This window comes from Actinomadura madurae (assembly GCF_047130825.1).
Classification (GTDB): domain Bacteria; phylum Actinomycetota; class Actinomycetes; order Streptosporangiales; family Streptosporangiaceae; genus Spirillospora; species Spirillospora madurae.
In genome coordinates this window covers 9824935-9938676 of sequence record NZ_CP083237.1, presented here as the reverse complement: position 1 = coordinate 9938676, position 113742 = coordinate 9824935, and the positions used below count along the sequence as shown (strand labels likewise).

105 protein-coding genes and 1 tRNA gene (2 of these 106 cut by a window edge) are annotated in these 113742 nt (G+C 73.4%); 28 read left to right on the top strand and 78 right to left on the bottom strand.

Annotated elements, in window-relative coordinates:
• Both K8Z49_RS46580 and polA read right to left on the bottom strand, forming a co-directional pair.
• Positions 1-883 carry the 5' portion of a polysaccharide deacetylase family protein gene (locus tag K8Z49_RS46580; RefSeq protein WP_412517087.1) on the bottom strand. 212 nt of this gene lie to the left of the window's left edge, so the window shows 883 of its 1095 coding nt (coding positions 1-883); its start codon is at positions 881-883; its stop codon lies beyond the left edge, outside the window.
• 379 nt (positions 884-1262) lie between these two features.
• Positions 1263-3953, bottom strand: a complete 2691-nt coding sequence (polA, locus tag K8Z49_RS46575; RefSeq protein WP_412517086.1) for a DNA polymerase I — start codon at positions 3951-3953, stop codon at positions 1263-1265.
• A 138-nt stretch (positions 3954-4091) separates the two neighbouring features.
• Here polA and K8Z49_RS46570 point away from each other — a divergent pair, with 138 nt between their 5' ends.
• Together K8Z49_RS46570 and K8Z49_RS46565 are read left to right on the top strand one after the other, a co-directional pair.
• Positions 4092-4448 carry a PaaI family thioesterase gene (locus tag K8Z49_RS46570; RefSeq protein WP_235206576.1) on the top strand — a complete coding sequence of 119 codons (357 nt, stop codon included), beginning with the start codon at positions 4092-4094 and terminating at the stop codon, positions 4446-4448.
• Positions 4449-4711: 263 nt separating this feature from the next.
• The gene (locus K8Z49_RS46565; RefSeq protein ID WP_075019926.1) at positions 4712-5287 is read left to right on the top strand and encodes a DUF4352 domain-containing protein; all 576 of its coding nucleotides are present in this window, start codon (positions 4712-4714) and stop codon (positions 5285-5287) included.
• Between the two features lie 75 nt (positions 5288-5362).
• On the opposite strand, the gene K8Z49_RS46560 is transcribed toward K8Z49_RS46565, so the two are convergent.
• The 6 genes from K8Z49_RS46560 to K8Z49_RS46535 all read right to left on the bottom strand — a co-directional run bounded on the left by K8Z49_RS46560 (position 5363) and on the right by K8Z49_RS46535 (position 11230).
• Entirely contained in the window at positions 5363-6193 is an 831-nt protein-coding gene (locus K8Z49_RS46560) for an ABC transporter ATP-binding protein (protein ID WP_412517085.1), read from the bottom strand.
• The gene (locus K8Z49_RS46555; RefSeq protein WP_052357949.1) at positions 6183-6923 is read right to left on the bottom strand and encodes an ABC transporter ATP-binding protein; all 741 of its coding nucleotides are present in this window, start codon (positions 6921-6923) and stop codon (positions 6183-6185) included. Before K8Z49_RS46555 ends, K8Z49_RS46560 begins: the two co-directional genes overlap by 11 nt.
• Before the next feature lie 47 nt (positions 6924-6970).
• Positions 6971-8128: a branched-chain amino acid ABC transporter permease gene (locus K8Z49_RS46550; RefSeq protein ID WP_021597335.1), complete on the bottom strand. Its 1158-nt coding sequence runs from the start codon at positions 8126-8128 to the stop codon at positions 6971-6973.
• Positions 8125-9090: a branched-chain amino acid ABC transporter permease gene (locus K8Z49_RS46545; protein ID WP_021597334.1), complete on the bottom strand. Its 966-nt coding sequence runs from the start codon at positions 9088-9090 to the stop codon at positions 8125-8127. The genes K8Z49_RS46550 and K8Z49_RS46545 overlap by 4 nt, the downstream gene beginning before the upstream one ends.
• 92 nt (positions 9091-9182) lie before the next feature.
• Entirely contained in the window at positions 9183-10346 is a 1164-nt protein-coding gene (locus K8Z49_RS46540; RefSeq protein ID WP_021597333.1) for a branched-chain amino acid ABC transporter substrate-binding protein, read from the bottom strand.
• A 299-nt stretch (positions 10347-10645) separates the two neighbouring features.
• A complete protein-coding gene (locus tag K8Z49_RS46535) occupies positions 10646-11230 on the bottom strand; it encodes an ANTAR domain-containing response regulator (protein ID WP_021597332.1) in 585 nt (194 codons plus the stop codon).
• Positions 11231-11337: 107 nt separating this feature from the next.
• On the opposite strand from K8Z49_RS46535, the gene K8Z49_RS46530 reads away from it, so the two are divergent.
• Both K8Z49_RS46530 and K8Z49_RS46525 read left to right on the top strand, forming a co-directional pair.
• A tRNA-Leu gene (locus K8Z49_RS46530) sits at positions 11338-11422 on the top strand.
• 100 nt (positions 11423-11522) lie between these two features.
• Positions 11523-12275, top strand: coding sequence for a helix-turn-helix domain-containing protein (locus tag K8Z49_RS46525; protein ID WP_412517084.1), 753 nt, complete (start codon positions 11523-11525; stop codon positions 12273-12275).
• Between the two features lie 154 nt (positions 12276-12429).
• Here K8Z49_RS46525 and pyk read toward each other — a convergent pair whose 3' ends face one another.
• Positions 12430-13860 (bottom strand): pyruvate kinase, encoded by a 1431-nt coding sequence (pyk, locus tag K8Z49_RS46520; RefSeq protein WP_075020143.1) that lies wholly within the window; start codon positions 13858-13860, stop codon positions 12430-12432.
• Positions 13861-13968: 108 nt separating this feature from the next.
• Positions 13969-14526, bottom strand: coding sequence for a type 1 glutamine amidotransferase domain-containing protein (locus K8Z49_RS46515; RefSeq protein WP_412517083.1), 558 nt, complete (start codon positions 14524-14526; stop codon positions 13969-13971).
• A 64-nt stretch (positions 14527-14590) separates the two neighbouring features.
• Between K8Z49_RS46515 and K8Z49_RS46510 the strand changes: the two genes are divergently transcribed.
• Positions 14591-15277 carry a helix-turn-helix transcriptional regulator gene (locus K8Z49_RS46510; protein ID WP_244938866.1) on the top strand — a complete coding sequence of 229 codons (687 nt, stop codon included), beginning with the start codon at positions 14591-14593 and terminating at the stop codon, positions 15275-15277.
• Here K8Z49_RS46510 and K8Z49_RS46505 read toward each other — a convergent pair.
• On the bottom strand, positions 15274-16134 hold the full coding sequence (locus K8Z49_RS46505; RefSeq protein ID WP_412517082.1) for a hypothetical protein: 861 nt from the start codon (positions 16132-16134) through the stop codon (positions 15274-15276). The genes K8Z49_RS46510 and K8Z49_RS46505 overlap by 4 nt on opposite strands.
• A 297-nt stretch (positions 16135-16431) precedes the next feature.
• Between K8Z49_RS46505 and K8Z49_RS46500 the strand changes: the two genes are divergently transcribed.
• Entirely contained in the window at positions 16432-17859 is a 1428-nt protein-coding gene (locus tag K8Z49_RS46500) for a pyridoxal phosphate-dependent decarboxylase family protein (RefSeq protein ID WP_412517081.1), read from the top strand.
• 7 nt (positions 17860-17866) lie between these two features.
• On the opposite strand, the gene K8Z49_RS46495 is transcribed toward K8Z49_RS46500, so the two are convergent.
• The 19 genes from K8Z49_RS46495 to K8Z49_RS46405 form a co-directional block, all read right to left on the bottom strand.
• A complete protein-coding gene (locus tag K8Z49_RS46495; RefSeq protein WP_111833107.1) occupies positions 17867-18319 on the bottom strand; it encodes a VOC family protein in 453 nt (150 codons plus the stop codon).
• An 89-nt stretch (positions 18320-18408) separates the two neighbouring features.
• Entirely contained in the window at positions 18409-18828 is a 420-nt protein-coding gene (locus K8Z49_RS46490) for a helix-turn-helix transcriptional regulator (RefSeq protein ID WP_021598013.1), read from the bottom strand.
• A gap of 73 nt (positions 18829-18901) precedes the next feature.
• Positions 18902-20365, bottom strand: coding sequence for a glutamate synthase subunit beta (locus tag K8Z49_RS46485; RefSeq protein ID WP_021598014.1), 1464 nt, complete (start codon positions 20363-20365; stop codon positions 18902-18904).
• 15 nt (positions 20366-20380) lie between these two features.
• Positions 20381-24952, bottom strand: coding sequence for a glutamate synthase large subunit (gltB, locus tag K8Z49_RS46480; protein ID WP_412517080.1), 4572 nt, complete (start codon positions 24950-24952; stop codon positions 20381-20383).
• 295 nt (positions 24953-25247) lie between these two features.
• Positions 25248-26333, bottom strand: a complete 1086-nt coding sequence (locus K8Z49_RS46475; RefSeq protein WP_075019916.1) for a hypothetical protein — start codon at positions 26331-26333, stop codon at positions 25248-25250.
• 96 nt (positions 26334-26429) lie between these two features.
• On the bottom strand, positions 26430-27224 hold the full coding sequence (locus K8Z49_RS46470; RefSeq protein WP_024936736.1) for a hypothetical protein: 795 nt from the start codon (positions 27222-27224) through the stop codon (positions 26430-26432).
• 70 nt (positions 27225-27294) lie between these two features.
• Positions 27295-28032: a VIT1/CCC1 transporter family protein gene (locus tag K8Z49_RS46465; RefSeq protein WP_052357985.1), complete on the bottom strand. Its 738-nt coding sequence runs from the start codon at positions 28030-28032 to the stop codon at positions 27295-27297.
• A 14-nt stretch (positions 28033-28046) separates the two neighbouring features.
• Positions 28047-29519, bottom strand: a complete 1473-nt coding sequence (gene lgt, locus K8Z49_RS46460; protein ID WP_412517079.1) for a prolipoprotein diacylglyceryl transferase — start codon at positions 29517-29519, stop codon at positions 28047-28049.
• A gap of 81 nt (positions 29520-29600) precedes the next feature.
• Positions 29601-30437, bottom strand: coding sequence for a DsbA family protein (locus K8Z49_RS46455; protein ID WP_412517078.1), 837 nt, complete (start codon positions 30435-30437; stop codon positions 29601-29603).
• Between the two features lie 161 nt (positions 30438-30598).
• Positions 30599-31375, bottom strand: coding sequence for a DsbA family protein (locus K8Z49_RS46450; RefSeq protein WP_075019914.1), 777 nt, complete (start codon positions 31373-31375; stop codon positions 30599-30601).
• 57 nt (positions 31376-31432) lie between these two features.
• Positions 31433-31924: a vitamin K epoxide reductase family protein gene (locus tag K8Z49_RS46445; RefSeq protein WP_412517077.1), complete on the bottom strand. Its 492-nt coding sequence runs from the start codon at positions 31922-31924 to the stop codon at positions 31433-31435.
• Positions 31925-32094: 170 nt separating this feature from the next.
• Positions 32095-32907 (bottom strand): tryptophan synthase subunit alpha, encoded by an 813-nt coding sequence (gene trpA, locus K8Z49_RS46440; RefSeq protein WP_024936737.1) that lies wholly within the window; start codon positions 32905-32907, stop codon positions 32095-32097.
• Positions 32904-34139 carry a tryptophan synthase subunit beta gene (gene trpB / locus K8Z49_RS46435; protein WP_412517076.1) on the bottom strand — a complete coding sequence of 412 codons (1236 nt, stop codon included), beginning with the start codon at positions 34137-34139 and terminating at the stop codon, positions 32904-32906. The genes trpA and trpB overlap by 4 nt, the downstream gene beginning before the upstream one ends.
• A gap of 129 nt (positions 34140-34268) precedes the next feature.
• Positions 34269-35075 carry an indole-3-glycerol phosphate synthase TrpC gene (gene trpC, locus K8Z49_RS46430; RefSeq protein WP_024936738.1) on the bottom strand — a complete coding sequence of 269 codons (807 nt, stop codon included), beginning with the start codon at positions 35073-35075 and terminating at the stop codon, positions 34269-34271.
• Between the two features lie 69 nt (positions 35076-35144).
• Entirely contained in the window at positions 35145-35600 is a 456-nt protein-coding gene (locus K8Z49_RS46425) for a DUF2752 domain-containing protein (RefSeq protein WP_412517075.1), read from the bottom strand.
• Positions 35601-35627: 27 nt separating this feature from the next.
• Positions 35628-36293: a response regulator transcription factor gene (locus tag K8Z49_RS46420; RefSeq protein WP_111833104.1), complete on the bottom strand. Its 666-nt coding sequence runs from the start codon at positions 36291-36293 to the stop codon at positions 35628-35630.
• Positions 36290-36898: a Trp biosynthesis-associated membrane protein gene (locus K8Z49_RS46415; protein WP_075019911.1), complete on the bottom strand. Its 609-nt coding sequence runs from the start codon at positions 36896-36898 to the stop codon at positions 36290-36292. Before K8Z49_RS46415 ends, K8Z49_RS46420 begins: the two co-directional genes overlap by 4 nt.
• Positions 36899-37149: 251 nt before the next feature.
• Positions 37150-37356, bottom strand: coding sequence for a cold-shock protein (locus K8Z49_RS46410; RefSeq protein WP_026405868.1), 207 nt, complete (start codon positions 37354-37356; stop codon positions 37150-37152).
• Between the two features lie 247 nt (positions 37357-37603).
• The gene (locus tag K8Z49_RS46405) at positions 37604-38260 is read right to left on the bottom strand and encodes a TIGR03085 family metal-binding protein (protein ID WP_250369891.1); all 657 of its coding nucleotides are present in this window, start codon (positions 38258-38260) and stop codon (positions 37604-37606) included.
• 140 nt (positions 38261-38400) lie between these two features.
• Between K8Z49_RS46405 and K8Z49_RS46400 the strand changes: the two genes are divergently transcribed.
• The 4 genes from K8Z49_RS46400 (at position 38401) to K8Z49_RS46385 (ending at position 43904) form a co-directional block, all read left to right on the top strand.
• Positions 38401-40248, top strand: a complete 1848-nt coding sequence (locus tag K8Z49_RS46400) for an ABC transporter ATP-binding protein (protein WP_024936743.1) — start codon at positions 38401-38403, stop codon at positions 40246-40248.
• Positions 40245-42056: an ABC transporter ATP-binding protein gene (locus tag K8Z49_RS46395; protein WP_021599521.1), complete on the top strand. Its 1812-nt coding sequence runs from the start codon at positions 40245-40247 to the stop codon at positions 42054-42056. The genes K8Z49_RS46400 and K8Z49_RS46395 overlap by 4 nt, the downstream gene beginning before the upstream one ends.
• 63 nt (positions 42057-42119) lie before the next feature.
• Positions 42120-43376: a hypothetical protein gene (locus tag K8Z49_RS46390; RefSeq protein ID WP_244938865.1), complete on the top strand. Its 1257-nt coding sequence runs from the start codon at positions 42120-42122 to the stop codon at positions 43374-43376.
• Positions 43377-43463: 87 nt separating this feature from the next.
• Complete coding sequence (locus K8Z49_RS46385; RefSeq protein WP_021600201.1) at positions 43464-43904, top strand: hypothetical protein; 441 nt, start codon at positions 43464-43466, stop codon at positions 43902-43904.
• A gap of 42 nt (positions 43905-43946) precedes the next feature.
• Here the strand turns inward: K8Z49_RS46385 and K8Z49_RS46380 are convergent, their stop codons facing one another.
• Positions 43947-44591 carry a hypothetical protein gene (locus K8Z49_RS46380; RefSeq protein ID WP_412517074.1) on the bottom strand — a complete coding sequence of 215 codons (645 nt, stop codon included), beginning with the start codon at positions 44589-44591 and terminating at the stop codon, positions 43947-43949.
• A gap of 126 nt (positions 44592-44717) precedes the next feature.
• Here K8Z49_RS46380 and K8Z49_RS46375 point away from each other — a divergent pair, with 126 nt between their 5' ends.
• Both K8Z49_RS46375 and K8Z49_RS46370 read left to right on the top strand, forming a co-directional pair.
• Positions 44718-45053, top strand: coding sequence for a hypothetical protein (locus K8Z49_RS46375; RefSeq protein ID WP_021600203.1), 336 nt, complete (start codon positions 44718-44720; stop codon positions 45051-45053).
• 20 nt (positions 45054-45073) lie between these two features.
• On the top strand, positions 45074-46249 hold the full coding sequence (locus tag K8Z49_RS46370) for a winged helix DNA-binding domain-containing protein (RefSeq protein ID WP_111833102.1): 1176 nt from the start codon (positions 45074-45076) through the stop codon (positions 46247-46249).
• Positions 46250-46256: 7 nt separating this feature from the next.
• Here the strand turns inward: K8Z49_RS46370 and K8Z49_RS46365 are convergent, their stop codons facing one another.
• Positions 46257-46850 (bottom strand): hypothetical protein, encoded by a 594-nt coding sequence (locus K8Z49_RS46365; protein WP_161791027.1) that lies wholly within the window; start codon positions 46848-46850, stop codon positions 46257-46259.
• Between the two features lie 170 nt (positions 46851-47020).
• Here K8Z49_RS46365 and K8Z49_RS46360 point away from each other — a divergent pair, with 170 nt between their 5' ends.
• The 3 genes from K8Z49_RS46360 to K8Z49_RS46350 are packed head-to-tail and all read left to right on the top strand — an operon-like array spanning position 47021 to position 50877.
• A complete protein-coding gene (locus K8Z49_RS46360) occupies positions 47021-48154 on the top strand; it encodes an acyl-CoA dehydrogenase family protein (RefSeq protein WP_024935558.1) in 1134 nt (377 codons plus the stop codon).
• On the top strand, positions 48154-49125 hold the full coding sequence (locus K8Z49_RS46355; protein WP_024935559.1) for an acyl-CoA dehydrogenase family protein: 972 nt from the start codon (positions 48154-48156) through the stop codon (positions 49123-49125). Before K8Z49_RS46360 ends, K8Z49_RS46355 begins: the two co-directional genes overlap by 1 nt.
• Before the next feature lie 60 nt (positions 49126-49185).
• Positions 49186-50877, top strand: coding sequence for a CocE/NonD family hydrolase (locus K8Z49_RS46350; protein ID WP_412517073.1), 1692 nt, complete (start codon positions 49186-49188; stop codon positions 50875-50877).
• Between the two features lie 14 nt (positions 50878-50891).
• Here K8Z49_RS46350 and K8Z49_RS46345 read toward each other — a convergent pair whose 3' ends face one another.
• The 9 genes from K8Z49_RS46345 to K8Z49_RS46305 form a co-directional block, all read right to left on the bottom strand.
• Entirely contained in the window at positions 50892-51737 is an 846-nt protein-coding gene (locus tag K8Z49_RS46345; RefSeq protein ID WP_412517072.1) for an ATP-grasp domain-containing protein, read from the bottom strand.
• Between the two features lie 17 nt (positions 51738-51754).
• Positions 51755-52516 (bottom strand): imidazole glycerol phosphate synthase subunit HisF, encoded by a 762-nt coding sequence (gene hisF, locus K8Z49_RS46340; RefSeq protein WP_412517071.1) that lies wholly within the window; start codon positions 52514-52516, stop codon positions 51755-51757.
• A gap of 16 nt (positions 52517-52532) precedes the next feature.
• Positions 52533-53252, bottom strand: a complete 720-nt coding sequence (gene priA, locus K8Z49_RS46335) for a bifunctional 1-(5-phosphoribosyl)-5-((5-phosphoribosylamino)methylideneamino)imidazole-4-carboxamide isomerase/phosphoribosylanthranilate isomerase PriA (protein WP_412517070.1) — start codon at positions 53250-53252, stop codon at positions 52533-52535.
• A gap of 34 nt (positions 53253-53286) precedes the next feature.
• Complete coding sequence (hisH, locus tag K8Z49_RS46330; protein ID WP_412521299.1) at positions 53287-53922, bottom strand: imidazole glycerol phosphate synthase subunit HisH; 636 nt, start codon at positions 53920-53922, stop codon at positions 53287-53289.
• On the bottom strand, positions 53919-54089 hold the full coding sequence (locus K8Z49_RS46325) for a hypothetical protein (protein WP_021596174.1): 171 nt from the start codon (positions 54087-54089) through the stop codon (positions 53919-53921). The genes hisH and K8Z49_RS46325 overlap by 4 nt, the downstream gene beginning before the upstream one ends.
• 2 nt (positions 54090-54091) lie before the next feature.
• Positions 54092-54685: an imidazoleglycerol-phosphate dehydratase HisB gene (hisB, locus tag K8Z49_RS46320; protein WP_021596173.1), complete on the bottom strand. Its 594-nt coding sequence runs from the start codon at positions 54683-54685 to the stop codon at positions 54092-54094.
• The gene (locus K8Z49_RS46315; RefSeq protein WP_412517069.1) at positions 54682-55827 is read right to left on the bottom strand and encodes a histidinol-phosphate transaminase; all 1146 of its coding nucleotides are present in this window, start codon (positions 55825-55827) and stop codon (positions 54682-54684) included. Before K8Z49_RS46315 ends, hisB begins: the two co-directional genes overlap by 4 nt.
• Positions 55824-57131 carry a histidinol dehydrogenase gene (gene hisD / locus K8Z49_RS46310; protein ID WP_111833099.1) on the bottom strand — a complete coding sequence of 436 codons (1308 nt, stop codon included), beginning with the start codon at positions 57129-57131 and terminating at the stop codon, positions 55824-55826. The genes K8Z49_RS46315 and hisD overlap by 4 nt, the downstream gene beginning before the upstream one ends.
• A gap of 66 nt (positions 57132-57197) precedes the next feature.
• A complete protein-coding gene (locus tag K8Z49_RS46305; protein ID WP_021596170.1) occupies positions 57198-58010 on the bottom strand; it encodes a PhzF family phenazine biosynthesis protein in 813 nt (270 codons plus the stop codon).
• Positions 58011-58201: 191 nt separating this feature from the next.
• On the opposite strand from K8Z49_RS46305, the gene K8Z49_RS46300 reads away from it, so the two are divergent.
• Together K8Z49_RS46300 and ybaK are read left to right on the top strand one after the other, a co-directional pair.
• Complete coding sequence (locus K8Z49_RS46300; RefSeq protein ID WP_021596169.1) at positions 58202-58864, top strand: LON peptidase substrate-binding domain-containing protein; 663 nt, start codon at positions 58202-58204, stop codon at positions 58862-58864.
• Between the two features lie 22 nt (positions 58865-58886).
• Positions 58887-59384, top strand: coding sequence for a Cys-tRNA(Pro) deacylase (ybaK, locus tag K8Z49_RS46295; protein WP_021596168.1), 498 nt, complete (start codon positions 58887-58889; stop codon positions 59382-59384).
• On the opposite strand, the gene K8Z49_RS46290 is transcribed toward ybaK, so the two are convergent.
• Positions 59268-59870 carry a hypothetical protein gene (locus tag K8Z49_RS46290; RefSeq protein ID WP_235206446.1) on the bottom strand — a complete coding sequence of 201 codons (603 nt, stop codon included), beginning with the start codon at positions 59868-59870 and terminating at the stop codon, positions 59268-59270. The genes ybaK and K8Z49_RS46290 overlap by 117 nt on opposite strands.
• 128 nt (positions 59871-59998) lie before the next feature.
• Here K8Z49_RS46290 and K8Z49_RS46285 point away from each other — a divergent pair, with 128 nt between their 5' ends.
• On the top strand, positions 59999-60694 hold the full coding sequence (locus K8Z49_RS46285) for a DUF6882 domain-containing protein (protein WP_021596166.1): 696 nt from the start codon (positions 59999-60001) through the stop codon (positions 60692-60694).
• Positions 60695-60891: 197 nt separating this feature from the next.
• Here the strand turns inward: K8Z49_RS46285 and dnaE are convergent, their stop codons facing one another.
• A complete protein-coding gene (gene dnaE, locus K8Z49_RS46280) occupies positions 60892-64446 on the bottom strand; it encodes a DNA polymerase III subunit alpha (RefSeq protein ID WP_412517068.1) in 3555 nt (1184 codons plus the stop codon).
• A 445-nt stretch (positions 64447-64891) separates the two neighbouring features.
• Between dnaE and K8Z49_RS46275 the strand changes: the two genes are divergently transcribed.
• The gene (locus K8Z49_RS46275; RefSeq protein ID WP_021596164.1) at positions 64892-65218 is read left to right on the top strand and encodes a chorismate mutase; all 327 of its coding nucleotides are present in this window, start codon (positions 64892-64894) and stop codon (positions 65216-65218) included.
• A 6-nt stretch (positions 65219-65224) separates the two neighbouring features.
• On the opposite strand, the gene K8Z49_RS46270 is transcribed toward K8Z49_RS46275, so the two are convergent.
• The 3 genes from K8Z49_RS46270 to K8Z49_RS46260 form a co-directional block, all read right to left on the bottom strand.
• Positions 65225-66157 (bottom strand): RluA family pseudouridine synthase, encoded by a 933-nt coding sequence (locus K8Z49_RS46270; RefSeq protein ID WP_021596163.1) that lies wholly within the window; start codon positions 66155-66157, stop codon positions 65225-65227.
• Complete coding sequence (gene lspA / locus K8Z49_RS46265) at positions 66157-66807, bottom strand: signal peptidase II (RefSeq protein WP_412517067.1); 651 nt, start codon at positions 66805-66807, stop codon at positions 66157-66159. The genes K8Z49_RS46270 and lspA overlap by 1 nt, the downstream gene beginning before the upstream one ends.
• A 68-nt stretch (positions 66808-66875) precedes the next feature.
• Positions 66876-67292 (bottom strand): TraR/DksA family transcriptional regulator, encoded by a 417-nt coding sequence (locus tag K8Z49_RS46260; protein ID WP_412521297.1) that lies wholly within the window; start codon positions 67290-67292, stop codon positions 66876-66878.
• 737 nt (positions 67293-68029) lie between these two features.
• Between K8Z49_RS46260 and ileS the strand changes: the two genes are divergently transcribed.
• Together ileS and K8Z49_RS46250 are read left to right on the top strand one after the other, a co-directional pair.
• Positions 68030-71203 (top strand): isoleucine--tRNA ligase, encoded by a 3174-nt coding sequence (gene ileS / locus K8Z49_RS46255; RefSeq protein WP_024935564.1) that lies wholly within the window; start codon positions 68030-68032, stop codon positions 71201-71203.
• A gap of 105 nt (positions 71204-71308) precedes the next feature.
• On the top strand, positions 71309-72088 hold the full coding sequence (locus K8Z49_RS46250; RefSeq protein WP_412517066.1) for a DUF1707 domain-containing protein: 780 nt from the start codon (positions 71309-71311) through the stop codon (positions 72086-72088).
• A 66-nt stretch (positions 72089-72154) separates the two neighbouring features.
• Here K8Z49_RS46250 and K8Z49_RS46245 read toward each other — a convergent pair whose 3' ends face one another.
• The 19 genes from K8Z49_RS46245 to mraZ form a co-directional block, all read right to left on the bottom strand.
• A complete protein-coding gene (locus K8Z49_RS46245; protein ID WP_412517065.1) occupies positions 72155-73549 on the bottom strand; it encodes a hypothetical protein in 1395 nt (464 codons plus the stop codon).
• 152 nt (positions 73550-73701) lie between these two features.
• Positions 73702-74622, bottom strand: coding sequence for a DivIVA domain-containing protein (locus K8Z49_RS46240; RefSeq protein WP_412517064.1), 921 nt, complete (start codon positions 74620-74622; stop codon positions 73702-73704).
• A gap of 57 nt (positions 74623-74679) precedes the next feature.
• Positions 74680-74976 carry a YggT family protein gene (locus K8Z49_RS46235; protein WP_021598409.1) on the bottom strand — a complete coding sequence of 99 codons (297 nt, stop codon included), beginning with the start codon at positions 74974-74976 and terminating at the stop codon, positions 74680-74682.
• Between the two features lie 21 nt (positions 74977-74997).
• The gene (locus K8Z49_RS46230) at positions 74998-75534 is read right to left on the bottom strand and encodes a cell division protein SepF (protein WP_021598408.1); all 537 of its coding nucleotides are present in this window, start codon (positions 75532-75534) and stop codon (positions 74998-75000) included.
• A gap of 105 nt (positions 75535-75639) precedes the next feature.
• Entirely contained in the window at positions 75640-76368 is a 729-nt protein-coding gene (locus K8Z49_RS46225; protein ID WP_412517063.1) for a YggS family pyridoxal phosphate-dependent enzyme, read from the bottom strand.
• A complete protein-coding gene (gene pgeF, locus K8Z49_RS46220) occupies positions 76365-77093 on the bottom strand; it encodes a peptidoglycan editing factor PgeF (protein WP_024935565.1) in 729 nt (242 codons plus the stop codon). Before pgeF ends, K8Z49_RS46225 begins: the two co-directional genes overlap by 4 nt.
• Positions 77090-78568, bottom strand: a complete 1479-nt coding sequence (gene ftsZ / locus K8Z49_RS46215; RefSeq protein ID WP_024935566.1) for a cell division protein FtsZ — start codon at positions 78566-78568, stop codon at positions 77090-77092. The genes pgeF and ftsZ overlap by 4 nt, the downstream gene beginning before the upstream one ends.
• A 260-nt stretch (positions 78569-78828) precedes the next feature.
• On the bottom strand, positions 78829-79578 hold the full coding sequence (locus K8Z49_RS46210) for a cell division protein FtsQ/DivIB (RefSeq protein ID WP_075019896.1): 750 nt from the start codon (positions 79576-79578) through the stop codon (positions 78829-78831).
• A 61-nt stretch (positions 79579-79639) separates the two neighbouring features.
• Positions 79640-81061: a UDP-N-acetylmuramate--L-alanine ligase gene (gene murC, locus K8Z49_RS46205; protein WP_021599422.1), complete on the bottom strand. Its 1422-nt coding sequence runs from the start codon at positions 81059-81061 to the stop codon at positions 79640-79642.
• Positions 81058-82152, bottom strand: a complete 1095-nt coding sequence (murG, locus tag K8Z49_RS46200) for an undecaprenyldiphospho-muramoylpentapeptide beta-N-acetylglucosaminyltransferase (RefSeq protein ID WP_021599423.1) — start codon at positions 82150-82152, stop codon at positions 81058-81060. The genes murC and murG overlap by 4 nt, the downstream gene beginning before the upstream one ends.
• Before the next feature lie 37 nt (positions 82153-82189).
• Positions 82190-83443: a putative lipid II flippase FtsW gene (ftsW, locus tag K8Z49_RS46195; RefSeq protein WP_024935567.1), complete on the bottom strand. Its 1254-nt coding sequence runs from the start codon at positions 83441-83443 to the stop codon at positions 82190-82192.
• 1 nt (position 83444) lies between these two features.
• Entirely contained in the window at positions 83445-84896 is a 1452-nt protein-coding gene (murD, locus tag K8Z49_RS46190) for a UDP-N-acetylmuramoyl-L-alanine--D-glutamate ligase (protein ID WP_075019893.1), read from the bottom strand.
• Positions 84878-85936, bottom strand: a complete 1059-nt coding sequence (gene mraY / locus K8Z49_RS46185) for a phospho-N-acetylmuramoyl-pentapeptide-transferase (RefSeq protein ID WP_021600466.1) — start codon at positions 85934-85936, stop codon at positions 84878-84880. The genes murD and mraY overlap by 19 nt, the downstream gene beginning before the upstream one ends.
• The gene (locus K8Z49_RS46180) at positions 85933-87315 is read right to left on the bottom strand and encodes a UDP-N-acetylmuramoyl-tripeptide--D-alanyl-D-alanine ligase (protein WP_075019892.1); all 1383 of its coding nucleotides are present in this window, start codon (positions 87313-87315) and stop codon (positions 85933-85935) included. Before K8Z49_RS46180 ends, mraY begins: the two co-directional genes overlap by 4 nt.
• Positions 87312-88856: a UDP-N-acetylmuramoyl-L-alanyl-D-glutamate--2,6-diaminopimelate ligase gene (locus K8Z49_RS46175; protein ID WP_024935570.1), complete on the bottom strand. Its 1545-nt coding sequence runs from the start codon at positions 88854-88856 to the stop codon at positions 87312-87314. Before K8Z49_RS46175 ends, K8Z49_RS46180 begins: the two co-directional genes overlap by 4 nt.
• A gap of 81 nt (positions 88857-88937) precedes the next feature.
• Positions 88938-91163: a peptidoglycan D,D-transpeptidase FtsI family protein gene (locus tag K8Z49_RS46170; protein ID WP_083597227.1), complete on the bottom strand. Its 2226-nt coding sequence runs from the start codon at positions 91161-91163 to the stop codon at positions 88938-88940.
• Between the two features lie 34 nt (positions 91164-91197).
• Complete coding sequence (locus K8Z49_RS46165; protein WP_075019891.1) at positions 91198-91953, bottom strand: hypothetical protein; 756 nt, start codon at positions 91951-91953, stop codon at positions 91198-91200.
• Positions 91950-92930 (bottom strand): 16S rRNA (cytosine(1402)-N(4))-methyltransferase RsmH, encoded by a 981-nt coding sequence (gene rsmH, locus K8Z49_RS46160; protein ID WP_021599719.1) that lies wholly within the window; start codon positions 92928-92930, stop codon positions 91950-91952. The genes K8Z49_RS46165 and rsmH overlap by 4 nt, the downstream gene beginning before the upstream one ends.
• A gap of 244 nt (positions 92931-93174) precedes the next feature.
• Positions 93175-93606 (bottom strand): division/cell wall cluster transcriptional repressor MraZ, encoded by a 432-nt coding sequence (gene mraZ / locus K8Z49_RS46155; protein ID WP_021599720.1) that lies wholly within the window; start codon positions 93604-93606, stop codon positions 93175-93177.
• Between the two features lie 404 nt (positions 93607-94010).
• On the opposite strand from mraZ, the gene K8Z49_RS46150 reads away from it, so the two are divergent.
• Genes K8Z49_RS46150 through K8Z49_RS46140 form a run of 3 tightly spaced genes read left to right on the top strand, consistent with a single transcriptional unit; the run spans position 94011 to position 98801 of the window.
• Positions 94011-95024 carry an AAA family ATPase gene (locus tag K8Z49_RS46150; RefSeq protein WP_021599721.1) on the top strand — a complete coding sequence of 338 codons (1014 nt, stop codon included), beginning with the start codon at positions 94011-94013 and terminating at the stop codon, positions 95022-95024.
• Positions 95025-95028: 4 nt separating this feature from the next.
• Positions 95029-96336 carry a DUF58 domain-containing protein gene (locus tag K8Z49_RS46145; protein WP_412517062.1) on the top strand — a complete coding sequence of 436 codons (1308 nt, stop codon included), beginning with the start codon at positions 95029-95031 and terminating at the stop codon, positions 96334-96336.
• A complete protein-coding gene (locus K8Z49_RS46140; protein ID WP_075019889.1) occupies positions 96333-98801 on the top strand; it encodes a transglutaminase TgpA family protein in 2469 nt (822 codons plus the stop codon). Before K8Z49_RS46145 ends, K8Z49_RS46140 begins: the two co-directional genes overlap by 4 nt.
• A 424-nt stretch (positions 98802-99225) precedes the next feature.
• Here K8Z49_RS46140 and K8Z49_RS46135 read toward each other — a convergent pair whose 3' ends face one another.
• The 6 genes from K8Z49_RS46135 to K8Z49_RS46110 form a co-directional block, all read right to left on the bottom strand.
• Entirely contained in the window at positions 99226-99624 is a 399-nt protein-coding gene (locus tag K8Z49_RS46135; RefSeq protein WP_111833386.1) for a DUF3040 domain-containing protein, read from the bottom strand.
• 147 nt (positions 99625-99771) lie between these two features.
• Entirely contained in the window at positions 99772-101037 is a 1266-nt protein-coding gene (locus K8Z49_RS46130; protein WP_412517061.1) for a DNA polymerase IV, read from the bottom strand.
• Between the two features lie 7 nt (positions 101038-101044).
• Positions 101045-101779, bottom strand: coding sequence for a methyltransferase domain-containing protein (locus K8Z49_RS46125; protein ID WP_024935577.1), 735 nt, complete (start codon positions 101777-101779; stop codon positions 101045-101047).
• 236 nt (positions 101780-102015) lie between these two features.
• Entirely contained in the window at positions 102016-102432 is a 417-nt protein-coding gene (nusB, locus tag K8Z49_RS46120; RefSeq protein WP_021595581.1) for a transcription antitermination factor NusB, read from the bottom strand.
• Entirely contained in the window at positions 102432-102989 is a 558-nt protein-coding gene (gene efp, locus K8Z49_RS46115) for an elongation factor P (protein ID WP_021595582.1), read from the bottom strand. Before efp ends, nusB begins: the two co-directional genes overlap by 1 nt.
• A gap of 31 nt (positions 102990-103020) precedes the next feature.
• Positions 103021-104097, bottom strand: coding sequence for a M24 family metallopeptidase (locus tag K8Z49_RS46110; protein WP_021595583.1), 1077 nt, complete (start codon positions 104095-104097; stop codon positions 103021-103023).
• A 151-nt stretch (positions 104098-104248) separates the two neighbouring features.
• Between K8Z49_RS46110 and K8Z49_RS46105 the strand changes: the two genes are divergently transcribed.
• Positions 104249-105727, top strand: coding sequence for a flavin monoamine oxidase family protein (locus K8Z49_RS46105; RefSeq protein ID WP_075019888.1), 1479 nt, complete (start codon positions 104249-104251; stop codon positions 105725-105727).
• 128 nt (positions 105728-105855) lie between these two features.
• Complete coding sequence (locus K8Z49_RS46100; protein ID WP_412517060.1) at positions 105856-106581, top strand: hypothetical protein; 726 nt, start codon at positions 105856-105858, stop codon at positions 106579-106581.
• Here K8Z49_RS46100 and K8Z49_RS46095 read toward each other — a convergent pair.
• The 3 genes from K8Z49_RS46095 to K8Z49_RS46085 form a co-directional block, all read right to left on the bottom strand.
• The gene (locus tag K8Z49_RS46095; protein ID WP_412517059.1) at positions 106556-107602 is read right to left on the bottom strand and encodes an LLM class F420-dependent oxidoreductase; all 1047 of its coding nucleotides are present in this window, start codon (positions 107600-107602) and stop codon (positions 106556-106558) included. The genes K8Z49_RS46100 and K8Z49_RS46095 overlap by 26 nt on opposite strands.
• Before the next feature lie 82 nt (positions 107603-107684).
• Entirely contained in the window at positions 107685-108350 is a 666-nt protein-coding gene (locus K8Z49_RS46090; RefSeq protein WP_412517058.1) for an enoyl-CoA hydratase-related protein, read from the bottom strand.
• A gap of 34 nt (positions 108351-108384) precedes the next feature.
• Entirely contained in the window at positions 108385-108831 is a 447-nt protein-coding gene (locus tag K8Z49_RS46085) for a PaaI family thioesterase (RefSeq protein WP_021595588.1), read from the bottom strand.
• Positions 108832-108934: 103 nt separating this feature from the next.
• On the opposite strand from K8Z49_RS46085, the gene K8Z49_RS46080 reads away from it, so the two are divergent.
• Positions 108935-109510: a TetR/AcrR family transcriptional regulator gene (locus K8Z49_RS46080; protein ID WP_021595589.1), complete on the top strand. Its 576-nt coding sequence runs from the start codon at positions 108935-108937 to the stop codon at positions 109508-109510.
• A 178-nt stretch (positions 109511-109688) separates the two neighbouring features.
• Here the strand turns inward: K8Z49_RS46080 and aroQ are convergent, their stop codons facing one another.
• From aroQ to aroC, 4 genes are read right to left on the bottom strand one after another with little or no spacing between them, the layout of a single operon-like run.
• Positions 109689-110132, bottom strand: coding sequence for a type II 3-dehydroquinate dehydratase (aroQ, locus tag K8Z49_RS46075; RefSeq protein ID WP_021595590.1), 444 nt, complete (start codon positions 110130-110132; stop codon positions 109689-109691).
• Positions 110129-111196 carry a 3-dehydroquinate synthase gene (gene aroB / locus K8Z49_RS46070; protein WP_075019885.1) on the bottom strand — a complete coding sequence of 356 codons (1068 nt, stop codon included), beginning with the start codon at positions 111194-111196 and terminating at the stop codon, positions 110129-110131. The genes aroQ and aroB overlap by 4 nt, the downstream gene beginning before the upstream one ends.
• Complete coding sequence (locus K8Z49_RS46065; protein WP_024935578.1) at positions 111193-111702, bottom strand: shikimate kinase; 510 nt, start codon at positions 111700-111702, stop codon at positions 111193-111195. Before K8Z49_RS46065 ends, aroB begins: the two co-directional genes overlap by 4 nt.
• Positions 111703-111710: 8 nt before the next feature.
• Positions 111711-112889: a chorismate synthase gene (gene aroC / locus K8Z49_RS46060; RefSeq protein WP_075019884.1), complete on the bottom strand. Its 1179-nt coding sequence runs from the start codon at positions 112887-112889 to the stop codon at positions 111711-111713.
• Positions 112890-112968: 79 nt separating this feature from the next.
• Here aroC and K8Z49_RS46055 point away from each other — a divergent pair, with 79 nt between their 5' ends.
• On the top strand, positions 112969-113742 hold the 5' portion of the coding sequence (locus tag K8Z49_RS46055; protein WP_021595594.1) for a DUF2332 domain-containing protein. Its footprint extends 234 nt past the window's final position; 774 of the gene's 1008 nt are visible here — the first part of the coding sequence; the start codon lies at positions 112969-112971; its stop codon lies off the right edge, out of view.

The following is a 113742-nucleotide window of genomic DNA, read 5'->3' as shown; positions in this document are numbered from 1 at the left end:
AGTCGTCGTCGAACGGGGACAGGGCGGGCTTCCAGCCCGCGAGGAAGAGCCCCTGGAAGGCGTAGCGCCCGTCCTGCTTCTCGGCCCACGTCTTCTTCTTCGGCACGGCCCCGAACGGGTAGGCGAACGTGGTCGTGTGGGTCCCGGTGAGCCGGACGATCCGGTCCTCCATGTCCCCGATCTCCTTGTGCACCTGCTTCTCGGACATGCCGCCGAGATTCGGGTGGGACACCGTGTGGTTGCCGATCTCGAACCCGTGCTGCGCCAGCCACTTCAGTCCCGCGGTGGCCTGCGCGTCCTGCATCCCGAACAGGTCCTTGTTCAGGTAGAACGTCGCCACCGGCCGGAACCCCGGGTTCTCCCGGGCGACCTGCGTGAGGATCGCGACGGCGGTGTCCGGCGCCGGGTTGCCCTGCGCGTCGAGCGCGAAGTGGCCGGGCGTGCTGTCGTCGAACGTCAGGACCACCGGGTGCTTGCCGGCCGGCACGTCGAACCTCCCGCCGACGAACTCCGCCGCCGTGATCGGGTAGTAGCCGTCCTTGGCGAGGCCGGTCAGCTCGTCGTAGAGCTCCTTGGTCGTGCGGTCCAGCGACAGCTCCGGCTTCTTCAGGATCCGGTGGTACATCAGCACCGGGACCTGCCCCAGCTCGTTCGCCTTGGCCGCCACCGCGGCCGGCGCCGCCGCGAGGATCGGCGCGGTGGCCGCCACCGACGGCGACCCGCTCGCCGACGGCCCCGGCGCGGGCGTCCTCCCGGCCCCGGCCGCCTGGGCGGCCGGCGTGGCCCCGGACGCGGCGCCGGTGCGCCCGGCCGTGTCCTCCTTCTCGCGTCCCCTCCGGTCCCCGGGAAGCGTCAGCCCCAGGACCACGGCGCAGGCGATCACAACTCCAGCGATCTTGTGAAGGAGCGGCACGTTACCCCCGCCGGTAGACCCGAACAGGACCAGGGGGCCAGCGTACGACTCCCTGGACATCTACGGACACCCACTGGCGTACCCACATGATCCCCACGGCCCACACCCACCCGGACCCGCATCCCACCAAGTCCGATTACGGAGTGCCCACTACCCCGACAACCCCGGCCACCGCCGCAACCACGCGACAACCGAAATGGTTGCGATCGCGTCCGAAGGCAGGGACGAGCGAAGCGAGACCCTGATCGCGCAGCGAGCCGCAAGGCGAGCCGGAGCGATGCCAGCGATCGCCCGCGTTTCTCGACGATGGAGGGCCGCCAGGCCCGAAGGAGGAGACAAACGCAGAAAACTAGTGCGCCGCGTCCTGCCAGGTGCGGCCGGTGCCCATGGAGACGCTGAGGGGCGCGCGGAGCGCGTAGGCGCCGGCCATCTCGGCGCTGACCAGGGCCTTGAGGTCGTCCAGCTCGCCAGGGGCGACCTCGAAGACGAGCTCGTCGTGGACCTGCAGGAGCATCCGGGAGGCGAGGCCGGCGGCGCGCAGGGCGCGGTCGACGTTGAGGCTCGCCACCTTGATGATGTCGGCGGCGGAGCCCTGGATGGGGGCGTTGAGGGCCATCCGCTCGGCCATCTCGCGGCGCTGCCGGTTGTCGGAGGTGAGGTCGGGCAGGTAGCGGCGGCGGCCGAGGATCGTCTCGGTGTAGCCCTCCTGGCGGGCCTTGGCGACGATGTCGCGCAGGTAGTCGCGGACGCCGCCGAACTGCTCGAAGTACTCCTCCATGAGGCCGCGGGCCTCGTCCGGGGAGATCCGGAGCTGCTGGGACAGGCCGTAGGCGGACAGGCCGTAGGCGAGGCCGTAGTTCATCGCCTTGATGCGGGCGCGCAGCTCGGAGTCGATCTGCTCGGGCGGCAGGCCGAAGACGCGGGACGCGGTGATGGTGTGGAAGTCGGCGCCGGAGCCGAACGCCTCCAGGAGCGCCTCGTCCTCGGACAGGTGCGCCATGATGCGCAGCTCGATCTGCGAGTAGTCGGCGGTGAGGAGGGACTCGTAGGGCTCGCCGACGACGAAGGCCTCGCGGATCTGCCGCCCCTCGGCGGTGCGGATCGGGATGTTCTGCAGGTTCGGGTCGGTGGACGACAGGCGCCCGGTGGCGGCGATCATCTGGTTGAACGTGGTGTGGATGCGCCCGGCGTCGTCGGCCATCGGGATGAGCGAGTCGACGATGCTCTTGAGCTTGGCCACCTCCCGCCAGCGCAGGATGTGCTCCAGGACGGGGTGCGGCTCCTTCTCCAGGAGGGTCGTCAGGGCCTCGGAGTCGGTGGTGTAGCCGGTCTTGGTGCGCTTGGTCTTGGGCAGGTTCAGCTCGTCGAACAGGACCTGCTGGACCTGCTTCGGCGAGCCCAGGTTGAAGTCGTGGCCGACGGCGGCGTGGGCCTGCTGCTCCTGCTCCTTGACCTGGCCGCCCAGGGAGGCCGACAGCCCGGCGAGGTGGTCGGTGTCGACGGCGATGCCCGCGCGCTCCATGTCGGCCAGGACGCCGACGAGCGGCAGCTCGACCTCGTGCAGGAGGCGGGTGGCGCCGCGCTTGTCGAGGTCCCTGTCGAGGACGTCGGCCAGCTCGGCGACGGCGCGCGCGCGGACCGCGAGGGCCTCGGCCGCCTCCTCCTCGCCGGAGCCGTCCAGGGTGAGCTGGCCCGAGTCCTCGGTCTCGCTGCGCAGCTCGCGGTGGAGGTAGCGCAGGACGAGGTCGGCGAGGTCGAAGGTCCGCTGGCCCGGCAGCGCGAGGTAGGCGGCGAGGGCGGTGTCGCTGGTGACGCCCTCCAGCCGCATGCCGCGCGCGGCGAGCGCCAGCATCGGGCCCTTGGCCTCGTGGATCGCCTTGGGGCGGGCCGGGTCGGCGAGGTAGGCGGCGAGGGCGCGCTCGTCGTCCTCGACCAGCTCGGCGGGGTCGATGTGGACGGCCGGGCCCTTCTTGGACGCCAGCGCCAGCGCGGTGATCTCCCCGGTGCCGCGGCCCCAGGTGCCGGTGACGGCGATGCCGGTCCGCTCGCCGGTGTTGGCCTCCAGCCAGGTGCCGAGCGCGCCGGGCTCCAGCGCCTCCACCTCGACGTCGAATCCTTCGTCGGCCTCGGGCTCGGCCGCGGAGATCGAGGAGTACAGCCGCTCGCGGAGCACCCGGAACTGCAGCGAGTCGAACAGGGTGTGGATCTCCTCGCGGTCCCACTGGCCCATGGTGAGCTGCGGCGGCGTCAGCTCCAGGCCGACCTCGGTGTCGAGCTTGTTGATCTGGTGGTTGCGCAGCACGCCGGCGAGGTGCTCGCGCAGGTTGTCGCCGGCCTTGCCCTTGATCTCCTCCACCCGGGCGACGAGGGTGTCGAGGTCGCCGTACTTGGTGAGCCACTTCGCGGCGGTCTTCGGGCCGACCCCCGGGACGCCGGGCAGGTTGTCGCTGCTCTCCCCCACCAGCGCGGCGAGCTCGCGGTACCGCTCGGGCGGGACGCCGTACTTCGCCTCGACGGCGGCCGGGTCCATCCGGGACAGCTCGGACACGCCGCGAACGGGGTAGAGGATCGTGACGTCGTCGTTGACGAGCTGGAACGCGTCGCGGTCGCCGGTGACGATGAGGGTCCGCAGGCCCGCCCGCGTGGCCTGGACGGACAGCGTGGCGATGATGTCGTCGGCCTCGAACCCGGCGACCGACAGGCGCGGGATGCGCAGCGCGTCCAGCACCTCGAAGATCAGGCTGACCTGGCTGCGGAACTCGTCCGGCGTCTTCTGCCGCCCCGCCTTGTACTCGACGTACTGCTCGTGCCGGAACGTCGGCTCGGAGCGGTCGAACGCCACCGCGATGTGGGTCGGCTGCTCGTCGCGCAGGACGTTGATGAGCATCGAGGTGAAGCCGTACACGGCGTTGGTCGGCTGCCCGTCGGTGGTGGAGAAGTTCTCCACGGGCAACGCGAAGAACGCCCGGTAGGCCAGGGAATGCCCGTCCAGCAGGAGGAGCCGGTCACGCTTGTCAGGGGTCGTTGCCGTAGTCACCACACCAGGACTCTAGTCTGCGCGTACGACAGTTTTGTGGAGGCGTAAGTGACTGACACCGACGGCGCGGGCCCGCGGGACCCGGGCGCGAAGATCCACGCCGGGGACGGGCCCGGCGCGGAGGGCGACCTGGCCGCGTCCATGGGCGTGGAGTACCTGGAGGCGTCGGCCGAGCGCGTCGTCGGCCGCATGCCGGTGAAGGGCAACACCCAGCCCTACGGGCTCCTGCACGGCGGCGCCTCCTGCGTGCTCGCCGAGTCGCTCGGCTCCGTCGGCTCCGCCCTGCACGCCGGGCCGGGGCGCATCGCCGTCGGCATCGAGATCAACGCCACCCACCACCGGTCCGCCACCGAGGGGTACGTCACGGGCGTGGCGACCCGCCTGCACGGCGGCCGCACCCTCGCGACCTACGACATCGTCATCACCGACGAGCAGGACCGGCGGGTGTGCACCGCGCGCCTCACCTGCATGCTGCGGGACGCCCCCTCCGGAGCTTGATCCGCGCTTTCTTTGCGGTGCACGCCCCGGGGTCTGTAGCGTGGATGGGAACGGCCCGGGATCACCGAGTAGACAACGTACGCGCCCGGGGAAGGTTCGTACGGCCCCAAAGGTGATCCCGGGTCAACGCGTGTCCGGGACCGATCCGGCCGCCCCTGACACCGGTAGGCCGACACCGGTATAGGTGGATCACCGGTTGCGGTTGCGTTGCGAAACGCCCCTGGCCGTTCACCGGCGCCCGGCACCGGACGTACGTTCCGGGCATGCGCCACCGTGACACGCGCACCCGCCGCAGGCCGGCGGGCGCTCCCCTGGCGGGCGCCGCCCTCTCGCTGGCCGCGGCCCTCCTGCTCTCCGGCTGCTCGGGCTCCGGGGACGCCGCGGACCCGCCCACCTACAAGATCCCCGCCGAGACGGCCCGCGAGGGCGAGAGCGTCCCGCGGGGCAAGACCGGGAGCAGCGCCGACATGCGCTTCACCGTCATCGGCTTCCGGACGGACATGACCGACGTCATGGGCACCCACGCCGCGATGGACGCCAAGGGCGCCTTCACCCGCATCCGCCTGCTCGCCGTCAACACCGGCCGCGACATCCAGGTCTTCGACACCTGGAGGCAGCGCCTCATCACCGCCGACGGCCGCGCCCACTCCCCCGACGTGAACGCCACCATGATCAAACGGCAGCCGGAGCGGCTCTCCGTCGGCGCGGCCATGCGCGCCGAGTTCGACCTGTGGTTCGACATCCCCCGCGGCGCGAAGGTGAAGGCCGTCCGGCTCTACGGATCGCCTCCGGTCGGCGCCGTCAGCGACCCCGCGCCCGCCGAGATCGCGCTGCCCTGAGCGTCCCCGCGGACGCGAGCGCCCGCCCGTCCGGACGAACCGGCCGGGCGGGCGCGCACGCCTAGCCAGGACCCCTCAGACGGACTTGCCCTCCTCCGGGTCGTCCGCCGCCTCGGCCGGACCGGCGTCCGGCGGGTCGTCCGCCGCCTCGGCCGGACCGGCGTCCGGCGGGGCGTCCGCCGCCTCGGCCGCGCCGTCGCCCAGGTCACCGCCCAGGTAGGCGGCGCGGACCTGCGGGTCGTCCAGCAGCTCCCGCGCGGGCGCGGACTTCACGACCCGGCCGGTCTCCAGCACGTACGCGCGGTGCGCGATCTGGAGCGCCTGCTGGGCGTTCTGCTCCACCAGCAGCACCGTCGTGCCGCGCCGGTTGATCTCCTCGATGATCGAGAAGATCTGCTGGACCAGCATCGGCGCCAGCCCCATGGACGGCTCGTCGAGCAGCAGCACCTTCGGCTTGGCCATCAGCGCCCGCCCGATCGCGAGCATCTGCTGCTCGCCGCCGGACATCGTGCCGCCCGCCTGCGACTTGCGCTCGGCCAGCCGCGGGAACAGCTCGTAGGCCTCCGCCAGCTCCTTCGCCGCGCTGTCCTTCCGGGCGTAGGCGCCCATCAGGAGGTTCTCCTCCACGGTCATCCCGGGGAAGATCCCGCGCCCCTCCGGCGCCTGCCCGATCCCGGCCGTCACCCGCTTGTGGCCCTGCAGCCGGCTGATGTCCCGGCCGTCGAACCGGATCGCGCCCGACGACAGGTTCCGCAACCCCGACACCGTCTTCAGCGTCGTGGTCTTGCCCGCGCCGTTCGCGCCGATCAGCGTGACGATCTCACCCTGGTCGACCGACACCGAGACGCCCTTCAGCGCGGCGATCTTTCCGTAGTGGACGTGGATGTCCTCGATCTCAAGAAGCATCGGCCGGAGCCCCCAGATACGCCTCGATCACCCGCGGGTCGTTCTGCACCTCGGCCGGCAGGCCGTCGGCGATCTTCTGCCCGAAGTCCAGCACCGCGACCCGGTCGCTGATCCCCATCACCAGGCTCATGTCGTGCTCGATGAGCAGGACCGTCACCCCGGTGTCGCGGATCCTGCGGATCAGGTCCTGCAGCGCGGTCTTCTCCGCCGGGTTCATGCCCGCCGCCGGCTCGTCCAGCAGCAGCAGCCGCGGGTTCGTCGCCAGCGCCCGCGCGATCTCCAGGCGCCGCTGGTCGCCGTACGGCAGGTTCTTCGCGGCCTCCTCGGTCCGGTGCGAGATCCCGACCAGCTCCAGCAGCTCGCGGGCCCGCTCGCGGCCCTGGCGCTCCTCGCGCCGGTGCCACGGCAGCCCCAGCGACGCGCCCGCCAGGCCCGTCCGGTGGTGGGCGTCCGCGCCCACCAGGACGTTCTCCAGCGCCGTCATGTTGTGGAACAGCCGCACGTTCTGGAACGTCCGGGCGATGCCCAGCTTCGTCACGACGTAGCGCTTCTTGCCGTCGATGCGTTTCCCGCCGAACACCACCTGGCCCTCGGTGGGCCGGTACACGCCGGTGGTCACGTTGAACACCGTCGTCTTCCCGGCGCCGTTCGGGCCGATCAGCGCGAAGATCTCCCCTTCGCGGATCGTGATGTCGACCTTGTTCAGCGCCACGACGCCGCCGAACCGCATGACGACGTCCCGCAGCTCCAGGACCGGTGCGCGCTCGTCCGTCCCGCTCACTTGTTCACCTCCGCGGTCTCGGACTGCCCCGGCCCGGCGACCTCGGCGCCCATGCTGCCCATTCCGCCGGTGCCCTCCGCCAGCTCGGCCTTCCGCCGCCGGGACGGCCACAGGCCCTCCGGACGGAAGATCATCATCAGGACCAGCGCGCCGCCGAAGATCAGCATCCGGTAGTCGTCCAGGAACCGGAACCGCTCGGGCAGCCACGCCACCACGAACGCCCCGAGGATCGCCCCGGGGATGTTCCCCGAGCCGCCCAGCACGACCGCCGCCAGGATCAGCGCCGACACGATGAACTCGAAGTTCGCCGGCAGGATCGACGTCTGCTTCGCGGCGAACACCACGCCCCCGCTGCCGCCGATCGCCGCGCCGATCGCGAACGCCGCCAGCTTGAACTTGAACGTCGGGACGCCCATCAGCTCGGCGGCGTCCTCGTCCTCCCGGATCGACGCCCACGCCCGGCCGACCCGCGAGGCGTCCAGCCGCCGCACGAAGATGATCGCCAGGACGATGAACACCAGCAGCAGGTAGTAGTACGGCCGCGAGTCCAGCAGCCCGTACTTCAGCGGCTGCACGCCGAGGATCTCGAACTCCGACAGCGACGGCGGGTGCGGGATGCCCTGCACGCCGCGCGGGCCGTTCACGAACGAGCTGTTGTTCGCCGTCCGCTTGACGATCTCACCGAAGCCCAGCGTCACGATCGCCAGGTAGTCGCCGCGCAGCCGCAGCGTCGGCGCCCCGAGGATCACCCCGGCGAGCGCGGAGAACAGGATCGCCAGGACCAGCGTCTCCCAGAAGCTCCAGTGGTACCGCACCGCGAAGATCGCGATGGTGTACCCGCCGACCGCGTAGAACGCCACGTACCCGAGGTCGAGCAGGCCGGCCATGCCGACCACGACGTTCAGGCCGATCGCCAGCAGCACGTAGATGGCGATCTGGTCGCTGAGCATCGACGGCCAGCTCGCGCCGCTCGGCGCCATGAAGGTGCCGATCGACTCGCTGGGCAGGAACACCGCGGCCACGATGAGCAGGGCGTACACCGCCCACCGCTGCCATCCGGGAGCGCCCGCCCACCAGGTCCGCAGCGGGTCGAGGGACAGGCCGGAACCGAGCCGGCCTCCGTTGCCGTTTCCGTTCTTCTTCGTGAGGTTCATGCGCGCGCCTGCTGGAGGGACTCACCGAGGATGCCGGTGGGACGGAACATCAGGACCAGGATCAGCACGGTGAACGCGACCACGTCCCGCCACTCCGAGCCGAACAGGCTCGAACCGTACATCTCAAGCAAACCCAGGACGAAACCGCCGGCGAGCGCGCCGCGGATGTTGCCGATCCCGCCGAGCACCGCCGCCGTGAACGCCTTGATGCCGAGCAGGAAGCCCACGAAGTAGTTCGTCTGCTCGAAGCGCAGGAAGTACAGCGCCGCCGCGACGCCCGCCATCACACCGCCGACCATGAACGTCACCGACACGACCCGGTCGATGTTGACGCCCATGAGCACGGCCGTCTCCGGGTCCTGCGCCGTGGAGCGGATGCCCCGGCCGAGCTTGGTCCGGTTCACGAACTGGTCCAGCGCCACCATCATCAGCACCGCGCCGAAGAAGATGATCAGCTTGTCGTTGCTGATCTGGATCGGCCCGACGTCCACCACGTCGGTGAGCTTCTTGAAGTGCTCGTCGACCGGGAGCTTGCCGCCCTCCTTCGAGGTTCCGAAGACCCGGTGCACGACGACCGTCGCGAACAGCTGCTGGATGAAGATCGAGGCCCCGATGGCCGAGATCAGCGCCGCGAGTCTCGACGCCCCTCTCTTGCGGAGCGGTCTGTACGCCGTCACCTCCAGGAGCATGGCGCCGCCGCCGGCGACCGCGCCGGCCACCACCGCGGTCAGCACCACCACCCCGATCAGCGCGAACCCGCCCACCGTGTCGACGCCCAGCGAACGGACCGTCCACAGGGCCGCGAACGTGCCGACCATGAAGATGTCGGCATGGGCGAAGTTGATCAGCCGCAGCACGCCGTAGACCATCGTGTAGCCCAGCGCCAGCAACGCGTAGATCGCGCCCAGCGCCAGACCGTCGATGGTCGACGGCCAGAATTGATTGATGAAGTCGTCGAGCACCGTAGGTCGCCTTAGTCAGAGAGAAGGAGCGGGAACGCTGTAGCGCTCCCGCTCCCGCGCCGTCAGGGTCCCGGTAGGGCGTCCGGTTACGCCTACGAGACCTTCGCTTCGTTGCTGTTTCCGAGGAGCGGCAGCTTGTTGCCCTCCACCTCGTAGATGTAGATGTCCTGGGTGGCGAGCTCACCGTTGTCGGCGAACTTGATCTGCTTGCCGACACCCTGGACGTCGACGGTCTTCAGGTAGTTGTTGATGTCCTCGGGCTCGGTCTTGCCGGCCTTGACGGCCTCGATGAACGCCGTCGCGGCGTCGAAGCCCTCGGTCGAGTAGATCGCGACCTCGGAGCCGAACTTGGCCTTGTAGTCGTCGGCGAACTTCTTGGCCTTGGGGTTCGTCTTGCCCTCGGCGTCGATCAGGCAGCCGCAGCTGATCAGCGTGCCCTGCGCGTTCTGCTGGCCGGTGCCGTCGATCAGGCCGGTGGCCAGCGACCCGTCGCCGGACATCATCTTGCCCTTGTAGCCGCCCTCGCGCAGCTGCTTGAACAGCCGGCCCGCGACCGCGTAGTAGCCGCCGAAGTACACCAGGTCCGGCTTGAACTGGTTGATCTTGTTGACCGTCGAGGAGTAGTCGGTGCCCTTGTCGTCGACCGCGTCGCTCTGGGTCTGGGCGCCCTTCTCCTTGACCGCCTTCTCGATGGCGTCCGCGAGGCCCTTGCCGTAGTCCTGGTTGTCGGAGACCAGGAAGACCTTCTTCGCCTTCACCGAGTTGATCGCGAAGACGCCGACGCCGGCGCTCTGCGCGGCGTCGTCCGCCACCACGCGGTGCCAGTACTTCCAGCCCTTCTCGCCGAGCGTGATGTTCGTCGCCGACGGCGACACGCTCGGGATCTTCGCCTCTTCGAGGATCGGGCCGACGCTCTGCGACTCACCCGAGAACGCCGGGCCGATGAGGCCCGCGATCTTGTCGTTCTTGACCGCGCCCAGCGCCAGCGACGTCGCCTGCTCCGGCTTGCCCTGGCTGTCGTAGGTCTTGAACTTGATCTTGACCTTGGGGTTCGTGGCGTTGTACTGCTCGATCGCCAGCTGCGCGCCCTGCTTGGGCGGAATCACCAGGCCCGAGTTCTCACCGGTCAGGTCACCCATGAACCCGATCGTGACCTCATCGCCACTGCCACCGGAGTCGCTATCGCCGTCACCACAGGCCACGGCGCCGAGCGCGAGCGCCGCGCTCACCGCCACCGCGCCGGTGATCCTCATCATGTTGCGCCGCAAGGTGCCCAACCTTTCCATCCGGATCCGGGAGGGGATCGGGTACGAGTCAAGCCCCGACGCCGCCACCTCGGATGAAGGAAACGGTCACTCGGGGACCAGCTATGTCGTACACCGTCGACCCGCCCCATAACAGGACCCCCGGATCGAAGGGTTACTCGTTCGTTACGCCCCTGTGAGCTTCCGATACCCGCCGTTGCCTGGGACGATTACACACAGTGACGCTAAGGGATCAGTCCGGTACGTCCGCTTTGGACCTTGACAACGCGGGGGTGCCGGGGGGCGGCGCGTCAGCCTGCGGCGGGCTCTCCCCGGCCACCGGACGCGCCCGCCACGACCGCCTCGGCGACGGCCCGCATCGTGAGCCTCCGGTCCATCGAGGTCTTCTGGATCCAGCGGAACGCCTCCGGCTCGGACCAGCCGTGCGCCTCCTGCAGCAGCCCCTTGGCGCGGTCCACCACCTTGCGGGTCTCCAGCCGCTCCTGCAGCCCGGCGACCTCGGCCTCCAGCGCCCGGAGCTCGGTGTACCGGCTCACCGCCATCTCGATCGCGGGCGCGAGGTCGGTCTTGGAGAACGGCTTGACGAGGTAGGCCATCGCGCCCGCCTCCGTCGCCCGCTGGACGAGCTCGCGCTGGGAGAACGCGGTGAGGATCACCACCGGGGCGATGCGGTCCGCGGAGATCCGCTCGGCCGCCGAGATCCCGTCCAGCACCGGCATCTTCACGTCCAGGATCACCAGATCGGGCTTCAGCTCGCCCGCCAGCCGCACGGCCGTCTCGCCGTCCCCGGCCTCCCCGACCACCTCGTAGCCGTCCTCCTGAAGCATCTCCTTCAGGTCCAGCCGGATCAGGGCCTCGTCTTCCGCGATCACCACTCGCCGCGCGCTCTCCACACCACGACCCTACCGAAACCCGCTACCCTGGTCCCCGTCGCCCCGCACCAGGGCGACGAGCCGGACCGAGCTAGAAATGTCCGGAAAATGCCGGGATGGTGGAATTAGGTAGACACGAATCCCTCAAAAGGATTTGTCCGAAAGGGCGTGCGGGTTCGAATCCCGCTCCCGGTACTCATGGACTTCCAGCCCGCCACAACACGAACACCGGCGAACACCTCTCACCGAGTGCGATCATCAGGAAACTGTCAGTGGCGGATGCGACAGTGCGGGCATGTACGATCCGCGAAAGCGCCCGCTCGCGTTACGCCTGCTGGGCTCGGGGTTCACGATCGCCGAGGTCCATCGCCAGACGGGGATACCCAAGTCCACATTGGGCAACTGGAAGAAGCACCCCGAGAAGGCCGCGAGCCACACTCCCCCGTTATGTCCCCGTTGTCATGACCAGGGGCTCGATACGACGGCTTACTCCTACCTTCTCGGGCTCTACCTCGGCGACGGTCATCTGGCCCGGCAGCGCAACGGCGTCTACCGCCTGGAGATCGCTTGCGCCGACGCCTGGCCCGGCCTGATCGACATGGCCGCCGACGCGGTGGGCGCGGTCTTGTCGTCCAAGGTCGGACGCCGCCAGAAACCGGGCTGCACGATGGTGGGCTCCTACTCCAAGCACTGGCCATGCCTGCTTCCCCAGCACGGACCGGGGATGAAGCACACTCGCAAGATCGAACTGCTCGCGTGGCAGCGGAAGATCGTCGAGGAGCACACCGGCGAGTTCGTCCGCGGGCTGATCCACTCGGACGGGTGCCGGACGACGAACCGGGTCCGTAAGCGCCTCAAGGGAGGCGATCGCTGGTACGAGTATCCGCGGTACAACTTCACGAACGCGTCGCTGGACATCCAGCGGCTGTTCACCAGTGCGCTGGACCGGCTAGGCGTCGAATGGACCCAGATGACCGCCCGGAACTTCTCGGTGGCGAAGCGGGAGGCGGTGGCGCGGCTGGACGAGTTCGTGGGGCCGAAGTACTAGGGCCGGTGGTGGCCGGAGTGAGGTGGAAACGAGACCGGGTGGTGATACCTGCGCGGTGGGCACGTTCGGACGGCGGAAGGCCGGGCACCGCACGGGGTGCGGTCGCGCGGTGCCCGGCCGGAGCGGCCGGTGGAGGCCGGTCGGTGAGGGCCGGTCAGTGGGGGATGGCGATGGCGTCGCCGAGGCTGTGGACGCGCAGGGCGTTGGTGGAGCCGGCGGTGCCGGGCGGCGAGCCGGCGACCACGACGACCTTGTCGCCCTTCTGGCACCGGCCGAGTTCGAGGAGCGACTGCTCGACCTGGCGGAACATGGCGTCGGTGTGGTCGACCTGCGGGACGATGAAGGTCTCCACGCCCCAGACGTGGGCGAGCCTGCCGCGGGTGGCGGGGACCGACGTGAAGGCGAGCAGCGGGATCGGCGAGCGGTAGCGGGACAGGCGGCGGGCGGTCTCGCCGGACATGGTGAACGCGGCGAGGGCCTCGGCGCCGACGATCGCGCCGACCTCGGCGGCGGCGCGGGCGATGGCGCCGCCGACGGTCTCCGGCATGCGCTCCAGGGTGTGGGTCGCCTGGAGGGCGGCCTGCTCGGCGGTCTGCACGATGCGGCTCATCGTGAGGACGGCCTCGATGGGGTACTGGCCGACGCTGGTCTCGCCGGAGAGCATGACGGCGTCGGCGCCCTCGAAGACGGCGTTGGCGACGTCGGAGGTCTCCGCGCGGGTGGGGCGGGGCGCGGAGATCATCGATTCGAGCATCTGGGTCGCGACGATGACCGGGCGGGCCTTCTCGCGGCACAGCTCGATGGCGCGCTTCTGGACGATCGGCACCTGTTCGAGGGGGAGCTCGACGCCGAGGTCGCCGCGGGCGACCATGATGCCGTCGAAGGCGGCGACGATCTCGGGGAGGCGCTCGACGGCCTGCGGCTTCTCGATCTTGCCGATGAGGGGGACGCGGACGCCCTCCTCCTCCATGATCTGGTAGCAGATGTCGGCGTCGGCGGGCGTGCGGACGAAGGAGAGGGCGACGAGGTCGACGCCGAGGCGCAGGGCCCACCGCAGGTCGCGCTCGTCCTTCTCGGTGAGGGCGGGGACGCTGACGGGGACGCCGGGCAGGTTGAGGCCCTTGTTGTCGGAGACCATGCCGCCGACGGTCACGGTGGTGTGGACGCGGCTGCCCTCGACGGAGGTGACCTTGAGGGCGACGCGGCCGTCGTCGATCAGGACGGTGTCGCCGGGCGACACGTCGCCGGGGAGGCCCTGGTAGGTGGTGGAGACCTCGCGGCGGGTGCCGGGGACGTCGTCGGTGGTGATGGTGAACTCGTCGCCGAGGGTGAGCCGTACCGGGCCGTCGGGGAAGCGCCCGATGCGGATCTTGGGGCCCTGCAGGTCCGCGAGGATGCCGACGCCGCGCCCGGTGGCGTCGGCGGCGGCGCGGATGCGGTGGTAGACCTCCTCGTGGACGGCATGCTCGCCGTGGCTCATGTTGAGGCGGGCGACGTCGATGCCGGCTTCGACGAGGGCGTTGATCTGCTCGGTGCTGGAGCAGGCGGGGCCGATGGTGCTGACGATCTTCGCTCGACGGGTCACGTGCATAACCGTACTTAGTTACTCGTCGGTACGGATATTCGTGCAGGATATGGTCGCCTCCGGTTCACGCAGTGGTCTAGGTCAGAGGTCTAGACCACATCCGGCCGGTCATCGCGCGAAGGCCTCCACGGCGGCCCTGCAGAACGCCTTGAGGTCGTCCGGCTTGCGGCTGCTGACCAGGACGTTGGGTCCCGCCTCGCAAACCTTTACCTCCTCGTCCACCCACGCGGCGCCCGCGTTGCGCAGATCGGTCTGGAGGCTCGGCCAGGACGCGAGCGTGCGGCCGCGGACGACGCCGGCCTCGATGAGGGTCCAGGGGCCGTGGCAGATCACCGCGACCGGCTTGCCGGCGTCGAAGAAGGACCTGGCGAAGGCGACGGCCCCCGGGTCGGTGCGCAGGAAGTCGGGGTTGGCGACGCCGCCGGGCAGCAGCAGGGCGTCGAACTCGGTGTGGTCGGAGACGTCGACGGTGGTGTCGATGGGGAAGGTGTCGGCCTTGTCGAGGTGGTCGAACGCCTGGAGGCGGCCGGACTGGGTGGACACCAGGCGCGCGCGCCCGCCGGCCTGCTCCACCGCCTTCCACGGCTCGGTGAGCTCGACCTGCTCGGTGCCCTCGGGCGCGCACAGGAAGGCGACGGTCCTGCCCTGAAGATCGTTGCTGGCCACGATGTCCTCCGATTCGCCGGTTTTCAGGGCCTTTGCCCGCCCGCGCGAGTGGTATGCAGGAAGGGTGAATCCGACCGGGTATCGCGAGTACCGGGCGCCGGGTCTGGCGTGCCTGTGGACCGCGTCGCTGCCCCGGGACGCGGAGCCGTTCGTCCAGCGGGTGGTGCCGGACGGCTGCGTGGACCTGATCTGGTCGGACGGCGGCATCCTGGTTGCAGGGCCGGACACCGGCCCGATCCCGGCGGTGATGCGGCCGGGCGAGGAGGTCGTGGCCGTGCGGTTCGCGCCGGGGACGGCGCCGCCCGTGCTGGGCGTCCCCGCGGACGCGATCCGCGACGGGCGGGTGCCGCTGCGGGACCTGTGGGGCGGGGAGGCCGACCGCCTGGCGGAGGCGGTGGCCGCGGCGCCCGACCGGCGGGGCGCGCTGGCCCGCGCCCTGCACGGCCGGATGGGGCCGGCGGACCCGCTCGTGGCGGCGGTGGTGGCGGGCGTCGCCCGCGGTTCGGTGCGGGACGTCGCCGACGGCCTCGGCCTGGGCGAGCGGCAGTTGCGGCGGCGCTCGCTGGCGGCGTTCGGGTACGGGCCGAAGACGCTGCAGCGGGTGCTGCGCTTCCAGCGGGCGCTGCGGCTGGCGAGGGCGGGCGAGCCGCTGGCCTCGGTGGCGTACGCGGCGGGCTACGCCGACCAGGCCCACTTCGCGCACGAGGTGCGGGACCTGGCGGGCGAGCCCGTCCGCAGGCTGCTGGTCTAGGGCTTGAGCCGTCCGTGGGCGCGCAGCGTCAGGAGGCTCTCGACGGTGGCGAAGCCGCGCCACTCGGGGCCGGTGAGGGGCGTCCACGCGGGGAATCCGACGTGCCAGCCGCCGTCGTCGTCCTGCGCGTCGATGAGGGCGTCGAGCCCGGCGTCGATGGCGTCGCCGGGGAAGAGCCGCCGCCCGAACCCGTCCGGGCGGGGCGCGAAGTCGAGGGGTCCGTGGTGGTCGCTCCGCGCGCCGGCGGCGAGGAGGTCGCGGACGCGCCCGAACGCCGCCTCGGCCCGGTCGCGGTCGGGCACGTGGTCGAGGAAGGCCAGGACGGCGAGGACGTCGTACGGGCCGGGTTCGGTTCCGGGGTCGTCCAGATACCGCCAGCAGAACTCGGTCGCGGCGCCGAGCCACGGGTGGTCGGCGCCGGCCCGGTGCAGCATCCCGGCGAGGGCCGCGGTGGGGTTGATGCTCGCGGGCGGGTCGTCGGTGGTCTGCCACCAGGGCGCGTGCGGCGCGTCGCGGACGGTCGGCAGGACGAACGGCACCCCGCCGCCGTCCGCGGTGATGGACGACAGGTAGCCGGCGATGCGGGCGACGGCGGGGTCGCCGTCCGCGCCGGCCTCGTGCAGGATCTCGAGGGCGTGCTGGGCTGGGACGGGCTGGCTGCCCTCGCCGCGCAGGTCGGGTTCGAGGGCGTGGCCGTAGCCGCCGTCGGGGTTCTCGTAGGGGCGGAGGGCCGCCAGGACGGGGGCGGCGGGGGCGCCGCTGAAGTGCATCGCGAAGCGGTGCCGGTCGATGAGGCGGCCGCTCAGGCGCATGAACTCGGCGGCGCGGGCGAGTCCGGATTCGGGCAGTACGTTCATGGGCTCGACGCTAGGCCGCCGGGTCGCGGCCGTCTTGCAGGAATCGGACACCGCGTGCGGCGGGGCGGGTGGGCCCGGCCACCCCAGCGGTGGGTGGCCGGGCCCCTGATGTCCCGCGGTACCGGGTGCGGGAGCGCGCGGTCCCCGGCGGCCGCGACGGGCTCGCGGCGGTGCCGCGGCCGGGCGGTGAACCCAGGCCGGACCGTAGCCGACCAGCACGAAGACCACAAGTGGATGACCGGCCATCGGGGTTTCGGACGTTCCGTCCGGTACGCCAGCTATGGTCTTCTATGGGTCATGAGTGACCCTTTTCACGAATGTGACAAGGCCGGGGAACCGCTCGCCTTGGTGGCGCGCGCCGCGGAGCCGTACCTGGAGAGCCTGCGGAGCCGTCCCGTCCACGACCGGGCGAAGGACGCGCTCCTGGACGAGCTGGACGGCCCGCTGCCCGACCGCGGGGAAGGGTCGGTGGCCGCGGTGGAGCGGCTGCTGCGGATCGGCACGGAGGCGGCGACGCACTCGTCCGGACCCCGGTTCTTCCATCTGGTGGTGGGCGGAGCCACGCCGGCGGCGATGGCGGGCGACTGGACGGCATCGCTGCTGGACCAGGTGGCGGGCATCGGGCAGGCGTCACCGCTGGCGGCGCGGGCGGAGACGGTGGTGCTGCGGTGGCTGAAGGAGCTGTTCGGGCTGCCCGCGTCGTTCGGCGGCGTGCTGACGCCGAGCGCGACGCTGGCGCACGTGGCGGGCCTGGCCTGCGCGCGGCACTGGTGGGCGGGCGAGCACGGGGTGGACGTGACGTCGCGGGGCCTGGCGGGACTGCCCGCGATGCCGGTGTTCACCAGCGGGCTCGTGCACGTCAGCACCAGGAAGGCGCTGCAGATCCTCGGCTGCGGGAGGGACACGCTGACGACGTTCGCGGCCGGCGACGACGGGCGGGCCGATCTCGCGGCGATGGACGCGGCGCTGGCGCGCGAGCGCGGCCGGGCGGTGATCGTGGCGAACCTCGGCGAGGTGAACACCGGGGCCTCGGACCCGATCGCCGGCCTGGCGGACCTGGCGGAGCGGCACGGCGCCTGGCTGCACGTGGACGGGGCGTTCGGCCTGTTCGCCGCCCTCAGCCCGCGCACCGCGCACCTCGCCCGGGGCGTCGAGCGCGCCGACTCGGTGACGGCGGACGGGCACAAGTGGCTGAACGTCCCCTACGAGAGCGGGTTCTCGTTCGTCCGGGACCCGGAGTCGCTCAGCCGCGCCTTCGGGGCGTGGGGCGCGGCCTACCTGCCGGACGCCGCGGACGAGCGGGTCAACTACAGCGCGCTGGGCCCGGAGTCGTCGCGGCGGGCGCGGGCGCTGCCGATCTGGGCGACGCTGCGGGCGTACGGGCGGGACGGCCACCGCGCGATGGTCGAGCGTCACCTCGACGTGGCCGGGCATCTCGGCCGGCTCGTCGAGGCGGCGCCCGACCTGGAGCTGCTGGCGCCGGTGCGGCTGTGCGTCACCTGCTTCCGGTACCGGCCCGAAGGCGTCCCGGCGGAGCGCCTGGACGACCTCAACGCGCGCCTGGGCGAGGCGCTCCTCGCCGACGGCCGCGTCTACGCGGGGACGAGCACCTACCGGGGCATGACGGTCCTGCGCCCCGCGACGCTCAACTGGCGGACGACGAAGGCCGACGTGGAGCGCCTCGTCGACGTCCTGCGCGAGCTCGGCGCCCGTCTCACCCGCTGAGCGCCGGTCAGCTGGTGCAGTCGCCCCAGGGCGCGGTCTCGTCGAGCTGGTCGAAGGGCTGGGTGAGGCTGTACCAGCAGCCGGAGTCGTCGCGGAAGACGGCCTCGATGCCGTAGGGCCGCTTCTCCGGCTTGTGGAGGAACTCGACGCCCTTCGCCGACAGCCGCTCGTAGTCGCCCTGGCAGTCGTCGGTGTTGAAGGCGCCGGCGCCGAGGACGCCCTTGGCGATGAGCGCCTTCATCTGCGCGGCGGACTCGGGGTCCATGGTGGGCGGGCCCGGCACCATGAGGGCGAGGCTGAGGTCGGGCTGCGCCTTGGCGCCGAGGGTGACCCAGCGCATCCCGCCCTCGCCGAGCGTCATGTCGTCGCGCACCTCCAGGCCGAGCTTCTCGGTGAAGAACTCCTTGGCCGCGTCCTGGTCGAGCACCCACACGGTGGCGAGTCCGAGCTTGGTGATCATGCCTGGTTCCCTTCGTGAGCGGATCTGCGTTCACGGTAGGAGGCACGGCGGGCGGCGGGCTTCTCCGATGTTGCTCAGTGCCTGCGGGATCAGTCCCTGCGGAAGCCGCCCGCCCACAGCAGGACGAAGCAGCCCGGTATCGAGGACGCGCCGCCCGTCCGGGCCGTGCGGCGGAACTCGGTGGGCGTCATCCCGGTCCGCTGCTTGAAGCGGGTGCAGAACGTGCCGAGGCTGCTGAAGCCGACCAGCACGCAGATCTCGGTGACGGTGAGGTTGGCCGTGCGCAGGAGGTCCTGGGCGCGCTCGATGCGGCGGCGGGTGAGGTAGGCGCCCGGGGTCTCGCCGTAGACCTCGCTGAACAGCCGGACGAAGTGGTAGCGGGAGTAGCCGGCGCGGGCGGCGACGGCGGCGATGTCGAGGGGGCCGGCCCATTCGCGGTCCATGGCGTCCCGGGCGATCCGCATCCGGCGCAGCACGCCGATGTCCACGGTCGGGGACGCGTTTCCCATGCCGCCACTATCCCAGGTGGGAGGCCGTCCGCGATACGCCGCACGTCTCGCGGAACGGCCTCCCCTCCCGGGGTCAGCCGATGGGGCGGGCCGTCGGCGGGATCGGGTACGGCAGGTCCGTCCGGCCGCTGAGGTAGGCGTCGACGCCGTGCGCGGCGGCGCGGCCCTCGGCGATGGCCCAGACGATCAGGGACTGGCCGCGGCCCATGTCGCCGGCGGTGAACACGCCGTCCACCGACGTCCGGTAGTCGCCGTCGCGGACCACGTTGCCGCGCTGGTCGAGGTCGACGCCGAGCTGCTCCAGCATGCCCTCGCGCTGCGGGCCGAGGAAGCCCATGGCGAGGGTGACCAGCTCGGCGGGGATCTCCCGCTCGGTGCCCTCGACCGGCGCGAACCGGGTGTCCGGCCCGCCGACCTCCACCAGCCGCAGGGCGCGGACGTTGCCGTCCTCGTCGCCGGCGAACTCGGTGGTGGACACCGCGTAGACGCGGTCTCCGCCCATGTCGGCGAGCTCCTCGTGGGCGCTCTCCATCTTGAACAGCATCGGGTACGTGGGCCACGGCTGGGCGTCCGGGCGGGACTCCGGCGGACGCGGCATGATCTCCAGCTGGGTGACGGACGCGGCGTCCTGCCGGATCGCGGTGCCGACGCAGTCGGCGCCGGTGTCGCCGCCGCCGATGACGACGACGTGCTTGCCCTTGGCGGAGATCGGCGACTCCTCGTAGTCGCCCTCCTGCGCCCTGTTGGACGGCGGCAGGTACTCCATCGCCTGGTAGACGCCCTTGAGCTCACGCCCGGGGACGGGCAGGTCGCGCCAGGCGGTGGCGCCGCCCGCGAGGACCACGGCGTCATGGGACGCGCGCAGGTCCTCGGCGGTGATGTCGACGCCGATGTTCACCGAGGTCCGGAAGGCGGTGCCCTCGGCGCGCATCTGGGCGAGGCGCCGGTCGAGGTGCCGCTTCTCCATCTTGAACTCGGGGATGCCGTAGCGCAGCAGCCCGCCGATCCGGTCGGCCCGCTCGTACACCGTGACGTCGTGGCCGGCGCGGGTGAGCTGCTGGGCGGCGGCGAGGCCGGCGGGGCCGGAGCCGACCACCGCGACCTTCTTGCCGGTCTTGACGGCGGGCGGCTGCGGGCGCACCCAGCCCTCGGCGAACGCCCGGTCGATGATCTCCACCTCGACCCGCTTGATCGTCACCGGGTCCTGGTTGATGCCGAGGACGCAGGCGCTCTCGCACGGCGCGGGGCACAGCCTCCCGGTGAACTCCGGGAAGTTGTTGGTGGCGTGCAGCCGCTCGGCCGCCTCCTGCCAGTCCTTGCGGTAGACCAGGTCGTTCCACTCGGGGATGAGGTTGCCGAGCGGGCAGCCCTGGTGGCAGAACGGGATGCCGCAGTCCATGCAGCGGCTCGCCTGCTTCTCCAGCCGGTCCGTGCCGAAGTCCTCGTAGACCTCGGACCAGCTCTTGATCCGCACGTCCACGGGACGGCGCTTCGGGAGCTCCCGCCGGACGGTCAGAAAACCCTTCGGGTCGGCCATGAAGGAGTCCCCCTCTCAGCTCTGCGCGGCGGCCATGACCGCCTCGTCGACGTCGCGTCCCTCGGCCTCGGCCTTCGCCATGGCGTCCAGCACGCGCCGGTAGTCACGCGGCATGATCTTGGTGAAGCGGGCGGCGGCGGCGTCCCAGTCGTCCAGCAGCCGCCGGGCGACCCGCGAGCCGGTCTCGGCCAGGTGCCGCTCGGTCAGGTCCCGGACGAAGTCCACGTCGCCGGCGTCCAGCGGTTCCAGGTCGACCATTTCGCCGTTGACGCGCTCGGGCGCGAGGTCCAGGACGTAGGCGATGCCGCCGGACATGCCGGCCGCGAGGTTGCGCCCGGTCGGGCCGAGGATCAGCGCGCGGCCGCCGGTCATGTACTCGCAGGCGTGGTCGCCGGCGCCCTCGACGACGGCGGTGGCGCCGGAGTTGCGGACGCAGAACCGCTCGCCGACGACCCCGCGGGCGAGCAGCTCGCCCGAGGTGGCGCCGTACAGGATGACGTTGCCGCCGATGATCTGCTCCTCGGCCGCGAACGCGGCGTCCGCCGGGGGACGCAGCGTCAGCCGGCCGCCGGACAGGCCCTTGCCGACGTAGTCGTTGGCGTCGCCGACGAGCCGCAGCGTGACGCCGCGCGGCACGAACGCGCCGAACGAGTTGCCCGCCGAGCCGGTGAAGGTGACGTCGATCGTGCCCTCGGGCAGGCCCTCGCCGCCCCACTTCTTGGTCACCTCGTGGCCGAGCATGGTGCCGACCGTCCGGTTGACGTTGCGGATCGGCAGGTCGAGCGTGACCTTGTCGCCGTAGGCGAGCGCGCCCTCGGCGAGCTGGATCAGCGTGTTGTCCAGCGCCTTCTCCAGGCCGTGGTCCTGCTCGGTGACCCGGTGCAGCGCCGCGCCCGGCGACCGCTCGGGGGTGTGCAGGATCGGGGCCAGGTCCAGGCCGGAGGCCTTCCAGTGCGCCACGGCCTCGCGGGTGTCGATCATCTCCACGTGCCCGATCGCCTCGTCCAGCGAGCGGAACCCGAGGGCCGCCAGGTACTCGCGGACCTCCTCGGCGACGAACTCGAAGAAGTTCACGACGAACTCGGGCTTGCCGGAGAACCGCTCCCGCAGGACGGGGTTCTGGGTGGCGACGCCGACCGGGCAGGTGTCCAGGTGGCAGACGCGCATCATGATGCAGCCCGACACCACCAGCGGGGCGGTCGCGAAGCCGTACTCCTCGGCGCCGAGCAGCGCGGCGATGACGACGTCCCGGCCGGTCTTCATCTGGCCGTCGGTCTGCACGACGATCCGGTCGCGCAGCCCGTTCAGCAGCAGGGTCTGCTGGGTCTCGGCGAGGCCGAGCTCCCAGGGCGCGCCGGCGTGCTTCAGCGAGGTCAGCGGGGACGCGCCGGTGCCGCCGTCGTGCCCGGAGATCAGCACCACGTCGGCGTGCGCCTTGGACACCCCGGCCGCGACCGTGCCGACCCCGACCTCGGCGACGAGCTTGACGTGCACGCGCGCCGACGGGTTGGCGTTCTTCAGGTCGTGGATGAGCTGCGCCAGGTCCTCGATCGAGTAGATGTCGTGGTGCGGCGGCGGCGAGATGAGGCCGACGCCGGGCGTGGAGTGCCGGGTCTTGGCGATCCACGGGTACACCTTGTGGCCGGGCAGCTGGCCGCCTTCGCCGGGCTTGGCGCCCTGCGCCATCTTGATCTGGATGTCGTCGGAGTTGGTGAGGTACTCCGACGTCACGCCGAACCGGCCGGACGCGACCTGCTTGATGGCGCTGCGCCGCAGGTCGCCGTTCTCGTCGGGGGCGAACCGCGCCGGGTCCTCGCCGCCCTCGCCGGTGTTGGACTTGCCGCCGAGCCGGTTCATCGCGATCGCGAGGGTCTCGTGCGCCTCCGCGGAGATGGAGCCGTACGACATCGCGCCGGTGGAGAACCGCTTGACGATCTCCGAGACCGGCTCGACCTCGTCGATCGGCACCGGCTCCCGGTCGCCCTCCTTCAGCCTGAACAGCCCGCGGAGGGTCATCAGCTTCTCGGCCTGCGAGTCGACCTTGGAGGTGTACTCCTTGAAGATCTCGTAGCGGCGGGTGCGGGTGGCGTGCTGCAGCTTGAACACCGTGTCCGGGTTGAACAGGTGCGGCTCGCCCTCGCGGCGCCACTGGTACTCGCCGCCGACCTCCAGCGTCCGGTGCGCGGGGTCGTTGCCGCCCGGCGGGTAGGCGCGGGCGTGCCGCTGCGCGACCTCGCGGGCCAGCACGTCGAAGCCGACGCCGCCGAGCCGGGACGTGGTGCCGGTGAAGCAGCGGGACACCACGTCCTCGCCGAGCCCGATCGCCTCGAAGATCTGCGCGCCGGTGTAGGACGCGACCGTGGACACGCCCATCTTCGACATGATCTTCAGGACGCCCTTGCCGTACGCCTTCACCAGGTTGCGGACCGCGGCGGCCGGGTCCAGGCCCTCGATGGCGCCGGCGCGGACCAGGTCCTCCACGGTCTCGATCGCCAGGTACGGGTTGATCGCCGACGCGCCGTACCCGATGAGCAGCGCCATGTGGTGGCACTCGCGGGCCTCGCCCGTCTCGATCACCAGGCCGACCCGCGTGCGGGTCTTCTCCCGGATCAGGTGGTGGTGGACGGCGCCGGTCAGCAGCAGCGACGGGATCGCGGCGCGGGCGGAGTCGGCGCCGCGGTCCGACAGCACGATGATCCGCGCCCCGGCCCCGATCGCCCGGCTCACCTCGGAGTTGATCTCCTCCAGGCGCGCCTCCAGGGCCTCTCCCCCGCCGGAGACGTCGTACAGGCCCTGCACGACGTAGGCCTGCAGGTGCGGGAGCGACCCCTCGTCGTCGATGTGGATGATCTTGGAGAGCTCGTCGTTGTCCAGGATCGGCGTCGGCAGCACGAGTCGCCGGCACGAGTCCGGGCCCGGCTCCAGCAGGTTGCCCTCCGGGCCGAGCGTGGACTGCAGCGAGGTGACGAGCTCCTCGCGGATCGCGTCCAGTGGCGGGTTCGTGACCTGCGCGAACAGCTGCTTGAAGTAGTCGAACAGCAGTCGCGGGCGCTCCGACAGCACCGCGATCGGAGTGTCGGTGCCCATCGACCCGATCGGCTCGGCGCCCGTCCTCGCCATCGGGGTGAGGATGATCCGCTGCTCTTCGAGCGTGTAGCCGAACGTCTGCTGCCGCTTGACGAGCGTCTCGTGCGTCGGGATCTCCCGCTCGCGCTGCGGCAGCTCCTCGAACCGGACCAGGCCCTCGTGCAGCCACGCGCCGTACGGGTGCTCGGCGGCGAGCTCGGCCTTGACCTCGTCGTCCTCGACGATCCGCCCGGCGGCGGTGTCCACCAGGAAGATCTTGCCGGGCTGCAGCCGGCCCTTGCGGACGACCTTGCTCGCCGGGATGTCGAGGACGCCCGCCTCGCTGGCCAGCACGACCAGGCCGTCGTCGGTCACCCAGTACCGGCCGGGGCGCAGCCCGTTGCGGTCCAGGACGGCGCCGACGACGGTGCCGTCGGTGAAGCTGACGCTGGCGGGGCCGTCCCACGCCTCCATCAGCGTGGAGTGGAACTCGTAGAAGGCCCGGCGGCCGGGGTCCATCTCGGTGTGGTTCTCCCACGCCTCCGGGATCATCATCAGCACGGCGTGCGGCAGCGACCGGCCGCCGAGGTGCAGCAGCTCCAGGCACTCGTCGAAGGAGGCGGTGTCGCTGGCCTCGATGTCGATCACCGGGTAGATCCGGGACAGGTCGCCGGGGATCAGGTCGGACTTCAGCAGCGCCTCGCGGGCGCGCATCCAGTTCCGGTTGCCCTTCACCGTGTTGATCTCGCCGTTGTGGGCGATGAACCGGTACGGGTGGGCCAGTTCCCAGGCCGGGAACGTGTTGGTCGAGAACCGCGAGTGGACCAGCGCGATCCCGCTGGTGAAGCGGCGGTCCGACAGGTCGGGGAAGAACGGCTCCAGCTGCGGGGTCGTCAGCATCCCCTTGTAGACGATCGTCCGGCTGGACAGGCTCGGGAAGTAGACCCGCACGTCCTGCTCGGCGCGCTCGCGCATGCAGAAGACGACGCGGTCCAGCTCCAGGCCCGTCCGGCCCTCGTGCGGGCCGCCGGGGGCGGGGGCGACGAACAGCTGGGCGAAGTGCGGCATGACCCGGCGGCTGGCCGGGCCGGTGAAGGCGGGGTCGTGCGGGAGCTCGCGCCAGCCGAGGACCGTCAGGCCCTCCTCGACGCAGAGCGTCTCGACGTGCGCGACCACGGCGGCGCGCTCGGCGCCGTCCACGGGCAGGAAGGCGATGCCGGCCGCGTAGGCGCCGGCCTCGGGGAGCGGGAAGTCGCAGACCTCGCGGAAGAACGCGTCCGGGATCTGGAGGAGGATGCCGACGCCGTCTCCGTCGTCCGGCTCCGCGCCCACGGCCCCGCGGTGGTCCAGGTTCTTCAGGACGGTCAGGGCGTTCTGGACGATGTCGTGGCTCTTGCGGCCGTGCAGGTCGGCGACCATGCCGACGCCGCAGGCGTCGTGCTCGTTGGCGGGGTCGTACAGGCCCTCCGGCTGGGGGTGGCCCGGTACCCGGCCGGCAGGTGTGAGGGCAGCAGCAGCCATCAACCCTCCCGTCGTCGTCGTGTCACTGCTTCGTGTCAGTGCAGGCTCGGGACGACGTTGGCCCTGCTGCGGTGAGATGACATTACATCACTGCCGGGATCATGCCCGACTGCACCGGATCGCGAAACTTCCTCGTGCCGATCGCCGGTGTGTCATCTTCGAGTGGTTTAGACCAGGCTACCGGTTTCCACCGGGCACGGACGGTGACGACGGCGGTGAGGATCATCACCGGAACGCGATGTTTACGGTGATACGGCGGCGTTCAACCAGGTCGCGGGGGCCGTGCGGGTCGAGGTCACTCGGAGGCGCGGGCGGCGCGGCCGAGGACCGCCGGGGCCTTCCCGCCCTCGATCAGCAGCGACAGCAGCGTCTCGTCCTTCTCGTCGCCCTTGCCGTCCAGCCGCTGCGCCCACGACACCACGGCGAAGTGCCCCATCGCCAGGCCCCGCGCCATGCCGAAGCCGCGGCCGAACGCGTCCAGCGGGGCGGGGGCCTCCAGCGGCCGGACGAAGCCCGCGCCGATCGTGGTCTCCAGCTTCGCCACGAACCTGTCGGCGTCCGCCGACCCGGCCAGGTTGAACACCGCGACGGCCAGCGCGTAGCCGCGGCCGGTGTCGGAGTAGATCCCCCGGGCCGCCTGCGTGCAGCCGCCCCGGCCCAGCTCGGCGCCCACGGACCCGCCCCACACGGCGGCGGCGCAGTCGCCGTCCAGCCGCTTCGCGCGCAGCTTCAGCGTCGCCTTGCCCTCCGGGACCGACAGCTTCGCCGCCGACGCGGGGAACGCCTCACCGATCGTCAGGGGCTGGGGGTCCGCGCTCCGGGAGGCGATGCCGGCGTACGCGTCGCTGGACGGCGAGCTGGAGTAGGACACCGGCGAGACGCCGGTCCCCGCGGGCGTGCCGATCTTCGCGGGCGGGGCCGCGGCCGGGGCGTCGTCACCGCCGCCGAGGACGGCCACCGCGCCCGCCCCGAGCAGCACCAGCGCGCCGAGGGCCGCGGCCGCTCCGAAGTACAGCCTCGGTCCGGGCCCGCCGGCACGGCGCGCCGTCCCGCCCTGGCGCTCCTGGCCGCCCGTCCGCCCGGAGGGCCGGGCGGTTCTCGCGGCCTTTCCCCGCTTCTTCGGCCGCTTGCCGTTCTTCTTCGGCTTCCTGCCGCGCTCGGCGGCGCCGGGGGGCGGCTCGTAGGCGTCCTCCGGCGGGACACCGTCGTCGTAGGGCCCCTCCAGGTAGGGGACGTCCTCGTACGGCGGCCTCGGCGGGGGCGCGGCCGGCCGCTCCGGGCGGGGGGCGGGGCGGCGGGACGGCGGGGTCCGGCGCGGTCCGCCCGCCCGGCCCGGCGCCGTCCTGCGGGGGGCGGGCTGTCGGCGGCCCTGGCGGCTCACCGGGGGCCGCCCTCGGCCGCCGCCGCGGCGTTCATCGGATCCACGACCGCGCAGACTACCGCCCGCCCGCGGAGGGCGCGTCCAGGGCCGGCCCGGTCACTGCCCGGCCCGCCCGCCGGCGGCCAGGTCGAGGCGCCCGTACAGGAAGTCGGCGGCGTTCTCGATGACCAGGCTCACATCGATCATCTCGTTGAGCGAGGCGGGCTGCTCGCCCCCGGCCCGCTGCACCCACGTGCCGACGGCGTAGTGGCCGTAGGTGCGGGTGTAGGCGGCGCTGAAGCCGGAGCCGAACGGGGGCACGCCCTTCGCGTCCAGCGGCGTCACCCAGCCGGCGCCGGCCGCCGGGTCGAGGTCGCGCAGGATCTGCTTGACCCCTTCCTCGCTCGCCAGGTTGATCACGAAGAACTGGCCGACGTGCTTCTTGTCGGCGCTCACGTACGCGCCCCGGACGACCTGGGTGCACTGGTACTTGGCGAGGTCGGCCTGCAGCCGCCCGCCCCAGGTCGCGGCCTTGCAGTCCGTGCTCAGGTTGGACGCGGCCAGCGTGAACGCGTACTTGGACGACTTCAGGCTCTTGGCGGAGAACGCCTCGCCCTCGGTGATCGCCCGGCCGTCGGCGGAGCGGTTCCCGAGCTTGGCGAAGCCCTCCCCGAGGTAGTCCGGGGCGTAGGCGGTCGGCACCGCCTGCCGCACCTTCTTCTCGCCGCCGCCGCCGGTCAGCATGACCACGGCGACCGCCGCGACGGCCGCCACGACCAGCACGGCGGCCCCGGCGAGCAAGAGTTTGGGAGCGGGGAGCTTGCGGCCGGGCTTCTCGTCGTCCGGCCAGAAGTCCCGCCCGCGGCCCTTCTGCGCGGCCTTGGTGGAACCTGAGTCACGAGCCTCGATCACAGCCCCGGAGCTTAGCGGTCCGCGTCGTCCCCGCGGGCCCAAAAGGGCTATTCGTCCAGATTCATTGGCCCTAGAGGCCGTTGGTCCCGATCAGCGCGCCGAACCCGTAGGTGATCGCCGCCGCGGCGGCGCCGAACAGCAGCTGGCGCGACCCACCGAACCACCACGCGCGGGCCGTGATCCGCGACACCAGCGCCCCGGCGCCGAACAGCCCGGCCGCCGCGATGCCCGCCGCGGGCCACAGCGACGACGCGCCCAGCAGGTACGGCAGCACCGGCAGCAGCGCCCCGACCGCGAACGACAGGAACGACGAGCCCGCCGCGAGGACCGGCGAGGGAAGCTCGCCGGGCGTCACGCCGAGCTCCTCCTTCGCGTGCACCTCCAGGGCCTCCTCGGGGTCGCGGGACAGCTGCCGCGCGACCTCGGCGGCCGTCACCGGGTCCACGCCGCGCGCCTCGAAGACCTCGGCCAGCTCCTGCTCCTCGGCCACCGGGTGGCGGGCGAGCTCAAGCCGCTCCACCTCGATCTCGGCCTCGGCCAGCTCCGACTGGGACGCGACCGAGATGTACTCCCCCGCCGCCATGGAGAACGCGCCCGCCGCCAGGCCCGCGAGCCCCGCGAGCAGGACGACCTTCTGGCTCGCCTGGCCGCCCGCGACGCCCGCGATCAGCGCGAAGTTGGACACCAGCCCGTCCATCGCGCCGAACACCGCGGGCCGCAGCCAGCCCCCGGTGACGTCGCGGTGCCGGTGGTGGTGCTCCGGCCGCACGGCGGGCCTCCCGCCCGCCGCTCCCCTCGCTTCGGACACCGTCCCCCCGTCGCCTACTTCCCGTCCTTGACGGGCTCCCCCTTCTCGGCGCGATCGGAGTCGGCGGCACCGTCCTTCTCATTGTCCCCGGCCGGGGCCTGCTCCTCGGCCTCGGGTGCCTCGCCGTCCGCCGCGGGCTCGGACTCCGCCTCGGAATCGGCCTCGGAATCGGCCTCAGAGTCCGCCTTGGACTCCGGCTTGGACTCCGGCTTGGACTCCGGCTTGGACTCCGGCTCGGACTCCGGCTCGGACTCCGGCTCGGACTCCGGCTCGGACTCCGGCTCGGAATCGGCCTCGGAGTCGGCCGTCTCCGTCTCGGTGGCGGTGCCGTCGGCCTCCGGCTCGTCCGCCTTCCGCTCGGGGCCGGGCTCCGGCTCGGACTCTTCGGCCTCCGCCTCGGGCTCCTCGGGCTCCTCCGCGGGTGTCGCGGCCTCCGCCTCGGAGTCCGCCTCGGGCTCGGCCCCCGGTTCCTCGTCCGGGGCGGCCACGCTGGAGGCCTCGGCGCCCGCGTCCGCCTCGCCGTCCGCGCCGCGGGCGTCCTCCGGCGTCTCCGACTCCTTCTCCAGGCCGACACCGCCGGGCTTGTCGTCAGGGGCGATCTCGTCGGGCCCGGTCGCGGCCGGGCCCGGCTCGGCGGCGGTCACGGCGCCGACGTTCTCCGGGCCGGTGCGGCCGCGCGCCCGGTACAGGTAGGCGACCGCGCCGACGAAGAGCAGGATCGCCGTCCAGTCGTTCAGCCGCAGCCCGAGGATGTGGTGCGCGTCGTCGATGCGGAGCGCCTCGATCCAGCCGCGCCCCACCGTGTAGGCGGCGACGTACAGGGCGAAGGCGCGCCCGTGCGTGAGCTTGTAGCGGCGGTCGGCCCAGATCACCAGGGCCGCGACGCCGATGCACCACAGCGACTCGTACAGGAACGTCGGGTGGTAGGTGGCGACGTCGGCGTACTTCGGGTCGAGGGCGGGCCCGCCGTCGAGCATCGGCCGGTGGTTCTCGTCGATCTCCAGCGCCCAGAAGGCGTCCAGCGGGCGGCCGTACAGCTCCTGGTTCCAGTAGTTGCCCCAGCGGCCGATCGCCTGCGCGAGCGCGATGCCGGGCGCCACCGCGTCGGCCAGCGCCAGCACCGAGATCCCGCGGCGCCGGCAGCCGATGAGCGCGCCGACCGCGCCGAGCGCGACGGCGCCCCAGATGCCGAGGCCGCCCTTCCAGATCTCCAGCGCCCGGAGCGGATCGCCGTCCTCCCCGAAGTACCGCTGGTAGTCGGTGACGACGTGGTAGAGGCGCCCGCCGACGAGGCCGAACGGCACCGCCCACACGGCCACGTCGATGATCACACCGGGGGTGCCGCCCTTGGCGGCCCAGCGGCGCTCGCCGAGCCAGACGGCGACGACGATACCCAAGATGATCATGATGGCGTAGGCCCTGAGCGGGAGCGGGCCGAGGTGCCAGACGCCCTGCGAAGGGCTCGGGATGGAGGCGACCGGGTGCATGACCGTTGACGTTACCGCCTCCGGGGCGCAGCGCGCGCCGTCTCCGCCACAGCGCGCGCCATCCCCGCCGAGGCGGCGCGGTCAGGCCCGCCGCGCTCCGGGCGGCGCGGTGCGCGCGGCGTCCGCGGTGCCGCCGGAGTTGGTGGTCCCGGGGGCGGGGGCGGGCCCGCCGCCGGCCTGCGCGACGGCCTTCCGGAGCCCGGCGGGTGAGCCGATCACCTCGTCGCCCGCCTTCTCGCCGTTCAGCGCCAGGTACGGGGTCGAGTCGACGCCGGCCCTGCCCGCCTGGGCGCTCGCCTGGTCGACCGTCTCGATCCGCTGGTTCCCGTTGACGCAGGCGGCGAAGGACGGGTCCGCGACGCCCAGATCGGCGGCCCACTTGATCAGGTCCGGCGCGGCGAAGCCGCTGTCGCCCTCCGGGGGCTGCTCGGCGAAGAGCCTGTCGTGGTACCTCACCCAGTGCGAGGCGGGCATGCAGGCGGCGGCGTTCGCGGCCCGCCGCGAGTTCGACATCAGCGGGTCCTGCTGGAACAGCTGGAACGGCCGGTAGACGACCTTGACCTTGCCCTCGGCGGCGAGCTGCTTCATCGTCCCGCCGAGCCGCTCCTCCATCACCCGGCACGCCGGGCACTGGAAGTCCTCCCAGACGTCGAGGACGGGGGCGGTGACGCCCGGCTGCGCCATCGCGACCGACCCGTCCTGCTGCCGGGTGGCGGGCGCCAGCGCGCCCTTGTAGGAGTCCTCCAGCGGCTCGTCCCCGCCCCGGGAGAGCGCCACCACGGCCACCGCGACCGCGACCGCCGCCACCGCGACGCCGCCGAGGACGACCGCCAGCGCCCGCCGCCGCCGCGCCGCGGCCCTGGCCCGTTCCTCCGCGAGACGCCCGCGCGCGGACGGTCCCCTCCCCTGCTCGCTCATCGATCCCCCGATCGGCCACTGTGCGTGTTCGTGAGCTCGCACCAGCGTAACGGGGAAGGGCCCGGCGGGTGCCGGAAAGCGCCGCGCCGCGCCGTCCCGGCGGGGACGGCGCGGCGTGCGGGTCCGTGCCGCGGCGGGGGCCGCGTTTCAGGAGGGCGCGCTCACTTGCCGGCCGCGGCGGCCGACTCGACGGTCGCCCGCAGGGCGGCCGGGTTCATGAACTGCGTCGACTCGAGCTTCTGGCCGTTCAGGAAGACCGTCGGCGTGCCGTCGACACCGCGCTCCTGAAGGGCGTACTTGGTCATCGCGTCGACCGTGGACTTCTTCTGCTCGTCCCGCACGCACTTCTCGAAGCCGGCGTCGGTGACACCGACGTCCTTGCCCCACTTTACGAGGTCGTCCGGGGAGAAGCCCTCCTCGCCCTCGGCGGGCTGGAACCGGAACAGCGCGTCGTGGTAGGAGATCCACTTGTCGGCCGGGACGCAGAGCGCCGCCTCGGCCGAGCGCAGCGAGTTGATCTTGATGGGATCCTTCTGCTGGCCGAACAGGTGGAAGGGCCGGTAGACGACCTTGACCTTGCCCTGCACCGCGAGGTCCTCGATGGTCTTGCCGGTGGCCTCCTCGAACTGCTTGCAGATCGGGCACTGGAAGTCCTCGAAGATCTCCAGCTCCGGCTTGGTCACCCCCGCCTTCGCCATCACGATCGAGCCGTCCTGCTGGCGGCTCAGCGGGGCGAGCGCGCCCTTGTGCACCTCGGCCCGCCCGTTCTTGCGCTGCTGGTCGATGATCAGGACGGTGGCGACCACGACCACCGCCACGGTGACCACCGACCCGAGGATGATGGCGAGCAGCCGCCGCTGCTTCTGCCGCGCCGCCTGCCGCTTGCGCTCGGCGGCCAGGCGCTCCCTCGCGGACCGCTCTCGTGCGGCCTTGCTCATTGGTTCTCCTAAGCGTGCGGACCCGCGCCGGCACCGTGCGGCGCGGTAACGGCGAGACTAGTCGACCTGACCGATCCGCCGGAATTCGTCGATCAGAACGAGGATGAAGAGCAGTGCGGTGATGACATGGACGCCCGTGCACCACAGGCAGATCTTGTGCAGGATCGCCAGTTCGACGGTGACGAGGTAGACGACGAACAGCACGCCCACCGCGACGCTCGCCACCCGCGCCCAGCGCAGCGGCGGCCACAGCGACCGCAGCGCCCACGGGGTCAGCAGCGCGCCGAACGCCACGAAGAACGCGAGGCCGAGCAGCGGCATCGGGATCCCCAGCAACGTGGAGTACTCGCTCGTCGTGACGGCGTGGCAGTCCACGGTCCTGGACGCCGAGCAGACCAGCGCGCCCTCGTCGTAGTGCGTGACCGTCAGGTAGACGGAGATCCCGAGGCCGGCGAGCGTCAGGACCCAGGCCGTGACCTGGAACCACACGGGCGGCGTCCGCGGCCCGGTCGTCCCGGGCCGGCCCGTCGCCGTCATCTCTTGCGTCATCGTGATCCTTCCGGGACCGCCTCCGCCGGCGAACACACCCTATTGGAGAGCGGAGGCGGCACAAGACAGGAACTCGGCGGGCGGCGCCGGGAGTTCCCGCGGCGCCGGAAAACGTGCGCGGAGCGGCGCCGCGGACGCCGCCCGGCCGGCGAGCGTAGGGCGGGTCGCGGTCAGCGGCCCTGCCGGACGCCCGCCGCCAGCTCCTCGGTCAGCGCGCGGATCCCGGCCACGCCGGAGGCGAGGTCGGGCGCGTCCAGGAGGCGGCGGACGAACGCCGATCCGACGATCACCCCGTCCGCGAACCCGGCGACCTCGGCGGCCTGCGCGCCGGTGCCGACGCCGAGGCCGAGGCCGACCGGCAGCGGCGTGCCGCTCGCCTCGATGATCGCGCGGGTCCGCTCGACCAGGCGCGGGGCACCGGTGTCGACCGCGGAGCGGGCGCCGGTGACGCCCATCAGCGACGCCGCGTAGACGAAGCCGCGGCACTGCCGGGTGATCGTCGCGATCCGCTCGTCGGTGGAGCTGAGCGCGACGAGGAAGACCCGGTCGAGGCCGTGCGCCTCGGACGCCGCCAGCCAGTCGCCGCCCTCCTCCGGCGTCAGGTCGGGGGTGATCAGCCCGGCCCCGCCGGCGGAGGCGAGGTCGCGGGCGAAGGCGTCCACGCCGTAGTGGTCGACGGGGTTCCAGTACGTCATGACGAGGGTGGGGACACCGGTGGCGGCGACGGCCTCGACCGTCCGGAACACGTCGGCGACGCGGACCCCGCCGACGAGCGCCCGGTGGACGGCGTCCTGGATGACGGGTCCGTCCATCATCGGGTCGGTGTAGGGCAGGCCGATCTCGATGACGTCGCAGCCCGCGTCGACCATGGCCTTCAGGGCGTCGACGGCGCCCTCGCGGGTCGGGAACCCGGCGGGCAGGTAGCCGACGAGCGCGGCCCGCCCGTCGGCCTTGGCCTTGTCGTAGGCGGTCTGGGCGGTCACGCGCTCTCCCCCTCGGGCATCAGGCCGAAGAAGGTCGCGGCCGTGTGCATGTCCTTGTCGCCGCGGCCGGACAGGCACACCACGATCACGGCGTCCGGGCCGAGCTCCCGGCCGACCTTGAGCGCGCCGGCCAGCGCGTGCGCGGACTCGATCGCCGGGATGACGCCCTCGGTGCGGCACAGCAGCGCGAACGCGTCCATCGCCTCGGCGTCGGTGATCTCGCGGTACTCGGCGCGGCCGCTGTCGCGCAGCCACGAGTGCTCGGGGCCGACGCCGGGGTAGTCGAGGCCCGCGGAGATCGAGTGGGTTTCGAGGGTCTGGCCGTCGTCGTCCTGCAGCAGGTAGGTCCGCATGCCGTGGATGACGCCGAGGGAGCCGCCGACCAGCGTCGCGGCGTGCCTGCCGCCGGCGACGCCGTCGCCGCCCGCCTCGAACCCGTACAGCCGGACGGACTCGTCCGGGACGAAGGCGTGGAAGGCGCCGATCGCGTTGGAGCCGCCGCCGACGCAGGCGACGACGGCGTTCGGGAGGGCCCCGGTCAGCTCGACGCACTGCCGCCGCGCCTCGACCCCGATGATCCGCTGGAAGTCGCGGACCATCATCGGGAACGGGTGCGGGCCCATGACGGAGCCGATGCAGTAGTGGGTGTCCTCGACGGTGGCGACCCAGTCGCGGAACGCCTCGTTGCAGGCGTCCTTGAGGGTGCGGCTCCCGGTCCGCACCGGGATCACCTCGGCGCCGAGCATCCGCATCCGGGCGACGTTGAGCGCCTGCCGCTCGGTGTCGACCTCGCCCATGTAGACGGTGCAGGTCAGGCCGAGCAGGGCCGCGGCGGTGGCGGTGGCGACGCCGTGCTGCCCGGCGCCGGTCTCGGCGATCAGGCGGGTCTTGCCCATCCGCCGGGTGAGCAGCGCCTGGCCCAGCACATTGTTGATCTTGTGAGACCCGGTGTGGTTGAGGTCCTCGCGCTTGAGCAGCACGCGGGCGCCCGCGTGCTCGGAGAAGCGCTCGGCCTCGGTCAGCAGGCTCGGGCGGCCGGCGTAGTTCGCGAGCAGGTCGTCCAACTCGGCGGTGAAGGCCGGGTCGTCCTTCGCGGTCTCGAACTCGCGGGTCAGCTCGTCCAGCGCCGCCATCAGCGCCTCGGGGGCGAACCGGCCGCCGAACGGCCCGAAGTGGCCCGCGGCGTCGGGCACGGCGCCGGCAGCACCGCGCGCGGCGGTGTCGGTGGTCATGGGAAAACGCGTCCTGTCATGGGAGAAGTGGCTGGAACCGTCGGTGGGGTGCGGACTGACCCCGCCATCGCTCCCGGAGCGGTTCGACCTGCATGCCCTTCACCCTATCCAGCCCCGCGCCGCCGCCGGTCAGCCGCTCTGCCGCAGCGCCGGGTGGGCGCCGGCGGCGACCAGGTCGGCGACCGCGGCGCGCGGGTCCTTGCCGATCACCAGGCTCTCCCCCACCAGCACCGCGTCGGCGCCGCTGGAGGCGTAGGCGAGCAGGTCGTGCGGGCCCCGCACCCCCGACTCGGCGATCTTCACGACGTTCTTGGGCAGCGCGGGCGCGACCCTGGCGAACACGCCGCGGTCGACCTTCAGCGTGCGCAGGTCGCGGGCGTTCACGCCGATGACCTTCGCGCCCGCGTCCACGGCGCGGGCCGCCTCCTCCTCGGTGTGCACCTCGACGAGCGGGACGAGCCCGATCGACCCGGCCCGCTCGACCAGCGACACGAGCGCGTCCTGGTCGAGCGCGGCGACGATGAGCAGCGCCATGTCGGCGCCCGCGGCGCGCGCCTCCCACAGCTGGTAGGAGGTGACGATGAAGTCCTTGCGCAGGACGGAGACGCCGACGTTCGCGCGAACCGCGGCGAGGTCGTCGAGGCTGCCGCCGAACCGGCGCCGCTCGGTCAGCACGCTGATGACCTTGGCGCCGCCGGCCTCGTAGTCGCGGGCGAGCGCGGCGGGGTCGGCGATCGCGGCGAGCGCCCCCTTGGAGGGGCTGCTGCGCTTGACCTCGGCGATGACCGACACGCCCGGCCCGCGCAGCGCGGCGAGCGCGTTCACCGGCGCCGGGGCCTTCGCCGCCCGCTCCTTGAGGGCGTCGAGCGGGACCTCGCGCTGCCTCTCGGCGAGATCGGCCCGGACGCCCTCGATGATCTCGTCCAAAACGCTCAAGGTCGCAGGCCCCCTATTTCAGGTCGTTCCGTGCACCGATCGTAGCCGCCCCCGCCGACGGCCCCGGCGTCAGGGCGCCAGGGCGTGCGCGAACGGCAGGTTGCGGACGATCCAGTAGACGATGAGAACTCCGACGAACGAGTACGCGACCGCCGGCCTCAGCAGGGCGGACCGCATGGGCAGCCCCTGCGCGGTCCTGACCGTCCAGCGGACGTAGAGGTATGCGAAGACCGGGAGCATCACGAAGAGCAGCGGGTTGAAGCCGAAGGCGGCGCCCAGGTGGCCGTGCGTGAGCGCGTAGACGAGCCGCGTCATCCCGCAGCCGGGGCAGTGGAAGCCGGTCAGGGCCAGGAACGGGCAGCCCGGGTAGTGGCCGGGCTCGCTGGGGTCGTCGCGGAACGCGACCACGAGGGTGCCGGCGACGACCCCGCCGAGCACCGCGGCCTGCGGGGCGAGCGCCCGCGCCGGGCGCCGCCGCCCGGTGGGGCCGGCGTGCTCGTGGGCGTGGACCGGTGCGCGCGTCACGCCCTCCAGCCTAGGCCGCCGGGCCGGTCAGGCGTCCAGGACGTAGCCGACGCCCCGGACGGTCCTGATGGGGCTGCCCTCGCCGAGCTTGGCGCGCAGCTGGGCGATGTGGACGTCGACGGTGCGGCTTCCGGCGCCGGCACCGGGGCCCCACGCGGCGTCCAGGAGCTGCTCCCGGGTGAAGACGCGGCCGGGATTGGCCATCAGGAACTCCAGGAGGTCGAACTCGGTGACGGTGAGCGGGACGCGGCGCTCGCCGACGGCGGCGGCCCTGCCGCGGGGGTCGAGGGAGACGCGGCCGGCCCGCAGCGGGCCGGGCGCCTCGACCGGGCCGTCGCGGCGCAGGGCCTCGGCGACGGCGGCGACGAGGACGCGGGGACCGAAGGGCCGGTCGACGCGGTGGTCGCCGAGGGCCCGGGCGACGACGGGGTCGAGGGGCCCGGTGACGGCGACGACGGGCGCCGGGCGGGCGGCGTCCGCGACGCGCCGGTACAGGTCGGCGGGCAGCGCCGAGGTGGACAGGTCCAGGACGACGACGTCGGGGCGGCTGCGCTCGGCCGCGGCCGCAGCGCCGGCGGGGTCGGCCTCGATCTCGACGTCGAAGCCCTCCCGGGCGAGGTAGCGGCGCTCCAGCTCGGCGACGGCCGGATCGTGCTCGATCACCAGGACGAGCCCGCCGCCGTCGGCGTTCACGGGCGGCCGTTCCGCCGGGCGGTCGGGTCCTCGCCGCGGTCGAGCGACCGCCACATCGCGGACGGGTCGTCCTCGGCCGGACCGTCCCCGGCCGGGGCCGCCGCGGTCCTCGCCGGGGCCGCGCGCTCGTAGCGGGACGACAGGCCGGGCCAGCGGTTCCCGCGGACGGCGGTGAGGAGCCCGGCGACGGCGAGGAGGACCCCGCCGGTGACCGAGACCATCCACCACTGGTTCACGTCGAGGGCCGGGTCGCCGCCGAGCCTGATCAGGGCGCTCTTGTCGCCCGCGGCGGACAGCACGCTGGGGCGCTGCACGGCGGCGGCCGAGGCGTAGGCGATGCCCGCGCCGAACAGGGCGATGAGGACGCCGGCGGCCGCGCGGACGCGGCCGCGGGCGGCGAACAGGGTGGCGAGACCGGCGAGCCCGGCCCAGCCGAGGGCTCCCGCGGCGCCGCCGAGGTCGCCGCCGGTCAGGGTCTGCGTGAAGGGGGTGATGGCCTCGCGCGCCTCGACGGTGGCCCAGGTGCGCCCGGCGGCGAGCAGCGCGAGGCCCGCGCCGGCGGCGCACAGCAGCGCCGTCAGGCCGCGTTCGCGTGCGGGCGTCATGAGGGGCGCCCGGGGCGTTCACCGGCCGCGGCGTCCGGGACGCGGGCGTCCCCGGCGGTGTCCCGGCAGGTGCGGTCGCCCGTGCGGCAGGCCCCCGTGCGGTGCAACATGCGCCCGAGTTTATGGCAGGGCCTCCGGCGACCCGCTCCGCCCCGGCGGCGGGGTTCCCGCCGGGGGAACCGGGGCCGGAGAAACACCGAGGCCCGCCCTCCTGGCGGTGGGGGGCGGGCCCTGGCGTACGACTACGGGTGTTACAGGGGGACGACCTGGTCGGCCTGCGGACCCCGGTTACCCTGCGTCACCTCGAACTGGACGCGCTGGTTCTCGTCCAGCGTGCGGTACCCGGAGGTCTGGATAGCCGAGTAGTGCACGAACACGTCCGGCCCGCCGCCGTCAACGGCGATGAAGCCGAAACCCTTCTCGGCGTTGAACCACTTCACGGTGCCCTGCTGGGGCATGTCTTTCTCCTTGCGGCAAAACCTGGGCCCACACCTCGCGGGCCCGTGCGGTCGCTGCGGAACGCTCTCGCCCCCGGTACGGTCCCGGAAAAGCCAAAACGCCCGCTGCCATCAGTCCGCGGGCGTCTGAACGATCGAGAACCACGACTGCAACCGACCGGACCACCGTATCACCGCTCCCGCGTAAAGCGGAGGAGCCGCAAGGCTTGCGATTCTCCTCTCGGCGAACCGTGCCGTTACCTGCCCGTTAAAGACTCCAACCGGCCTCCGTCAGAGTCTTGACAGCGCCCGTGTCCCCGGTGAGGCGGACCTTCGCGACGTCCCGGCGGCCCAGTGCCCACAGGACGAGTTCGCCGACCGGCCCGTGCACGCGGACGGCGCCGCGGGAGCGCCGGCCGCCGCCGGAGACGCGCGCGCTCCGGCCGTCCGGCTGGACGAGCGTTACCTCGACGTGAACCTTTCTTAGGACAAAGCGGGCAATTTTTATCCGCCGCCAGAGAAGTTCCTCGAGTTCCGCCGAGATCTCCCGGGGCTCCCAGTCGGGACGCGCCCGGCGGATGTCCTCATGGTGCACAAAGAACTCGACGCCGTTCGCGATTTTGTCGACCCCGGGAAGCGCGTAGGGCGAGAACTTCGGCGGACCCTGCCGAAACCGTTCCACCAGCGTCTCGAACGGGACGGCACGCGCCGTCCTTCGCCGCACACGTTCGGTATAGAACTCCAGCGGCGGGAGAAGGATTCCGGGGGCGGCGTCGGGACGCCCTTCCCGGACGACCAGATGCGCGGCCAGGTCGCGCGCGTCCCAGCCGGCACACCTGGTGACCGCATCCGGTCCCGCCTCGGCCAGGGCGCCGGCCAGCAGCAGCCGCTCGCGGCGGACCGGGCCGTCCTCGGGAGTGCTCATCGCCCGATCGTAGGCCGCGGCCGGACGGTCGGGAATAAGCGCCGTGACCGGATGGTAGGCAATATCCGGGCCCGCGAGTCCCCCACCGCGGTCGCACGGGGGCATCCCACCGGGCTGCCGTCCGTGATCGAGGAGTTGCCGTGCCACCAGCTTCCAGACGCGTCAGCCCGCATGTCCTGAGAGAAGGGCTCGGCGTGCTGTGGGTGGCCGTGAAGGCCGAGCCCCGGGTCTTCACGGCGTCGGTGCTCGCGAGCGCCCTGTACGCGGTGATGACGGTGGCGACCGCGCAGGTGCTCGGCTGGACCACCGAGGAGGTCGTGCTGCCGGCGTTCGCGTCCGGGAGCACGACGGCGGGGGCGCTCGCCGGGGCCGCCGCCCTCATCATGGCGGTGGCGCTGCTGAAGGCGCTCGGCGTCGCGGGCCGCCGCTTCTACGCCGGGCTCATGCAGTACCGGATGCAGGCGTCCTACCGCCGCTCGGTGACCCGGCAGTACCTGCGGCTGCCGCTGGCATGGCACCACCGGCACCCGACCGGGCAGCTGCTGTCGAACGCCAACGCCGACGTGGAGGCGGTGTGGGCGCCGATCGCGCCGCTGCCGATGGCGGTCGGCGTCGTGTTCATGCTGCTGATCGCGGCCGTGTCGATCCTGGTCACCGACGTGGTCATCGCCGCGGTCGGCTTCCTGGTCTTCCCCGCCGTGGCGCTCATCAACGTCGTCTACCAGCGGCGGCTGTCCCCGGTGGCGACCCGGGCGCAGCAGCTGCGCGCCGAGGTCAGCGAGGTCGCGCACGAGAGCTTCGAGGGCGGCCTGGTCGTCAAGACCCTCGGCCGGGAGGCGGCGGAGACCGAGCGGTTCGCGGAGCGGGCGCGGGCGCTGCGGGACGCCAACATCGCGGTCGGCCGGATCCGCGGGCTCTTCGACCCGGTGCTGGAGGCGCTGCCGAACCTGGGCGTGCTCGCCGTCCTGCTGATCGGCTCGCTGCGGCTGGAGTCGGGCGCCATGTCGGCGGGCGACCTGGTGAACGTCGCCTACCTGTTCACGCTGCTGTCGTGGCCGATCCGCGCGCTGGGCTGGGTGCTCGGGGAGGTGCCGCGCAGTGTCGTCGGGTGGAGGCGGGTCCGCGGCGTCCTGGACGCCACCGGGTCCCTCCCGTACGGGGACCGCTCGCTGGACGGCTCCGGCACGGCGACCGAGATGGAGGTCCGCGAGATCCGGTTCGCCTACGAGGGGGCGGGCGAGGGGGACGCCCCGCACCGCGTCCTGCACGACGTGTCGTTCGCCGCGTCCCCCGGCCGGACCATCGCGATCGTCGGCCCGACGGGCTCGGGCAAGTCCACGCTGACCTCGCTGCTCGTCCGGCTGGTCGACCCGGCCGACGGGTCCGTCCTGCTGGACGGCGTCGACCTGCGGGACGTCGAGCGCGGCGGGGTCGCGGCGACGGCGGCGCTCGTCCCGCAGCAGACGTTCCTGTTCGACGACACCGTCCGCGGCAACGTGACGCTCGGCCTCGGCATGCCGGACGAGAGGGTCTGGGAGGCGCTGCGGCTCGCCCAGGCCGACGGGTTCGTCGCCGCCCTCCCCGACGGGCTCGACACGAGGGTGGGCGAGCGCGGGGCGACCCTGTCGGGCGGCCAGCGGCAGCGCCTCGCGCTGGCGCGGGCACTGGCGCGCCGGCCGCGGCTCCTCGTCCTGGACGACGCGACGTCCAGCGTCGACCCGCAGGTCGAGGCGCGCATCCTGCAGAGCCTCCAGGAGGCGCAGTCGGGCGAGGCGGGCGGCGCGACCGTAGTGGTCGTCGCCTACCGCAAGGCGACGATCGCGCTGGCCGACGAGGTCGTGTACATGGAGCACGGCCGCGTCATCGCCCGCGGCGCCCACGCCGACCTGCTGGAGCGTTCCGAGGGCTACCGCAACCTCGTCAACGCCTACGAGCGGGCCGAGGCGGAGCAGGAAGCGGTCGAAGGCGGCGAGGAGGCCCTGGCATGACGGTGACGGAGACGGCCCGCGCGGCGACATCCGGCGGACTCGGCGACGCCGCCGCCGACGGCGCGATCCGCACGCTCCGGCGCGGGCTGGGGCTGAGTCCCGAGTTCCGCGCGGGCCTGGCCGGGACGCTGGCGCTCGCGCTGGTCTCGACGGCCGGGCGGGTGGTGGTGCCGATCGCCGTCCAGCAGACGATCGACAAGGGCCTCGGGCGGCCGGGCGGCCCCGACATCGCCTTCATCCGGACGGCGGTGCTGCTGTGCGCGGGCGCCGTGCTGCTGACGGCGGTGTGCGCGTACCTGATGAACGTCCGGCTGTACAAGACGTCCGAGGGCGGCCTCGCGGGGCTGCGCGTGAAGGCGTTCCGGCACGTCCACGACCTGTCGATGCTCACCCAGAGCGGCGAGCGCCGCGGGGCGCTCGTGTCGCGGGTGACGAGCGACGTCGACCAGATCAGCCAGTTCATGCAGTCGGGCGGGCTGATGTTCATCGTCTCGATGGGCCAGCTGATCGTGGCGAGCGTGCTGATGGTCGTGTACTCGTGGCAGCTGGCGCTGCTGGTGTGGGCGGCGTTCGTGCCGCTGGCGTTCGCGCTGCGCCGCTTCCAGCGGATCCTGTCGAAGGCCTACATGCGGGTGCGGGAGCGGATGGGCGACCTGCTGGCGGCGGTCAGCGAGTCCGTCGTGGGCGCGCCGGTCATCCGCGCGTACGCGTCGGAGGAGCGCACCGGCCGGCGGGTGGACGACACCGTGGAGGCCTACCGCTCGTCGCAGGCCCGCGCGCAGGCGATGGTCGCGCTCACGTTCCCGGTCAGCGAGCTGGTCGCGGCGCTCGCCATCGCCGCCGTCGTCATCGCCGGGACGCTCCTCGGCATCGCCGGGGAGGTGTCGGCGGGCAGGCTGGTCGCGTTCCTGTTCCTGGTCACCCTGTTCGTCAGCCCGATGCAGACGGCGACGGAGGTCCTCAACGAGGGGCAGAACGCGATCGCGGGCTGGCGGCGGGTCCTCGGCGTGCTGGACACCGTCCCCGACGTCGCCGACCCCGGCGACGCGGGCGAGACGCTGCCGCGCGGCCCGATCGAGGTGCGGTTCGAGTCCGTCGGGTTCGCCTACCCGGGCGGCCCGCCCGTCCTGCACGACGTGGACGCCCACATCGCGCCGCGCGGCCGCGTCGCGATCGTCGGGCAGACGGGCTCGGGCAAGACGACGTTCGCCAAGCTCCTCACCCGCCTCATGGACCCGGTCTCCGGCCGGATCCTCGTGGACGGGGTGCCGCTGGACCGCGTCCGGTTCTCCTCGCTGCGCGAGCGGATCGTGATGGTGCCGCAGGACGGGTTCCTGTTCGACGCCTCGCTCGCCGACAACATCAGGTACGGGAGCCCGGACGCGACCGACGAGGACCTCCTCCTCGCGCTCACCGAGCTCGGGCTCGCCGACTGGCTCGACGGGCTCCCCCAGGGCCTCGGCACGCCGGTCGGGCAGCGCGGCGAGTCGCTGTCGGCGGGCGAGCGCCAGCTCGTCGCGCTGGCCCGCGCCTACATCGCCGACCCGGACCTGCTCGTCCTGGACGAGGCGACGTCCGCCGTCGACCCGGCCACCGAGGTCCGGATCCAGCGGGCGCTGGACGGGGCTACCCGGGGCCGCACAGCCATCTCCATCGCGCACCGCCTGTCCACGGCGGAGGCGGCCGACGAGGTGATCGTCTTCGAGGCGGGGCGCATCGTCCAGCGCGGCCCCCACGCCGCGCTGGTCGCCCGGCCGGGCGTGTACGCCGACCTCCACGCCTCCTGGAGAGCCCAGAGGACCCTGTGAAGGACATGACTACCTGGGGTAAAGCACTTGCCCGTTATCTACTCTCGTGCGCATTCTGCTGGGGTGAGTAACGAGGTCGTGTTGGAATCGGCGGGCACGCTGCACGGTCAACTGCAGCGGGGGCTCGGGAGGGCCGCGCGGCGCGCGGCGGACAGGCCCGGCGCGGGCGAGTACGTGTACGAGTGCGTGCGGAGGGATCCGCGGTGGGATCGCCAATGCGAGTCACGGCGCCTGTATTACGCCCGGTTGATGGTCGATCTGGAGCTATCGGTCGGACCGGTCGCCGAACATCTGTTCGATCCGTCCGACCATACCGATCCCGACGAGTGGCGGGTCGATCTGGCGCTGGGCGTCCTCGCGGACCTGGTGCGGCTGAGCCGGCGGGAGGCGGCGGCGCCGCTGCGCCGGTACGCCGAGGAGGGCGCGCAGTGGTTCGACGCGGTCGCCGAACTCATCGACCTCGAAGACCCCGCACTGACCACCGGTTTGGACGAGCTGGTCGCCGCGAGGTGCGACGACGCGGACCTGGCGCTGCTGATACCGGCGGGGCGCAACCCGGTGATCGAGGCGTGGGCGGCGCGGCAGCCGCGGGTGGCGGGGGCGCTGGCGCGGCAGCGGGAGGCGGGGCTGGCGGCGCGCCGCGCGGTGGTCACCGCCCCGGGGCGCGCCCGGCAGAGCGACGCCGAGCTGCTGGAGCTCGCCAGGCGGCGGGGCGAGGGCGCCATCGCGGCGATCTTCGAGCTGGGCCGGCGGCGGACGCTGGCGCTGCTGGACCTGGCGGAGGAGCTGCTGCCGCAGCGGCCGAGCCGGTTCGGCGGCGCGGTGTGCCGGGCGCTGCGGGAGTACGGGCCGGAGACGCTGCCGCGGGCGCGGGCGTGGGCGGCCGAGCGCGGCGGGTGCGCCGACATGGGCCTGCGGATCCTCGCCCGGTACGGCACCCGGCAGGACATCCCGCTGCTGATGGACGAGTTGAACGGGGCGGTCGCCCGGCGCGACTGGGCCGACGCCGCCAGCCCGGTCGAAGGGCTCGGGCGGCTGCGCGCGGGCGAGGCCGTCCCGCTGCTGAAGACCGCTTGGACCGAATCCACCTATGCCTATCTGAGACCCCGCATCCTGACGGCGCTGACGAGAACCGCCCCGCACACCGCCGAGTCCTACACGGCCGAAGGGCTCTGGGACTGCGAGGACGGCGTGCGGGCCGAGGCCGCCCGGTTCGCGCCGCTCACGCGCGAGACGCAGCTGCGGCTGCGGCGGCTCCAGCAGGACGCCGCCGAGGACCCCGACGTCCGCGCCGCCGCGGGCGCCCGCCTCCTGACCTGAGCCCCCGCCGGGCCGAATGAACCTCCCCGGGGCCGGACGCGTACTTCCCACTCGAATCGCGCGTCTCAACCCCGGAGAGGAAGAGCGATGGTCTCCCGACACCATCTCGGCCTGATGAAGACGGTGCCGCTGTGCGCGGCCGTGCTGGCGCTGCCGCTGGCGGCCGGCTGTTCCGCGTCGGACGCGTCGGACGGCAAGACCGCCAAGCCGGCGACGCTGGCGGAGCTGGCCAAGCAGACCGACTGCTCCGTGACCGGAAAGCGGAAGGTCAAGGACCTGGAGCAGGGCAACTGCAAGACCTCTCAGGGACGCTTCGTGCTGCTCAGCTTCACCACCGACAAGGGCATGCACGCGTGGCTGGAGGAGGCCAAGCCCTGGGGCGGGGTGTACCTGGTGGGGGCGCGCTGGGTGGTCGTCAGCCAGCAGAAGACCCTGGAGGGGCTGCGCAAGGACCTGGGCGGCAAGATCGTCCATGGCGACGACCACGGCACCGGCGGGGGCGGCGGTCACGGCTCGGGCCACGGCTGATCCTCACCGGACGTCCGGGCGGCGGAGGCCGCACCCGCGGATTCAGGGCATGCGGGGCGCGGCCGGCCGGTCGCCCGAGTCCTCCTCACCGCGGACGAGCAGGACGCTCCAGCGCTCCAGGGCCGGCCCGATGCGGGCCAGGACGCGGCGCCCCGCCAGCCCGCGGCCGATCATGCCCGGATGCCACAGCGGGTGGCCGGGCCCGTCGACGACGACGCGGACGGCGGCGACCGGCAGGCCGCCGGCGCGGGCGGCGACGACGGCCGACTCCATGTCCGCCGCCCGGGCGCCGCGCGCGGCCCACAGGGCGCGCTCCCCGCCGCGGACGACGTGGTCGGTGGTGACCAGGGGGCCGGTCTGCACGCTCAGGCCGTCCCGGATCAGCTCCGCGGCGAGCAGCCGCGGAGCCGAGCACGGCCTCGCCGCCGCGTCCGGCTCGGGGCCGCGGATCTCGTCGGCGACGAGCACGTCGCCGGGCCGCAGGCGCTCGTCGAGCGCGCCGCCGAAGCCGACGGTGACGAGGGCGGCGCAGGCGCCCGGAAGCCGGGCGGCGTGCCGGGCGCGGTAGCCGACGACCACGACGGGCGTGCGGGTGAGGCCGCGCCGCACCGCCCGCGCCTCCATGCCGAGCGCGGCGCACACCACCGGTCCGAGCACCGGCGCCTCAACGGCATCGTCGATGTTCACCGGTCCAGCGAAACACGGGGTCATCCGGAGATCCAGCGCCATCACCGCGCGGTACGACATTCGCGGTGGACAGTTCCGCCTCACGGAGGGGGCGGGGGCGCGCGCCGCCCGCCTAGACTCCCTCGCATGACCTCCTTTCCCGTTCGGCGGAAGCTGGCCGTACTCCCGTTCGCCCTCCTGCCCCTCGGCGTGCTGGCCGGGTGCGGCGGCGAGAACAGCGAGACCAACTGCAGCGTCAACGCCTGCACGGTGACCTTCGACCGCGGCGTGGACGCGAGCGCGTCCATCCTCGGCGTGAAGGCCGAGCTGGTGAAGGTGGAGGGCCAGATGGTCACCCTGAAGATCGGCGGGCAGACCGTCACCGTCCCGGTCGGCGAGGGCGAGCAGGCCGAGGGGTTCGACGTCTCGGTACAGTCGGTCACCAAGGACCAGGTCGTCGTGAAGATCTCCAACAGCGGCTGACCGCCCTCTATCATTCGTTCATGCGTTCGATCACCGTGGCGGAGCGGCGGGCCCGGCTCGCGCTCCGCCACCGGCTCTCCGCCCAGGCCAGGACCGACGACGTCCTCGACATCGTCCGCTCGATGGTGGTGCTGCACGCCACGGATCCGGCGACCGTGTTCCTGTCGGTCGCGGCGCGCAGCCCCGGCGCCGTTCCGGAGGCGGTGGAGAAGGCCCTGTACCACGACCGCACGCTGCTGCGGATGCTCGCCATGCGCCGGACGATGTTCGTCGCGCCGACCGACCTCGTGCCCGTCCTGCAGGCGTCCACCGCGAACGGCCTGGCGGTGAAGCAGCGCGCCACCTACACGCGGATCATCGAGCGCGGCGGCGACGTCGCCGACGCGCCGGCCCTGTTCGCCGAGGCCGCGGAGGCCGCGCACCGGGCGCTGCTGGCGCGCGGGGAGGCGACGGGCGCGCAGCTCTCGGCGGACGTGCCGCTGCTGCGGACGCAGGTCGACCCGGCGCCCGGCAAGTCCTACTCGCGACCCGGGAACATCACCACGTGGGTCCTGGTCACGCTCGGCTGCGAGGGCCGCATCGTGCGAGGCCGCCCGAACGGGTCGTGGACCAGCAGCCAGTACCGGTGGTCGCCCGTCGAGGCGTGGCTGCCGGACGGCGTCGCGGACGTCCCGGCCGCCGAGGCCCGCGCCGACCTCGCCCGCCGCTGGCTGCGCGCGTTCGGGCCCGCCCCGGCCGCCGACCTGAAGTGGTGGACGGGCTGGAACGCCGGCGACGTCAAGAAGGCGCTCGCCCTGCTGGACGTCACCGAGGTCGACCTCGGCGGGACCACCGGCCTCGTCCTGTCGGACGACCTGGAGCCCGCGCCCGCGCCGGAGCCGTGGGCGGCGCTGCTGCCCGCGCTCGACCCGACCCCGATGGGCTGGCAGGAGCGCGGCTGGTTCCTCGGCGGCCACGGCCCGGCGCTCTTCGACCGGAACGGCAACATCGGCCCGTCCGTCTGGTGGGACGGCCGCGTCGTCGGCGGCTGGGCGCAGCGCAAGGACGGCGAGATCGCCGTCCGCCTCCTGGAGGACGCCGGCTCCGACGCCGAGGCGGCGGTCGCGCGCGAGGCCGAGCGGATGGCGGCCTGGTACGGCGACGTCCGCGCGACCCCCCGGTTCCGCACCCCGCTGGAGCGGGAGCTGACGGCCTGAGACGCCGTCAGCGGTAGGGCCCGGCGGTGAGGGCGGCCCTGCGCTTGGCGCCGCCGCGCCGCACGAGGATGACGACGAACGCGAGCGCGGCGAGCACGCCGAGGCCCAGCGCGACCAGCAGGGCGAGGCCGAGGTAGCCGTGGGCGGTGTCGTCCGGCGTCACCAGGATCACGCCGTCGGTGCCGCGGCAGGTCAGCCGGGCGGAGCCGGACACCGGCGCCTCGAACGTGGCGGTGTAGCGGTAGGACGCGCGGTCCGAGGCGCTCCAGGAGTTCTTCCTCGTCAGCCGGACCGGCCCGGACTCCTGCCCCGCCTCCACCCGGCACGCGTACGGCGACGGGCCGCCCGTGCGGACGTAGACGAAGTACCCGTAGCCCTCGGTCAGCTCGACCGACACCCCGGTCACGGGGTCGCCCACGGCCGCCGGCCCGCCGGCGACCTCGGAGTCGTCCCACAGGAACGCCAGGAGGGTGAAGAACCCCACGGCGGCCACCACGATCAAGGCGACCGGCAGGAGATACCAGCCGGCGCCGGGCCTGACGCGCGCCGCGGGCGCCCAGCCCGGCCCCGCCTGCCCCGGCCCCATGGGCGGGGGCCCCATCGGTACGTTCGACCCGGGCCACATGACTCTCTCCCCCCGGCGGAGCGCTTGTGCGGAACGACAACGATCCCAGAGAACCACGGACCCCGCCAGGGAGCCCCCTGGTAAGGGGCCGCTGATCGCGGCTTTGGGACGCGTCTGTAACGTCGCCCTGGGACAAGGAGGCGGAAGTGACGACATCGTCCGGCCTGGAGCCCGGGACGCTGCCGCCCGGGACCGCCGAGCTGCGGGCACAGGTCCGGGGGTTCCTCGCGGAGACGCCGTTCACGGCCCGTGCCGACAGCTGGCTGACCGGGGCCGACCCCGCGTTCAGCCGGCTGCTGGGCGAGCGGGGCTGGGTCGGCATGACCCTTCCCCGGGAGTACGGCGGGCACGGGCGGTCGCCGCTGGAGCGGTTCGTGGTGGTCGAGGAGCTGCTGGCCGCCGGGGCGCCGGTGGGCGCGCACTGGATCGCCGACCGGCAGACCGGGCCGTCCATCCTCGCCCACGGCACCGAGGAGCAGAAGCGGCGGTTCCTTCCCGCGATCGCGCGCGGCGAGTGCTTCTTCGCGATCGGGATGAGCGAGCCGGACTCCGGGTCCGACCTGGCGTCGGTCCGCACCCGCGCCGAACGCGACGGGGACGGCTGGCGGCTCCGCGGCACCAAGGTGTGGACGAGCGGCGCCCACCTCGCCCACGCGATCCTCGTCCTCGCCCGGAGCGCGCCCGCCGCCCGGGACCGGCACGAGGGCCTCAGCCAGTTCATCGTGACGCTTCCGGACGAACGGGTGGCGATCCGGCCGATCCGGGGCCTGTCCGGCGAGCACCACTTCAACGAGGTGGTGCTCGACGGCGTGTTCGTGCCGGACGCGATGGTCCTCGGGCGCGCCGGCGACGGGTGGCGGCAGGTCACCGCCGAGCTGGCCTACGAGCGCAGCGGCCCCGAACGGCTGCTCAGCACGTTCATGCTCGTCCGGCTCCTGCACGGCCGCGCCGGCGGGCCGGCCGCGCGGCGGGCGCTCGGCGGGCTGACCGCGCGGCTGTGGTCGCTGCGGCAGGCGTCCCTGGCCGTCGCGGGCGCGCTCGCCCGGGGCGAGACGCCCGAGCTGCCCGCCGCGCTCGTCAAGGACCTCGGGACGCGGTTCGAGCGCGAGGTGATCGAGGTGGCGCGCGAGCACGCCGGGGTGGAGCCCGATCCCGGGTCCCCCGATCCGCTCGCCCGCGCGCTGGCCGGGGCGGTCGTCCAGGCGCCCGGGTTCACGCTGCGGGGCGGCACGAACGAGATCCTGCGCGGCATCGTCGCCCGCGGGCTGGGGGTGCGCTGATGGAGCTGCTGGAGGAGACGGCGGGCGAGATCCTGTCCGGTGCCGACCCGTGGCCCGGGCTGGAGGCGTCCGGGCTCGCGCTGGCCGGCGTGCCCGAGGAGGCCGGCGGCAGCGGCGGCACCCTCGCCGACGCCGCCGCCGTCCTGCGCGCCGCCGGATACCACGCGGCCGCCGTGCCGCTCGCCGAGACCCTGGTGGCCGGGCGGCTGCTCGCCGGCGCCGGGCTGCCGGTGCCGCACGGCCCCCTCACGGCCATGTCCGGCGAGGTCGAGGCGGCCTCGGACGGGGACGTGGACGGGGACCGGGGCGGCTGGACGCTGACCGGAACGTTCCGCCGCGTGCCGTGGGCGCGGTCGGCGCGGCGCCTCGTCGTCCTCGGCAACGGCCTCGTCGCCACCGCCGACCCCGCGCGGGCGCGGATCACCGAGGGGGCCAACGTGGCGGGCGAGCCCCGCGACGAGGTCGTCCTGTCCGGCGTCCGGGCGGAGGCGGCGGCGCCGTCCCCGGCCGGCGCGCCGGACCTGCGGCGGCTCGGGGCGCTCGCGCGGGCCGTCCAGCTCACCGGGGCGATGCGGCGGGCGCTGGACCTCGCCGTCCGGTACGCGGGCGAGCGCGAGCAGTTCGGCCGGCCGATCGGCCGGTTCCAGGCCGTCCAGCAGATGCTGGCCGAGCTGGCCGGGGAGGCGACGGTCGCGGACGTCGCGGTGCGGGCGGCCGTCCGCGCCCCGGACGACCCGGTCGCGGTGGCCGCCGCCAAGGCGAACGCGTCGCGGGCGGCGGGCGCGGTCGCGGCGATCGCGCACCAGGTGCACGGGGCCCTCGGCGTGACCGAGGAGCACGCCCTGCGCCAGGTCACGCTGCGGCTGTGGTCGTGGCGGGACGAGTACGGCAACGAGGCCGCGTGGGCGGACGAGCTCGGCGCCGCGATCACCGCCGCGCCCGACCCGTGGGCGTTCATCACCGGGGCCTGACGGTTGCGCACCGGCGCGGCCGGTTACCTTACTAGGGAGTAGCCGACGTACGGAGGCAGCATGGCGCCCTGGGACCGACTGCCGGCCCCGCAGCTCAGGCTTCCCCGCCCCCGTGGGCTGGCCCGCTACACCGCCGAGCGCGACCTGCCGGTGACCATGCCGGACGGCGTGACGCTGCTCGCCGACCGGTACGTCCCGTCCGGGGTGGAGCGCCCGCCCACGATCCTCGTCCGGACCCCCTACGGCAGGCGCGGCCCCGCCGCCCTCGCCAACGGCCTGCTGTTCGTCCCGTTCGGGTTCCAGCTGGTCGTGCAGAGCGCCCGCGGGACGTCCGGGTCCGGCGGCGAGTTCGACCCGCTCGGCAGCGAGCGCGACGACGGGCTCGTCACCGTGGAATGGCTGAAGCGGCAGCCCTGGTTCCACGGCGCGTTCGCCACGTTCGGGCCCAGCTACCTCGGCTACGCGGCGTGGGCGGTCGCGGCCGAGGCGGGCCCCGAGCTGAAGGCGATGTCGGTGCAGATCACCGCGTCGTCCTTCCGCGACGCCGCCTACGTCGGCGGGTCGTTCGCGCTGGAGTCCACGCTCACCTGGACCGACCTCACGCACCGGCAGCAGCGGCCCCTCGGCATGCTGACCGCGCCGCTGCTGTCGCGGCGCCGCGCCGTCCGCGCCGCCGCGTCCGGCCGCCCGCTGGCCGAGCTGGACGTGCTGGCCGGCGGCGCGCCCATGCGCTTCTACCAGGACCTCCTCGCCAACCACTCCGCCCCCGGCGGCTACTGGGACCGGCGCGACTTCAGCGGCACCGTCGGCCAGGTCGCCGCGCCCGTCAGCCTGCTCGGCGGCTGGTACGACGTGTTCCTGCCGTGGGAGATCAAGGACTATCTCGCGCTGCGCGCGGCCGGCCACTCCCCCTACCTGACGATCGGGCCCTGGTGGCACACCGACGCCCGCCACGGGCTGCCCGCGATCCGCGAGTCGCTCGCCTGGTTCCGCGCCCACCTGCAGGGCGACCCGTCCGGGCTGCGGCGCGACCCCGTCCGCGTCTACGTCACCGGCGCCCGCGAGTGGCGGAACTACCGAGACTGGCCCCCGCCGGGCATGCGGCAGGCGCGCTGGCACCTGCACGCCGGCGGCGGCCTCGGCGAGGACGGCCCGCAGGACCACCCGCCGAGCGCCTACACCTTCGACCCGGCCCGCCCCACCCCCGCGCTCGGCGGCCCCACCCTGCTCGGCAGCTCCCGCCCGGTCGACAACCGGCCCCTGGAGCGGCGCCCGGACGTCCTGGTGTTCACCTCGCCCGCCCTGCCCGCCGACCTGGACGTCATCGGCCCCGTCGGCGCCGACCTGTTCGTCCGCTCCGACCGGGAGCACACCGACTTCGTCGTCCGGCTCTGCGACGTCGCTCCGGACGGGACGTCCCGCAACGTCTGCGAGGGGGGCCTGCGCCTGCCCGCCGCCGCGGTGAAGCCCGTGGGGCCGGACGGCGTGCTCCGAGTGGCGGTCGACCTGTGGCCCACGGGCCACCGCTTCCAGCGGGGGCACCGCGTCCGCGTCCACGTCACCAGCGGCGCCCACCCCAAGGTCGCCGCGAATCCCGGCACCGGAGCCCCCCTGGCCACCGCCGGCACGCGCATGGTCAAGGCCCACCAGGAGGTCTTCCACAGCCCCGACCACCCGTCCGCCGTCATCCTGCCCATCGCCGAGCGCTCCCCCGAGACCGCGGCTCCGGCCCCCGAGGACGACGTGGTCTGACCTGACCGGACGGCCTACACCTGCGCCAGCACGGCCTTCGCGAACTTCTCGGCCGCGGCGGGTGCGTGCCGGAGGTACAGGGCGGGCTCGGTCAGCTCCAGTTCGATGATCAGCGGGGCGCCGTCCGGGCCGGGGATCATGTCGACGCGGGCGTAGAGGAGGTCCTCGCCGCCCGGGACGGCGGCCAGGGCGCGCCTCGCCAGGTCCAGCTCGGCCTCGGTCGCCGTGCACGGGGTGACCTGGCCGCGCGTGGCATCGTCCCTGACGGGGCCCTCGACGCCGGCGCCGGCGGTGAGGATCCGCGCCTTGCGGGCGGCGTGGCTGTACTCGCCCGCGCTGAAGACCAGCGCCGTCTCGCCGGCGGTGTCGACCGCGGACAGGTACGGCTGGACCATCGCCGTCCGGCCCGCGGCGCGGAGCGAGCGCAGGTGGGCGCGGGCCGCGGCCTCCTCGCCCGGCCCCCAGCGGGCCGTGTCGGCGGAGCCGATCGAGACGGCCGGCTTGATGACGTACTCCGGCCATCCGGACGGGATGTCGCCCGGATCCCACAGCGTCGGGACGACCGGGACGCCCGCGGCGGCGAGGTCGCGGAGGTAGCGCTTGTCGGTGTTCCAGCGGATGATCCCGGCCGGGTTGAGGACGCGCGGCAGGCTCTCCGCCCACGCGACGAACCGGTCCCGGCGGCCGGGGTAGTCCCAGGTGGAGCTGACGACGACCAGGTCGTGGCGGGACCAGTCGACGTCGGCGTCCCAGACGGCGGGCTCGGCGGCGGCGCCGAGGCGCGCGAGGGCGCCGATCAGGATCCGGGCGTCGTCGCTCCCGTCGGGCAGCAGGGAGCACGTCGCGAACGCGATGGTCATCTCGGGGGGTTCCTCGTTCAGCGGACCGGGTGGCCCGCCTCGCGCAGCGCGGCCTTGACCTCGGGGATCTTCAGCTCGCCGAAGTGGAAGACGCTGGCGGCGAGGACGGCGTCCGCGCCCGCGTCCACGGCCGGGGCGAAGTGCTCCACGGCGCCGGCGCCGCCGCTCGCGATCACCGGGACGGAGACGGTCGCCCGGACGCGGCGGAGCATCTCCAGGTCGAAGCCGGCCTTGGTGCCGTCGGCGTCCATGGAGTTCAGCAGGATCTCGCCGATGCCCAGTTCCTCGCCGCGGCGGGCCCACTCGATCGCGTCGATGCCCGTCCCCTTGCGGCCGCCGTGCGTGGTGACCTCGAAACCGGACTCGGTGCCCTCGGCGCGGCGGGCGTCCACCGACAGGACGACGCACTGGGAGCCGAAGCGGTGCGCGGCCTCCCGCAGGAACTCCGGGCGCGCGATGGCGGCGGTGTTGATCGAGACCTTGTCGGCGCCCGCGCGCAGGAGCCGGTCGACGTCCTCGACGGCGCGGACGCCGCCGCCGACGGTCAGCGGGATGAACACCTGCTCGGCGGTGCGCCGCACCACGTCGTAGGTGGTGGAGCGGTCGGCGCTGGACGCGGTGATGTCCAGGAACGTCAGCTCGTCGGCGCCCTCGGCGTCGTAGCGGGCGGCCAGCTCGACGGGGTCGCCGGCGTCCCGGAGGTTCTGGAAGTTGACGCCCTTGACGACGCGCCCGGCGTCGACGTCCAGGCACGGGATCACCCGCACGGCCACGGTCACTTCACGGCCTCCCTGCTCACTTGACGGCTTCCAGGGCCTCTTCCAGCGTGAACGCCTGGGCGTACAGGGCCTTGCCGACGATCGCGCCCTCGACGCCGTCGGCCACCAGCCCGGCCAGCGCGCGCAGGTCGTCCAGCGAGGACACGCCGCCGGACGCGATGACGGGCCGGTCGGTGCGGGAGCAGACCTCGCGCAGGAGGCCGGTGTTGGGGCCGCGGAGGGTGCCGTCCTTGGTGACGTCGGTGACCACGTACCGGGGGCAGCCGTCGTCCTCCAGGCGGGCGAGGACCTCCCAGAGGTCGCCGCCCTCCCGCGTCCAGCCGCGCGCGGCCAGCGTCGTGCCCCGCACGTCCAGCCCCACCGCGATCTTGTCGCCGTGGGAGGCGATGATCTTCCGGCACCAGTCCGGGTCCTCCAGCGCGGCGGTGCCGATGTTGACCCGGGCGCAGCCGGTGGACAGCGCCGCCTCCAGCGACGCGTCGTCGCGGATGCCGCCCGACAGCTCGACCTTCACGTCCAGCTTCCCGGTGACCTCGGCGAGCAGCTCCCGGTTGGACCCGCGCCCGAACGCCGCGTCCAGGTCGACCAGATGGATCCACTCCGCCCCCGCCTCCTGCCAGGCCAGCGCCGCCTCAAGCGGGGCGCCGTAGGAGGTCTCGGTCCCGGCCTCGCCCTGCACCAGGCGGACCGCCTGGCCACCGGCGACGTCGACCGCGGGAAGGAGCGTCAGAGTCATGCGGAAACCCTATCGATGCAGATGAGACGGGTGGTCAGGCGAGGGTGGCGAGCCAGCTGCGCAGGAGTGCGGCGCCGGCGTCGCCGGACTTCTCCGGGTGGAACTGGGTGGCGCACAGCGGGCCGTTCTCGACGCCGGCGACGAACCGGTCGCCGTGCTCGGACCAGGTGACCAGCGGCGGCTCGATGGTGCCGGTCGGGTCGGGCTCCAGCTCCCAGGCGCGCGCCGCGTAGGAGTGGACGAAGTAGAAGCGCTCGTCCTCCAGGCCGCGGAAGAGGGCCGAGCCCTCGGGGACGTCGACGGTGTTCCAGCCCATGTGCGGGACGACCGGCGCGTTCAGGCGGTCGACCGTGCCCGGCCACTCGTCGCAGCCCTCGGTCGTGACGCCGTGCTCGATGCCCTTGGAGAACAGGATCTGCATGCCGACGCAGATGCCGAGGACGGGACGCCCGCCGGCGAGGCGGCGGCCGATGATCTGCTCGCCGCGGACGCCGCGCAGCCCCGCCATGCAGGCGGCGAACGCGCCGACGCCGGGGACGACCAGGCCGTCGGCGGCGAGGGCGGCGTCCCAGTCGGCGGTGACGGTCACCTCCGCGCCCGCGCGGGCGACGGCGCGCTCGGCCGAGCGCAGGTTCCCCGAGCCGTAGTCGAGGATGACGACGTCCTTCACAGCCACATCACTCCCCCGGCGAACGCCAGCCCGGCGAGGACCAGGAGGATCAGCGCGGCGATCTTGAGGCCCTGCTTGACGAAGCTGTAGACGCCCGCCAGCAGGAACACCGCCACCGCGAAGATCACCACGTTGCCGTAGGTGAAGTGCAGGTCGCCGATGTGCACGGCTACAGAGCCCCCTTGGTGGAAGGAATGCCGTGCACCTTCGGGTCGAACGCCACGGCGTCGCGCAGTGCGCGGGCGAGGGCCTTGAACTGCGCCTCCACGATGTGGTGGGCGTTGCGCCCGTACGGGACGTGGACGTGCAGCGCCACCTGCGCGTTCGACACGAACGACTCGAAGATGTGCCGGGTCAGGGTGGTGTCGTACTCGGGGCCGATCATCGGGGCCATGCCGTCCGGCTCCACGTGCACCAGGTAGGGGCGGCCGGAGACGTCCACGGTGACCTGCGCGAGCGCCTCGTCCAGCGGGATGGAGGCGTCGGCGAAGCGGCGGATGCCCGCCTTGTCGCCGAGCGCCTCGCGGAACGCCTGGCCGAGCGCGATGGCGGTGTCCTCGATCGTGTGGTGGCTGTCGATGTGCAGGTCGCCCGCCGTCTTGACGGTCAGGTCGAACGACCCGTGCTTGCCGAGCTGGGCCAGCATGTGGTCGAAGAACCCCACGCCGGTCGCGACGTCGACCTGGCCGGTGCCGTCCAGGTCGATCTCGACGAGGACCTGGGTCTCCTTGGTCCCGCGTTCGATGCGGCCTTTGCGTGTCACGAGTTCTCCTTCGCTGTCGACGACGAAGCCGTCTCGGGGCGTGCGGGGGGCCGTCCCCCCTCGGAGAGGAGGGCGGTGCGGAAGGCGGCCATCTCCTCCGGGGTGCCGACGCTGACCCGCAGCCATTCGGGCGGCCCCACCTCCCGGATCAGCACGCCGCGAGCGAGCAGGCCCTCCCAGACCTTCCGGCGGCCGGGGAACGTCCCGAACAGGACGAAGTTGGCGTCGGAGTCGGCCACCCGGAACCCCTCGGCGCGCAGCCACGCGACCAGGTCGTCGCGGTCGCGGCGGAGGGCGTCGACGCCGCCGAGCAGTTCCTCGCCGTGGGCGAGGGCGGTGCGCGCGACGGCCTGGGTGACGGCCGACAGGTGGTAGGGCAGCCGGACGAGCTGCAGTGCCTGGACGACGGCCGGGTCGGCGGCCAGGTAGCCGAGCCGGGTCCCGGCCATCGCGAACGCCTTCGACATGGTCCGGGTGACGATCAGCCGCGGATGGCCGTCCAGCAGCGTCAGCGCGGACGGGGTGCCCTCGCGGCGGAACTCGGCGTACGCCTCGTCGACGACGACCATGCCGGGCGCGGCCTCCAGCACGGCCTCGATGGCGCCGAGCGGCAGCGCGGTGCCGGTGGGGTTGTTCGGCGAGGTGAGGAACACGACGTCGGGACGGTGCTCCTCGACGGCGGCGACGGCGCGGCCGGGGTCGAGCCCGAAGTCCTCGTCGCGGAAGGCGTTCACCCAGCGCGTCCCGGACACCCCGGTGATGATCGGGTGCATCGAGTAGGACGGCTCGAAGCCGAGCGCGGTCCGGCCCGTCCCGCCGAACGCCTGCAGGATCTGCTGGATGATCTCGTTGGAGCCGTTGGCGGCCCACACCCGGCCGGCGTCGAGGCCCGCGCCCGGGGTGTCGGCGTTCAGGAACGCGGCGAGGTCCTCGCGGAGGGCGACCGCGTCCCGGTCGGGGTAGCGGTTCAGCGACCCGGCGACGTCCATGACGGCCTCGCCGACGGCCTTCACCAGGCGCTCGGACGGCGGGTACGGGTTCTCGTTGGTGTTCAGCGCGTACGGCACGTCCAGCTGCGGGGCGCCATAGGGCTCCTTGCCGCGCAGGTCGTCCCGGAGCGGCAGGTCGTTGAGGGACGTCACGAAGGGATCTCCCAGTCGAAGCGGGCCTTCAGGGCGGCGCCGTGCGCGGGCAGGTCCTCGGCCTCGGCGAGCGCGACCACCCGGGAGGTCGCCTCGGCGAGGGCGTCGCGGCCGTACTCGACGACGTGCACGCCGCGCAGGAACGACTGGACCGACAGCCCGGAGGAGTGGCAGGCGCACCCGCCGGTCGGCAGGACGTGGTTGGACCCCGCCAGGTAGTCGCCGAGCGACACCGGCGCGTGCGGGCCCACGAAGATCGCGCCGGCGTTGCGGACGCGGGCGGCGACGGCGGCGGCGTCCGCGGTCTGGATCTCCAGGTGCTCGGCGGCGTAGGCGTCCACGACCTTCAGGCCGTCCTCGACGCCGTCCACGAGGACGATGCCGGACTGCCGCCCGGCGAGCGCCTCGGCGATCCGCTCGGTGTGCTTGGTGCGCCCGACCTGCGCTTTCAACTCCGCCTCGACGTCGTCGGCGAGCCGCGGCGAGTCGGTCACGAGGACGGCGGCGGCGAGCGTGTCGTGCTCGGCCTGGCTGATCAGGTCGGCGGCGACGTGCACCGGGTCGGCGGTGCCGTCGGCCAGGATCGCGATCTCCGTCGGGCCGGCCTCGGCGTCGATGCCGATCACGCCCTTGAGCAGCCGCTTCGCGGCGGCGACGTAGACGTTGCCGGGACCGGTGACGAGGTCGGCGCGGGGGCACTCGTCCGTCCCGTAGGCGAACATCGCGATCGCCTGCGCGCCCCCGGCGGCGTGCACCTCGTCGACCCCGAGCAGCGCGCAGGCCGCGAGGATGGCCGGGTGCGGGAGGCCGCCGTGCTCCTTCTGCGGCGGCGAGGTGACGGCGAGGGAGGCGACGCCCGCCTCCTGCCCGGGGACGACGTTCATCACCACGCTGGACGGGTACACGGCGCGCCCGCCCGGCACGTACAGCCCGACCCGCCCGACCGGGATCCACTTCTCGGTGACGGTGCCGCCGGGCACGACCCGCGTGGTCACGTCGGTGCGGCGCTGCGCGCGGTGCACGGCGCGGGCGCGGCGGATGCTCTCCTCCAGCGCGTCCCGGACGGCCGGGTCGAGCGCGGCGAGGGCCCGGTGGACGGTCTCGACCGGGACCCGCGTGCTCTCCAGCCCGACCCCGTCAAAAGCCTTGGTGTGCTCCCGGACCGCCGCCGAGCCGCGATGGCGCACGTCCTCGCAGATGGGCCGCACCTTGTCCAGGGCGGCCTCGACGTCGAGTTCGGCGCGGGGCAGCACGGAGCGCAGATCGCCGGGAAGCGAGCCGCGCAGGTCGATACGGGAAATCACCCGTCCAGTCTACGGAGTGCCCTCGGTCCCCCGCGCACCGTCTCACGTGCCGAGACGCCGCGCCGGTCACGCGGTCAGGGTGCCGTCCAGGACGGTGACGGCCCGCCCGGACAGGATCACGCGGTCGCCGCGCAGGGCCACCCGGACGTGTCCGCCGCGCTCGGACGCCTGATAGCCGGTCAGCGTGTCGCGGCCGAGGCGCTCCGCCCAGTAGGGCGCGAGGGCGCAGTGCGCGGAGCCGGTCACCGGGTCCTCGCCGTCGCCGTGCAGGAGGCGGGCGGCGAAGAACCGGGACGTGAAGTCGTGCTCCCGCCCGGGATCGGCCGCCGCGGTGACGATCACGCCCCGGGCGTCGAGCCGGCCGAGCGCCGCGATGTCGGGGGCGAGGCCGCGGACCGCCGCCTCGTCGCCGACCTCGGCGAGAACGTCGTTCTGGACGTTGCGCCCGGCGGCGGACACCGGGACGCCGAGCGCCTCGGCGAGCCCGCCCGGGACGTCGATCGGTTCCGGCGGGCACGACGGGAAGTCCATCGACAGGCCGCCGTCGCCGTCGCGGGTCACGGTGAGAACGCCGCTCTTCAGGGTCCGGAACCGGATCGGGGCACCGGCCTCGGCGATGCCGGTCTCGAAGAGGGCGTGGGCGGTGCCCATGGTGGCGTGGCCGCACAGGGCGACCTCCGCGTTGGGGGTGAACCAGCGCAGCTCGAAGTCGGCTTCGGGATCGTCGACCGGGCGGACGAACGCGGTCTCGGAGTGCTTCATCTCCGCGGCGACCTGCTGCATCCACGCGGGGTCGGCGGCGTCCGCGAGCAGGCACACCCCGGCCGGGTTGCCGGCGAACGGGCGGGCGGCGAAGGCGTCGACGATCAGCATCCTCATGGCCCCGACGCTACCGACCGGCGCCGGCCGGGCGGCATGGCCAATGCCCCGGAAGTGGCCCGCCGGACACATTTCCACCGCCGACCCTCTTCACAATGTGAAAAACCAACCATTACCAAGATCATCAATATGGACGTACCCTGGCGGCGATAGGGCGTCTCCCGGTGCGCCCGGCAGCGTGGGGGTGGACTGTGACCGAGCGGCTCGCCCTGTTCCCCCTGGGCACGGTCCTGTTCCCGGGGCTCGTGCTCCCCCTGCACCTGTTCGAGGACCGGTACCGCCGTCTCATCGCCGACCTCCTCGAACAGCCCGAGCCGCGCGGCTTCGGCGTCGTCGGCATCGAGCTCGGCCACGAGGTCGGCGAGGGGGCCGCGCACCGCCTCGCCGAGATCGGGTGCGTCGCCGAGCTGCGCGAGGTGACGCCGCACCCGGACGGGCGCTACGACATCGTCACGGTCGGCACCCGGCGGTTCCGGCTGAAGGAGCTGGACCGCTCCCGGCCCTACCTGCGCGGCGAGGTCGAGTTCCTGCCCGAGGAGCGCGGCGCCGGCACCGGCCCCCTCGCGGCCCGGGTCCGCCGGCTGTTCCGGCTCTACCGGCACCGGCTCGGCGCGGCCGGCGCCGTGCCGTTCGACCGGGCCGAGCCGCCCGCCGACCCGGTCGCGCTGTCGTACGCGATCGCGGCGTCGCTCGTCCTGGACGGGCACGACAAGCAGCGCCTGCTGGAGTGCGAGGACGCGGCGCTGCGGCTGGAGGCGGAACGGGACCTGCTGGCCCGGGAGAACCGCATCCTGGACGTGCTCCCGACGATCCCCGCCGGGCAGTTCCTCGACGGGTCGTTCACGCCCAACTGACCGCGCGCGGCAGACTCTCCCCATGAGCACTGCCAAGGCCAAGGGCGGCAAGGGGACCCCGGCGACCGTCGCCGCGGCGAAGGCCGGGATCGAGTACACGCTGCACACCTACGAGGTGGACGCGGACGCCGCGTCCTACGGGGAGGCCGCCGCCGACGCCCTCGGCATCCCGCACGACCAGATCTTCAAGACGCTGCTGGCGGAGGTCGACGGGAACCTGACGGTCGGCGTCGTCCCCGTGTCCGCAAGCCTGGACCTGAAGGCGCTCGCCGCGGCGGCGGGCGGCAAGAAGGCCCGGATGGCCGACCCCCGGGACGCCGAGCGCGCCACCGGGTACGTGGTCGGCGGGATCAGCCCGCTCGGCCAGCGCCGGCGGCTGCCGACCGTGGTCGACGCGTCGGTGTCAGCGCTCGGGACCGTCTACGTCTCGGCCGGCCGGCGCGGACTCCAGATCGAGCTCGTCCCCGCCGACCTCGTCCGCCTCACCGGCGCCCGCGTCGCGGTCATCGCCCGCGGGTAGCCGCCGGACGACCATCTCCAGCAGCCCGTACGTCGCGACCGCGGGCAGCGCCCAGAACACGAGCAGGCCCTTGGCGCGCAGGTCGGCGACGCCCTCGACGGTCGTGCCGTCGCGCCCGTGCCGGACGGCGTCCTGGAAGTGGCCGAGCCCGATCAGGTGGCCGGTCCGCCAGGCGAGGACGGCCGCGGCGGCGCCCCCGGCGGCCAGCCCGAGCAGCAGCGCGACGTCGTTGCCGCGCCCGCCCGCCAGGTAGGCGACGACGCCGCACAGCACCCCGGCGGCGAGCGCGATCAGCGCGAACCGGGCGTCGATGCCGATCGGCCCCTGGCTTTCCGGCTCGGCCAGAAGTGCCTCACCCTGCACGACCACATACGACACCTCGGGGGCGGTGGCCGCCCACAGCAGTCCCGCGAGCGGCCCCAGCAGCGCGACGGCGGCGCTGGTGACCGCCCAGATCGTCAAGAGCCTCCCGGTCGGTCGCCGCACCTCGTACGCTCCTAGGTGGAAGTCCTCTGACAGCGAAAGCCTAGCCTGCCCAGGTCAGCCGATCGACTCTCGAAGGGTGTCCGATTCCCGCCCACGACCGCCCCGATTACTGGGATAATGTGCCCGACATGTCCGGATTCAGTCCCGCGTTCGAACGCCTCGGCGCCGCGCTGGCGGCCGTCGTCCTGCAGCAGCAGGAGACGCTCGCCGAGTTCCTGCCGCGCGAGGACTGGAGCGCCGACCTGACCGCCCGCACGTATACCAGCGGCGGCGTCACCGTGCGGGTCTCCCTGCTCGGCAGCTACGCGGCGCGCGAGCGCACCTGGCTGTGGGGATGGGCCAACCCGCAGTTCGGCGACGCCCACCCCGCGGTCACCCCCACCCTGGTGATCCGGACGATCGGCGAGCGGCTCGGCATCACCGAGTTCACCACCCCCGAGGTCGACCTGTCCTGGTACGAGGGCCCGGCCGGGCACGGCGGCGAGCTGATCGCCATGGCCGCCGGCGGCGTCCTCGGCGGCGGCGGCTACATCGGCGCCGGCTACGACGGCGGCTCCGCCTACCTGCACGTCGACGACCCGCAGGCGCCCCCCGCCCAGTGGGACCCCGTCCCCCTCCCCCGCCTGCTCACGAACGCGACCGCCTTGTTCCCCCACGAGCCGCGCCTCACCCTCGCCGGCCTGCTCTCCCACCACCGCGTCCCCTACCACCAGACCGACCTCCTCACCGAGGTCGCCCTCCCCGGCGGCGGCACCGCCCAGGCCCGCTTCGACGGCCTGGGCCGCTTCGTCGACTGGAAAGCCGCGCTTATTGCGGTTTCTTAGTTTTCACCGAGGCGCCCGGCACCGTCCGGCTCCAGGGGCGACGACACCGGCCGACGCCGCAACCACGCGACGACCTCCACGCCTGCGATCGCGTCCGAAGGCAGGTTCGAGCTCGCGAGAACCTGATCGCGCAGCGAGCCGCAAGGCGAGCCGGAGCGATGCAGCGATCGCGCGCGGTTCCCGACGATGGAGGGCCGTCAAGGCCCGAAGGAGGAGGGAACCGCCATCAAACACGACGGGCCGAGTAGCTGTTTGAGGTCGCCCATCAGGGCCGGGGACGGCGCCACGCGGAGCTTGTCGTCCAGGCGGACGACCGTGGTGCGCGGGCCGTTCTGGACGTGCAGGTGGACCTCGGCGGTGCCCGGGTGGGTGACCAGCACCTCCTTGAGCCGCGACACCGTGGGGGGCGTGCAGCGGCCGAGGGGCAGCGTGACCGAGAACGGGCCGGTCGCGTCGGTGATGGTCAGGTCCGGCTGGGTGACCTCCATCGCGATGATCTTCGCGACGTCCTCGCGGCGGTCCAGCCGGCCCTTGACGATCAGGATCGCGTCCTCGGCGAGCAGCGTGGAGCACAGCTGATAGGACGAGGGGAAGCACAGCACCTCGATGGAGCCGCCGAGGTCCTCCAGCTGGAACATGGCCCAGGAGTTGCCCTGCTTGGTGACCTTGCGCTGCAGCCCGGACAGCAGGCCCGCGATGACCACGACCTGGCCGTCGGGGCGCTCGCCCTCGTTCAGCACGGCGATGGTGCAGTCGGCCTCGCGTTCCAGGATGTGCTCGACGCCGAGGAGCGGGTGGTCCGACACGTACAGGCCGAGCATCTCCCGCTCGAAGGCGAGCAGGGTGGTCTTGTCCCACTCCTCGCCCTCGGGGATCGCGACGGCGAACGCGTCCTCGCCGCCCTCGTCCTCCAGGGCGCCGAAGAGGGAGTCCTGCCCGACGGCCTCCTTGCGCTTGATGTCGATGACGGAGTCGATGGCCTGCTCGTGCACCATCAGCAGCGCCTTGCGCTGGTGGCCGAGCTCGTCGAACGCGCCCGCCTTGATGAGCGACTCCACGACCCGCTTGTTGCAGACCTGCGGCGGGACCTTGTTCAGGAAGTCGTTGAAGTCGGTGTAGGCGCCCTTCTCCCTGCGGGCCGCGACGATCCCGTCGACCACGTTGTGGCCGACGTTGCGGACGGCCGACAGCCCGAAGCGGATCTCGGTGTCGCCGAGCGGGGTGAAGTCGGCCTCGGACGTGTTGACGTCCGGCGGCAGCACCTTCAGGCCCATCCGGCGGCACTCCGACAGGTACAGGGCGCTCTTGTCCTTGTCGTCGCCGACGGACGTGAGCAGGCCCGCCATGTACTCGGCCGGGTAGTTCGCCTTCAGGTAGGCCGTCCAGTAGGACACCAGGCCGTACGCGGCCGAGTGCGCCTTGTTGAACGCGTAGTCGGAGAACGGGACGAGGATGTCCCACAGCGTCTTGACGGCCTCCTTGGAGAAGCCGTTGTCGAGCATGCCCTTCTCGAAGCCGACGTACTGGGCGTCCAGCTCGGCCTTCTTCTTCTTGCCCATGACGCGGCGCAGCAGGTCCGCTTTGCCGAGCGTGTAGCCCGCCACCTTCTGCGCGATCGCCATGACCTGCTCCTGGTAGACGATCAGGCCGTAGGTGGTGTCGAGGATCTCCTTGAGGGGCTCCTCCAGCTCCGGATGGATCGGGGTGATCTCCTGCTGCCCGTTCTTGCGGAGCGCGTAGTTGGTGTGGGAGTTCGCGCCCATCGGGCCGGGCCGGTAGAGGGCGCCGACGGCGGAGATGTCCTCGAAGTTGTCCGGCTTCATCAGCCGGAGCAGGGACCGCATCGGGCCGCCGTCGAACTGGAACACCCCGAGGGTGTCGCCGCGGGCGAGCAGGTCGTAGGTCTTCTTGTCGTCCAGGGGAAGCGCGAGCAGGTCGACATTGACGCCCTTGTTCTTCTCGATGCCCTTGAGCGCGTCGTCGATGATCGTCAGGTTCCGCAGGCCCAGGAAGTCCATCTTCAGCAGGCCGAGCGTCTCGCAGGTCGGGTAGTCGAACTGCGTGATGATGGCGCCGTCGGCGTCCCGGCGCATGATCGGGACGTGGTCGGTGATCGTCTCGCCGGACATGATGATCCCGGCGGCGTGCACGCCGGTCTGGCGGATCAGGCCCTCCAGGCCCTGCGCCAGGTCCATGATCTGCTTGACGTCGGTCTCTTCCTCGTACAGCTTGCGCAGCTCGCCGGCCTCGCCGTAGCGCGGGTGCTTGTCGTCGAAGATGCCCGACAGCGGGATGTCCTTGCCCATCACGGCGGGCGGGAACGCCTTGGAGATCCGGTCGCCGAGGGCGTAGGGGAAGCCGAGGACGCGGCCGGCGTCCTTGATGGCGGCCTTCGCCTTGATGGTGCCGAACGTGGCGATGAACGAGACCTTGTCGGCGCCCCACTTCTCGGTCGTGTACTTGATGACCTCGGCCCGCCGGTCTTCAGGGAAGTCGATGTCGATGTCGGGCATGGACGCGCGCTCGGGGTTCAGGAACCGCTCGAAGATCAGCCCGTGCGGGATCGGGTCGAGGTCGGTGATGCCCATCGCGTAGGCGATCAGGGAGCCGGCGGCGCTGCCGCGGCCGGGGCCGACCAGGATGCCGTTCTCCTTGGCCCACATGATGAAGTCGGCGACGACGAGGAAGTAGGACGGGTACCCCTTGCCGAGGATGACGCCCATCTCGTACTCGGCCTGCTCCTTGTAGCCGTCCGGAAGGCCGTCGGGGAAGCGGCGCTCCAGGCCCTTCCAGACCTCCTTGCGGAACCAGCTCTCCTCCGTCTCGCCCTCGGGGACGGGGAAGCGGGGGCTGAGGTCGCGGTACTCGAACATCCCCCCCGGGTCGACCTTCTCGGCGATGAGCAGGGTGTTCCTGCACCCCTCCAGCCAGATGTCGGACGAGTCGATGCCGCGCATCTCGTCGGCGGTCTTCAGGTAGTAGCCGGACCCGTCGAACCGGAAGCGGTCGGGGTCGGCGAGCTGCTTGCCCACCTGGACGCACAGGAGCGCGTCGTGCGCGGTCGCCTCGGACTCGTGCGTGTAGTGCGAGTCGTTGGTGACGACCGGGGGGATGTTCAGCTTCCTGCTGATCTCGATGAGCCCGTCGCGGACGCGGCGCTCGATCTCCAGCCCGTGGTCCATCAGCTCCAGGAAGTAGTTCTCCTTGCCGAAGATGTCCTGGAACGCGGCGGCGGCCTTCAGCGCCTCGTCGAACTGGCCGAGCCGCAGGCGGGTCTGCACCTTGCCGGACGGGCAGCCCGTGGTGGCCATCACGCCCTCGGCGTGCTCGGCGAGGAGCTCCTCGTCCATGCGCGCGTACTTGAAGACGAAGCCCTCGGTGTAGGCGCGGCTGGACAGCTTGAACAGGTTGTGCAGGCCGGTCCTGTTCCGCGCCCACAGCGTCTTGTGGTTGATCAGCCCGCCGCCGGAGACGTCGTCGCGCTTCTGGCTCGGCTCACCCCACTGAACCTTCTTCTTGTGGTAGCGGGACTCGGGCGCCAGGTAGGCCTCGATCCCGATGATGGGGGTGACCCCGGCCGCCGTCGCCTGCCTGTGGAAGTCGTAGGCGCCGTGCATGTTGCCGTGGTCGGTCATGGCGATCGCCGGCATCTTCTGCCGCCCGACCTCCTCGAACATCTGCTTCAACCGGGCGGCTCCGTCGAGCATGGAGTACTCGGTATGAACGTGCAGGTGAACGAAAGAGTCGGCCATGCGTGCTGCGCCTCCTGCTCGTCGCATGCGACCGCCCACGTGCGTGGCTCGCACGTGTCGGCATCTCGGTACCGGGGGAAGGTCGCCGGCCCGGGCGCGGTGCCGGGACGACGCGGTGCTGAGAGCCTAACCCGCTTCTTCCGTCACTCGCGCCCCCGACGCGCCCATTGCCCGCGACGCCCGCCGACCGTCTCGACAGGCGGGACGATCCGTCCGCGATGTGGCGGCGGCCGGGCGCTCCGGCCTACGATGTCGCCCGTGGAACGTCGCCATCCCAGGTTTACGCGGCCGGCTCCGGGCGAGCCGCCCGCCGCCGCGACCTGAGCGACGACCCCGGAGCCGGCCCCAGGCGGAGCACCGCGCGTGCTCCGCGTTCTCGCTGATCAGGCGCGGCCCCGGGCACGGATCCCCTGGCGCTGCCGCCGCCGCACGAAGGGAATCCGAGATGCACGACGAGGTCCTCGAATCCGCCGGCGAGCTGCGCGTGGCGCTGCCGTCCGCCGAGGCCATCACGACGCTCGGCGCGGCCCGCGCGGCGATCGACGATCTCGACGCGGCGCTCGCCACCCTGCTGGAGCACCGCGCCGCGGTGGCCGCCGTCGTCCAGCGGCTCAAGCCGGTCGGCGGCTTCGCCGGCCGCGACCCCGGCCGGGAGCGGCGGATCGTCGAGGCCATGGCGGAGCGCGCGCCGTCCCTCGGCGCCGGCCGGCTCGCCCCCATCGTGAACGCGATCATCGAGGCGGGCCTGGACGCCGCCGAGACGCGCGGATGACCCCGCTCAGGACTCCGCTTCGACGATCTCCAGCGCGCGGGCCAGGTCGTCCGGGTACGGGCTCTCGAACTCCACCCACTCGCCCTTGGTGGGGTGCTCGAACCCCAGCCGGACGGCGTGCAGCCACTGCCTCCTGAGCCCGAGCCGCTCCGCCAGGGTCGGGTCGGCGCCGTACGCCATGTCCCCCGCGCACGGATGCCTGATCGCGGACATGTGCACGCGGATCTGGTGGGTGCGCCCCGTCTCCAGGTCGATGTCGAGCAGCGTCGCCGCCCGGAACGCCTCGACGGTGTCGTAGTGGGTGACGGACGGCTTGCCGCCCGCCACGACCGCGAACCGGCCGTCACCGGAGGGATGCCGGTCGATGGGCGCGTCGACCGTCCCGCGGAACGGGTCGGGATGCCCCTGGACGAGCGCCCGGTACCGCTTGTCGATCCGGCGCTCCTTGAACGCGCGCTTGAGCCGCGAGTACGCGACCTCGCTCTTCGCCACGACCATCGCGCCGGTCGTGTTGGCGTCCAGCCGGTGCACGATGCCCTGCCGCTCGGACGCGCCGCTCGTGGCGATCGTGTGCCCGGCCCCGAGCAGCCCGCCGAGGACGGTCGGGCCCGTCCAGCCGGTCGTCGGGTGGGCGGCGACGCCGACCGGCTTGCTCACCACGACGATGTCGTCGTCCTCGTACAGCACGCCCATCCCGGGGACGGGCTCGGCGACCGGCGCGGGCGGGGCGGGCGGCGGCGGGAGGGTGACCTCCAGCCAGGCGCCCGCGTGCAGGCGCTCCGACTTCGTGGCCACCTGCGCGCCGTCCAGCAGGACGTCGCCCGCGGCGATGATGTCGGCGGCGCTGCCCCGCGACACGCCGAAGAGGCGGGCCAGCGCGGCGTCGATCCGCTCGCCCTCCAGGCCGTCCGGCACGGGAAGGCCGCGCACATCCGCCATCAGGACTTCTCTTCCGGGGCCTTCACCCCGGCCCCGTCCCCGGCAGAGTCCCCGGCCTCGGGCTTCGGCCCGGCGGGCTCGGGCGCCTCGGGCTCGCGCGCCTCGGGCTCGCGCGCTTCGGGGCCGGCCTCGGCCGCGGGCGCCTCGGGGGCGCCGCTCTCGCCGGAGTCGCCGGCCTCGTCCTTGCCGGGAAGGCGCGTCCCGTCCACCTGCAGCCCGCGCGCCGCCAGCAGGACGGCCAGCACGCCGCCGCAGACGATCGCCGAGTCGGCCAGGTTGAACACCGGCCAGTGCGGCAGCTGGATCCAGTCGACGACGTGCCCCTTCAGCGGGGCCGGGGAGCGCAGCAGCCGGTCGAGGAGGTTGCCGACCGCGCCGCCGAGCAGCAGGCCGAGGCAGACCGCCCACGGGACGCTGCGCAGGTTGCGGGCGGTGCGCAGGATCGCCACCACCACGCCGCAGGCGATCAGCGTGAACACGATGGTGTAGCCGGTGCCGATCGAGAACGCGGCGCCGCTGTTGCGGGTCTCGCGCAGCGTCAGCAGGCCGCCGAGCAGCCGGACCGGCTCCCGGTCCTGCAGCGTCGCCACCACGATGATCTTGGATGCGATGTCGGCGGCGAGCGCGGCCACGGCCACGGCGACCAGCACGCCGACGCGGCGCGGCCGAGGAGACCCCGTGGTCCCCCCGGCCTCGCGCTCTGGGTTCGTTGAGTCGCTCAGCGACGTTCCTCGCGTTGTTTGCATGTCACACATAGGGTCGCACGCGGGAAGACCTGGAGTCGCGCCTTACCGATCGGTTTGGCGCAGGACTCGCAGATCCCGTACGTGCCCGCGTTCATCCGCTGGACGGCGCGCTCGATCTGGGCGAGCAGGTCCTGTGAATTGTAGGACAGCGCGAGCTCGTGCTCCCGCTCGTAGGTCTTGGCGCCCGCGTCCGCCTGGTCGTCGCCCGCGCCGTCGCTGGTGTCGCCCTCGGCGATCTGGCTCGCGGACGCCGCGATCTCGGCGCGCAGCGTCTCGATCTGCTCCTCCAGCCCGGCCCGCACCTCGGCGAGCTCGCCCCCCGTCCACCGGTGCTCGCCCTCGCGGACCGGCAGCTCCGCGGCCGTCGCCTTCGGCGCCGCCTCGTCCAGCGCGTCCCGGTCCCTTGGGTCCCGGTCCCGCGCGGGCGCCGCGCGCCCGCCCGGCCGCCCAGGCTTCGCGGCACCGCCCTTGGTCGCGGGCCCCTTCGCCGCCGGGCTCTTGGCCGCGGGCGCCTTCGCGCCCGCCGTCCTGCTCTGGGACGGCCGTGCCGTGCCCCGGGTCTTGCTCGCGGCGGGCGGCGTGCCCCTCCTCGCGCCGGCCATGTCGGCCTCCCTCGCGGTGGTCGCCTCGACGGGCAGTGCGGGCAGCATAGGTCCCCTCTCTCGGGCACGGTAAACAACCTGGGCCGTGTTACCGACCGCTTATGCCCGGTCGCCGATCGCGGGAAAACCCCGGCCCTGCGCACGAGATCGCAAAGGAACCGTGGGCGCCGCGGCGGAAAACGGGAAGAGCGGCGCGCCGGGGTGCGTTAGAGTCTGGACGAGCAGTCGTATGGCAGGCGCTGATGGGGACACCTGCCGCCGCACGCAGCCATGAGCGACCCGGGGACGGTGCGAGCCCGGGGGCGAGCCCGGCGGTCTGATCACCCCGGAGCCGCCGGAAGAACCGCCCCGGACGCCCGTCCGCGGGGCCCAGTAGACCCGGTGGCCGAGACTGGAACGAAGCGGGCCGCGCCGGAACCGGGGCGGCCAAGGAGGGTGGTACCGCGGGGCCGCCCGGACCGAGTCCGGGCACGCGCCTCGTCCCTCCGGTCAACGTGCCCACGTCGATCCGGAGGTCCGCCATCGTGAGCCGAGCCTTTCGGCCACTGCCCGCGCAGGTCGATCTGCCCGCCCTGGAGCGGGACATGCTGCGCCGCTGGCAGGAGAACAAGGTTTTCGAGCGGTCGCTGGAGCGCACCGCGTCCGGTGCCCCGTGGGTGTTCTACGAGGGGCCGCCGACCGCCAACGGCATGCCGGGCGTCCACCACGTCGAGGCCCGCGTGTTCAAGGACGTCTTCCCGCGCTTCAAGACCATGAAGGGCCGCCACGTCCCGCGCAAGGCCGGCTGGGACTGCCACGGGCTGCCCGTCGAGGTCGCCGTGGAGAAGGAGCTCGGCCTCACCGGCAAGAAGGACATCGAGGAGTACGGCGTCGCGGAGTTCAACGCCCGCTGCCGCGAGTCGGTCCTGCGCCACGTCGACGCGTTCGAAGAGATGACCGAGCGCATGGGCTACTGGGTCAACACCGACGAGGCCTACCGCACGATGGACCCCGAGTACGTCGAGTCCGTCTGGTGGTCCCTCAAGCAGGTGTTCGGCAAGGGCCTGCTGTTCCGCGACTTCCGCATCACCCCCTACTGCCCGCGCTGCGGGACGGGCCTGTCCGACCACGAGCTGGGCCAGCCCGGCGGGTACGAGACGGTCACCAGCCCGTCGGTGTACGTGCGGATGCCCGCCACGTCCGGCCCGCTGGCCGAGATGGGCGCCGCGCTGCTCATCTGGACCACGACCCCGTGGACGCTGGTGTCCAACACCGCCGTGGCCGTCCACCCGGACGTCACCTATGTCGCCGCCCGCCCACGGGGGTCCGACGAGGTGCTCGTCGTGGCCGAGCCCCTCCTCGACCAGGTGCTCGGCGAGGGCGCCGAGCGGCTGGCCACGTTCCAGGGCACCGACCTTGAGCGGACCACGTACCGGCGGCCGTTCGAGCTGGTCGACATCCCGGACTCGCACTACGTCGTCCTGGGCGACTACGTCACGGTGGAGGACGGCACCGGGCTCGTCCACCAGGCGCCCGCCTTCGGCGGCGACGACATGACCGTCTGCAAGAACTACGGGATGCCGATCGTCAACCCGATCGGGCCGGATGGGCGCTTCCTGCGGGAGGTGCCCCTGGTCGGCAACAAGTTCTTCAAGGACGCCGACGAACCGCTCACCGAAGACCTGCGCGCGCGCGGACTGCTGTTCCGCGGCGGCCACTTCGACCACAGCTACCCGCACTGCTGGCGCTGCCACACGCCGCTCCTCTACTACGCGCTGCCCGCCTGGTACATCCGGACCACGCAGATCAAGGACCGGCTGCTGGAGGAGAACGAGAAGACCAACTGGTACCCCGAGACCGTCAAGCACGGCCGGTACGGGGAGTGGCTGCGCAACAACGTCGACTGGTCGCTGTCCAGGAGCCGCTACTGGGGCACGCCCCTCCCCCTGTGGGTCTGCGGCGACGACGAGGACCACATCACCTGTGTGGGGTCGTTGAAGGAGCTGGGCGAGCTGGCAGGGCGCGACCTGTCCGCGCTCGACCCGCACCGCCCCTATGTCGACGACGTGGCGTTCCCCTGCCCGCGCTGCGGGACGGAGGCGCGCCGCGTGCCCGACGTCATCGACGCCTGGTACGACTCCGGGTCGATGCCGTTCGCGCAGTGGGGCGCCCCCTACCGCAACAACGAGGTGTTCGAGGACTCCTACCCGGCCCAGTACATCTGCGAGGCCCAGGACCAGACCCGCGGATGGTTCTACTCCCTCATGGCCGTGGGGACGCTGGTGTTCGACCAGTCGTCCTACGAGAACGTCGTGTGCCTCGGCCTGATCCTCGCCGAGGACGGCCGCAAGATGAGCAAGCACCTCGGGAACGTCCTGCGGCCCATCCCGCTGATGGACCAGCACGGCGCCGACGCGGTGCGCTGGTTCATGGCCGCGAGCGGGCTGCCCTGGGCGTCCCGCCGCGTCGGGCACGGCGCCCTGGAGGAGATCGTCCGGAAGGTCCTGCTCACCTACTGGAACACCGCGTCGTTCTTCGTCCTGTACGCGAACGCGGCCGAGGCGCAGGGCCGCGCGTGGACGCCGGACCGGCGGTCCGAGGCGCCCGCCCCCGCCGACCGCCCGCTCCTGGACCGCTGGGCGCTCGCCGAACTGCACCGCACCGTCCGCGAGGTCGACGGCGCCCTGGAGGAGTTCGACACCGCCCGCGCCGGCCGGCGCCTCTCCCAGTTCGTCGACGACCTGTCCAACTGGTACGTCCGCCGCTCCCGCCGGCGCTTCTGGGAGGGCCCGGAGACGCCCGACGGCTCGGCCGCGTTCGCGACGCTCTACGAGTGCCTGGAGACGCTCACCCGCCTCATGGCGCCGATCGTCCCGTTCATCACCGACCACGTCTGGGATGTGATCCGCACCGAGGACGGCCCCGAGTCGGTGCACCTCGCCGACTGGCCGGCCGTGGACGAGACGCTGCTGGACGAGGAGCTGACCGCGCAGATGGCGCTCGTCCGGCGCCTGGTCGAGCTGGGCCGCTCCGCCCGCGCGGCGAGCGGGGTCCGGACCCGCCAGCCGCTCGGCCGCGCTCTCGTCGGCGCCGCAGGGTGGGCGGCGCTGCCCGGGCAGCTGCGCGCCCAGATCTCCGAGGAGCTGAACGTGCTCGGCTTCGAGGAGCTGTCGTCGATCGGCGGCGACCTGGTCGAGTACGAGGTCAAGCCGAACTTCCGCGAGCTCGGCAAGCGGTACGCCAAGGACACCCCGAAGGTGGCCAAGGCGATCACCTCCGCCGACCCGGCGGCCCTCGTGCACGCGCTGCGCGCCGGCTCCGCCGAGGTCGAGGCCGACGGGCTCGGCACGGTGCCGCTCTCCCCGGACGACGTGATCGTCACCGAGCGGCCGCGCAGCGGCTGGGCCGTGGAGAGCGCCGCCGGCGAGACCGTCGCGCTCGACCTCACCGTCACGCCCGAGCTGCGCCGCGCGGGCCTGGTGCGGGAGGCCGTCCGGCTCGTCCAGGAGGGCCGCAAGGCCGCCGGGCTGGAGGTGACCGACCGCATCGACCTGTGGTGGGAGGCCACCGGCACCGACCTCGCCGAGGCCCTGCGCGCCCACACCGCGGAGGTCGCCGCCGAGGTGCTCGCGACCACGGTGGCCGAGGGCCGCCCCGAAGGCCTCACGGCCGCGCGCGACGAGGAGCTCGGCCTCACCTACTACCTCCGCAAGGCGTGAGGCCCGCCGCCCCGGCCGGGCCCGGAACCGTCCGGGCCCGGCCGCGGCGGAGAACTTTCCGCGATGGGGTTCATCGCGACACATCGCGTTTGCGATGATGGTCCCGTGAACCTTCCCGAGCAGCCCTCCGGGCCCGAACCACCGGCGCGGCCGTCGCCCGCCGGCATGCGCGCGTCGGACGCCGACCGCGACCAGGTCGCCGACCGCCTGCGCGAGGCGCTCGCCGAGGGGCGCATCACGCCGGAGGAGCACGCCGAGCGCATCGACGCCGTCTACAACGCCAAGACGTACGCCGAGCTGGAGCCCGTCCTCAGCGATCTGCCGGGTGAGCAGGCCCCCGGGCCGCGCGTCGACCTGCGCAAGGAGCCGCGGCCGGCCGCCCCGCCCCCGTCGCAGTCGCCGAACCTCGTGGCGATCTTCTCCGGGGTGGAGCGGAAGGGCCGCTGGCTGGTCGAGCCGACCACCAACGTGTCCTGCGTGTTCGGCGGCGCCGACCTGGACTTCCGGCAGGCCGTCCTCAGCCAGGGCGAGGTGACGGTCAACGTCACCTGCGTCTTCGGCGGGGTCACCATGATCGTGCCGCCCGGCGTCCGGGTCGTCGGGTCCAACGTGGCGATCTTCGGCGGCAACGACCTGCCGGAGGACGACACCACCGACCCGGACGCACCCGTCATCCGGCTGACCGGCATGCTGCTGTTCGGCGGGGTCACCGTCACCCGCCGCGCGGTGGGCGAGAAGGGCGGGCGCCGCTCCCGGCGGCGCGAGGCGCACCGGCTGCACCACGAGGAGATGCGGCGGCTGCACACCGAGATGCACGAGGAGCGGCGAGACGACCGCCGCGACCGGCTCCGCGAGCTCCGCCACGAGCGGCGCCACGGCCGCTGACCCCGGAACCGGCCCGGGACGCCGCCCGCCGCCCGGGGTTCGCGCGGTCGGTCACGGTCGTCGCGGTCAGTCGCGGGCGTGCTCGCGGTCGGGCTGGCAGACCAGGCAGGGCGTGCAGCCCCGGGACTTGGCCTCCGCGCGGGACAGCGACTCCAGGTCGTCGGCCTCGTCGCCGATGTCCTCGATCAGGGCGCAGTCGACGCGGTGGTAGCGCTTGGTGCCGCTCAGGATGCGGACCTGCGGGCCCTCGCCCTCGGGCTCGGGCTCGCCGGACGCGGACGGCTCAGGATCGTGCGCGGTGGCGGGCTCGTCCTCGTCCGCCGCGGTGTCCCGGTCCGAGACCGGCGAGGCGGGCTCGCGGCCGGTGTCCAGGGGGTCCTCGTCGTCGGCGTCGCGAGGGCGCGGGGCGGCGGGGGCGTCGAGCGGCTCAGCACTGAGAGGCTCTGCACCGAGCGGCTCACCGAGCGGCTCGGCGCCGAACGGCGCGGGGCCCAGGTCGACGGTGACGTCCGGCGGGGCGGATTCGGTCTCAGCGGTCCGTTCCCAGGTGGGCCGGTCCCCGGAGTCCTCCGCGGCGGGTTCGGGGCTCTCCGCGGCCGTGGGCGCCTCCCCCGCGGAGCCGACGACGCCCGCGACGGGGATGTCGGTGAGGGTGGGCCCCGCCGGGCGGGGCGCCGGCGCGTCCGGCTCGGACTCGTCCGGCCGCGGGATCTCGGCCGTCCTGTCCGACGACCCGGGCTTGTCGAGGGAGCCGGGCCTGTCGTAAGAGCCGGGCTGGTCGAAGGACCCCGGCTTGTCGAAGGACAGGGCCGAGGGCGCCGGCCTGGCGATGCCCGCCAGACCGCCCTCGGAGCGCTCCGCACCGGGGCCGGTGGCCGCCGCCCTGCCCGCGTCGGAGGACGCGGGTGCCGACGCCGCGGCGCGCGCCGCCAGTGCGGTGTCGGGCATGCAGGCGGTGCAGGAGCTGAAGCCCTCTTCCCGGGCCTCGGCGTAGGTGAGCTCCTCGGTCTCCCGGCCGGCGAGCTGCCGGCAGGTGTCGAGGTGGTAGCGCTTGCGGCCGCGGACGACGAACACCAGGGCGTCGTCCGGCACGTCCGCGGGCGGGGCGGGGACCTCCACCTCGTCGTCGGCGGGCTCCGCCGGCGGGGCCGCCGCCTCCAGGGCGCTCGGGGCGGCCTTGGCGGGCGCGGGCGGCGTGCTCTTCTTGCGCTTGTCCTTCTTGGCCTTCTTGGTCGTACGGGCGGGCGCGACCGGGACCCCCGGGCCGAACAGCTCCTTGCGCCGCAGGAACACCCCGATGGCCAGGCAGAGCGCGGAGACGATGCTGACGGCGATCGAGATGTAGATGACCACCAGCGCGTCCAGGCCGAAGACCTGGGCGCTGTCTCCGTTGCCGGCGACGATTCCCGCTACCAGCAGGGCGATCGCCACCACCACGAGAACGCCACTCAGGATGATCACAGGGTCTCTCCCACTCGTTCGGACCGCTCGGCCTCGGGCCGCGCGAGGCCCGGCGGCCGGCGCACAGGATGGCCGTCCGGCGCCGCGGGGACGGCGGAGCCGCCATCCCCGGCGCGGCGATCAGGACGACACTATCGCCTGTGGCGGCCGGATCAGCGCCTGTCGTGCGGCGGGTTGTCGCCGCCCGCGTGGAACGCGCCGGTCGCCGAGTGCTGGACCTGCTGGGCGTGCTCGGGCGACGGGAACGTGCCCGGTGCCGGGGCCGGGCCGCCGTTGCGGGTGTCGGCATGCTGCAGCTGGCCCTGCGGCCCCGTCTGCGGGCCGGGCTGGGGAGCGGTCTGCTGGGCCTGCGAGGGCGCGGCGCCCGGGACGGCGGCGAACGCGCCCGTCTCGGTGCTGCCCGCCTCCAGATCGCGCAGCTGGCCTTCCAGGTACACCTTCAGCCTGCTGCGGTACTCGCGCTCGAACGCGCGCAGGTTGTCGACCTCGCGCTCCAGCTCCTCGCGCTGCTGCACGAGCGAGCCCATGACCTGGCGGTGCCGCTCCTGGGCGTCGCGGTCGAGGGCCTCGGCGCGGGAGCGGGCCTCGCTGACGATCTGGTCGGCCTGCCGGCGGGCCTTGCCGAGGATCTCCTCGGCCTCCCGGCGGGCGCGGCCGAGCGTCTCGTCGGCCTCCCGGCGGGCGTCGGCGATCGCCTGGTCGGCGGTCTGCTGGGCCAGCGCGAGCACGCGGGCCGCGGTGTCCATGTTGTCCTCGCCGGTGGGCGCGGCGGCCATGCCGAGGCCGCCGAGCGCGGGCTCCGGCTCGGGCTGCGGCTGCGGCTCGGGGCGCGGCGGCTCGGGGATCTTCTGGACGTCCGGCTTCGGCTCCACGATGGGAGCGGCCATGGCGGGAACCTTGCCGCGCAGGCATTCGGCCAGCTTGGCCCGCAGCTCCTCGTTCTCCTGGATGAGGCGGTCAAGCTCCGCCTCGACCTCGTCGAGGAAGGCGTCCACCTCCTCCTCGTCGTACCCCGGCCTCAGCCTGGTGGTACTGAACTGCTTGTTCCGCACGTCGGCGGGTGTCAGCGGCATGTTCTCGTCTCCTTGGCGCGCTTGGAGTCTGTCCCCGAAGGACGGTATCCGATCGACCTAGCCTCCGCCGAATATGGAGCCGACGAAGATGATCAAGACCCAGACCACAAGGATGAGGACGGTGAAGCTGAGGTCGAGTGCAACGTTACCCAGCCGGATGGGCGGGATGAAACGCCTGAGCAGCTTCAGCGGCGGATCGGTGACCGTGTAGGTCGCCTCGGCTATCACCAGCACCACCCCGGTCGGCTTCCATTGCCGGGCAAAGGACTGCAGGACCTCCAGGACCAGCCTCCCGATCAGGAACAGGAGGAACAGGTACAGGATGCCCTGCAGGACGGATCCAACGATGTTCACGGATACTCTCGCATGTGCGTCTCAGCTTTGGTTGAAGAACCCTCGTTCTGCCATCCGGGCCTTGTCCTCCGCCGTCACCTCCACGTTGACGGGCGACAGCAGGAACACCTTGTTCGTAACACGCTCGATGCTCCCATGGAGGCCGAACACGAGACCAGCCGCGAAGTCGACGAGACGCTTGGCGTCGCTGTCGACCATCTCGGTCAGGTTCATGATCACGGGTGTTCCCTCCCGGAAGTGCTCCCCGATCGTCCTCGCCTCGTTGTAGGTCCTCGGATGCAGCGTAGTGATACGAGCGAGGTCGGTGGTACCGCTCTCGTAGAGCGCCACGGAGCGTCGCTCGATCGTGGACGTGGAGTGATGGTCGCGATCCCGGTCCGAGGCCTCGTCGGCTCGGGTAAGCTGACCGCCGGATTCGTCATCGCGACGGCGGCTCTGCCCGGTGTCGGTCTCCTCGTCGTAGACCTCGTACTCGTCGTACTCGCCGTACTTGTCGTCGTAGCGGTCGTCCTCCACAAGGCCGAGGTAGACCGCCATCTTGCGCATCGCGCTGGCCATACGCCCCTCCGAGTCCTGTGGTGGCGGTACCGGGCGCGTCCGGCCCCGCCGATGGACTGATCCGTCGTGGCGACCCACGTTCGGGCAGGTACCACTGGGGGGACATTACCTGACGATTGCCCGTCGGCCGCCGAGCAACGCCGTACCGACCCGCAGGTGTGTCGCGCCGCACGCGATCGCCTGCTCCAGATCGCCGCTCATACCCGCACTGACGATCCGGGCGCCCGGATGGTTCCGCCTGATCTCCGCCGCCGTCCCGGCGAGCCGGGTGAAGGCGGGCAGCGGGTCGGCGCCGAGCGGCGCGACGGCCATCACGCCGCCGAACTCCAGGCCGGGTGCCCCGGCGATCTCGTCCGCCAGTCCCGAGGCGCCGGCCGGGGCGACCCCGGCGCGCCCCTGCTCCTCCGCGGGCTCGTCCAGCGACACCTGGACGAGGCAGCGCAGCGTGCGGCCCGCGCGGACGGCCGCGTCCGACAGCGCCCGGACCAGCCGGGACCGGTCGACCGAGTGCACGACGTCGGCGTAGCCCGCCACGGCACGGGCCTTGTTGGTCTGCAGCCGCCCGACGAAGTGCCAGGTGAGGGGGAGGTCGGCGCATTCGGCGGCCTTGGGGCGGGCCTCCTGGTCGCGGTTCTCGCCGACCTCGGTGAGGCCGAGTCCGGCCAGCAGCCGCACATCGGACGCGGGGAAGGTCTTGGTCACCGCGATCAGCGTGATCTCGCGCTCGTCGCGCCCGGCGGCGGCGCACGCGGCGGCGATGCGCTCGCGGACCGCGGCGATGCCCTCGGCGATCTCGGCGCGGCGGCGCCCGGAGCCGGGTTCCGCGCCGCTCACCCGTCGCCCTTCAGCCAGACATATCCGGCGAAGCGCCCGGTGCGGCCCTCGCGGCGGTAGGAGAACAGCCCCGGGTCCTCGATCGTGCAGCGCGGGTCGGTCTCCACGCGGCCCACCCCGGCCGCCGCGAGCTGCTCGGCGACGCCGGCGCGGATGTCGAGGCCGGGGGTGCCCTTGGCGGTGGTGGCGTACGCGGCGGGCACGGCGGCGGCGACCTCGTCCCGCATCGCGGCGGGCACCTCGTAGCAGCGGCCGCACGCGGCGGGCCCGATGGCGGCGGTCATCCGCGCGGGCTCGGCGCCCCGCTCGCGCATCGCCTTCACCAGGGCCGGGACGACGCCGGCGGCCGTGCCGGGGCGGCCGGAGTGCGCGGCGCCGACGACCCGGGCGACGGGGTCGGCCAGCAGCACGGGCGCGCAGTCGGCGACGAGGACGGCGAGCGCGAGGCCGGGCACGGTCGTGACGACCGCGTCGGCCTCGCCGGGAATGTCGGGGGAGGTGGCGTGCGCGACGTCCGCGCCGTGCACCTGCCGCATGAACACGGTGCGCTCGGGGTCGGCGCCGAGCGCGGCGGCGGCGCGGCGCCGGTTGGCCGAGACGGCGGCCGGGTCGTCGCCGACCGCGCCGCCGAGGTTCAGGGAGTCGTAGGGGGGCCCGCTCACGCCGCCGGCGCGGGCGGTGAAGCCGGCGCCGACGCCGCCGCCCAGGGCGACGGTGGTGATCACTTCAGGAAGTCGGGGACGTCGAGGTCGTCGTCCTCGTCGAACACCACGGGACGGCGGCGCTGCCCGGAGGAGGCGGGGCCGCCGTCGTTCTCGCCCGCGTGCACGCGGGACGAGGGCTGCTCGGAGGACGGGCGGGGCGCGGGGGCGCGGGAGCCGCCGGACTCGCCGGGCGGGCCCGCCTCCCGGTCGCCGGGCGGGCCCGGCTGCCCGGACGGCGCGTTCTCCGGCGGGGACTGCTGCTCGCCGCGCCCGGCCGGCCGGGCGTCCTGGCCCTGGCCGGACGCCTGCGCCCGGTCGTTCTCGGGCCGCTGCGCCGGCGCGGACTGGGCGGACGCGGCCGGCGCGGCGGCGGCCTGCGCCACCGACGGCTGCGTGCCCTGCTGGGCGGACGCCTGCTGCCCGGCGGGCTCGGCCCGCCCGACCCGGCTGGGGATCGGGTTGGCCGGCGCGGCCGAGGCGGGCGGCGGGACCGGACGCGGGGGCGGGGGCAGCCGCTTGCTCTCCGGCTCCGGAGCCGGTTTGGAAGGGCGCCCCTCGTCAAAACCCGCCGCGATCACCGTGACCCGGACCTCGTCACCGAGCGCGTCGTCGATGACCGCGCCGAAGATGATGTTGGCGTCCGGCGCGGCCGCGTTCGAGACCAGCTGCGCGGCCTCGTTGATCTCGAAGAGGCCGAGGTCGGAGCCGCCGGAGATGGACAGCAGCACGCCGTGCGCGCCGTCGATGCTGGCCTCCAGCAGCGGGCTGGAGATCGCCATCTCGGCCGCGGCCACCGAGCGGTCGTCGCCGCGCGCCGAGCCGATGCCCATCAGCGCCGAACCGGCGCCCGACATGACGGACTTGACGTCGGCGAAGTCCAGGTTGATCAGGCCGGGGGTGGTGATGAGGTCGGTGATGCCCTGGACACCGGACAGCAGCACCTGGTCGGCCGCCTTGAAGGCGTCCAGCACGCTGACCTGCCGGTCGGAGATCGACAGCAGCCGGTCGTTGGGGATCACGATGAGGGTGTCGACCTCGTCGCGCAGCGTCTCGATGCCGGCCTCGGCCTGCATGGCGCGGCGCTTGCCCTCGAAGCTGAACGGCCGGGTCACGACGCCGATGGTGAGCGCGCCGAGCGAGCGGGCGATGTTGGCGACCACGGGCGCGCCGCCGGTGCCGGTGCCGCCGCCCTCCCCGGCGGTGACGAACACCATGTCGGCGCCCTTGAGGACCTCCTCGATCTCCTCCCGGTGGTCCTCGGCGGCCTTGCGGCCCACGTCCGGGTTGGCCCCGGCGCCGAGGCCGCGCGTGAGCTCGCGGCCCACGTCCAGTTTCACGTCGGCGTCACTCATCAGCAGCGCCTGGGCGTCCGTGTTGATCGCGATGAACTCGACGCCCTTGAGTCCCTCTTCGATCATCCTGTTGACGGCGTTGACGCCGCCGCCGCCGATGCCGACGACCTTGATGACCGCGAGGTAATTCTGCGGTGCTGCCACGACGAGGGGCCTTTCCGCTCTCTCCGACCGCCCTGCCCGGTCTGCCGACCGTGCCGTCGCGGTGTTTCCCGACCTGTGAGCATGTGGGGTGCGGGGTGAACCCTCACCCTCAACTTGAGGCTTACACTTATGTCAACCTGAGGACTGATACGGACAGTAGGGCGGCCTTACCGCCAGGGTCAACTAACCTCCCCCGAACTCCACCGGCGTGTCGCGGCCGGCACGGGTTCGCCCAGGTTGCCCGGTTCCTCGGCGGTGGTTCATTTGGTCTTCAGCACCTCGGGCGAGCTGATGTCGACGGTCCGCACGGCCCGCCCGGCCGCCGTGCGCCGCAGGGCGTCCAGCAACCGGATCTTCTCCCGTGCCCGCTCCGCCGCGCCCCACACCACCGTCTGGCCGCCGTCCATGTGCAGGGTGACGGCCTCCGGGCCGGTCGCCTCGACCTCGGCGACCTTCGCGGCGAGCCGTTCCGGCAGGTCGGACAGCACGCCGAGCGCCGCGAGGGTCGCCCGGTCGGACGGTCCGGGCGAGGCGACCGTCAGCGCGGGAAGCCCGGACGGACGGGTCGCGCCGTCGGCGACGGTGACGCCGTGCTCGTCGAGCAGCTGGAACCGCCCGCGGCGCTCGAAGACCGCCACCGGCACCCGTTCCCGGACGACGATGCGCACCGTCCCCGGCCAGTGCCGCTCGATCTTCGCCGACTCGACCTCGCGCAGCCGCTCCACCCGGGCCTGGACGGTGCCCGCCGCGAGCCGCGCCATCGGCGTCCCGAGATCGATCCCGGCGGCGGCGACCACGCGGTCGCGGGGCGCCAGCTGGGTGCCGGTCACCTCGACGTGCCGGACCACCAGCAGCCGGGACCCGAGCAGCACCCAGGACACCGCGCCGAGCGCGCCGACCACCAGCAGGGTGACGAAGACGACCTTCCACCGGCTCGGGCGGCCGCGCGCGGCGGGCGCCGCGGCGTCCTCGCCCGGCGCCTCCCGCCGGTCCGCCCGCACCTCGGTCATGGTCCAAGCTTGGCAGCGATCCCCCCGTCCGCCGCCGACCCCGCGGGCGGCGGCGTGTCACTCACGCGCCCGCGAGCCGCTCCAGCACGAGCGGGCCGAGCTGCGTCACGTCGCCGGCGCCGAGGGTGATGACGATGTCGCCGGGGCGGGCGAGCGCCGCGGCGGTGCCGGGCACCTCGTCCCGGACGGGCACGTAGACGGCCTCGGTGCCGGCCGGGACGGCGTCCGCGACCAGCGCGCCCGTCACGCCGGGCTCGGGATCCTCGCGGGCGCCGTAGACGTCGAGGACGACCGCGGTGTCGGCGAGACCGAGCGCCGCGCCGAACTCGGCGGCGAAGAACCGGGTGCGGCTGTACAGGTGCGGCTGGAACACCGCGACGATCCGGCCCCGCACGCCGGACTGCGCGCCCTTCTCCCCCAGGTAGCCGCGGGTGGCCTCCAGGTCGGCGATCAGCTCGGTCGGGTGGTGGGCGTAGCTGTCGAACACCTCGACGCCGCCCGCCTCGCCCTTGCGCTCCAGCCGCCGCATCGCGCCGCCGAACCCGGCGAGGCCCTCCCGCACGGACGCCTCGTCCACGCCGAGGGACCGCGCGACCGCGACGACGGCGGCGGCGTTCAGCGCGTTGTGCCGGCCGGGGACGGCCAGCGCCACCTCGCCTGCGCCCTCGATCTCGAACCGGGAGCCGAGGCCGCGCGGGGTGAACCCGGTCACCCGCAGGTCGGCGCCCTCGGCCTCGCCGTAGGTCAGCACGGTCAGCCCGCGCGCCCGCGCCCGGCCGGCCAGCTCCATCGCGACCGGGTCGTCGGCGCCGGCGACGAGCGTCCCACCCGGCTCGACCCGGTCGACGAATCGCGCGAAGTTCTCCCGCACCATCTCGAAGCCGCCGTAGTTGTCGAGGTGATCGGCCTCGACGTTGGTGACCACCGCGACGTGCGGGGTGTACATGAGGAACGAGCCGTCGCTCTCGTCGGCCTCCGCGACGAACACGTCCCCGGACCCCTCGTCGGCGCCGAGGCCCGTGGTGACGAGCTGCCCGCCGATGCAGTAGGACGGGTCGGCGCCGACGTGCTGGAGCGCCACCGTGAGCATCGACGTCGTGGTGGTCTTGCCGTGCGTGCCGGCGACGGCCACCGCGCGGCGGCCCGCCATCAGCGAGGCCAGCGCCTCGGAGCGGTGCAGGACGCGCAGGCCCCGCTCGCGGGCGGCGACCAGCTCGGGGTTGTTCTCCCGGATCGCCGTGGACACCACCACCGTGTCGGCGTCGCCGACGTGCGCGGCGTCGTGCCCGACGAAGACCTTGGCGCCGAGGTCGCCGAGCTGGCCGAGCAGCTCGGAGTCGCGGGCGTCGCTGCCGGACACGCCGATGCCGCGGCGCAGCATGATGCGGGCGACGCCGGACATCCCGGCGCCCCCGATCGCGATGAAGTGGACCCGGCCGAGCTCGCCGGCCGGCACCACCTCCCCCGGGCCGATCAGGCTCATCGGGCGGCGCCCGCGGAGCGGACCACCTCGTGGACCATCCGGGCGAGCGCCACGTCGGCGTCGCGGCGGCCCATCCGGCCGGCGGCCTCGGACATGTGCGCGACGCGGGCCGGGTCGGCCAGCACCGGCAGCAGGTTCCGGGCGATCCAGTCGGGCGACAGCTCGGCGTTGTCGACCAGCATGCCGCCGCCCGCCGCGACGATCGGCTCGGCGTTCAGCCGCTGCTCGCCGTTGCCGATCGGGAGCGGGACGTACACCGCGGGCAGCGCGACCGCCGCCAGCTCGGCGCACGTCATCGCGCCCGCCCGGCACATCGCCATGTCGGCGGCGGCGTAGGCGAGGTCCATCCGGTCGCAGTACGGGATCGTGACGTACTGCGGGCCGCCGGACGCGGGCTCGGGCTCCTCGGTGTTCTTCGGCCCGACGATGTGCAGCACCTGGATGCCCGCCTGCCGGAAGTACGGCGCGGAGGCGACCGCGGCCTGGTTCAGGGAGCGGGCGCCCTGCGAGCCGCCGAAGATCAGCAGCGTGGGCAGGTCGGGGAGCAGGCCGAAGTAGGAGCGGGCCTTGTCGCCCATCGCGAGGCGGTCCAGCGCCGCGATCTCGCGGCGCAGCGGGATCCCGACGAACGTGGCGTTCGGCAGCGGCGAGTCGGCGTGCGACACCGCGACGTGCTCGGTGAAGCGGGCGCCGAGCTTGTTGGCCAGGCCCGGCTTCGGGTTGGCCTCGTGCACGATGATCGGCACCTTGCGCTTGCGCGCGGCGAGGTAGCCGGGAGTGGCGACGTAGCCGCCGAACCCGACCAGGATGTCGGCCTGCGCCTGGTCGAGGACGGACGCGGCCGCGTTGATCGCCCCGCGCAGGCGGCCGGGCACCGACAGCAGCTGCGGGGTCAGCGTGCGCGGCAGCGGCACCGGCGGGATCAGGGCGAGCTCGTAGCCCCGCTGCGGGACGAGCCGGGTCTCCAGCCCCCGCTCGGTCCCGAGGCAGACGATCCCGGTGTTGGGGTCGTTGCGGCGCAGCGCGTCGGCGAGCGCCAGGGCGGGCTCGATGTGTCCGGCGGTGCCGCCGCCGGCCAGGACAACCCTCATGCTCCTTGACAACTCCTCAGCGTGTTCGATGGGGGATCTAACGCCGTGCCAGACCCAGCCAGCTTAGAGCCCTCACGACCGGTCCGGGACCCCGTGCGGAGAGTGCCTGCCGCGCGCCGGGCTCCCGCTTGGCGAAGGCGAGCAGCATCCCGAGCGCGAACAGGGTCGGGATGAGCGCCGAGCCGCCGTAGGAGACCAGCGGGAGGGGGATCCCGGTGATGGGCAGGACGCCGATGACGGCGCCGATGTTCACGATCGCCTGCACCACCAGCCACGCGGTGGCGCCCGCGGCGGCGAGCCGGGTGAACGGGTCCTTCACCCGCCGGGCGATGCGCAGCCCCGCGTAGGCGAGCATCCCGACGAGGGCGAGGACGACGAGGGTGCCGACGAGCCCGAACTCCTCCCCCACGATCGCGAAGATGAAGTCGGTCTCGGCGTGCGGGAGGTAGTCCCACTTGGCGCGTCCCTCGCCGAGGCCCGTGCCGAACAGCCCGCCGGAGGCGACCGCGTACAGCCCCTGCGTGCCCTGGTAGTTGGTGGTGAGCTGGTTGCCGGACGGGTCGAGGAACCCGGTGAGCCGCTGCATCCGGTACGGCTCGACGACGATGAGGATCGACACGAGCAGGCACACCAGGCCGGCGATGCCGACGAACAGCCGTCCGGGCGCGCCGACCACCCACAGCAGCGCCAGGAAGATCGTGAGCAGGACCAGCGTGGTGCCGAGGTCGCTGCCCAGCATGACCAGCAGGACGAGCACGCCCGCCCCCGGCATCAGCGGGACCAGCAGCGGCCGCCACTCGGTGAGCTGGCCGAGCCGGTCCTTGCGGGCCAGCAGGTCGGCGCCCCACAGCACCAGGGCGAGCTTGGCCAGCTCGGACGGCTGGATCTGCACCGGGCCGAGGTCGACCCAGCGGGTGGCGCCGCCCGCGCTGCGGCCGAGGCCGGGCACCAGCACCAGCGCCAGCGCGACGACCGACAGCAGCAGCAGCGGGTAGCCGAGCGCGCGGAACGTCTTGACCGGCAGCCGGGACGCCACCCACATGCCGGGCAGCCCGATCGCCACCCACATGGCCTGCTTCTGGAACAGCGTGTACGCCGAGCCCGTCGCCTGGAGCTGCTTCACGCTGGACGCCGACAGCACCATCGTCAGGCCGAGCGCGAGCAGCATCACCGAGCAGCCGAGCACCAGGTAGTAGGAGGTGAGGGGACGGTCGAGCAGCCCGACGGCGGCGACCACCTGCTCGCGCGGCCCCGGGCGCCGCGCGCCCTCCTCCTCCGCCGCGGCGGTCACGTTACCGGGGGTTCCGGGAGTCGTCCCCGCGGCCGGGGCGGGCGCCCTCGGCCAGGCGCTCGACGGAGGCGATGAAGGCGTCCCCGCGGGCCGGGTAGTTGGCGAACATGTCGAAGGACGCCCCGACGGGGGCGAGCAGCACGGTGTCCCCGGGGCGGGCGAGGCCGGAGGCTTCGGTGACGACGCGGTCCATGGCCCCAGTGTCGGTGTCGGGGACGTCCACCACGGGGACATCCGGCGCGTGTCGCGCGAGTGCCTCGGCGATCCGGTGCCGGTCGCGTCCCATCAGCACCACGCCGCGCAGCCGCCCGGCGCACGAGCGCACCAGGTCGTCGACGTCCAGCCCCTTGAGGAGGCCGCCGGCGATCCACACGACCGGCTCGTAGGCGGCGAGGGACGCGGCGGCGGCGTGCGGCTGGGTGGCCTTGGAGTCGTTGACGTAGGCGACGCCGGCGACGTCGGCGACGTGCTGGATGCGGTGCGGGTCGGGGACGAACGCCCGCAGGCCCGCGCGGACGGCCTCGGGCGGCACCCCGAACGCGCGGGCCAGCGCGGCGGCGGCGAGCGCGTTGGCGACGTTGTGCGGCGCGAACGGGCGAACGTCGGCGAGCGCGGCCAGCTCCGCGGCCTCCCGCGCGGGGTCGCCGGTGAAGGCCCGGTCGACGAGCAGCTCCTCGACGACGCCCAGCTCGCCGGGACGCGGCACCTCCAGGGTGAACCCGGCCCGGCCGCGCACGCCCCCCGCGCGCTCGGCGAGCGCGGCGGACGTGGCGTCGTCGGCGTTGTACACCGCCACGCAGCCCGGTGCGAAGATCTTGGCCTTGGCCGCGACGTAGGCGTCCATGGAGCCGTGCCAGTCGAGATGGTCGGGCGCGATGTTCAGCACCGCCGCCGCCCGCGGGGCGAGCGAGTCCGACCAGTGCAGCTGGTAGCTCGACAGCTCCACCGCGAGCACGTCGTGGTCCTCTCCCACGGCCTCCACGATGGGCGTGCCGACGTTGCCCACGGCGAGCGCCCGGTGGCCGGCGGCGGTGAGCATGCACGCCAGCATCCGGACGGCGGTGGTCTTGCCGTCGGTGCCGGTGACGGCCAGCCACGGCGCGGCACCCTCGGGACGCAGCCGCCACGCCAGCTCCACCTCGCCGATGATCTCGACGCCCGCCTCGGCGGCCGCGGCGAGCAGCGGCACGTCCGGCCGCCAGCCCGGCGACGTCACGACGAGCCCGGTGCCCGCCGGGAGGCTCTCGCCGTCGCCGAGCCGGACCGCGACCCCGCGGGCCTCCAGCTCGGCGGCGTGCCCGCGCTGCTCCTCGCCGTCGCGGGCGTCCACGACGGTGACGCGGGCGCCGCGCGCGGCGAGGGCGCGGGCGGCGGCGCGGCCGGACACGCCGAGCCCCGCCACGCACACGGGCAGGCCGTCCCAGGGGCGGTCGCTCACTTCTTCGGCATCCATTCCAGGTAGAACAGGCCGATGCCCATCGCGGTGAACAGCGCCGACATCAGCCAGAAGCGCACGACGATCGTGGTCTCGGCCCAGCCGGACAGCTCGAAGTGGTGCTGCAACGGGGCCATCTTGAACACCCGTTTCCCGGTCAGCTTGAACCCGCCGACCTGGATCATCACCGACAGCGTGATCATCACGATCAGCCCGCACAGGATGGCGAGCAGGAACTGGGTGCGGGTGAGGATGGCCAGGCCGACCAGCACGCCGCCGAGGGCGAGCGAGCCGGTGTCGCCCATGAAGATCTTCGCGGGCGGGGCGTTCCACCACAGGAACCCGAACACGCCGCCGAGCACGGCCGCGGCGACCACCGCGAGGTCGAGGGGGTCGCGGACGCTGTAGCAGTTGGGGGCGAGGGCGGCGGCGCAGCTGTTGCGCAGCTGCCAGTTGCCGATGATCACGTAGGCGGCCAGCACCATGCCGGCCGGGCCCGCGGCGAGGCCGTCCAGCCCGTCGGTGAGGTTCACGCCGTTGGACATGGCCGCGATGAGCAGCAGCGCCCACACCACGAACAGGTACGGGCCGATCGAGGGGCCGAAGTCGCGCAGGAAGGACAGGTGGGGGTCGGCGGGGGTGATGTCGTAGCCGTTGGGGAAGTTCAGCGACGCGACGGCGAACACGACGCCGACGAGGACGATGCCGATCATCTTGGCGCCGCTGCGCAGGCCGAGGCTGCGCTGCTTGAACACCTTGATGTAGTCGTCCACGAACCCGACCAGGCCGAGGCCGGTCATCAGGAACAGCACCAGGATGCCCGAGATCGTGGGCGCCTCGCCCGTGACCAGGTGCGCCGCGGCGTAGCCGACCAGCGAGCCGACGATGAAGACCGTCCCGCCCATCGTGGGGGTGCCGCGCTTGTTCAGGTGCGCCTCGGGACCCTCGTCACGGATCATCTGGCCGTAGCCCAGCCGGTTCACGATCCGGATCCACACCGGCGTGCCGACCATCACGAAGATCAGCGCGATCCCCGCGGCGAGGATGATGTTGGTCATCGGCCGTCCTCCGCGAGGATCGCCTCGGCCACCCGTTCCAGGCCGGCCACGCGGGAGCCCTTCACCAGCACGACGTCCCGCGGCGCGAGCCGCTCCCTGAGCACGGTCACCGCCGCGCCGACGTCATCCACCTGTACGCACTCTCCCGTCCATGACGCCACCTGCCCGGCCCCTTCGGCCATCGCCGCCGCGTTCGCGCCGACGACGACGAGTCCGGCGATCCCGCTGCGCGCGACATGCTGCCCGATCTTGGCATGTTCCGCCACGGACGAGTCACCCAGTTCGGCCATCTCCCCCAGTACCGCGTACGCGCGGCGCCCGCGGGCCATGTGCGCGAGCACGTCGAGCGCGGCGCGGGTCGAGTCGGGGTTGGCGTTGTAGGCGTCGTTCACCACGGTCACGCCGTCGGCCCGCTCGGTGACCTCCATCCGCCACCGGCTGACCGGCACGGCGTCCGACAGCGCCGCGGCGACCGCGTCCGGGGCGAGCCCGGCCGCGCGCGCGGCGGCGGCCGCGGCGAGCGCGTTCGGGACGGCGTGCGCCCCGTGCAGGCGCAGCGCGACCGGCGCCGCCCCCTCCGGCGTGACGAGGGTGAACCGGGCGCGGCCCCGCTCGTCGAGGGTCTCGGCCTCGGCGCGGATCACGGCGTCCGGGGAGCGGCCGAAGGTGACGACCTCGCCCTCGGTGCGCTCGGCCATCGCGGCGACCAGCGGGTCGTCGGCGTTGAGGACGGCGGTCCCGCCCGGCGGCACCGCCTCCACGATCTCGCCCTTGGCGCGGGCGATGTTCTCCCTGCCGCCGAACTCGCCGACGTGCGCGGTGCCGACGTTCAGCACGACGCCGACGTCCGGGCGGGCGATGCCGGTCAGGTAGGCGATGTGCCCGATCCCGCGCGCGCCCATCTCCAGGACGAGGTGGCGGGTCTCGGCGCCGGCGCGCAGCACGGTGAGCGGCAGCCCGATCTCGTTGTTGAACGAGCCGGGCGGGTAGACCGTCGGGCCCGCGGTGCTCACGACCTGCGCGATGAGGTCCTTGGTGGAGGTCTTGCCGGCCGAGCCGGTGACGGCGACGACGGTGAGGTCCGGCAGCCGCTCCAGCAGGCCCCTGGCGAGCCGCCCGAGCGCCTCCTGGACGTCCGGGACGACCACGCACGGCCCGTCCACCGAGCGCTGCGCGAGCACGGCCGCGGCCCCCGACGCCAGCGCCCCGGACGCGAAGTCGTGCCCGTCCGCGCGCTCGCCCTTCAGCGCCGCGAACAGCGCCCCGGGCTCCACCGCGCGGGAGTCGATGACCGCGGGACCGCTCACCACCACGTCGGGAGGCCCGTGCGCGGTGCCTCCCGTGATCTCCGCGATCGTCGACAGCGGAAGTGGGATCACGCCTGCGTCCCGTCCCCTCTGGTTCCCTCTGTACGGCGCCGGAGGGCCGCGCGGACGACCTCGCGGTCGTCGAACGGATGCACCTCGCCCGCCACGTTCTGGCCCTGCTCGTGCCCCTTGCCCGCGACGACGAGGACGTCGCCGCGGCGGGCCCGGCCGACGGCCAGGCCGATCGCGGCGGCGCGGTCGGGCTCCACGACGATGTGCGCGCGCTCGGGCTGCGGCACCTTGAGCCCGCCCTCGACCATAGCGGCGAGGATCCCGAGCGGATCCTCCGACCTCGGGTTGTCGTCGGTGAAGTACGCGGTGTCGGCGAGCCGGGCGGCGGCCTCGCCCATCAGCGGCCGCTTGCCCCGGTCGCGGTCGCCGCCGCAGCCGAGCACGACGACGAGGTCGCCCTCGGTGACGGGCCGCAGCGCGTTCAGCACGGCCTCGACCGCGCCCGGCTTGTGCGAGTAGTCGACCAGGGTCACGAAGTCCTGGCCCTCGTCGACCCGCTCCAGCCGGCCGGGGACGCCGGGCAGGGACGCCACCCCGCGGACCGCGGCCTGCAGCGGGATGCCCGCCTCGACCAGCGCCACGATCGCGGCGAGCGCGTTGGCGACGTTGAACGGGCCGGCGAGCCGGACCTCCCCGTCGGCCTCGATGCCGCCGGGCCCGACGACGCGGAACACGCCGCCGTCGGCGCCGACGCGCACGTCCTCGGCCCGCCAGTCGGCGGCCGGGTCGCCGGACGGCGAGAACGTCGTCGCCGGGACCGTGGCGATCTCCAGCAGCTCGCGGCCGTGGTGGTCGTCCAGGTTGATCACGCCGACGCGGGAGTACTCCGGGGTGAACAGCCGCGCCTTGGCGAGGAAGTAGTCCTGCATGGTCGGGTGGTAGTCCAGGTGGTCCTGGGACAGGTTGGTGAACACCGCGACCTCGTAGCGGGCGCCGCCGACCCGGCCCTGCACGAGGGCGTGGCTGGAGACCTCCATCGCGGCGGCGCCGACCCCGCGCTCGCGCATCATCGCCAGGAGCGCGTGCAGGTCGGTGGCCTCCGGCGTGGTCAGCGCGCTCGGCACCCGGTCGCCGCCCACCCGGATCTCCACGCCGCCGACCAGCCCGGTCTCGATCCCCGCCGCGCGCAGGCCCGCGTCCAGCAGGAACACCGTGGTGGTCTTGCCGCTGGTGCCGGTGACGCCGATGAGGGTGATGTCGCGCCCGGGCTCCCCGTAGACCCAGGACGCCGCGTCGCCGAGCCGCGCCCGGACGTCGGGCGTCACGAGGACCGGCAGGCCCGCCGCCGCCGCCCGGTCGTGCCCGGCGGGGTCGGTGAGGACCGCGACCGCGCCCGCCCCGGCGGCCTGGGCGGCGAACTGGGCGCCGTGCGCGCGGGCGCCGGGCAGCGCCGCGTAGACGTCGCCGGGCAGCACCGCGCGGGAGTCGTGCGTGATCCCGGTGGCCCGGACCCGCTCCCATCCGTCCCGTTCGTCCCGTCCGATGCCGAGGACCGCCGCGAGCCCGCTCAGCGGGCGAGCCGGATTGGTGGTGGGACGCATGGCTGTTCTTTCGGTGCGAGCGGAACGGGACTGCTGGGACACGGGTGGTGGACTCACAGGCGAGGAGGGTACTCGCTGCCGTCAGTCTCGGGCGTGGATCTCGATGATCGGCGGGCGGCTCCCCGTCGGCGGGATCTTCTCGGACTGCAGGGCGAAGCTCATCACGTCCTTGAAGACCGGAGCGGCCGCATCGCCACCATAGTGGCTGCCCCGCTTCGGGTCCTGCAGGACGACCTGGACGACCAGCCGCGGATCGTCCGCGGGCGCGAACCCGGCGAACGACGCGGTGTAGCCGCCGCCGTCGTAGCAGCCGCAGCGCGGGTTGACGATCTCGGCGGTGCCGGTCTTGCCGGCGACGCGGTAGCCCTTGATCTGGGCCTTCGGAGCGGTGCCCTCCTTGGTCGTGACGCCCTCCAGCATGTCGCTGATCTGCCGCGCGGTCCGCGCGCTGATGACCTGCCTGCGCGCGGGCTCCGGCGCCGCCGTGAACCTGTCGTGCTCCCCGACGGTGCCGGCGATCAGGTTCGGCGCGACGCGGACGCCGCCGTTGGCGATGGTCGCGTACACGCTCGCCATCTGCACCGCGTTGACCGACACCGTCTGGCCGAACGCGATCGGGTAGCGGTCGGTGCCGGACCACTCGGGCGGCGGCTCCAGCAGGCCGGGCGTCTCGCCCGGCAGCGGCAGCCCGGTCTTCTGGCCGAACCCGAAGTCGCGCAGCGTCTGGTAGAGCCGCTGCGAGGTGATGCTCTCGCTGGCCATGATGGTGCCGACGTTGCTGGACTTGGCCAGCACGCCCGCGAACGTGAGCCGCTCGGGAGCGTGGTGGTGCGAGTCGCGGAACGTCACGTCGTACTTCTTGATCCGGTCCGGAACGGTGTAGGGCGTCTGCGGGGTGACGCCGCCGTGCTCCATGACCGCGGCGGCCGTGACGACCTTGCCGGTGCTGCCCGGCTCATAGGCGTCCTGGACGAGCGGGCTGCCCCAGCGGGACCGCGAGGACTCGGCGTAGTGGTTCGGGTCGAACCCGGGCGCGGAGGCCATGGCGAGCATCCGGCCCGTGCGCGGGTCCATGACGATCACGCTGCCGCCGTCCGCGCGGGTGGCCCGGACCTGCTTCTCGATCGCCTCCTGCGCCTCGAACTGCAGGTCGCGCTGAAGGGTCAGCCGGACGCTCCGCCCGGGAACCGAGGGGCGCTTCTGGTCCTCGCCCATGGGGATGTGCTGGCCCTCGGGGCTGATCTCGACCCGCTGCCAGCCCGCCTTCCCGGCGAGCATGCCGTTCAGGGAGCTCTCCAGCCCCGCGGCGCCCTTCCCCGAGTCGTTCACGAACCCTATGACGCTCGCCGCCAGCGAATCGTTGGGATACTCCCGGCGATATTCCGGCAAAGTCCCGATACCGAGGAAGTTCCACGAGCTGACCAGCCGCGCCTGGTCGGGACGGACGCCGTGCGCCAGGTACACGAACCGGGTGCCGGTCTTGCTGAGCTGCTTCATCAGGGTCGCCGGGTTCAGCCCGAGGGTCGGGGCCAGCGCGTTGACGATCGGCTGCCGCTTCTCCGGCTTGATCAGAGACGGGTCGGCGAAGATCGCCCGCGCCTCCACCGTCATCGCCAGCGGGTTGCCCTGCGCGTCGGTGATGTCGCCGCGCACGGCGGGCAGCGTGATGTCGCGCACCCGCTGCTTCATCGCCTGCTCGGTGTACTTGCCGGACTCGATCGTCTGGAGCTGGACGAGCCGCCCCGCGAACAGCGACAGCACGAACGCGACGACGAGCAGCCCGACGTTGAGCCGCTTCAGGGGGTCGCGCCGGTGGAACGGCATCCGGGGCCGCGGCCCCTGCCCCGGCGGCCGCCTGCCGCCGGACCCGCCGGGCCGCGGGCCGCGCGGCGCCCCACCACTCGCGCGCGCGGACCGGCCGTCGCGCGCCGTCCGGGCCGCGTCCTTCTTACCGGGGGCGGTCCTGGCGGGCGCCTTCCGCGCGGCCTGCCGGGCGGGCGTCCCGGCGGTGCCGGCCCCCTTGGGCCCGGCCTCCTTGCGGGAGGCCTCTTTGCGGGGGGCGGGCACCATGCCGCTGCGCGCGGGACGGCGGGCGGCGCTGCCCTTCTTGCCCGGCCGTCCCGCGCCGTCGGCGCGCCCGCCGGCGGGCGGGCGCGGCGTTCCACCTGTCTGACGCCCGGACGCGCGCGCCGCGCCCGGGCCGTTCTTGTCGTCCCGCCCGGCCGCGCCGCGAGGACCGCGCCCGTCCGAGCCGCGTTTCCGGCCGGGCGGGGGCCCGGCGGCACCGCGTCCCGGCCGTTTCGTCACCGTGTCCCCCGCTCCCCGATGGGCCCGCGTCCGATCACGGCGCCCCGTTCCCGGTGCCCTGGCCCGTGCGGTGACCCGCGCCCTGGCCGGAACCCTGGCCGGAACCCTGGCCCGCCCCGGTGCGGGTGTCGGCGGGCGGGACGCCGTCGCCGGGCACCACGGTGCCGGGGACGCCGAGGACGCCCGCCGCGCCGGCCGACGCCGCGGCCGCGTGCGGGACGGCTCGGATCCGGCCGCCGCTCGGCCGGCCGGTGTCGGTGGAGAAGAAGGTCGGGTCCTCGCCCTTCTTCATGCCGAGCGCCTCGGCCTTGTTCGACAGCTGCCGCGGGGAGCCCTCGCGCGCGATCTCCTCCTCGTAGGCCTGGCGCTGCTGTTCGAGCTGCTTGTTGCTCTGCTGCAGCCGCGTGAGCGTGAACGCGTCCTTGGCGAGGACGGTGTTGAGCAGCAGGAGGCTGACCAGGGCGCCGCCGAGCAGGCCGACGATGAGCAGCACGAACGGCGTCCGCGGCGCCGCCTGGGCGGCGCGCCGCGACGCGGCCGGCTTCGCGCTCTTGGCGGACGCGCTCTTCGCGGGCGCGGCCTTGGCGGCCGTGCCCGTGGCCTTCGCCGTCTTCGCGGCGGCGGACCCGCCCCTGGACGGCGCGTCCTTGACCGGTGCCTTCTTCTCCGGCGCCTTCTTGGGCGGTGCCTTCTTGGGCGGTGCCTTCTTGGCCGGGGCGGCGCCGTCCGGGCGCTCCGGGGCCCGCTTCTTCGGCGTCCTGGCCGGCGGGCGCCTGCTCGTCGTCGTCATGTCGCCTCCCGGACCCGCTCCGCGGCGCGCATCCGCACCGATCCGGCCCGTGGGTTGGTCGTGGTCTCCTCGTCGGACGGCAGCTCGGCCCCGCGGGTCAGGAGCCGGAACCTCGGCTCGTGCTCCGGCAGCGGGACGGGCAGGTCCGGCGGGGTGGTGTCGGCCGCCTGGGCGGCGAGGACCTGCTTGGTGATGCGGTCCTCGAGGGAGTGGTAGCTGAGGACGGCGACCCGGCCCCCGACCGGGAGCGCGTCCAGGGCGGCGGGCAGCGCCCGGCGCCAGATGTCGAGCTCGCCGTTCACCTCGATGCGCAGCGCCTGGAACGTCCGCTTGGCCGGGTTGCCGCCGGTGCGGCGCGTCGCGGCCGGGATCGAGGTGCGCACCAGGTCGGCGAGCCGCCGGGTGGACTCCAGCGGGGCGCGCTCGCGCTCCCGGACGATCGCCGCGGCGATCCGCTGGGCGAACCGCTCCTCGCCGTACTCGCGCAGGATGCGGGCGAGCTCGGCGGGCGGGTAGCCGTTGACGACCTCCGCCGCGGTGAGGCTCTGCGTCCGGTCCATCCGCATGTCGAGCGGGGCGTCGTACGAGTAGGCGAAGCCGCGGCCGGACTCGTCCAGCTGCGGGGAGGAGACGCCGAGGTCGAACAGGACGGCGTCCACCGCGGGGACGCCGAGCCGGCGCAGCACCGCGGGGATCTCGTCGTAGACGGCGTGCTCCAGGGTCGCGCGGTCCCCGAACGGGGCGAGGCGGCGCGCGGACCGCTCCAGCGCCGTGGTGTCGCGGTCGAGGCCGATGAGGCGCAGCTCCGGGACGGCCCGCAGCATCGCCTCGGCGTGACCGCCCATGCCGAGCGTGGCGTCGAGGTACACGGGCGCGCGGCCGGTGACGGCCTCGGCGGCGGGGATGAGCAGCTCCAGAACGCGACCGAGCATCACCGGTACGTGACCGGCGCCGTTCGCGTGGTTCCCCACGTCCATGCTTCACCCCCTGTACTGCCACCTCGCTCGCGGACTGTGTGGCATCGCCGGCCCGGACCGTCCCCACCCCCGGCGGCGGCCTCGCCCGGCCAGGTCCCCATCCGCTGCCCTGAGGAAGATCACCGCGTTGCCCGCGGGGGGTCGCCGTCTGGCACCGGGGAAGCTGCGCCAGCTGGCTCGGAGAGCGGCTGGAGACCTGGCCGAACGTGGGCCAGTGCCGGTCAACGGACCGACGAGTCGTTTCTCAGAGGATCCCTGGCAACACCTCCTCCGAGACGTCGGAGAACGTCTGCTCCTCCTGCTCCAGGTAGGTCTCCCAGGCCTGGGCGTCCCAGATCTCCAGACGCGTGTTGGCCCCGATGACCGTGCAGTCGCGGGTGAGCCCCGCGTACTTGCGCAGGGGCGGAGGAATGGTGACGCGGCCCTGCTTGTCGGGCACCTCGTCCGAGGCGCTGGCGAAGAAGACCCGGCTGTAGCCCCGCACCGCCTTCTCGGTGACCGGGGCGGCACGCAGGGCTTCGGTAATCCGCTGGAACTCCGCCATGGGGAAGACGTACAGGCAGCGTTCCTGGCCCTTCGTGATCACCAATCCCCCCGACAGCTCCTCGCGGTACTTCGCCGGCAGGAACAGTCGTCCCTTGTCGTCGAGGCGCGGGGAATGGGTGCCGAGGAACACCGGCCCCACCTCCCGCGCCGCATGGGGCGCTACCGCCCCCCACGGCGCCCCACTCTACTCCACTCTTCCCCACCGTCAACAAGGAAAACACCGTCCGTGCGCCGTTCTGCCGCGCGAATCCGCAGGTCAGGGAGGGTGGTGTCGAGTGGGGCCCAGCGGGCCCGCCCGCGCGGCGCGGCGGGGCGCGCCGACGCGACGACCGGCCGCCGGAAGCGCACCGGACGGGGTCGGAGGGGCGGGGTGGAGGGAAGTGGTGGGCCGGGAGTGGCGTTTGCCGTCCTTCCCGTAGAGCACAATTGGCTCGCGTTCCACATGAACATCGCAGTGGGCCTTCCGACGACGTACTGTCGTTTGGAACGGCTGAGGAGGGTTTGGTGGCAGTAGGCACGCACGGCGAGTCGTTCATGGAGACCGACCCCCCGGCATCCCACCCGGCCCGGCGCGGCGCGCGGGGCCACGACGCGCCGGGCGGTCTCGACGGGCTCGCCCAGGTGGCGAACAAGATCCGGGACGCCGTGGAGTCGGTGATCGAGGGGAAGCCCTCGGTGGTGCGGCTGGCCCTGACGGTGCTGCTGGCCGAGGGGCACCTGCTGATCGAGGACGTGCCCGGGGTCGGCAAGACGATGCTCGCGAAGGCGCTCGCGCGCTCGATCGACTGCTCGGTGCGCCGGGTCCAGTTCACGCCCGACCTGCTCCCCAGCGACATCACCGGGGTCAGCGCCTACAACCAGGAACTGCGCGAGTTCGAGTTCAAGCCGGGGCCGATCTTCGCCAACATCGTGGTCGGCGACGAGATCAACCGGGCGTCGCCGAAGACGCAGTCCGCATTGCTGGAGTGCATGGAGGAGCGGCAGGTCACGGTCGACGGCACCACCTACACGCTGGAGCCGCCGTTCATGGTGATCTCCACGCAGAACCCGGTGGAGATGGAGGGCACCTACCCGCTGCCCGAGGCCCAGCGCGACCGGTTCACCGCCCGCATCTCGATGGGCTACCCGGACCCGGCCGCGGAGCTGGAGATGCTCGACACGCACGGCGAGACGTCCCCGCTCGACCGGCTCACCCCGGTCGCGCACGCCGAGGACGTCCGCGACCTCATCGAGGTCGTGCGGCGCCAGCACGTCGCGCCCCCGGTGCGGCAGTACGCCATCGACCTCGTCTCCGCCACCCGGCGGCACCCGGAGCTGCGGCTCGGCGCCTCCCCGCGGGCGACGCTGCACCTCGTGCGGGCCGCGCGGGCGTACGCCGCGCTCGACGACCGCGACTACGTCGTCCCCGACGACGTCCAGGAACTCGCCGTCCCCGTCCTCGCGCACCGGCTGCTGCCGACCGCCGAGGCGCAGGTGGAGCGGCGCCGTCCCGAGCAGGTGGTCGCCGACCTGGTGAAGCGGCTGCCGGTGCCCTCCCCCGGGAAGTGACCCGGTGCGACGGGCGCTGGCCGGCCTGACCACACGCGGACGGTCCTTCGTGGCGGCGGGGGCGACGGCGATCGTCTGCGCGGTCGTGCTCGGCGAGCGCGACCTGCTGCGCGCCGGCGTGCTCGTCCTGGTGCTGCCGCTGCTGTGCACGCTCGCGGTGTCGCGGACCCGGTACCGCCTGGCGTGCGCGCGGCGGCTGGAGCCGGCGCGGCTGCCGGTCGGCCGCGAGGCCCGCGTCGACCTGCGGCTGGAGAACGTGTCGCGGCTGCCGAGCGGGCTGCTGATGGTGGAGGACCGGGTCCCCTACGCTCTCGGCGGGCGCACCCGGTTCGTGCTGGAGCGCATCGAGCCGCACGGCACCCGCGAGCTCGGCTACCGGATCCGCTCGGACGTGCGCGGGCGGTACCGGGTGGGGCCGCTGACGGTCCGGCTCGCCGACCCGTTCGGGATGGTGGAGCTGCTCCGCTCGTTCAGCCTGTCCGACACGCTCACCGTGACGCCGGCGATCGTCCCGCTGCCGGCGAGCCGGCTGGCCGGCGGGTGGGCGGGCGGCGGCGACAGCATCGCCCGCGCGGTCTCCGCCGCGGGCGAGGACGACGTCGCCCCCCGCGACTACCGGCACGGCGACGACCTGCGCCGCGTGCACTGGCGGTCCACCGCCCGGCGCGGGGAGCTGATGGTGCGGCGCGAGGAGCAGCACTTCCAGAGCAGCGGGACGCTGTTCCTCGACACCCGCCGCTCCGCGCACTGGGGCGACGGGCCGGGCGGCTCGTTCGAGCAGGCCGTGTCGGCGACCGCGTCGATCGGCGTCCACCTCGTCCGCACCGGGATGAGCCTGCGGTACGTCACCGACCGGGGCGAGGCGCTGCCCGCCGCGCCGTCGGAGGGGGCGTTCGAAGGGCTGCTGCTGGACGCGCTGGCCGTGGCCCGCCGGTCCAAGAGCGGATCGCTGTCGGCCGGGCTGGCCGCGCTGCGCGGCGGGACCGGCGAGCACGGCGGCCGGGAGGGGAACGGGCTGGTCATCGCGGTGTTCGGCACGCTGTCGGACGAGGAGGCCCGCACGGTGGCCGCGGTGCGCCGCGGCGCCGGGACGTACGTGGCGGTCCTGGTGCAGGGCGGGCCGGCCGCCGGGGCGCCCGCCGGCGACGGGACGGGTGACGGGACGGGTGACGGGACGGGTGACGGGACGGCCGCGGGGCTGCTGCGCGCCGGCGGCTGGCGGGTGGCCACCATCCGGTCCGCGGCGGAGCTGGCCGGGGCGTGGACGCAGGCCGGCAAGGCAGGCGAGGACTTCGTCAAGGACGGTTCATGAGGATCCGGATGACGGTGATGGCCGCGCTGGCGACGCTCGCCGGCTCGCTCGGCCTGTACCCGCTGTACGAGCAGGCCGGATGGTTCTGGGCCGGGTTCGGCGCGGTGCTGTCGGTGTCCGGCGGCGGGCTGCTGGCCCGGCGGATGCGGATGCCCGCGCTGGTCGGGCTCCTGTTCGGGCTGGTCGCCCTGATCCTGTACCTCAACCTGGTCTACGCCTCCGACGAGGCGTGGCTGGGGTTCGTCCCGACCCCGGAGTCGGTGCAGTACCTCGGCGCCCTCACCGACGAGGGCTGGCGGGCGGCCAACCGGTACGCGGCGCCGGTCCCGCTCGTCCCGGGGATCTCGATGCTGACCGCCGCCGGCATCGGCCTGGTCGCCGTCCTGGTCGACCTGCTGGCCGTGCGGCTGCACCGCACCGCGCCCGCGGGGCTGCCGCTGCTCGCCATGTACAGCGTGCCCGCCGCTGTCCGCGAGGACGGCGTCGGCTGGCTCGCGTTCGGCCTCGGCGCGTGCGGCTTCCTGGCCCTGCTGATGGCCGACGCCCGCGAGCAGGTCGGCGGGTGGGGCCGGACGGTGACCACGCGGCGCCGCCCGCGGGTCGTCCCGATGGCCGGAACGGCGCCGCACCCCGGGGAGGCCGCCGCCCTGCCCGAGACGTCGGCGCTGGCGGCGAGCGGCCGCCGGATCGCGGCCGGCGCGGTCGCCGTCGCGGTGCTGGTGCCCGCGGCCGTCCCGGGCCTGCAGCCGCGCGGCTTCTTCGGCTTCGGCGGCGGCGCCGGCCAGGGCACGCAGACCGTGACGACGCCCGACCCGCTGGTCAGCCTGAAGCGGGAGCTGACCCGGCTGGACGACTCGGTCGTCCTCACCTACCGGACCGACGACAGGGAGAGCCCCGGCTACCTGCGCCTCTACGCCCTCGACCAGTTCGACGGGGACCGCTGGACCTACAGCCCGCTGAAGAGCAGCTCCAGGGACCGGGTGAGCGACGACCGCGACCTGCCGCCCCCGCCCGGCCTGGGCATCGCGTCGGTGCACGAGGTGACGACCCGGGTACGGGTGCGGCCCGAGGTGAGGAACATGACGTTCCTGCCGGTGCCGTACGCCCCGTCCCAGGTCTCGATCAGGGGCGACTGGCGGGTGCACGCCCCCTCCCTCATGGTCTACTCGCTCCGCGACTCCGCGGGCGGGCGCTCCTACACCGTCAAGAGCCTGCGCGCGACGCCGTCCGCCGGCCAGCTGGCCGCCGCGGGCGCCTACCCGGCCGACATCGTCTCGCACTACACCGCGGTGCCCAAGAACGTCCCGCAGCAGGTCAGGAGGCTCGCCGCGCAGGTCACCGCCGGGTCGGCCACCGCGCTCACGCAGGCGGTGCGGCTGCAGCGCTGGTTCACCTTGAACGGCGGGTTCACCTACGACCTGTCGGCGCCGGCGCCGCAGCACGGCAGCGACCTCGTCGACTTCCTCCTGCACAGCAAGCGCGGCTACTGCGAGCAGTTCGCCGCGGCGATGGCGCTGATGGCCCGGATCCTCGGCATCCCGTCCCGGGTGGCGATGGGCTACACCCCGGGCTCGGAGGTGAGGCCCGGCGAGTGGGTCGTCCGGTCGCGCGACGCGCACGCCTGGCCGGAGCTGTACTTCGAGGGCTCCGGGTGGGTGCGCTTCGAGCCGACGCCCGCCGGGGCCGCCGGCCAGGGCACCGCCGTCGCGCCCGGCTACAGCGAGCCCGCCATCAGCACGGCCGGCCCCGAGAGCGAGACCGCGCCGTCGCCGGAGAGCTCCTCCCCCGAGGACTCCGCGACCGCGTCCCCGACCACCGGGCCCGGCCACCGCAACGACGAGGGCCCGGGCGGGTCCACCAGTGCCCAGGACGGCGACGAGGGCGGCTTCGCCGCGGCGCCCTGGCTCGCGGGCGCGGTGCTGGCGCTGCTGCTGATGGCCGTGCCGATGACGGTGCGGATGCTCACCCGGCGCCGCCGCTGGACGGCGCTCGCCCCGCCGCCGGCCGATCCCTCCCCGCGCCGGCCGGGCCGGGCGCGGGCGCCCTCGGCCGACCCGGCCGGCGCGGCGCACGCCGCCTGGCGGGAGCTGCGCGCCGACGCTCTCGACCACGGGCTGGAATGGCGGGCCAGCGACTCCCCGCGCGCCACCGCGCGCCGGCTCGGGGAGCTGCTCGAACTGGACGCGGAGGGCACACGCGCCCTCACTCGCATCGCCAGGGCCGAGGAGCTGGCGCGCTACTCGCGGACCCGTCCCAGCGAGCCGGCGGAGCGGCTGCGCGCCGACGTCCGGACGGTCCGTGAGGCGTTCGCCTCGTCCGTGGGGCGCCGCGCCCGGTGGCGCGCCCGGCTGATGCCGCCGTCGACGGTGGCGCAGACCCGCTCCGCGTTCCGCACGGCGGCGGACCGCGTCCTCGACGTCACCGCCCGCCTGAACGAGTTGCCGGCCCGCCTGCGCCGCCGGTAGGCGGCCGACTCCGGACACGGGACCCCGGACGCACGGGCCCCCGGACACGCGTTCGTCCCGGCCTCGCGGTCGGCCCGCGAACGGCCGGGACGATCTGAAGACTCCCGCCGGCCGGGCGCCGTCCGGGGACGTCCCCGGAGGACACTCGGCCGCTCAATGTCCATCTGGGGGACGACCCCCAGCCCCCCGAAAAACCGGACTGAGCGTCGCCCTCCACTCCGCAGAACTCCGCTCCAGACGCCGCTCAGTGTCCATCTGGGGGACAACCCCCAGCCCCCCGAAAACCGGACTGAGCGTCGTCCTCCGCTCCGCAGAACTCCGCTCCAGACGCCGCTCAATGTCCATCTGGGGGACAACCCCCAGCCCCCCGAAAACCGGACTGAGCGTCGTCCTCCGCTCCGCAGAACTCCGCTCCAGACGCCGCTCAGTCGCCTTCGGTGCGGCGGCGCCAGCGCTCTTCCATGCGCTCCATGAAGCCCGCCTTGGCGGGACGGGCCTGCCGGCCCCCGCCGCCGCCCTGGGCGGGCTCGCTGCCGATGCCGGTCATCCGCTTCCAGCTCGTCAGCGCCCAGACGCAGCAGACGACCATGAGCAGGAAACCGGTCACGCTGATGGCGATGGTGACCGTGCCCTCGTTGATCACAAGACCGGCCATCAGGGCGCTCACGCCCACGACGAACCCGAGGGCCGCCTTGACGATCCGGCGCTTGTAGTGGACCTGGGGGTTGGTCGAGCGAACCGCGTGAGCGAACTTCGGATCCTCGGCGTACAACGCCGATTCGATCTGTTCGAGCATGCGCTGCTCGTGCTCAGAGAGCGGCACGGCACCTCCCAACGACAGCTCCGCGACGGGGTATCCGATGCGGGACGCGAACGTCAACGGTGATATGCCCAGAATACGAGCACTGTCGAGCGTACGAAAGCGAACGGCCCGTCGAGGGCCCGGTGCCGGTCACCCCACAGCCTTCTTTCATTGTCTTCCGTCCCTGCCGTCACGTCCGTCACCATCCGCCGCACGCCGCACCAGCGCGGCGGGACGAACCGCGCCGCGGCCGAACCGGTGCGCGACCTGGTCCATGGCTCGCTCGGCCTCACGCCAGCCGCTGTCCGGCTCGTCGAGGGCGAGCTGACGGGGGGCCTCGCCGGCGGGACGCAGGTTCTCCACCCGCACCCCGACCAGACGGAGTCGTACCCGTTCCAGACCGGCCCCCTCGTACAGCTCGCATGCTGTGACATAGATCACACGAGCGAGATCGGTCGGCTCGGGGAGCGTCCGCGCCCGGGTGATCGTCCTGAAGTCGGCCATCCGCAGTTTGACGCTGATCGTCCGGCCGGCGTTCCCGCTCTCGCGCAGCCGCGCGCCGACCTTCTCGGCCAGCCGCAGCAGCTCCCGGCGGACGACCTCCGGGTCGTCGACGTCGACGTCGAAGGTCTCCTCGGCGCCGATGCTCTTGTCGGGCGTGTGCGCGACGACCTCCCGCGGGTCGCGTCCCCAGGCCAGCTCGTGCAGGTGCGCCCCGAGCGCGTTGCCCAGCTCGCGCCGCAGCGTGGCCGGCGGGACCTGGGCGAGCTGCCCCACGGTCCGCAGGCCCAGCCGGGTGAGCGCCTGCTCCGTCCGCTCCCCGACGCCCCAGAGCGCCGCGACGGGCAGCGGGTGCAGGAAGTCGGTCACGCCGTCGGCGGGCACGACCAGCAGGCCGTCCGGCTTGCACCGGGTCGAGGCGAGCTTGGCGACGAACTTGGTGCTCGCCACCCCGACCGAGCAGGTGATGCCCTGCTGGGCCCGGACCTGCTCGCGGATCAGCCGCGCGATCTCGGCGGGCCGGCCGAGCCGCCGCCGGGCGCCCGCCACGTCCAGGAACGCCTCGTCCAGGGACAGGCCCTCCACCAGCGGGGTGACCGACCGGAAGATCTCGAACACGGCCGCCGACACCCGGGCGTACTTGGCGTGGTCGACCGGCAGCACCACCGCCCGCGGGCACAGCCGCCGGGCCCGCGACATCGGCATCGCCGAGTGCACGCCGAACGTCCGCGCCTCGTAGGACGCCGCGGACACCACCCCGCGCGGCCCGGCGCCGCCCACGATCACCGGGCGGCCGCGCAGCTCGGGGCGGTCGAGCAGCTCGACGCTGACGAAGAAGGCGTCCATGTCGACGTGCAGGATCGAGCAGCCGGAGTCGTCCGCGGGCGGGCCCGGCTGCGGGCCGGGCCGGTGCAGCTGCTGCTTGCGGCTCACGGCCCCGTCATCCGGCCGGCTTGTCGGCCACCAGGTGCAGCTGGGTGGCGAGGTCGCGCAGGACGGGATGGACGGCCGCCACCGACTCCAGCGCGATCAGCGCGTCCGCGGAGCCGGCGTCGCCGTCCAGCAGACCGCTCGGCACCAGGTCGGCGAAGATCCGGACGCCGTGCAGCTCGGCGACCCGCAGCCCGGCGCCGCGCACCAGCGCCGACAACGTCTCGCGGGTGAACCGGCGGGGCATCCGATCGCCCTCGCCCCACCGCCCGGCCGGGTCGGTCAGCACCCGGCGGGCGTCGTCGAAGTGCCCGGACACCGCGCGGTGCAGCGCGGCGGCGATCTGCCCGGCGACCAGCACGCTGACCGAGCCGCCGGGGCGCAGGGCGCCGGTCAGCGCGGCCATCGCGGCGCCGGGCTCGTCCACGTACTCCAGCACGCTGTGGCACAGCACGAGGTCGGCGGCGCCGGGGCCGAGCAGGTCGGGGAGGTCGACGGCGTCGCCCTGCATCGCGCGCACCCGCACGCCGGACTCGGCGGCGCGGCGCTCCAGCGCGGCGAGGGCGTCGGGGTTGGCGTCGACCACGGTGACCCGGTGGCCGAGCTCGGCGAGCGGGACCGCGAACCCGCCGGTGCCGCCGCCGACGTCCACGACGTCGCTCTGGCCGGCCTCGGGGGTGATCCGCTCCAGAACGCCCCGCAACGCCTCCCAGAGCACCGCATTGCGAACCCGGCTGTATCTCATTGCGGTCCCCTCCTCCTTCGGGCCTTGGCGGCCCTCCAACGTCGGGAACCGCGCGCGATCGCTGCATCGCTCCGGCTCGCCTCGCGGCTCGCTGCGCGATCAGGTTCTCGCTTCGCTCGACCCTGCCTTCGGACGCGATCGCAAGCGTTGAGGTGGGTGCGTGCCGCGGTGCCGGTTGAGGTGGTCACAGTGAGAACTGCCTGGCCTTTCATCGTCGGCACCCGCGTGCTCCCGGATCAGAGGGACAGGGAGGGCTTGAGCTGCTGGAGGCGGGAGAGGAGGCCGTTGACGAAGCGGGGGGACTCGTCGGTGGACAGCTCGGTGGCCAGGCGGACGGCCTCGCTGATCGCGACGGCGTCGGGAACGTCGTCCACCCACAGGAGCTCGAACGCGCCCATCCGCAGGATGTTGCGGTCGACGACCGGCATCCGCTCCAGCGTCCAGCCGGTCGCGTAGGTGGCGATCAGCTCGTCGACGCGCTCCCGGTGCTCCTGGACGCCCTCGATCAGCCGGACGGCGTGCGGGTACTCGGCCAGCTCGTCCTGGTTGGGGCGGCCCCGGGCGGCGAGCACCGCCGCGGGCTCCTCCTCCCGCAGCTCCGCCGCGAACAGGATGTCCAGCGCCAGTTTGCGCGCCTTGGTGCGAGCCGCCATCAGCCGCGGCCGAGGTACTCGCCGGAGCGGGTGTCGACCTTGACCTTCTCGCCGGTGGTGATGAACAGGGGGACCTGGATCTGCGCACCGGTCTCCAGGGTGGCGGGCTTGCTGCCGCCGGTGGAGCGGTCGCCCTGCAGGCCGGGCTCGGTCTCGGTGATCTCCAGCACGACGGCCGCGGGCAGCTCGACGTACAGCGGGTTCTCGTTGTTGAAGGCGATCACGGCGTTCTGCTCGGGGAGCAGGTAGTTCGCGGCGTCGCCGACGACGGTGGCCGGGATGTGCGGCTGGTCGTAGGTCTCGGTGTCCATGAAGACGAAGTCCTCGCCCTCGCGGTAGAGGTACTGCATCTCCCGCTTGTCGACGCTCGCCACCTCGACCTTGGTGCCGGCGTTGAAGGTCTTGTCGACGACCTTGCCGGACAGGACGTTCTTGAGCTTGGTACGGACGAACGCGCCGCCCTTGCCGGGCTTGACGTGCTGGAATTCCAGGACGGTCCACAGCTGGCCGTCGAGGTTCAGCGTCATGCCGTTCTTCAGGTCGTTCGTCGTCGCCACTGCGTTGTTCTCCCGGTCGCGACCCGCGCGTCTACAGGACGAGCAGGTCCTTGGTCGTTGTGGTGAGGAGCTCCGGGCCGCCCGCGCGGACCACGAGCGTGTCCTCGATGCGCACGCCGCCGCGGCCCGCGAGGTAGACCCCCGGCTCCGCGGTGATCGGAACCCGATCCACCAGCTTACCGGTCTTGTCGTACCCCATGAGCGGCGCTTCGTGGATCTCCAGGCCGACGCCGTGCCCGAGCCCGTGGGGGAACGCGTCGCCGTGCCCGGCCGCCGCGATGACGTCCCGGGCGGCTGCGTCGACGGCCTTGGTCTCGGCGCCGGGGACGGCGGCGTCGAGCGCGGCCCGCTGCGCCCGGTGCACGAGGTCGTAGAGGTCGCGCTGCCAGTCCGCCGGCTCGCCGATCGCCACGGTGCGGGTCATGTCGGCGTGGTAGCCGCCGTACAGGGCGCCGAAGTCCAGGGTGACGAGGTCGCCGCGCTCCAGCTCGCGCCCGCCCGGGTGGTGGTGCGGGACGGCGCCGTTCGGCCCGGAGGCGACGATCGACTCGAACGCGGGACGCTCGGCGCCGAGGTCGACCATGGCCCGTTCGAGCGCGACCGCGACGGCCCGCTCGGTGACGCCGGCGCGGATCTCGGAGAGGACGGCCGCGAACGCACGGTCGGTGATGGCGCAGGCCTCGCGCAGGAGGGCGATCTCCTCCTCGTCCTTGACCCTGCGCAGGTCCTCGACGAGGTGGCCGAGCGGGATCAGCTCCCCCTCGGCGTCCGCGGCCAGGCCGGCGTGCTGCTCGACCGTCATGTCGTGGGCCTCGAAGCCGACGCGGCCATGGCCGTCTTCGGCCGCCCTCTTCAGCAGGACGTGCGCCACCTGCCGGTCGACGATGACGGGCAGCTCGGGGCAGACCTCGGCGGCCATGCCGGCGTACCGGCCGTCGGTCGCGAGGACGGCGTCCCCGCCGGCCGGGACGAGCAGCGCGGCCCGGGAGCTGTCCAGGCCGGTCAGGTAGCGGACGTTGACGAGCCGGGTCACCAGCAGGGCGCCGGCGTCCCGTTCGGCGACGAGCGCGGCCAGCCGGCGGCGCCGCGCGAGGTGCGTCTCCCCCATGGCCAGGACTCTAGGCCACCCGCGCGGCGGCCGTCTCGACGCGGTCACGAACATGAGAAACTCTCGACTTTTGCTGGAGGGCTGGCCTAGGTTGACCGGGCGTGTGCTCCGTCCGTCCCCCCGCATGGACTTCCCCCGGGAGTGATTCACCGTGACCCGAGTCAGCCGCCGCAGACTGCTCGGCACAGGCGCCCTCACCGCCGCCGGAGCCGTCGTCTCCGCCGCCGCGGCACCGCCCGCCGCCGCCCGCACCGCACCGCTCGGCGCCGACGTGGTGATCGTCGGCGCCGGCCTGGCCGGCCTCACCGCCGCCCGCGACCTCGTCGCCGCCGGGCGGTCCGTCATCGTCCTGGAGGCCCGCGAGCGGCCCGGCGGGCGCGTGTACGGGATGCCGCTCGGCGACGGCACCACCAACGAGGGCGGCGCCGAGTTCATCGGCCCCACCCAGGACCGCATCGCCGCGCTCGCGAAGGACATGGGCGTCGGTACCTACCCCACGTACAACACGGGCAAGAACGTCTACTACCGCAACGGCAAGCGGTCCCTCTACGAGACCGACGGCATCCTCGGCGCCGTCCCGCCGGACTGGGGCGTCGTCGACCTGGAGCTGGCCCTGCTGCGTCTCGGCACCATGATCAAGGAGGTGCCGGTCGGCGAGCCGTGGCGGGCCGCCAAGGCCGAGGAGTGGGACGCCCAGACCTTCCACACCTGGTCGCGGGCCAACACGATCAGCAGCGGCGCGCGGTTCCTCATGGACGCGTTCGCCTCCTCGACCCTGTCGGTGCGCTCGCAGGAGGTCTCGCTCCTGTACGTGCTGAACTACGCGGCCTCGGCGGGCAACGCGAGCACCCCGGGGACGATCGACCGGCTGATCAACACCAAGGACGGCGCGCAGGAGTCCCGGTTCGTCGGCGGCTCGCAGGAGGTGCCGATCCGGCTGGCGGCGAGGCTGGGCGACATCGTCCGCTACAACGCGCCGGTGCGGTCCATCGTCACCGGCTCGGGCGGCGTGACGGTCACCGCCGACGGCGTCACGGTGTCGGCCGAGCGCGTCATCGTCGCGATGTCGCCCGCGATCGCCGACAAGATCGACTACTCGCCGGCCCTGCCCGCGAGCCGGGCCCAGCTGACGCAGCGCTACCCGATGGGGTCGGTCGCCAAGTTCGTCGCCGTCTACGACACGCCGTTCTGGCGGGCGGACGGCCTGACCGGGCAGGCGATCGCCGACAGCGGCGCGATCGACGCGACGTTCGACAACAGCCCGCCGGACGGGTCGCGCGGCATCCTGATGGGCTTCATGAACCAGGCCAACATGCGGAGGCTGGACGCCGCGCCCGCCGACGACGTCCGCGCGGCGGGCCTGGACTCGTTCACCAAGCTGTTCGGGAGCCAGGCGGCGAACCCGAGCCTGACGGCGTTCCAGCGCTGGGACAACGAGATGTGGAGCGGCGGCGGCCCGGTCGGCGTCGCCCCGCCCGGCGCGCTCACCGCCTTCGGCCCGGCGCTGCGGGCGCCGTGCGGCCCGATCCACTGGGCCGGCACCGAGACGTCCGACTACTGGACCGGCTACATGGACGGCGCCGTCCGCTCCGGCGAGCGCGTCGCCAAGGAGGTCCACGCGGCCCTCTGACGCCGCCTCCCCGCGAGCCGTTCCCGCGCGGTTCCGCCGTCCCGGAAAGTAAGGATCAGATGGCGATCCGGACGGCGGAACCGTGCGTCTCATCCGGAGGACACGGATGAACGACGGAACGGAATCCGATGGTGCGGTACGGGAGACGGTCGGAGCGGGGCCTGGCGGCGCTGCTGGCGTTCGGCGCGCCCGGGGCCGGGCTCGCGATCGTCGTCGCCGAGGCCGCCCTCGCCGCCCACGGCCCGTCGGCGCTCATGGAGAACTGGGCGGGCACCGCGCTGATCATCGTGATGCTGCTCGCCGGGTACGGCCTGATCGTCTTCACGCAGCTGCGCTACGAGAACATCCTGGTGTTCTTCGGCGCCTTCCTCCTGCTGTCCTTCGGGGCGGGATACGTCGCCGAAGCGGTGCGGGAGCAGGCGTTGCACGAGCGGGGACGGACCACGGCGTGCACGGTGCAGAGTGTCGACCGGCGCGAGGTCACCAGCACCGACAGCGAGGGGCACACGACCACGCGCGTCTACTACGACCATGACCTGGCCTGCGCCGAGCCGCGGGTGCGGAAGATCACCACCGGTCCCCCGCCGGCGGCGAAGCGAGGCGACCGCATCCAGGTCGTGTACGACCCGCGCGGCCGCCTCCACCCGCGCCCCGGCGCCTCGGTCGAGGACCCGGGCGCCACCCTGAAGCGGGGAGCCGCCCTGTTCGGGGGCGGCGTCCTCCTGCGCGTGCTGTACGAGCTGAGGGTCCCGCCGTTCGGTCCCGGGTTCGGGCCGGGGTTCGGCGGCCTGGGCCGCAGGTGGCGGACGCGCCGGATGCGGCGGTCCTTCAGAGACCGGCCGCCATCTCCTTGACCTTCTCGATCAGGGCGAGGCGGCCCTTGTGGTCGCCGGCGATCGGGGTCACGTTGAGCGTGGTGACACCGGACTCCTTCATCGCCGCGAGCCGCTCGCGGACGTGCCCCTCGGAACCGATGAGGGACATCTTCTCCAGCAGCTCCTGCGGGACCTTGGCGGCGGCCTCGTCCTTCTTGCCGTCCAGGTACAGGTCCTGGATCTCCTCGGCCTCCTTCTCGAAGCCGTAGCGGCGGGCGAGGTCGTTGTAGAAGTTCTTGCCCTTGGCGCCCATGCCGCCGATGTACAGCGCGGCCATCGGGCGCCCGAACTCCAGGAAGCCCTGCACGTCGTCGCCGATCGCGAGCGGGGACTGCCCGACGACGTCCAGCTCGCCGAGGGCCGGGTCGCGCCTGGCCTTGCCCTCGGCGAGGGCCGGGCCCCACACGTCCCTGGCCTTCTCCGGCATGTAGAAGATCGGCTCCCAGCCGTTGGCGATCTCCGCGGTCAGCTCGACGTTCTTCGGGCCGATCGCGGCGACCAGGATCGGGATGTCGGCCCGCACCGGGTGGTTGATGAGCTTGAGCGCCTTCCCGAGGCCGGTGCCCTGTCCCTCCGGCAGCGGCAGCGTGTAGTACTTGCCGTCGTGCTGGACGCGCTCGCGCCGCCACACCTTGCGGCAGATCTCGATGATCTCCCGGGTGCGGCCGAGGGGCGCGGTGTAGGGGACGCCGTGGAAGCCCTCGATGACCTGCGGGCCGGACGCGCCGATGCCGAGGGTGAACCGGCCGTCGGAGACGTAGTCCAGGCCGGCGGCGGTCTGCGCGATCGCGGTCGGCGTCCGGGAGTAGATGTTGAGGATGCCGGAGGCGATCTCCAGCCGCTCGGTCCTGGCGGCGATGTAGCCCATCTGGCTCACCGCGTCGTAGCTGTAGGCCTCCGCGACGTAGACGATGTCGAGGCCGGCCTTCTCGAAGTCGGACAGCTCCTCGACGGTCTCCTTGAAACCGCCCGAGTAGCTGAGCGCCATCCCGATGCGCATGGTGTCCGCGCCCCTTCCCTGCAAACCGAATCCGATTCCGGTCAACGTAACCTACTCCCCCCTCCCGGCCGGGACACGGGGGTCAGCCGAGCGCCGGGCCGTTCAGCGCGTCCAGTGCCGGCCGGTACAGGGCGGTGCGGATCTTGGCCACGACCGCGCCGTCCTTGCCCGCCTGCGACGCGGCGTGCTCGACGGCCGCGGGCAGCACCTCGTCCTCGGCCGCCGCGCGCTGCACGATCCCGGCGGCCAGCGCCTGCTCGGCGGTGTAGCGGCGGCCGGTGAGCATCGCCTCGTGCGCGGTGGCCTTCGGCAGCCGCGAGGTGATCAGCGCGTTCATCCCGGGGGTGAAGCTCATCCCGAGGTCGACCTCGGGCAGGCAGAAGTAGCCGCGGTCCGTGCGCATGACGGCGAAGTCGTGGGCGAGGGCGAGCATCCCGCCGCCCGCGAACGCGTGCCCGTTCAGCGCCGCGACGGTCGGCATCGGCAGCGACAGGAGGCGCGCGTACAGCGCGTGCACCCGCCCGAGGTACTCCTCGAACCTGTCCTGGTTGGCGCCGAGCCAGTCCAGGTCGAGTCCGTTGGAGTAGAACTTGCCCGTGCCCACGGTGACGAGGGCGCCGGACCCTCCGCCCTTGGCCACCTGGTCCAGCGCGCCCTCGACCTCGCCGAGGAAGTCGGGGCTGAACCGGTTCTCACCCGCGTCGAACCGCAGGACGTGCACGTCCCCGTCGCGGCGGAGCTCGATCATGAAGGTCTCCTCGATCCGTGCCTGAGCCCCGACCCTACTCGCCGGTAGCGGGCGGGAAGACCATGCAGGTCGTCGTCCCGTGCGCGACGAGCTTGCCGTCGGCGTTCGTGACGCGCCCCTCGGCCGTCGCGACCCTGCGCCCCATGTGGACGGTCGTGCCCTCGCACACCAGCCGCCCGCCCTCCAGCGGCACCGGCCGGACGAAGTTCACCTTCAGCTCCAGCGACGTGTAGCTCGCCCCCGCGGGCAGCGAGGTGTGCACCGCGCAGGCCATCGCCGAATCGAGCAGCGTCGACATGATGCCGCCGTGCACGGTGCCGAGGGGGTTGCTGAACTCGGCCCGCGGCGCCAGGGCGAACACGACCCGGCCGGGCTCCAGCGTCTCGGCGGTCATGCCGAGCAGCGCCCCGATGCCGTAGCTCGCCTCCCCGTTCTTGCCGAGCAGCTCCTTCAGCTGCTCCAGGCCCGCCGTGGTCTCCATGCCAGAGCCCCCCATTCGGTATGACGTCCGTCATAGCCAGCTTTTTCCATGACGACCGTCATGGTCAACGCGATGACCATATGATGAATGTCATAATCGGTCCATGGGGACCGACAGCCGGGAACGCATGGTGCGCAGCGCCGCCTTCCTCTTCCGCGAACGCGGCTACAGCGGGACCGGGTTCCGCGACGTCATCGCGCACAGCGGCGCCCCGCGCGGGTCGATCTACCACCACTTCCCCGAGGGCAAGGCGCAGCTCGCCGAGGAGGCCGTCCGCTACGCCGGGGAGTTCCTGAACGCCGGCATCCTCGCCGCCACCGAGAGCGGCGACGCCGCGTCCGCCGTGGACGCCTTCGTGGGCTGGTGGCGGCAGGTCCTGATCAAGAGCGAGTTCCGCGCCGGCTGCCCCGTCGTCGCCGTCACCGTCGAGTGCCACGACGACGCCCCGCAGCTCGCCGCCGCCGCGGCGGCGGCGTTCGGCCGCTGGCAGGACACCCTCGCCACCGGCCTCGGCAACGCCGGCGTCCCGGACGAGCGCGCGTCCCGCCTGGCCCGCCTCATCGTCGCCGCCGTCGAGGGCGCCACCATCCTCTGCCGCGCCCACCGCGACGTCGCCCCCCTCGACGACGTCGTCACCGAACTCAAGGACATGGCCAGACGGGCAGCCCAAGAGGAATGACGCCGCCCTCCGCTCCGCTGGCGCTCCGCTCCGGTCGCCAGTGGGTCCGCACACCCTCGCCGGGGGTGGTCCGCTCCGGGCGCGGGTCCGCGTGCCCTCGCCGGGCGCTCCGCTCGGGTCGGTTCACCCGCCGGGGGTGGTCCACTCCGGGCGGGGGTCCGCGCGCCCTCGCCGGGGGTTAGGGGGATTCGGTGGTCAGTTCGGCTATGGCTTGGAGGGCCAGGACGTAGGACATGGGGCCGAAGCCGGCGATGGTGCCGGTGGCCACGCCGGCGACGACGGAGGTGTGGCGGAACTCCTCGCGGGCGGCCGGGTTGGTGATGTGCACCTCGATGAGGGGGGCGGTGCGCTGGGCGAGCGCGTCCCTCAGCGCGTAGGAGTAGTGGGTGAACGCGGCCGGGTTCAGGACGACCGGGATGCGCAGGTCGGCGGCCTCGTGCACCCAGCGCAGCATCTCGGCCTCGTCGTCGGTCTGCTTGAAGTCGACGTTCAGGTTCAGGCGGCGGCCGGTGTCGCGGCACAGCGCGGCGAGGTCGTCGTAGCTGGTCGTGCCGTACTTGTCGGGCTCGCGGACGCCGAGGCGCCGGAGGTTGGGCCCGTTCAGGACGAGGACGGGGGTCATCGGCCGACCTTCCGGTACGCCGCGGCGAGCAGGGCCTCGTCCGGGCCTTCGAGGCGGCCCGGCTCGGCGATGCCGTCCAGGACGACGAAGCGGAGCGTCGCGCCGCGGGACTTCTTGTCGATGGTCATGGTCTCGCGCAGGCCGGGCCAGTCGGCGGCGTAGGAGACCGGCAGGCCGACGGAGGAGAGCACGTCGCGGTGCCGCTGGACGACGGCGGCGGGCAGGCGGCCGGCGAGGTGGGCCAGCTCGGCGGCGTAGACCATGCCGATCGCGACGGCGTGGCCGTGCCGGAACCGGTAGTCCTCGGCCTTCTCGATGGCGTGGGCGAGGGTGTGGCCGTAGTTGAGGATCTCACGCAGGCCGCTCTCCCGGAGGTCGGCGGAGACCACGTCGGCCTTGACCCGGACGGCGCGCTCGACCAGCTCGCGGGTGTGCGGGCCGTCCGGGGAGGCGGCGCCCCGCGGGTCGTCCTCGACCAGGTCGAGGATCTTCGGGTCGGCGATGAAGCCGGCCTTGATGATCTCGGCGAGGCCGCTGATGTAGTCCTCGCGCGGCATCGTCACGAGCGTGGCGAGGTCGCACAGCACGCCGGCGGGCGGGTGGAACGCGCCGACGAGGTTCTTGCCCTCGGGGACGTTGATGCCGGTCTTGCCGCCGACGGCCGCGTCCACCATGCCGAGCAGCGTCGTCGGGACGAGCACCGCCCGCACGCCGCGCAGCCAGGACGCCGCCGCGAAGCCGGCGAGGTCGGTGGTCGCGCCGCCGCCGACGCCGACGACGACGTCGGTGCGGGTCATGCCGAAGCGGGCGAAGGACGACCAGAGTCCGGCGAGGACGCCGACCTCCTTGGCCGCCTCCCCGTCCGGGACCGGCAGCGCGTGGACGGTGTACCCGGCCTGTTCGAGCGCGCCGCGGACGGGCCGGGCGATCTCCGGCAACCCCTCGGCGTGGACGACGGCGACGGTCCGCGCCCGGTCGCCGACCATGCCGGGCAGCTCGCCCAGCACGCCCGTCCCGATGAGGACGTCGTACGGGTCGGCGCCGCCGACGTGCACCCGCGTCACCGTGCGGACTCCAGCGCCTTCGCGACGTCCTCGACGATGTCGGCGGGGTCGCGGCCGTCGGTGTCGACCTGCACGGTGCCGAGCCGCTCGTAGATCGGGAGGCGCTCTTCCAGCAGCTTGCGCATCTGGCTGCGCGGGTTCAGCACGAGCAGCGGCCGGGCGGACGCCAGGCCGACCCGCTTGATCGCCTCCGACAGGCCGACCCGCAGGTAGACGACGGTGTGCCCGGCCAGCAGCTCCTGGGTCTGCGGCGCGAGGACGGCCCCGCCGCCGAGCGCGACGACCCCCTCGTGCTCGGCGAGCGCCGCGGCGACGGCGTCGCGCTCCAGCTCGCGGAAGCGCTCCTCGCCGTCGTCGATGAAGATCTCGCCGATCGGCTTGCCCGCCGCCCGCTCGATGTCGGCGTCGGTGTCGCGCAGCGGCACGCCGAGCCGGTCCGCGAGCGCGGTGCCGATCGTGGTCTTGCCCGAGCCGGGCGGCCCGATGATGACTGCCTTCGGTCGCATGATGCCGTTCACTTGATCGTCAGGGAGGACAGGTAGCCCCGCAGGTTGCGGGCGGTCTCCTCGGCGGTGTCGCCGCCGAACTTCTCCATCGCGGCGTCCGCGAGCACGAGCGCCACCATGGCCTCGGCGACCACCCCGGCCGCGGGGACGGCGGTGACGTCGCTGCGCTGGTTGATCGCCTTGGCGGGCTCGCCGGTCTTCACGTCGACGGTGTCCAGGCGCCGCGGGACGGTCGAGATCGGCTTCATCGCGGCGCGCACCCGCAGCACCTCGCCGGTCGTCATGCCGCCCTCGACCCCGCCGGCCCGGTTCGTGCGCCGGCGGATCCCCTCGGGGGTGCCGTCGATCTCGTCGTGCGCCCGGGACCCGGGGCGGCGCGCGGTGGTGAACCCGTCGCCGAGCTCCACGCCCTTGATCGCCTGGATGCCCATCAGGGCCCCGGCGAGCCGCGAGTCGAGCCGCCGGTCCCAGTGGACGTGGCTGCCGACGCCGGGCGGCAGCCCGTAGGCGAGGACCTCCACGACGCCGCCGAGCGTGTCGCCGGCCTTCTTCGTCTCGTCGATGTGCGCGACCATCCTCGCCGACGCCTCGTCGTCGAAGCACCGGACGGGGCTGTCGTCCACCCGTGCGAGGTCGCCGGGCCCGGGCAGGACGCCGTCGGGCGCCGCGACCTCGCCGAGGGCGATGACGTGGCTGAGGACGTCCACGCCGAGGGCCTGCTTGAGGAACGCCTTGGCGACCGTGCCGAGCGCGACCCGCGCCGCGGTCTCCCGGGCGCTCGCCCGCTCCAGCACGGGACGCGCGTCGTCGAACCCGTACTTCTGCATGCCGACCAGGTCGGCGTGGCCGGGCCGCGGCTGCGACAGCGGGGCGTTGCGCGCCTGGGCGGCGAGGACGCCGGCGTCCACGGGGTCGGCCGACATGACCGTCTCCCACTTGGGCCATTCGGTGTTGCCGACCTCGATCGCGACGGGCCCGCCGAGCGTCACCCCGTGCCGGACGCCGCCGAGGACGGTCACCTTGTCCTGCTCGAACTTCATCCGGGCCCCTCGCCCGTGGCCGAGCCGCCGGCGGCGCAGTTCCTCGGCGATGTCCCCCGAGGTCACGCGCACACCGGCCGGCAGCCCCTCCACGATCGCGGTCAGGGCCGGGCCATGGGACTCCCCCGCGGTCAACCAGCGCAGCATGCGAACGATCCTATTGACTCCGGGCCGCCGCCCGTGACGGCGTCCACCATCTGAGAGGCTCGTCGGCGGAGGTGGGGGTATGCGGAGGGTGCTGCTCGCCCAGGCGCGGGCGTGCGCCGACCTCGGGTCGCCGATGTACGCGGAGTTGCTGACGCGGGCGGCGGACGACCCGGGCGAGGCGGTCGCGGACGTCCTGGAGGGCCGGACGGGGCCCGGGTTCGTCCTGGGGATGCTGGGGACGGTGCACCGGCTCGTCCTGGAGGGCCGGGTGCCGGAGCTGGCCGCGCACTACCCGACCGCCGGGGGGACGGCCGACCCGCTGGAGGCGTGGCCCGCCTTCCGGGACGTGCTGGCCGCGCACGCGGCGGAGATCCGCGACGGGCTCGCCGACCCGCCGCAGACCAACGAGGTCGGGCGGGCCGCCCCGCTGGTCGGCGGGCTGCTCGCCGTCGCCGAGGCCGCGCGCCTGCCGGTCCGGCTGCTGGAGATCGGCGCCAGCGCGGGCCTGAACCTGCGCGCCGACCGTTTCCGGCTCCTGCACGAGACCGGCTCGTACGGGCCGGAGTCGCCGGTCGTCCTGCCCGGCGCGTGGCGGGGGCTCCCTCCGGTGGACGCGCCGCTGGCCATCGCGGAGCGGCGGGGATGCGACCCGCACCCGCTGGACGCGGCGTCGGCCGAGGCCCGGCGGAGGCTGCTGTCGTACGTGTGGCCCGACCAGACGGCGCGGGTCGAGCGCCTCCGGGCGGCGTTCGAGGTGGCCGCGCAGGTCCCGGCGGCGGTCGTGCGGGCGGGTGCGGCCGAGTTCCTGGACGGGCTCACCCCCGTGCGGGGGGTCGTCACGGTCGTGTGGCAC

Coding starts and splice junctions, on each gene's coding strand:
- K8Z49_RS46570 (WP_235206576.1), top strand. CDS start 4,092: ATGGGCGTGGAGTACCTGGAGGCGTCGGCCGAGCGCGTCGTCGGCCGC.
- K8Z49_RS46565 (WP_075019926.1), top strand. CDS start 4,712: ATGCGCCACCGTGACACGCGCACCCGCCGCAGGCCGGCGGGCGCTCCC.
- K8Z49_RS46560 (WP_412517085.1), bottom strand. CDS start 6,193: ATGCTTCTTGAGATCGAGGACATCCACGTCCACTACGGAAAGATCGCC.
- K8Z49_RS46555 (WP_052357949.1), bottom strand. CDS start 6,923: ATGCGGTTCGGCGGCGTCGTGGCGCTGAACAAGGTCGACATCACGATC.
- K8Z49_RS46550 (WP_021597335.1), bottom strand. CDS start 8,128: ATGAACCTCACGAAGAAGAACGGAAACGGCAACGGAGGCCGGCTCGGT.
- K8Z49_RS46540 (WP_021597333.1), bottom strand. CDS start 10,346: ATGATGAGGATCACCGGCGCGGTGGCGGTGAGCGCGGCGCTCGCGCTC.
- K8Z49_RS46525 (WP_412517084.1), top strand. CDS start 11,523: ATGTACGATCCGCGAAAGCGCCCGCTCGCGTTACGCCTGCTGGGCTCG.
- K8Z49_RS46505 (WP_412517082.1), bottom strand. CDS start 16,134: ATGAACGTACTGCCCGAATCCGGACTCGCCCGCGCCGCCGAGTTCATG.
- K8Z49_RS46500 (WP_412517081.1), top strand. CDS start 16,432: ATGAGTGACCCTTTTCACGAATGTGACAAGGCCGGGGAACCGCTCGCC.
- K8Z49_RS46495 (WP_111833107.1), bottom strand. CDS start 18,319: ATGATCACCAAGCTCGGACTCGCCACCGTGTGGGTGCTCGACCAGGAC.
- K8Z49_RS46490 (WP_021598013.1), bottom strand. CDS start 18,828: ATGGGAAACGCGTCCCCGACCGTGGACATCGGCGTGCTGCGCCGGATG.
- K8Z49_RS46485 (WP_021598014.1), bottom strand. CDS start 20,365: ATGGCCGACCCGAAGGGTTTTCTGACCGTCCGGCGGGAGCTCCCGAAG.
- gltB (WP_412517080.1), bottom strand. CDS start 24,952: ATGGCTGCTGCTGCCCTCACACCTGCCGGCCGGGTACCGGGCCACCCC.
- lgt (WP_412517079.1), bottom strand. CDS start 29,519: ATGCACCCGGTCGCCTCCATCCCGAGCCCTTCGCAGGGCGTCTGGCAC.
- K8Z49_RS46455 (WP_412517078.1), bottom strand. CDS start 30,437: ATGAGCGAGCAGGGGAGGGGACCGTCCGCGCGCGGGCGTCTCGCGGAG.
- K8Z49_RS46450 (WP_075019914.1), bottom strand. CDS start 31,375: ATGAGCAAGGCCGCACGAGAGCGGTCCGCGAGGGAGCGCCTGGCCGCC.
- K8Z49_RS46445 (WP_412517077.1), bottom strand. CDS start 31,924: ATGACGCAAGAGATGACGGCGACGGGCCGGCCCGGGACGACCGGGCCG.
- trpB (WP_412517076.1), bottom strand. CDS start 34,139: ATGACCACCGACACCGCCGCGCGCGGTGCTGCCGGCGCCGTGCCCGAC.
- K8Z49_RS46415 (WP_075019911.1), bottom strand. CDS start 36,898: ATGACGCCCGCACGCGAACGCGGCCTGACGGCGCTGCTGTGCGCCGCC.
- K8Z49_RS46410 (WP_026405868.1), bottom strand. CDS start 37,356: ATGCCCCAGCAGGGCACCGTGAAGTGGTTCAACGCCGAGAAGGGTTTC.
- K8Z49_RS46405 (WP_250369891.1), bottom strand. CDS start 38,260: ATGAGCACTCCCGAGGACGGCCCGGTCCGCCGCGAGCGGCTGCTGCTG.
- K8Z49_RS46395 (WP_021599521.1), top strand. CDS start 40,245: ATGACGGTGACGGAGACGGCCCGCGCGGCGACATCCGGCGGACTCGGC.
- K8Z49_RS46385 (WP_021600201.1), top strand. CDS start 43,464: ATGGTCTCCCGACACCATCTCGGCCTGATGAAGACGGTGCCGCTGTGC.
- K8Z49_RS46375 (WP_021600203.1), top strand. CDS start 44,718: ATGACCTCCTTTCCCGTTCGGCGGAAGCTGGCCGTACTCCCGTTCGCC.
- K8Z49_RS46370 (WP_111833102.1), top strand. CDS start 45,074: ATGCGTTCGATCACCGTGGCGGAGCGGCGGGCCCGGCTCGCGCTCCGC.
- K8Z49_RS46365 (WP_161791027.1), bottom strand. CDS start 46,850: ATGGGGCCCCCGCCCATGGGGCCGGGGCAGGCGGGGCCGGGCTGGGCG.
- K8Z49_RS46355 (WP_024935559.1), top strand. CDS start 48,154: ATGGAGCTGCTGGAGGAGACGGCGGGCGAGATCCTGTCCGGTGCCGAC.
- K8Z49_RS46350 (WP_412517073.1), top strand. CDS start 49,186: ATGGCGCCCTGGGACCGACTGCCGGCCCCGCAGCTCAGGCTTCCCCGC.
- K8Z49_RS46345 (WP_412517072.1), bottom strand. CDS start 51,737: ATGACCATCGCGTTCGCGACGTGCTCCCTGCTGCCCGACGGGAGCGAC.
- priA (WP_412517070.1), bottom strand. CDS start 53,252: ATGACTCTGACGCTCCTTCCCGCGGTCGACGTCGCCGGTGGCCAGGCG.
- K8Z49_RS46305 (WP_021596170.1), bottom strand. CDS start 58,010: ATGAGGATGCTGATCGTCGACGCCTTCGCCGCCCGCCCGTTCGCCGGC.
- ybaK (WP_021596168.1), top strand. CDS start 58,887: ATGAGCACTGCCAAGGCCAAGGGCGGCAAGGGGACCCCGGCGACCGTC.
- K8Z49_RS46285 (WP_021596166.1), top strand. CDS start 59,999: ATGTCCGGATTCAGTCCCGCGTTCGAACGCCTCGGCGCCGCGCTGGCG.
- dnaE (WP_412517068.1), bottom strand. CDS start 64,446: ATGGCCGACTCTTTCGTTCACCTGCACGTTCATACCGAGTACTCCATG.
- K8Z49_RS46275 (WP_021596164.1), top strand. CDS start 64,892: ATGCACGACGAGGTCCTCGAATCCGCCGGCGAGCTGCGCGTGGCGCTG.
- K8Z49_RS46270 (WP_021596163.1), bottom strand. CDS start 66,157: ATGGCGGATGTGCGCGGCCTTCCCGTGCCGGACGGCCTGGAGGGCGAG.
- K8Z49_RS46240 (WP_412517064.1), bottom strand. CDS start 74,622: ATGCCGCTGACACCCGCCGACGTGCGGAACAAGCAGTTCAGTACCACC.
- K8Z49_RS46230 (WP_021598408.1), bottom strand. CDS start 75,534: ATGGCCAGCGCGATGCGCAAGATGGCGGTCTACCTCGGCCTTGTGGAG.
- K8Z49_RS46210 (WP_075019896.1), bottom strand. CDS start 79,578: ATGACCGAGGTGCGGGCGGACCGGCGGGAGGCGCCGGGCGAGGACGCC.
- murC (WP_021599422.1), bottom strand. CDS start 81,061: ATGAGCCTGATCGGCCCGGGGGAGGTGGTGCCGGCCGGCGAGCTCGGC.
- murG (WP_021599423.1), bottom strand. CDS start 82,152: ATGAGGGTTGTCCTGGCCGGCGGCGGCACCGCCGGACACATCGAGCCC.
- murD (WP_075019893.1), bottom strand. CDS start 84,896: ATGGATGCCGAAGAAGTGAGCGACCGCCCCTGGGACGGCCTGCCCGTG.
- mraY (WP_021600466.1), bottom strand. CDS start 85,936: ATGACCAACATCATCCTCGCCGCGGGGATCGCGCTGATCTTCGTGATG.
- K8Z49_RS46175 (WP_024935570.1), bottom strand. CDS start 88,856: ATGCGTCCCACCACCAATCCGGCTCGCCCGCTGAGCGGGCTCGCGGCG.
- K8Z49_RS46165 (WP_075019891.1), bottom strand. CDS start 91,953: ATGACGACGACGAGCAGGCGCCCGCCGGCCAGGACGCCGAAGAAGCGG.
- rsmH (WP_021599719.1), bottom strand. CDS start 92,930: ATGGACGTGGGGAACCACGCGAACGGCGCCGGTCACGTACCGGTGATG.
- K8Z49_RS46150 (WP_021599721.1), top strand. CDS start 94,011: ATGGAGACCGACCCCCCGGCATCCCACCCGGCCCGGCGCGGCGCGCGG.
- K8Z49_RS46140 (WP_075019889.1), top strand. CDS start 96,333: ATGAGGATCCGGATGACGGTGATGGCCGCGCTGGCGACGCTCGCCGGC.
- K8Z49_RS46125 (WP_024935577.1), bottom strand. CDS start 101,779: ATGAGATACAGCCGGGTTCGCAATGCGGTGCTCTGGGAGGCGTTGCGG.
- nusB (WP_021595581.1), bottom strand. CDS start 102,432: ATGGCGGCTCGCACCAAGGCGCGCAAACTGGCGCTGGACATCCTGTTC.
- K8Z49_RS46110 (WP_021595583.1), bottom strand. CDS start 104,097: ATGGGGGAGACGCACCTCGCGCGGCGCCGCCGGCTGGCCGCGCTCGTC.
- K8Z49_RS46100 (WP_412517060.1), top strand. CDS start 105,856: ATGGTGCGGTACGGGAGACGGTCGGAGCGGGGCCTGGCGGCGCTGCTG.
- K8Z49_RS46095 (WP_412517059.1), bottom strand. CDS start 107,602: ATGCGCATCGGGATGGCGCTCAGCTACTCGGGCGGTTTCAAGGAGACC.
- K8Z49_RS46090 (WP_412517058.1), bottom strand. CDS start 108,350: ATGATCGAGCTCCGCCGCGACGGGGACGTGCACGTCCTGCGGTTCGAC.
- K8Z49_RS46085 (WP_021595588.1), bottom strand. CDS start 108,831: ATGGAGACCACGGCGGGCCTGGAGCAGCTGAAGGAGCTGCTCGGCAAG.
- K8Z49_RS46080 (WP_021595589.1), top strand. CDS start 108,935: ATGGGGACCGACAGCCGGGAACGCATGGTGCGCAGCGCCGCCTTCCTC.
- aroQ (WP_021595590.1), bottom strand. CDS start 110,132: ATGACCCCCGTCCTCGTCCTGAACGGGCCCAACCTCCGGCGCCTCGGC.
- K8Z49_RS46065 (WP_024935578.1), bottom strand. CDS start 111,702: ATGCGACCGAAGGCAGTCATCATCGGGCCGCCCGGCTCGGGCAAGACC.
- aroC (WP_075019884.1), bottom strand. CDS start 112,889: ATGCTGCGCTGGTTGACCGCGGGGGAGTCCCATGGCCCGGCCCTGACC.